Here is a 115,343-nt window from a genome sequence, read left to right as displayed (position 1 = left end):
GGCATAATCGAAGAGCCCGGTTGCAGATCCGGAATGGCGATCTCACCCAGGCCAGTGTTCGGGCCGGAGCCAAGCCAGCGCAGGTCGTTGTTGATCTTCATGAGCGAGTAGGCAATATTGCGCAGCTGACCGGAGGCCTCGATCAGGCCATCACGGTTCGCCTGAGCCTCGAAATGATCGCGGGCTTCGGTCAGCGGCAAACCGGTGTCCTGAGCCAGGAGCGCTATCACTCGCTGTGGGAAGCCGGCCGGAGTGTTGATCCCGGTGCCTACAGCGGTGCCACCCAAGGGGACTTCGGCGACGCGCGGCAGCGAGGATTCAACGCGTTCGACGCCGTAGCGCACCTGCGCGGCATAGCCGCCGAATTCCTGTCCCAGGGTTACCGGGGTGGCATCCATCAAGTGAGTCCGCCCGGATTTGACCACTTCCTTGAATTCTTCTGCCTTGCGTCCCAGCGAGGCCGCCAGGTAGTCCAAGGCGGGAATCAGGTCATTGACCAGCGCCGAGGTGGCGGCGACATGGACCGACGTCGGGAAGACGTCATTGGAGGATTGCGAGGCATTGACATGGTCGTTGGGGTGCACCGTGGTTTCGCTGCCCGCTGCCTGCAATGCGCGATTAGCCAGTGCGGCGAGCACCTCATTGGTGTTCATATTCGAGGAGGTCCCCGAACCGGTTTGGAAGACATCGATGGGGAAGTCGCCGTCGTACTTGCCGCTGATCACCTCATCAGCGGCGGCTGCAATGGCCCGCGCGCGCTCGTCGTCGAGCACACCCAATTCAGCATTCGCCAGTGCTGCCGCTTTCTTGATTCTGGCCAGAGCTTCGATATGGGCGCGTTCCAGGGTGTTTCCCGAGATCGGGAAGTTTTCCACGGCGCGTTGCGTCTGTGCGCCGTAAAGGGCGTTGACCGGAACCCGGACCTCACCCATCGTGTCGTGTTCGATCCGGAATTCTGGGTCAGTCTGCGTCATGCCTCTAGATTATCCGGGTGCTTAGCTGTGAACAATTTCTGGCCTGGACTCATCCTCGGGCCGGACTGCCCCTAAAGCGTCCCCAGGCTGTTCACGAGTTCCGCTCGGCCCTCTTCCAGCCGATAGGCGAGGCCGAGCACGGCAACCTCATGCCGGTCGATCGCCTCAGCGACGGTGCGCGAGGTCTCCACCAGCCGAGCAGTGGTCTGCTTGATGTGCTCCACCATGTAGTCATTGACGTCCTGACCGCCGTCCCGCTGAGAGGCCAGCACCGAGGGGGTGATCCGCTCCACCAGGTTGCGCAGATAGCCGTGAGGCATCTCACCGGAATCTACCGCTTCTTTGGTGGCGGCCACCGCGCCGCAGTTATCGTGCCCGAGCACCACGATGAGCGGAACCCCGAGCACTGAGATGGAGTACTCGATGGAGCCCAGCACGGCCAAATCGATGACCTGGCCCGCGGTGCGGACCACGAAGGCATCGCCGAGGCCGAGGTCGAAGATGATCTCGGCGGCGAGCCGGGAGTCAGAGCAACCGAAGATCACCGCAAAGGGGTTCTGCTGCTTCACCAGGGACTCACGATGTGCCGCGTCCTGGTTGGGGTGCTGCGAGTTCCCGTTGATGAACCGCTGATTCCCGTCCCGGAGTTTTGTCCAGGCGTCTTGCGGACTGAGCTTGCTCATCGCCCACCGGCCTCGGGAAGGGCTTTGACCACGGAGAGCGCGAGAGCGTCCAGATCGGTCAGTGGCACCGCGCCATTGCTGAACTCGCCACGCAGCACCACGGTGGTGGCCGCGGTGAGGATGAGTGAGGTGGAGGTTCCGGGCTTATCCCGCAGTTCCCAGTTGCTGCCGCTCTCGGTGCGCTCCCCGGTGACAGCGGCGTTATCGGTGCGGCCGGCCAGCCAGGTGGGATTGGGCTGGGCGGTCTGAGTCAACGCGATGAACTGCTGGGAAGGAGTGACATAGCCGATCTCCCAGAAGGCCACCCCATCGCTGCCAGCCTTGTTCCAGCGTGCGTAGTTGACGGACCAGCCGTCAGGGAGCTGGGGAGCCGCGGGGGTGAACCCGGCAACCCCTTTGGCATCGTTGGCCGCCGCGGTGACGTCCACATCGGGCCGGTAGCTCTGTCCATTGGGCTTGGCGGTGAAGAAAGCCAGCGGAAGGGCGAGCACCAGGCAGAGCAACACGGCGACGAGCATCCCGATCACTGTCGCATTGGCCCGCTTCGCGGCTGCCGGTTGCAGCAAAATAGGCGAGGCGCCGTCGTACGGACCGGGATCGGCCTGGCCGGATTCCACCGGCTCGGTGCGCTGCGATGCTTCGTTCATGGTTCTATGATCTCGCACTCTGCCCGTAGAACACCATTTGAGGCGTGCATCACAGTGGTTCTCTGGGCGATGCCGCCAAACTATGCTTGGAAATGACATGACCGCTCAATGATGAGGATCCATCGTGCCCGAGACTAAATTTTCCGCCCTCCCAGACGACGCCAAGTACTCGACGCTGTCCTCAGCGCTGGCCGTGGGCGACGACGAGCCGGACCGCAATCTTGCGCTCGAACTGGTGCGGGTGACCGAAGCCGCCGCGATCGCCGGAGGGCACTGGGTCGGTTTTGGCGATAAGAACAAAGCCGATGGCGCTGCGGTGGACGCGATGCGCTCCTTTCTGCACACCGTGCACTTCAACGGCGTTGTGGTGATCGGCGAAGGTGAAAAAGACGAAGCCCCGATGCTCTTCAACGGCGAACGAGTGGGGGATGGCACCGGTCCGGAGGTCGATGTGGCGGTCGATCCGATCGACGGCACCCGGCTGACCGCACTCGGTATCAACAATGCCTTGGCCGTGCTGGCGGTGGCGGAACGCGGCACCATGTTCGATCCCTCAGCGGTGTTCTACATGGAGAAACTGGTCACCGGCCCGGAAGCCGCGGATATGGTGGATTTGAGACTTCCGGTGAAGCAGAATCTGCACCTGATCGCCAAGGCCAAGGGCGTCAAGGTCAACCAGCTGAACGTCATGGTGCTGGATCGTGACAGGCACAAGCCGCTGGTCGAGGAGATCAGAGCAGCTGGTGCCCGGACCAGGTTCATTATGGACGGCGACGTCGCCGGTGCTATAGCCGCCGCTCGTTCGAACACCGGGGTCGACGCGCTGATGGGCATCGGCGGCACGCCCGAGGGGATTGTCGCAGCTTGCGCCATCAAAGCCCTGGGCGGCGTCATTCAGGGGCGGCTGTGGCCCACTTCGGACGAGGAGAAGCAGAAGGCGCTCGACGCCGGACACGATCTGGATCGAGTGCTCTCCACCAATGACCTGGTGACCAGCGATAACTGTTACTTTGCCGCCACCGGTATTACTGACGGAGATTTATTGCGCGGAGTTCGCTATACAAAAGACCGGGTTGTCACTCAGTCGATTGTGATGCGCTCTAAATCCGGGACCGTCCGGTTCGTGGACGCCGAGCATCACGCGAATAAATGGGAGTCCTACGCTCGGCGATAGGAATTGATTTTCCCGACGAGTGTCAGTTTCCAGTATATAAATTCATGAAATCATTTTAGAGTTTCAGAAATGTATAACTTTTGAAGATCCACCAGTTATCCGAGCATCTGCTGGATCTGGTATCCGTCAAAAGGCAATCGTCTTCGTATGTATTTCCCCAATTTATAGGTGATGGCAGGTGTGTTCTGCCTGTGGTAGCTTCTTGACTGGAAGTACCATCGGAAGTAACTGAAGATCTTTCAGGAAACCGTTTACACGGTGTGCTGGTCGAGAGACTGATGCGGTAGACAGATCAGCTAAGTGGTGGAAGGGGGATGCCTGGATGGAAGCTCTGCTGCTTGAGTCCTGCCTCGAGGAAATCTTCTGTCGGTTTGCGCCCAACCAGCGAGTACCCAGCTTGCGCGTTGAAACCTGCCCCGGCTTGACGAAGCTGGCTGGAGACCTCTTCGGTGTGCAAGGTGAGGCAACCGATCACGATATAAATAAATTAGTTTTTTGCTTCGTGAGATTTTATGAGATTTCGCTTGACGACCGTGAGGAAAAGGCTCGGGCTAGGGCTGCACTTGCTTTCATGTTTTGTCACTACACACCCAACGAGCGGGATTATTTTCTCATCAAGAGGGGCAATCCTCGCCTCAAGGGCACCAGCACGGATACCAAGCAAGTGCGAGACACCTGGGCCTTTATGACCTACAAGCGTACTTTGATGTTTGATGCTGAAGAGAGCTACACCGCGAAGCCTGGGCAGACCATGCGGACGTCGTTCAAAGAGGCATTACTGCGGGCCGTTCGACATTCTTTCGAGCAGAGCGAAGCTTTCCGCGAAGAGGCTTCAAAGATGCAACAAGAACTGAGTAGTGCCAGGTTGCTGATGGTGCCTAAGCCACTGGGCCCCTCTGAAAACACCGTGTTTGAAGATGGCAAAGTAGACGTATCCCAGTTTATTTCTGAGACGATCCCTGACGGCAGCATTTTTCCTTTCGGAGCAACTTTCATTAAGACCTGGACGATCAAGAACGCGGGGAATGTGCCTTGGATCAATCGTTCGGTCAAGCGAATGGTGCCGAATACGCCTACTATGCCCTACACGCAAGAACTGATCCCTGTTCCGACGACCTTTCCAGGTGAATTCGCGACGGTCAGCGTTGAAGTGACCACGAGTCGATATCCAAGTTTTGCTGAGATTCGATTCAAGATGGTGGACGAGCGAGGGGAGCTGTGTTTTCCGCATTATCATCCGTATGGCTTGGTACTGAGTATTGAAACCCAGCACCTGATGTGGGATGACCGCTAGGTACGGCAGAGCGGCTAGGGCGTCTGATGACCCTGTTGAGAACGCTAGGCTTAAGCCATGACATCAACCACTTTGCTTGAGGTTAAGCCTTGCCTGGATCGTAATGAATGGGATGCCGCGGTCAATGCACACGGCGGGCACCCTATGCAGCTCTGGGGCTGGGGAGAATCCAAAGCTCAGCACGGCTGGAGCGCAGAGCGGTTGCTTGTTCTTGACGGTGAAACGCTCATCGGCTCGGCCCAGGTGCTTTATCGAACCCTGCCTTTACCTTTTCGCGCGCTCGCCTATATTCCCAGAGGGCCGCAAGCTGCGGAAAATCGTCTGACTGAAGTGCTTCCGGAAGTTGCAGAGGCGGTTAAACGACGTAAAGCAGTGGTGCTGACGGCTGATCCAGACTGGGACTTCACTGATCCTCGCACCTCCATGCTGAGTGCTGCTGGGTGGCGAGAAGCTGCTACCGAGATCCTGATTCCACGCACCCTGATTCTTGATTTGACCCGTAGCGATGACGAATTGTTCGCTGCGATGACAAAGAAAACCCGGCAGTATATCCGCAAGTCGGGAAGGGAAGACATCGAATTCAAGCGGGTTGGCGAAGCCGAGTTACAGGGATGCTTGGAAGTATATCGGCAGACTGCTGAACGTGCGGGGTTCGGCATCCATCAAGACGATTATTATCGGGATATCTTCAAGAATCTCGGTGAGCAGTCGCCGGTTTTCGCTGCTCTTCACGGGCAAGAGGTACTCGCTTTCCTCTGGCTGGCATGCAGCGAGACCACGGCTTTCGAACTCTACGGTGGAATGACCGATAAAGGTTCGCAGTTGCGTGCCAATTACGCCCTGAAGTGGATGGCGATTCAGACCATGCGCGAGCGGGGCATTACCCGTTACGATTTCAATGGCTTGCTTAACGACGGGGTCTCGCAATTCAAATTTGGTTTCGCAAGCCATGAGAACCTGCTGGCAGGAAGCTGGGATAAGCCGCTTTCGCCGATCTATTCGCTCTATTCCAAGGCCTTGCCGCTTGGCCGGAAGATATTGAGACGGGTTCGGTCCCTGGTTAAACGCTGAACTTATGCCCCCAGATTGGTGGTGACGGCGAACGCCGTGCAGCCCGTGCTGGAATGCACCATCACGGGGGCCTCCACCGCCGGAATGAAGGCGCTCTCACCGCGAACCAGGCTGAGGTCTCCCTGCGGAGAATCGAGCACCGCGGTTCCCGCTGTCACCAGGATGAGCGCAGCACCGTTTTGGGCCAGCGCGGTGGGTTCCGCCGCTGCCTCAATCACTATGCGCTGAAGCTGGAACTCGGAGAAACCGGGGAGATAGAGTTCTTGCCCGAGTTCGGTCTCCGTGGCTGTTACGGTGGGTACTGGAAGCTCCCGGAAATCGATGGTCCGAAGCAGTTCTGGAACATCCACGAACTTCGGCGTCAATCCGCCGCGCAGCACATTATCTGAACTGGCCATCACCTCGATGCCCAGGCCGTGGAGATAGGCGTGCACATTTCCAGCTGGCATCGCCAGGCTCTCGCCGGGCTCCAGATGAACCCGGTTGAGCAGCAGGGAGATCAGCGCGCCAATGTCTCCGGGGAACTGCGAATTCAGCTCTACCACGGTCGCAAACGCTTGCTGGAAGGGCTCCGTCGAGGGCTCCGAGTCGAGTAGAGCGACTACCGAAAGCAGCGCGGACTTCGCCTGTTCGCCGCCGGTGATCAGCAATTCAAAGGCCCGCCGAAGGGCCGCTGAACTTTCACTGCTTTCGAGAGCTGCGCAAACCTCGCGGAGTAGCACGGGAAACTCGGTGTTAGCGGCTTGTGCTCGCTGTTCCAGCTGACGGAAGATCGCTAGTGATTCAGCGGCGGCTCGGAATCCGCAGAGTGCTTCGAACGGGGTGAGGGCGAAAATCATCTCGGGCTTGTGATTATCGTCTTTGTAATTACGATGGTCCGCTTCACGAGGCACCCCGGCGTCGTCCTCAGCCTTGAATCCTGCGGCGGCCTGCGCCAAGGTCGGATGGACCTGCAATGAGAGCGCTTTCTGGGCCGCTAGGACTTTCATCAGGAAGGGCAACCGGTCACCGAAGGCCTGGCGTGAGGCAGCGCCCAGCGCCTGCTCGGGCTGCTCGGAGATCAACTGGTCCAATGACTCCTCTCGGCCCGCGATCGAGACCCGCGAAGGTGCACCTGGGTGAGCGCCGATCCACAACTCTGCTTCGGGACCGCCCGAAGGTTCGCGGCCCAGTAGCTCGGCGATCGCCGTTGTGGAGCCCCAGGCATAGGGGCGAAGCACAGTATTGAGTTTGTACATAGGAACTCCTTAGCCAGGGGTGCAGTTACCGTTATTGGACAGCAAGCTGATCAACTCAGCCTCGTTTCCATTGACCGCAAGCTGTTGCAGATATTCTTTGGTCACCGGCGGAGTCTGAGAGCTCGGCGGCTGCGGCGGCTGATTCTGCTGGGTGGATTGTGCGGGAGGCTTATCCGCGGTCCCGGGTTGCGCGGGAGTTTGAGGGGTGCTCGGAGGCGCCGCCGTCTTACCCGAGATGAGATCCTTGACTCTCTGATGGATCACCTCGAAGTCAGGCCGGGTGGAGAAGTCGATGCCAAAATCCGGTGGACCCAGGGTCAGCCGGTCGAGCGGGTATCCCTTGGCTTTGATCGCCAGGTCGAGGAAGCTGCCCAATTGCTGTTGCGGGATATCGGATTCGACGAGCTTCGAACCGGCATTGGCGATGGCATCGAATTTGGTCAGTACGGTGGTCGGATCCATCTGCTTCAAGATGGCTTGCTGGATGCACTGCTGCCGCTGGCTGCGCGCATAGTCATTGACCCATTCACGGGAACGGGCGTACCACAGTGCCTGCTCGCCATTGAGGGTTTGCAGCCCCGGCGCGATCCAGCCCTCGGGTGGCAGATGACCGCCGTCGGCAGTTGCCGCGCCGCTGATCGGCACCCAGCCGCCAGCATTGATCTTCACTCCGCCGAGTGCGTCGATGAGCTGTGAGAAACCGCCCATATCAATCAGCAAGTAGCCCTGGATGGTCAGCCCGAGGGTGCCTCCTGCTGCCTCCATCATGGCCTGGGCGCCCGGATCCGCCACCCCCGGGTAGAGCTTGGAGTACTTCTCTGTCACCTCGGTGTAAAGGAAGTTGATGATGCAGTCGTCACCGCAGTCATAGCCATCAGGGTAGATCTGACGCATCGGGGACTTCGGACTGAACTGAGCATTCTGGAAGTTACGCGGAATCGAGATGGTGACAGCCTGGCCGGTCTTCGCGTCTACGCTGATCACGATAATGCTATCCGGGCGTCGCCCTACCCGGTCCGCACCGGCGTCGCCACCCATCACCAAGAAGTTGTAGCGGCCGTCTACCGGCTCCATGGCCGGCCCATTGGCGCTGAAGATATTGCCGATCGCGTTCCGGCCCGAATTGACCAGCCACGCCGCATAGCCCAGGCCTCCCGAGGTGATCACCATCAGGACGACGACGAGCGCGGGGACGACCGCTTTGAGACCCGGGGCGAGCATCACCGGACGAATGATCCTGAGGGTGTCGATGAAGATCCAAGCCCAGCCGATCGCCACCACGATCAACAGGCCGATCAACATCAGCGAGACGAAGGGGTTGGTCAGCAGATTGATCAGTTCCGCGCGATTGACCAGGAAGAATATCACCGTGAGGATCAACAAGGCCCAGATGATGAAGGTCACTCGCAGGGTGATTCTGCCGAGTTTCCGGTTCCCCGCCACTACCTGGGCGCTTCCCGGCACGAAAAGGCTCATCACCAGTAAGAGGAACGCACGTTTGGAGCGCATGGGTGCATTCGCCGACTGCGGGTAGCGTACCGGGTTGGTCAGTACCGCGGGTCGGTTCGAAGGCTTCGACGTATTCGGTGAAGAAAAACTCATAGGCCGCGCTCCGCCTGAAGGCTGAGCGCGGTCGGAAAGGCCTCGGTAGCCTTCCGCCGGAGAGTAGCCCCTTTATCGCTGGCCTGCTGATTGAGCGTGGTCGCGAAGCTGCTGAGTGCTTCCCTGAGCCGCTGTGCCAGCGGATCAGTGCCGCTCGCCAGGATCCTGACGGCCAGCAGCCCCGCGTTCTTCGCGCCACCGATGGAAACCGTGGCCACCGGAACACCAGCCGGCATCTGCACGATGGAGAGCAGTGAATCCAGGCCATCCAAGGTTTTCAGCGGTACCGGAACGCCGATCACCGGCAAGCTGGTGACTGAGGCGAGCATCCCGGGCAGGTGGGCGGCGCCGCCCGCACCCGCAATCAGCACACGCAGGCCTCGGTCAGCAGCGGTACGACCGTACTCGATCATTTCCAGCGGCATCCGGTGCGCTGACACGACGTCCGCCTCGAACGGAATGCCGAAGGAATCCAAAGCTTCGGCCGCGGCTTGCATCACTGGCCAATCAGAATCGGATCCCATCACCAAGCCCACTAGAGGCTGATTGGCTGAGCTTGTTTCCCGCTGACTCATCACTGGCCTTCCTGCTCTGCTTGCTGGCGTGTTTTCACTACGGCACCGCCATCTCGAAGGATCCCGGCGGCACGAGCCGCACGTTCCCGTTGCGCGTCCAGTGTTTCATTCTCGGCGGCAAGAGCGTTGATATGCCCGATCTTGCGACCCGGACGTACCGCTTTTCCGTATAAATGGACTTTGACGGCGGGTTCTGCGGAGAGCGCCGCGGAGAACTCCGCGGCCAAATCCTGATTCGAGCCGCCGAGGATATTTTTCATCACGGTGCGGCGCAGCAGCTCCGGATCGCCCAGCGGCAGGTCCGCTACCGCGCGCAAGTGCTGCTCGAATTGCCCGGTCAAGGCGCCGTCCATACTCCAATGGCCCGAGTTGTGCGGGCGCATCGCCAGCTCATTGATCAGGAAGCCAGGGCCGCGGCCCGGCGTTTCGAAGAGTTCCACCGCCATCACGCCGGTCACTCCGAGTTCTTGAGCGATTCGCAAAGCGGCTTCCTGGGCGGCGAGCGAAACCTCTGAGATGAGTTCTGGAGCAGGGGCAATTACCTCATCGCAGACGCCATCTGCCTGATTCGACTGCACCACGGCCCAGGCGCTGGTCTCCCCAGAGGGGCGCCGGGAGACCAGCGCCGAGAGCTCCCGGCTGAAATCCACTTTTTCTTCCACCAGCAAGGGACTCATGGCCCCGAACCAGTCACTGGCTGCGATGGCTTCTTCCGGATTGCGTAAAACTCTGACGCCCTTGCCGTCGTAGCCTCCGCGCGGTGTCTTGAGCACCACGGGCCAGCCGTGTTCTTCAGCGAACTGGATCAGCTGATCGGGAGAATGCACCGCGGCCCACTCCGGATTCGGTAAACCGAGCTGCTGGATGATGCCGCGCATAGCAAGCTTGTCCTGGGCGTATTGCAGGGCCTCCGGGGAGGGCTGCACATTCACGCCTTCTGAGATCAGCGTTCGCAGGTGCTCGGTCGGCACATGTTCATGGTCGAAAGTCAGCACATCCACGCCTTGGGCGAAGGAGCGCAGAGCGTCAAGATCCAGGTAATCGCCGATCGGTGCTGTTCGCACCGCGGCCACCGCGGAAACCTCGGGCCCTTCGGCGAGTACCCGAAGTTCAAGGCCGAGTTCGACGGCGGCTGGAACCATCATTCGGGCGAGCTGGCCGCCGCCCACAACACCGATCACTGGAAAAGTCACAAGGTCAAGAGTACCGATTGAGTATGGCAGAAGCCCTATTCTGCGGTGGCAAATGGCCAAGCTGTGTGGTTTTCACAGTGCACGAAGCGGTTCAACAGCATTCAACTTCCTGGGAGTCCCGGAAACTGATAGACATTCGGGGGCTGAATGGAAGGACTTGTCGATAATTTAATCTACAGAATTGAGTATTTGACGAATCTTGTCAGAGCCGTATGGTTTGGTTTCTCTGTTGCCTCAATCATGAGGTGAAGATCTGATGAAGGGGAACATATGAGCTTGAAACGAACTGCAACAACCGTACTGGCAGCAGCTGTGCTTGGATCGGGGCTGCTGGTGGGTACTGCACAGATGTCGGCAGCAGTGCCAGCTGCCGCCCAGAGATGTGGTTTTTACATGGACGGAATTATTGCCGTGTACAACCACTGTCAAAACAACACAGTCAAGATTCAGATCGATCACATCATTGGTAATGAGACCAAGTGCCTTGGTCCGGGAATCCACGATATTGGAACTAACGTGCCCGGCGCGGCACCTTGGGATTGGGTCACGAACGCCTTCGCCATTGGCTACTGCTGAGTCTCGCTTAGCGCTGACTGCGGGATCAATGACGTGTTGTAGCTGCCGGTCATGACTAAGTGCCCGGTCTGTGCATCTGATAATGCACCAGCTGCCTGAGATGCACGGGCTGGGCACGGCTCATGGGCGGGGGTAGTAAGATGGGCAGTTGGTCTATGGGCCACTGCTTATTTCTGACCTGGACACCAGATCGATGTGTTCATGCACTAAATACCCTGGAGGAATATCGTGAAGTCGATATTGCAGCGAGCCCGCGGCCTGGTTCAACTGCTTTGGCGCGAGGTTGCCAAATTTGGCATCGTTGGCGCGATTGGCTTCGTCATTGATAGCGCGATCTTTATCTGGCTTTTCAGCGGACCGATGCACGGTAGTGAGGTGTGGGCCAAAGCGATAGCAACCATCGTTGCGAGTATCTTCTCCTGGGTTGCAAATCGTTTTTGGACCTTCCGGCATCGCAAACAGGCGAATCCGGTGCGTGAGGCAATTATGTTCGCTGTGATGAACGTTGTTGGGCTGTTAATCGCATCGGGATGTGTTTGGTTCGCTAAATACGTTCTGGATCTAAACGACAAGACTTCGCTCTTCATCGCAGGAAGTGTTGTGGGGTTGATCCTTGGGACTTTATTCAGGTTTTTCGCCTACCGTTTCTGGGTATTCAACGCTGAGCTTGATGCGGAGCCCGAGTATCAGCATGATCATGAAATTATCGAAAACTCAAAGCAGGCACACTAGTTCTCGACTTGTTCGGTCGCTGAAGCTGACGTCAATCAGAGCTGAACCGCTCCCTCCATGGACAGCATCCTTTCGGTGATCAGTTCCGCCTGCTCTGCGAGTACCACCGAACCGCCGCTCTGCCAGCTAGCCAGTGCCTGACGCACTACTTTCGCTAGACCGTGCTCAGCGTTCAAGCAGATTCGCGCGGGCTCCGCAGTGATTTTTCCTAGCAACTCTTCGGTTAATTGCGGCAACCGTGCATACTGCTCGCTGTAATCAGCGAACTCGAGGGCCAATTGATGCTGGTCGGGGTCCGAGAACCTCTCAAAGGCATCGGCGAACATTCTCACTTCCGCCGCGTAGTCCTGGGCTTGCGCGGGTAGTTCGCCCTCCCATTGCAGGGCAAGGGCGCCAAGAGCGACAGCTATCGTCGGACCGGTGGCACTGCCGATCTGCTCCGGCTCCGAACTCGCCAGAAGGTCACCGGGCTGCTGATCGCTCACGGTTCCTCCGCAGCCCAGCGCGCCGAGCACGAGGCACAGCGATTTCCAATGCGCCGGCAGCGCAACCCGCAGCACCGAGTCCGGACCGAAATCGAACTCTTCCGTGAGGAAATTCGAGGTTTTGGCGACCCAGTTATCCAACACCTTTCCGGAGAGCTCGATGCGTGCACCATCGGTTCCGTACCAAGTGAGTCTCGGCGAACCAGGGGACTCAGTGCGAAAGCGGTTCAGCATGATATCGAGGGGGTTCATCTATCTCCAAGGTGACGGACGGTGGTTACCGTTGTGGCTGGATCTAGTGAGTTTAACCCGCGGAGTGCCCGCACTGGTTCGCGTAGCTCAGCGGAACCTGTAGCTAGGCCCTTTGAATGAGCGTTTCACCGGGGTGGAGCAGTTTGGCCCATCGAAACCCTGTTTTCAGTGGGGATAGGTGCTCGGCAACGGGTAACAGTCGCCTTAAAAGATTTCTCGAGCTGAAGGACTAACCAGATTTCCTCAACACGCCTGAACTGATCATAAAATCCCGGGCGTGGCGTATCTGAGAATTACCTCCGAAGCTGGCTAAAATTCCTGCCTTGCACTTGACGGGCATCGTATTACACCGTTGTAATTAGAAGACGAAAGCCGCAGCAAACCAACTTGCAACAGCGATTCAATCCAGCAAGACCAAAGCAATACGCTGCGGTACGACCAGGAGGACCAGCATGGGACACGCCGAGCGTAGTGCAAGCACTGCGGAAGGACGGGATCAGGCGTTCGACGACGAATCCGCGATTGCCGCCCAGGCAGCCTCGGTCTACCGGTCACGCGGTGTTCCCAGTGACTGGTACGTCGATCCGGCTGATCCGGAGGCCGCCGAGCGCTACCGGGCCGCCGAGCAAGACTCACTGGAAGACGCCGCGACGGCCTTCCTCGCCGAGCATGAAGCTCTCGCCGGAGGGGGCGCATCCGCCGAGGAGCTCTGGGAAGCGGAGTCCGGGCTGGACCTCAGCCGCCCCGCACCCGCCACCGAAAGCCAGGCCATCTGGATCGGCCTGCCGGGCATCTCGGTCGGCGACCCAGCCGACGAAGGGGAACTCGGTTGGCAGACCGATGCACTGTGCGCGCAGACTGATCCAGAAGCCTTCTTCCCCGAGAAGGGCGGCTCCACGCGGGACGCGAAAAAAGTTTGCGGTTCTTGCAATGTCCGGGCGCAGTGCCTGGAATACGCTTTGTCCAACGATGAAAGATTTGGCATCTGGGGCGGACTCTCGGAACGAGAGCGTCGTCGGTTACGGAAGCGAGCGGTCTAATTTCTGACTCGATCCGCGTCACAGCCGTTGTGGTCTCCCACAACGGCTCTGCGTATTTACCCCGGACGTTAGAAGCCCTGAAAGCTCAAAGCCGAGCCATCGACCGGGTCATCGCTATTGACGCCGGTTCCAGGGACGCCTCGGCTTCGCTGCTCAGGGATTCCCTGGGGGAGGGTCAGGTTCTGGTCCTCGGAAACCGGGAAGTCAGCGGTTTCGGCACAGCGGTCAATGCTGGATTAGAGAAACTGTCCCGCGCGAGTGATTCCCCGGAAACCGAATTCCTCTGGCTGCTGCATGATGATTCGGCTCCCGAACCTCAGGCTCTCGGGGAGCTGCTGAAGGCCGTCGAGCGAGCCCCTTCGGTGACCATTGCCGGTTGTAAACAACTGGACTGGGACGATCAACGAAGCTTGATCGACGTCGGTCTGAGCACCTCGCACTGGGGCGAGCGGCTCACCATGATCGAGCACGATGAGCAGGATCAAGGACAATACGATGGCCGCAGCGATATGTTCGCCGTCAACTCAGCGGGCATGCTGGTGCGGCGAGACGTCTGGATTGCGCTCGGTGGCTTCGATCCGGCTCTGCCGGGGGTGGGCGATGATATCGACCTGTGCTGGCGTAATCGCCTAGCTGGGCATCGCGTGGTGGTGGTTCCCAGTGCGCGGATGCTGCACGTCAGGAATCGTCCGGGCGATAACAACACTCTGCAGGCGGCGCGTAAATCGGAAATCCATCTCCGTCTCAAACACGCACGTTGGTGGCAGGTGCCTTTCCTCTGGCTCGGTGCCTTGCTCGGCGGACTTTACCGGCTATTCGCCGGGTTCCTCTTCAAGGACCCGGGTCACGGCTTCCGCCAGCTCAGCGCCACAGTGGCCGCGCTCTTCAGGCCTGGAGCGTTTTTTCGCGGGCGTGCCGTGGCGAATCGAACGCGCAGGGTATCGCGATCAGTCATCCACGGTCTGCAAATCAGCAGTTCAGATGTACGAAGCTATCGTCGGGCGCTGCTGGAATCGTTGACCGGGGCCGGCCAGGATGAAGACGATCCTCTGGAAACCAGCGAATACATTCCTTCCGGCGATGCCAACGACGACTTCGCCGCGCTGACCACTTCGAGAAGGCTCTGGGTAGGCGCAGGCGCGGTAGCCGCCGTCATTCTGCTGGCCGCAGTCGCTGCGGTCGCTCTCGTCAAGTTCATCGGAGCTGAGGCGCTCAGCGGCGGCGCGCTGCTGCCGCTTTCGAGCAGTTTGACTGAGATCTGGCACCATGCCACGAGTTGGTGGGTCAGCCTGGGCGCGGGCTGGCCGGGGCACGGCGAACCTTTTGACCTGGTGTTGTGGATCCTGGGGGTCCTCGGTTTCGGTAATGGTTCCGCGGCAGTGGTCTGGCTCATCCTGCTGGCTTTGCCGCTCGCCGGGCTGGGGGCGTGGCTGTGCGCCGGGGCGCTCTCCAAAAGCCGCTGGCCGCGTTTCCTGGCCGCACTGATCTGGGCCGGGGTTCCAGTTTTCCTGCTCTCACTCAACGAGGGCCGGCTGGGGGCGCTGATCGCGCATCTGCTGATCCCTTGGGTCTTCCTGGGTTTCATCAGGGCGATGGGCGCAGCGCGCGCCAGGTACACCTCTGAGTCAGCTGCCGATGTTGTTCTGCCGCTCACCAAAGCCGGGGTGCAGGCCCGGGTTTCCTGGACAGCTGCCGCGGCTGCGGGACTGGGGCTGGCGATCGTAACCGCGAGTGCACCGAGTTTACTGCCGCTCGCCGTCATACTGGTGATCCTGCTGATGGTCTTCGGCGGCAGACGGGCCCGCACCCTGTGGTGGACCCTGCTGCCCAGTGCTGTTCTCTTCCTGCCTTTTATTCTGTCTACCTTGGATCGTCCCCGCGCTATTCTGAGCGATCCGGGTGTGCCGCTGAGCTTCCGCAACGCACCGAGCTGGTTGCAGATATTGGGTCAGCCAGAGAACATCGAGCAGAATTCAGTGCTCGCCGGGGTGAATTGGCTCAGCCCTGGGTTCCCGTGGGCCTGGCTCTTCGCTCTGGTGGTCGGTGCTCCGTTGGTATTGCTCGCGGTAGCGGCACTGGTCTGGCCGAAGCATCGGCCGGTCACGGTTCGAGTGCTCTGGCTAGTGGCTCTGCTGGCGCTTGCCCTCGGCTACGCCAGTGGGATGATCGGCACCGCTCTGGGCTCGGGTGAGCTGGTCACCCCTTACAGTGGCCCCGCGGTGTCGGTGGCGATTTTTGCGCTTTTGGCAGCAGCGGTAGTTGGTCTGGATGGTGTGCAACGCTGGAGATCAGCGGACGGCGTGAAGGGCCGGGGGTTGCCCCGAGCGGTCGCCGGAGTACTCACTGTGCTCTTGCTGCTCTCTCCGCTGCTTTCGCTCGGTCTGTGGACCGTGCAGAATCTCAACGGTTCAACTTCGCTGCAAGCGGGTAGTGCGCATAGCCTGCCGGCGACCGCGACCGATCGAGGTCTTGGCCCTGATCAAAGCCGTTCGCTGGTGATCTCCGTCAGTGACGACGGCGGTTTTTCCGCGACCTTGATGCGCGGCGGTGGAACCACTCTGGACGCGCTCTCCACGATCGCTGAAGCCCAGGGGATCAGCGGCCTGCCGACCGCTGAGAGTATTGCCAAGGATGATCCAGTCAATGCTGCGGTACGAAGTGCGGTTGCGGCCATCGTCGCCGGGACGGGCGTCAATCCGGTACCCCAACTCAATAGCCTCGGCGTCGGGTATGTGGTGCTGCGCAATGGCGACACCTCCGCTGAACTGCTCGCGAGCCAGATCGATGCGGTTCCTGGATTGGCCGCGGTCGGCCCGACGGATCAGGGCTGGCTCTGGCGAGTGCCTCCCGTGGTGGTGAAAACAGATACCACGGGGAACTCCAGCACTACGCCGGATACCGTGGGCCGGGTGCGCATCGATGATGGAAAGGGCGGCACGCTGAGGTATCTGCCCTCGAATTTCGAGAAGGTGGATACCACGCTGGCTGAGGGAGCTGAAGGGCGCTTACTCGTCCTGGCCGAGCGTTCTGATCCCGGCTGGAGTGCTTCGCTGAATGGACAGAAACTCACTGCTGTTCCGGCGCCAGCCGGTTCGGAATGGGCCCAGGCCTTCCAATTACCCGCCACCGGCGGTCAACTGGAGGTTCACTATGAGCAGCCCTGGGCTCTCTGGTGGGCGGTGGCCCAGCTCGCGGTGCTCGCGGTAACCTTGCTGCTTGCCATCCCGATGCCCGCTGGTCGGGGGCGGGCGAGCCAGGCTCGTGCCCTGAGATTGGCGGCTTCCCGTCAGCGACCCGGCCGGGAAAATGCTGCCACGGAGGACGACGATGAATCGCTCTGAGACTAATGATCATTCCGAGGTGAAAGATCCCGAGACGAAAGCCACTGAAGCCAAGGCCACTGAGACCACAGGCAAGAGGCGACAAGCCAAGAAAGCTGGGGCAGTTGCCGCCTGGGGAGTCGTTAGCGGGGCTGGCATCACACTGGTCGCAGCAGTTTTGGTGGCGGCGGGCAGTGTGTTTCCCGGACCGGCCGCTGCTAAGCCCTTTGACGTGCAGTCCGCTCAGTTACCGGCCGGTCAGACCGTGACGAATTGCGTGGGCCCGGCCCAGTTATTGCAAAGTTCCGGCGCTGGCACGGATCCCCAGTTCTCTCCCGCTTCCTCTACCTCCAGTAATCAGATCTCCGCCTTGGTGCTCAGTGACGATCAATCGACACTCCCCACTAGCTCCCTGGTGAGCTTGAGCCCGGAGGCTTCCCCGCTCGCCAAAATCTCCAGCCAGCCCAATGCCACTCCCAGTCCGACCCCCGGTGCGGCTCCCTCGCTCGGAAAGGCCGCCGGGCTGCCGGCGAAGAATGTGGCTGTCCCCTCAGTGCTCAGGGCAGATCCGGTCAATGATCGGAGAACCCCGGCCGGTGCGGTACAGGTCTTCAGCGCGCAGGACGGCGATTTGCAAGGTCTGGCGGGCAGCAGCTGTCAGGCTCCCTCGAATGATCTGTGGTTGGTGGGCGCAAGCACCGAAGTCGGGCGCACCGCGATTCTGAATATTTCGAACTCCTCTGCCACTCCGGCAACCATCAATCTGGATCTTTACGGGGCTTCCGGCCAGGTTCAGAGCCCTGGGGCTCGAGGTCTCCTGGTGGCACCCGGAACCAATAGGGCGATCGTGCTGGCTGGGCTGGCGCCGGGGCAGAAAGAGCTCGCGGTGCATCTGCGTTCCACGGGCGGCCCGGTGGCTGCCGTGATCCAGCAGTCTGTGCTGCGCGGGCTCACCTCCGGTGGGGTGGAGAATCTGAGCCCGGCAGCGGCCCCGAACCAGCGGCAAGTGATCACCGGCATTCAGGCCTTGGACCCTGCACTGGCGAGTAAGATAGCGGGCCAATCGGGTTATCAAGATGCCCAGAGCACTCTTCAGGTGGCGGTACCGGGTGGTAGCGACACGGTCGTCCAGGTCAAGGTGTACGGGCAGGGCGGGCCGGTCGCGCTGCCTAATGGTGGTGTTTTCACGGCCAAAGCAGGATCTGTTACGGAGCTGCCTTTGAGCGGTTTACCGGCGGGCAATTACACAGTCGATCTGAACGCGGACGCCCAGATGACCGCATCGGTCCGCAGCGTCCGCGGCAGCAAGACCGGCGAGGCCATCGACCTGGCCAGTTCCGCTGCCGCAGCCAAGATCACCGACAGCCAAGTCATCGTGCTGCCCTCCGGGGCAGCTAGCAAGCTGAGCTTCAGCGCTCCCGGTGGAGCGGCCAAGCTGGCACTCACCCCGATCCTGCGCAATGGCGGAATACTGGCCGCGAAAAGCCTCGATGTGAAGGCCGGCACCACCGTCATGGTCGATCCGGCGCAGCTGGCCGGTCCAGGCGTCGCCGGGTTCTTGGTTTCGGCCAACGGTGATGCGGTGTACGGTGCGCAAGTGGTCACTCAGGCCGGAGGAAATGGACTGGCGATCATCGGCATCCCGCGCAGTGTGGTGAACCAGCCGAGTATGCAGATCGCCCTGGGATACTGATTCTTTCGGGCTAAGATCCGTCGCCGTTGCAGCACGGACATCGTTTAGAAGCGCCGCATCCTGCCATAACTGGGGTCAACGGCTTCCGGGCTGAGATTCAGGTAACCGGCCACCTGCTCGACGACGGCGTCGTGAACTACTTCTCTGAGTTCTTCCTCGGTTTCAGTGTTTTGCAGAATGGGCCTGCGATACACCGTGATGGTGGCCGGTTCCCGGTCCTGTGCCGGACGGAAAGCCGCCAAAGGAGGAGCCTCGCCGAGCAGCATCAGGGTCTCCAGATCACCGGGGATCTCTTCCACGGCGAACTGCAAACGGTCCATCGCGGCACCCCAGATGTCTTCCAGACGGTCCGCTGATTCACCGACCAGATCGTCGAATCGTTCAGATCTGCTGCGCGCTCCGGGCAACGGTGGCAAGAGCAACTGCCCTCTCAGCCCGCGACCGTGCCGATCACGATGCCGGGCCCGGAAAGCCCTGCGTCCGGCCGCCTTCGGAGCCTCGTCGAGAGGCGACGTTGAGAGCCGGATCTGCCATCCTTCAACTCGCGCGAACTGCATATTTAGATGCTAGTCCCAATCGTTCTTTTCGGTCGACTTTGAGTACGGCGCGTGCCGTTGAACTCAACGTGCCCGGACAACCGGCCATCAGGAGGGTAGGCTACATATTCGTGGGAAAGATGCGTCAGTGTTCACGTTCCGGTTGCCAGCGATCCGCGGTGGCCACGCTGACTTATGTCTACGCTGATTCCACCGTGGTGCTCGGCCCATTAGCCACCTACGCGGAACCGCATAGTTACGATTTGTGTGCTCTGCACGCTGAGCGACTCACCGCTCCACGTGGCTGGGAAGTGCTCCGCTTGGCGCTGCCGGATACCCCGCCTCCGCCGAACCCCGATGATCTTTTGGCCCTCGCTGACGCGGTTCGAGAGGCCGCTGCCGCGCCGGAAGATGAGGGACCGAGTGCGGGTATAGCGCAGCGTGGTATCCGGACGCCCCTGGAGTCACCCACCGAACGCGGTGGAGCCCCCAGCCACGCCAGCAGGCGCGGGCACCTGAGGATTCTTCGGGACTGAACGAAGGCAGTAGGCTAGAAAAATGTCCTATCTGCAAAGTAGTTTGCTGAGCATTCTCCGTTGCCCGGTGAGCGGTGGTCGCTTACACCAGGAAAACGACGAATTGGTGAGCGATACCCCCGATGCAGCCGGTCAACTGCTGAGGTATCCGATTCAAGAAGGCATCGCCAACTTGCTACCCGCAGAACACCGTTCAATCCCACACCGTGATGGCGAAAGCGCCTGAGGAGTTCTTGTGTCCTTTGATTACAAAATTGCCGATATTTCCTTAGCGGAAGCAGGTCGGCACCAAATTCGGCTCGCTGAGCACGAGATGCCTGGCCTGATGGCGCTTCGAGCGGAATTCGGCGAGATTAAGCCGCTCAAGGGCGCGCGAATCGCCGGTTCACTGCATATGACCGTGCAGACCGCCGTGCTGATCGAGACTCTGGTCGCGTTGGGCGCTGAGGTGCGCTGGGCCTCCTGCAATATTTTCTCAACCCAGGACGAGGCGGCTGCCGCCGTCGTCGTAGGTCAAGGCACCGTGGAGAACCCCGCCGGCGTGCCGGTCTTCGCTTGGAAGGGCGAGACCCTCGAAGAGTACTGGTGGACCGCTGACCAGATCCTGAGCTGGCCAGGAGCCGCTGAGAATCCTGAACTCGGCCCGAATATGATCCTCGACGATGGCGGGGACGCTACCATGCTGGTGCATAAGGGCGTGGAATTCGAGGCGGCCGGTTGGATTCCCTCCGATGCCGAGGACGACTCCGAAGAGTGGCTGATCTTCCTGCAGCGATTGCGCACAGCTCGTGCTGAGGACCCGCAGAAATGGACCAAGATCGCGGCGCAGATTCAGGGCGTCACGGAGGAGACCACCACCGGGGTGCACCGGCTGTACCAGCTGGCGGAGCAGGGCAAGCTGCTGTTCCCCGCGATCAACGTCAATGACTCGGTGACCAAGAGCAAGTTCGACAATAAGTACGGCATCCGGCACTCGCTTCCCGATGGCCTGAACCGGGCGACCGACGTGCTGATCGGCGGCAAGGTCGCCGTCGTCTGCGGTTATGGCGACGTCGGAAAGGGCGCCGCGGAAGCCCTCCGCGGCCAGGGTGCACGAGTGATCGTCACCGAGATCGACCCGATCTGCGCTTTGCAGGCAGCCATGGACGGCTACCAGGTGGCCAAGCTCGATTCGGTGATCGACCAGGGCGATATCTTCATCACCACCACGGGCAATAAGGATGTCATCATGGCTGATCAGATGCTCGCCATGAAGAACAAGGCCATTGTGGGCAATATCGGTCATTTCGACAATGAAATCGATATGGCTGGTCTGGGCCGGGTGACCGGGGTGCGCAAGACCGAGATCAAGCCGCAGGTGCACGAATGGGTTTTCGACGCCGGGCAGCCCGAGGAGCGTTCCATCATCGTGCTCTCCGAGGGGCGACTGCTCAATTTGGGCAATGCCACCGGACACCCCTCCTTTGTGATGAGCAATTCCTTCACCAACCAGACCATGGCGCAGATCGAGCTCTTCACCAAGCACGGTGAAGACGAGTATGAGAATCAGGTTTATGTGCTGCCCAAGATCCTGGACGAGAAGGTGGCCCGCCTGCACCTGGACGCACTCGGTGCCGAGCTCAGCGAACTGAGCAAGGAACAGGCCGAGTACCTCGATATCGACGTCGCGGGGCCCTATAAGCCCGAGCAGTACCGGTACTGATATTTCACAGGGTTTTGTTGCCCTACTGAGACACGTCGTGGCACCGGGCATCGCCGATCCTGAGCTAAAATAAGATATACATTTTTGCCGGATTTATTGGTGTGGGCTGTGGTGCGGGGAGTTGGGCATGACTGAAGTCGGACAGGTTAAGAAGAACCGCAAGGGCTGGAAGATCGGCGTGATCGCCGGTGTCTGCGTTCTTGCGGTGGCCGGCGGCGTCGGTGCGGCAACCGTGCCGACCTGGGCGAACAACACGATTGCCTCGGAGGCCCAGAAACCGGCCAATAACGAGCCTTCTCTGGTCGCCCCGGTGATCAAGCCCATGGTGCTCGGCGTGACTCCGGCCGATGGCGCCGCCGCGGTCAATCCGGCAACCCCTGCCGTGGTGAAGGCGACCAATGGCACGGTGAAGAACGTCAGTCTGGTGGATGACACCACCGGTGCCGCGGTGAAGGGCAGCGTCAGCGCCGACGGTTCAACCTGGACCGCTGGCGCGCCCTTGAAGTTCAACACCAGCTATACCTACAACTACACCGTGGTCGATCAGGCCAATCGGGAAACCACGAAGAGCCAGACCTTCAGCACTGTGCCGGAAGGCAATGAAGCCGATGCCTGGAGCTATGTTCCCGACGGTTCAGTGGTCGGTGTGGGCCAGCCGGTGGAATTGAACTTCAGCGAGCCGGTGCTCAATAAGGCAGCTGTGGAAAAAGCCATTAAGATCAGCTCCACCTCGGGCCAGGTCGGCGCTTTCCGCTGGTACGGCAATGAAAAATTGCGATACCGTCCGGAGACCTTCTGGAAGGCCGGCAGCACGGTCACCATCGATATGAAACTCTTCGGGGTGGATTTCGGCAATGGCCAGATCGGCAATTTCAATAAGACCATCACGATGAAGGTCGGCGATAAGCAGGTCCTCGAAGCTGACGCTGCGGCGCATGTGGCCAAGTACTACGTCAACGACAAGCTGGTTCGTACCATTCCGGTCACCATGGGCGATCTGAGGTTCCCTTCAGCATCCGGCTACCTGGTGGTACTGCGGGATAAGCAAGACCCAGCTGTCTTCAAGGCTTCCACGATCGGCCTGAAACCGGGAGATCCGGCCGACTACGGAACCATCACGGTTCGGCACGCCACCAGACTCAGCTTGAGCGGTGAGTTCATCCATCAGGCCACCGACAGTGCGCTTCCCTATATCGGCCAGACCAATCTCTCGCATGGCTGCATCGGCATGGACGCGGAGAACGCCAAGTTCATGTTCGATAACTTCCTCTTCGGTTCCGTGGTGCACGTCAGCAACAGCACCACGAAGGAGACCATCGCCAATGACGACGGCTTCGGAGACTGGAATATCCCGTTCAAGCAGTACGCCTCACGCTGATATCCCTCTCCACTCGACGGTGTTCCGCGAAGTACCCTTGGCCCGCTGGCGCTGAGCGATTCAGAAGCTATTTCATGATGTGGGATGGCCCGCTGCGGTGACAGTGCACTATCCCGAAATCATTCGGCTATCGCGTTCAGGGGCGGGCGTTTTTCCGACTACTCAAAGGGCAGCCGGCTGAGCCTGGATCCGAGCTGATCAGAGCGCTCTTTGGCGGCGGTCAGCCGGCGGAAATCTCGATCTCTGCGCTCTGCGGAGACCGCGATAAGGAATGCATCTGGCATGGTTCCGGCGGGCGGTGGCGGGGAGACCCAGGCGCTCACTTCATCGGCGAGAGACCTCGCGAGGTTATCGCGTGAGAGCGGCGTCATCTTTGCCGCTTGCTGTTGAAATTGCGAGATCCGTCTGGCCAAGCCATCCGGCAGCCTGCCGATATCGGCGAGTTGCGCCCAGGCCCGCAAATAGGGTGGGGTGTTCAGCACCATCAGCGGGGTGGGTGGCACTCGTTCTCGCATCGAGTAGGTGCCGGCAGCAATATCGCCTAGGCGCTTCGACCTCTGATTGAGGATCGAGACCAGGAAGGCGACGGTGCCGAAGGTCATATAGAACTCGAAGGATCCCAACAGGCCCCTGACCAAGGCCTGCCGAAAACGAATGGACCCACCGTCGTCACGCACGATGCGCAGGCCCATAGCGTATTTCCCGAGAGATTTTCCCCGAGTCAGCGTCTCCACGGTGATCGGCACGATCACGGTGAAGAACACCAGCATGCTGGTGACGATCGCGGTGCCGGCAGCCCTATCGATGTCGCGGACGAAGTTGAAGATGAACATCAGGCTGAGGTAGTAAGCCACCACGGTGGCGAGCAGATCGATCAAAGCGCCTAGGCCTCGGGCGGCGAATGAAGCCGGGCGCAGTTCAAGAACGACGGCTTCTCCCGTGACGATGCTGCTCATGCCGACTAGCCTATGCGAATTAGCTCGGCTAGCCGAGCCATCAAGTAGGGTGGTGTTGTGGATCTGGACGCCTTCACCATAGTGCACCGTGAGGAATGGGCACGGTTGAAGGAGCTCGCTGCTCGGCGCAGGCTCAGCGGCGTGGAAGCCGATGAGTTGCTCAAGTTGTATCAGAGCACCTCGACTCATCTTTCGATGATTCGCTCGGTCGCTCCGGAGAACGCACTTTCCGCCTCTCTTTCGACCTTACTGGCTCGTGCCCGGACCCGGTTCACCGGCGCCCGGTCCAACGCCCTCGAAGACTTTGCAGCTTTTTTCGTCGTGACACTGCCGGTAGCGTTCTATCGGCTTCGCTGGCTCACCGTGTCGATCGCTGTGGCTTTTCTGCTGGTCGCTCTGTTCTACGGCGTGTGGGTGGCAAATACCCCTGAGGTGCTCAAAGCGATGGGTAGCGACGCCGATTTCCGCCGTTACGTCGATCAGGAATTCGTCAATTACTACTCCGAGAACCCAGCCGCTTCCTTCGCCGGCCAGGTGTGGACCAATAATGCCTGGGTTGCCGCCCGGGAAGTGGCTTTCGGGATCACCGGACTCTTTGTACCGGCGGTGCTCTATGAAAATGCCTCGAGCCTGGGTACTTCGGCGGGGGTGATGTTCGCCTATGATCGTGGCGACGTCTTCTTCAGCTATATTCTGCCGCACGGGATGATGGAGATGACGGCGATTTTCATCGCCGGTGCCGCCGGGCTGAAAATCTTCTGGGCCTGGATCTCGCCCGGGCCCCGGCGTCGTTCCGAGGCGCTGGCGATCGAAGCTCGCTCGCTGATCACCGCGGCGATAGGCCTGGCGCTGGTGCTGCTGATCTCAGGCATGGTGGAGGGCTTCGTCACGCCGTCGTCCTTGCCGGTCTGGCTGAAGATCACCATCGGTGCTCTGGTCCTGGCTGCCTACTGGAGTTATGCGCTGATTCTGGGCGGACGTGCGGCTAAAGCAGGCTATAGTGCCGACCTGAAGGAAGAAGACAGCGGAGCCAGAGTTCCCACGGTGTGAGAGCTGAAGGGCATCCGTGGGCTGACCAGCCGCTGCCTGATTCCGGGGTACACGGGGTGGCAGCGTGTGCCTCCGCCCTTCGCCGGGTAGCCTCGAAGGGTGAGTGAAAAAGTGCAGCCTTCTCAAGACAAGCCGAATAGCAGCCAACCCGAGGGCCCGAAGTCAGAGCTTCAGCCACCGGTTTCTGCGAGAAGCCAGTCGAGCCAGGAACTGGCTGAGGAACTGGAGCAGCATCGGAACTCAGCGGATGATGAACCGGCTTTCTCCTGGATGGCTGCCGCTTCTCCCTCGGCTGCTCCCGCTGCTCGGCAACCGGAGCAGACACCTCACCCGGTGACGCCGCTCGCAGAATCTGCGAAGGCCAGTGAGCCGATTCAGAGCGGCGCTTCCACAGCCCAGGACTCAGTAAGGCCGATGCGCCCCGCGAAGACCTTGCCCGCTGCGCTCAAATCAGAACCACCGACCGAAACCACCATGCTCACGATGCGCCCGCCCGCGGAGGAGGTCGATCGCCGGGCTGCTGAACGGGAGCAGGCCGGGCAGTCCAAGCCTCTGATGCCCCGGATCTGGCAGGTACTGATTGCCGTCTTCTTCCCCGTCGTGCTGCTGAGCCTGGCGATCAGGGCCATTGCCTCGCCGGTCTTCCTCTGGGTGGAGTACAACCGTCCGGGCTTTCCAGCAGACGGTTTCGGGTTCTCCTCCGACGATCGCACGACTTTCGGTTCTTATGCGGTGGACTACCTGAACAACTTCACCGGTTCGCGTTTCCTGGGCGATCTGGTCGGCGGCAATGGCTCCAGGCTCTTTCAGGCCGGGGAAGTCAGTCATATGGCCGACGTCAAGGGCGTCTATCAGATTTCCATGTTGATCGGGTTGGTGCTGCTGATCCTGATGATCGTTGGAATGTTCTACCTTTCGCGGCGCAGCGTGGGCGGTATTCGACGCAGTCTGTTCGCCGGTTCGATCGCGACCCTGGCCATCATTATCGGGATCGGGGTTTTCGCCCTGCTCGGCTGGGAGCGCTTCTTCACCGATTTCCACCAGATCTTCTTTGCCAATGGCACCTGGACCTTCCAGCTCTCAGACACCTTGATTCGCTTGTTCCCGGAGCAGTTCTGGACAGATTCTGCGGCCACGATCGGCGTCATCGTCTTGCTGGTAGCGTCGCTGACGCTGGCTTTCAGCTGGCCCACCAAACGCCGGCGTCAGGCGAGTGCTGAAGCCCGGAAGCCCAGCCAGGGTCGGCGCGCGGCCGTCTAGTTCCGTGGTCAGCGGCGGAAGAGATCGTCGATCTGAGCCCGATAGTCGTTGAGCACCGCTGCTCGCTTGACCTTCAAAGAGGGGGTCAGGTGGCCTGATTCAACGGTGAAATCTTGCGCCAGAACAACGAATTTCCGCACTGATTCGGCTCGGGAGACCGAGGAATTGGCGGCGTCTATCGCTTTTTGGAGTTCCGCGCGCAGTTCTTCCGAGTCATTGGCCTGGGCGCTCTCCAGGGTCAGCCCGCGCTGCTTCTTCCAGCGCTCGAAGGCTTCGACGTCGAGGGTTAGCAGGGCAGCGATAAAAGGTTGTCCTTCACCCACCACCACGGCCTGGGAGATCAACGGCGCGTCGCGCAGGCTAGCTTCCAGCGGGCCGGGGCTGACATTCTTGCCACCCGCGGTGACGATGAGTTCTTTCTTCCGACCGGTGATGGTGAGAAAGCCGTCTTCATCGAGGTAACCCAGATCCCCGGTTCGGAAGAAGCCATCGACGAAGGCTTCCGCGGTGGCTGCTGCATTGGCGTGGTAGCCCTTGAACACACCGATGCCTTTGACCAGTACCTCGCCGTCGTCCGCGATCCGGATCGTGGTGCCGGGCAGCGGAATGCCGACGGTGCCGACTCTGGTGTGGCTCGGGGTATTCGCGGTGCAAGGTGCGGTGGATTCGGTCAGCCCATAGCCTTCCAGGATCATGATTCCCGCGCCACGGAAAAAATGTGCTTGCTTCAAGCCCAGGGCGCTGGCGCCGGAGACCGTATAGTGCACCTCTCCGCCAAAGGTCTCCCGCAATCTGGAATAGATCAACCGATCGAAGAGCAGGTGCCGCGCTCGTAGCAGCAAAGAAGGTCCTCTGGAGAGGCCGCGAGCGCGTGAATCGAGCTGCTGGGAGAACCTGATAGCGGTTTCCACTGCCAGGTCGAAGAGCTTGCCACGGCCGGATTCCTCGGCTTTGAGCTGGGCGCCTTCGAGGACTTTTTCGTAGATCCGAGGGACGCAGAGCAGGAAGCTGGGCTTGAATTTCCCCAGATCGCCTAACAGTTCACTGACTCCGCTGGTGTGCCCCAGAGTCGTTCCGGCACTCAGGCAGACTACCTGAACGGCCCTGGCCAGGACATGAGCCAGCGGCAGGAACATCAGAGTCCGGCTTGCCCCTGATTCGAGGACCTCCGGTAAGAAAGGGGGAGTGTTCTTCGCGATGAGAGCGAAGTTGCCATGAGTGATCTCACAGCCTTTGGGCCTTCCGGTGGTTCCGGAGGTGTACACCAGCGAGGCCACGGAATCGAGCCCGGCGACCTGGCGCTGAGCCTCCAGCTCCTCGTCGCTGATGCCGCGTCCGACGGCGACCAGGGCAGCCAGGTGCGGGGAGTCGCCGTCATCCTCGATGCACCACAGTGAAACCGGGCCTTGACCGAGCAACTCTGACTGGCTCAGCACCGTGCGCAATTGCTGTAACTTCTGAGCGTCTTCCACCACGGCCAAGGTGGCCCCGGAGTCGGCCAGGATCCATTCGATCTGGCTGAGCGAGGAGGTCTCGTAGATCGGCACGGTGACTCCGCCGGCGAGCCAGATGGCAAAGTCCAGGACGCTCCACTCATAGCGGGTACGGGACATCACTGCCACGGTGTCTCCCGCTGAAATTCCGGAGGCCACTAAGCCTTTCGCCACACCACGGGCCTGCTCCAGGAACTCCTCGGCGCTGACCGGCTGCCACTGATCAGCCACTTTGCGCTCGTACAGTGCAGCCCGTGGTGCTTTCACCACTCGCTCCAGGAGCACATCGGTGATGTTCGTCTCCTCGGGCAAATCGACGATCAACGCGGTGCTTGCTTCATGCATCGGACTGTCCTGTCATTGAATCTGTCATTAAATCCAGCTCGGCATCCACATATGGCTGCGCCAATAATCGTAGGTGATGGTTTCCGCCGTCCAGAGCGGGAAGAAGAAGGCACTCAGCAGCACCGCCAGTACGACCAGGAACCCCACGATGACCGCGCCGTGTTGCCGTCGCCAGGGAGGAGAGTGCTCGGGGCCGAGGATCAAGCCCAGGCAGAACACGATGGCCAGGATCATATAGGGTTCATAGGCGATCGCGTAGAAGAAGAAAATGGTGCGATTCGGGTACATCAGCCAGGGCAGATAGCCGACTGCCCAAGCGCACAGAATGCCGCCGGCCCGCCAATCCCGTCGGAGAATCCAGTAACCGATCAAGAAGACCACGGCTGCTGCACCGCCCCACCAGATCAGCGGGTTGCCCAGCGAAGTGACCACTTGCGCGCATTTATCGGAGCCACATTGATTGTCCGGGTACTCGGCGTAGAACGAGGTGGGTCGCCCCATCACGAACCAGGACCAGGCATTGGCTTTGTAAGGGTGGTCGGAACCCAAGCCGGTATGGAAGGTATAGGCTTCCAGATGATAATTCCAGAGTGCTCTTAGCGGGCCGGGAACCCAGCCCCAGCCAGCGGGTGCGGGATTGTTGTCCGCCCAGTTCCGGCCCCAGGCATCTGAGGAGAGGAACCATCCCGTCCAGCTCGCCAGATAGGTGGCCAGCGCCACGGGGACGATGGTCAGGAAAGCCGCCGGGGAATCCTTCAACAAGGCGCCGGTGAACCAGTACCGAACCCCCGCGATGCGGCGTGCATTGATATCCCAGAAAACCGTCAGCAAGCCGAAGCCCGCGATGAAGAACAGTCCTGACCATTTGGTTCCAGCGCACAGTCCTAAGCAGACCGCGGCGGCGATCCGCCAGGGGCGGATGCCCAGCCAGGGGCCGTAGAGCAGGATCTTGGCATCTGCGCGGTGCGGTTCAAAAGCCAGTTTGCGGGCCAGCCGGCGGGCCAAGCGCTTTCGGCCGTCGTCGCGATCCATCACCAGGGCGGCGAACGCGAGCAGGGCGAAGAACATCACGAAATTGTCCAGCAGAGCTGTTCTGGACTGCACGATGGCGTGACCGTCAATGGCCAGTAATAGCCCTGCAATGGCGCCTAGAATCGTTGAGCGGAACAGTTTCTGGGCGAGCAGCGCCACAATCAGAATGGCCAGCGTGCCGACCAGGGCCGAGCTGAACCGCCAGCCGAAGGTGTTAGAAGGCCCGAAAAGCCACATCCCGAAGGCGATCATCCACTTACCCACCGGCGGATGCACCACGTATTCGGGGGTATTGAGCAAGCCGGAGAAATCACCGGCGTTGAACTTGTCATTGGCGTTCTCCGGCCAGCTGCGTTCATAACCGCTGACCAGCATGGAGTACGCATCTTTAACGTAGTAGGTCTCATCGAAGACCAGGGATTTTGGATCGCCGAGTCTGACAAAACGCAGTACACCGCCGATCACAGCGGTCAGCAGGGGAGCTAGCCAGTACCAGAGCCGTAGCGACAGCGGGGTGTCGAGAAAGCGCCAGCCAGTGCCTTGTAACCTCAGCAGTATGCTGCGATAGCTGAAGGCGGCCCTGGAATCAGCCAGCCAGCTGCGCTCCGTGATCTTCACAGAGCCCGAGGGCGGCGGAGCGGGATCGCTGAGGTTCAGACTCACCCTGTTATGTTACCGGCAGCACGCTGCAAATCAGGGAGGAGGTCCAGCCTCGTGCAGATTCTCTGCCTGCGCTCCCGGTGGCTTCGAGAGATACGCTTGAGCCATGCAGTCTTCGCGGGAAGCCGATTCCACCGGTCAGATCATTCTTGGAGCGACCCCGATCGGGAACCCAGCTGACGCTTCCGCGCGGCTTATCGAGTGGCTTGAGACGGCGGACCTGGTAGCCGCGGAGGATACCCGCAGGCTTCATAAACTGACAGGATCACTCGGCATCAGGGTCAGTGGCCGGATTTTCAGCTATCACGAGCACAATGAGCTCAGCCGGACCGCCGAGCTGATCGAGCAAGTCCGCTCCGGTGCCACCCTGCTGATGGTCTCCGACGCCGGGATGCCCGCGGTCTCTGATCCTGGCTATCGCCTGGTGCAGGCGGCCATCGAGGCCCGGGTCAGGGTGACCGCGATTCCCGGGCCCTCAGCGGTGCTCACCGCCTTGGCGCTTTCAGGTCTGCCGACCGATCGTTTCAGCTTTGAAGGTTTTCTGCCTCGTAAAGCCGGGGAACGCAAGGGGAAGCTGCAGCAGATGGCGGGCGAGCAGCGGACCATGATCTTCTTTGAGGCTCCGCATCGGCTGGAAGCCATGCTGGCCGCGCTCGTCGAGAGTTTCGGACCGGAACGGAAAGCCGCGGTGGCTCGAGAACTGACGAAGACCTTCGAAGAGGTGCTGCGCGGCAGCTTGCAGGAGCTGCACGAGTGGGCAGCCAGCTCCGAAGTTCGTGGTGAGATCGCCGTTGTGGTGGGCGGCAGCCACGGCATCGTGCGCTCCGCTGAGGAGCAGGTGGCCGCTGTGCTGGAGCTCGCTGAGGGAGGTATGCGGCTCAAGGACGCGGTGGCGGTGGTTGCTGAATCCTCTCAGGCCAGCAAGCGGGAGCTCTACGAGGCGGTGCTCGCTGCGCGTGCCGGGAGTTGAGTAGACGGCGGTCACTATGCAAATGCACAAAGTATTGGCTTCCGCTAGGGCATCGGGCGCATAGACACTGTGCCTTGGCGGCAATAACGTGAGGGCAAAGACCTCTATTTCCCCCTACTTGAAGGACGATCGATGACTGTCTCCCCTGAGCGGATTCAAGAGCTTCTCGCTGCTGTACCCACCGAGTTATTGATCGGCGGTCACTGGCGGCCCGCCGCGAGTGGTAAGACGCTCGACGTCCTTAATCCGGCGACCGGTGAGGTTTTGCTGAGCATCTCCGATGCCGGGCCGCAGGACGCTGCGGCAGCGCTGGATGCCGCGGCAGCAGCTCAGGAAGCCTGGGCGAGTACCGCACCGCGGGAACGCGGGGAGATCCTGCGCCGCGCCTTCGAAGCGGTGACCGCGCGCGCTGAGGACTTCGCCCTGCTGATGACCCTGGAGATGGGCAAACCGCTCGCCGAGGCCCGCGGTGAGGTGACTTACGGAGCCGAATTCCTGCGCTGGTTCTCGGAGGAGGCGGTGCGATCTTTCGGGCGTTACTCGATCGCTCCGGACGGCAAATCCCGTCTTCTGGTGACAAAAAAAGCGGTCGGGCCTTGTCTGCTGATCACTCCATGGAATTTTCCGCTCGCGATGGCTACTCGCAAGATCGCACCCGCGGTGGCCGCTGGCTGCACCATGGTGCTCAAACCCGCGGCGCTGACCCCGCTGACCTCGCAGTTGTTCGCCGCCGTGTTGCTTGAGGCGGGCCTGCCCGCGGGGGTGCTCAACGTGATCACCACGAGCACCGCGGGCGAAACCACCGGGGATCTGATCAAGGATTCCCGGCTGCGCAAACTATCCTTCACCGGCTCCACTGGGGTCGGTCAGCGTCTGCTCGCCGACGCTTCGCACAATGTACTGCGCACCTCCATGGAATTGGGTGGTAATGCCCCGTTCCTGGTCTTTGAAGACGCCGATATCGATGCCGCAGTAGCCGGTGCGATGATCGCCAAGCTTCGGAACATGGGGGAGGCCTGCACGGCGGCGAACCGCTTTATCGTGCACGAGAGCGTGGCAGAAGAATTCAGCAGCAAGTTCGCTGCGCGGATCGCCGAGTTGACCACCGGCCCCGGCATCGAGGATTCCACCAATGTCGGCCCACTGATCGATGAGAAGAGCAGGCAGAAGGTGCACGAGCTGGTCAGCGAGGCAGTCTCCGATGGGGCTGTGGCGCTGACCGGTGGCGCTCCGGTGGCCGGTGAGGGCTATTTCTACCGCCCGACGGTGCTCACCGGAGTGCCCGAAGGAGCCCGCATCCTGGCGGAAGAGATTTTCGGTCCGGTGGCCCCAATCATCACTTTCAAGGATGAGGCTGAGGCCGTTCGGCTGGCGAACAACACCGAATACGGATTGGTGGCGTACGTCTTCACCCGGGACTTGAATCGCGGGTTCCGGATGGGAGAGAAGCTGGAAACCGGAATGCTCGGCCTGAACGCGGGTGTGGTCTCCAACGCCGCAGCTCCTTTCGGCGGGGTGAAGCAGTCCGGTCTAGGCCGGGAAGGTGGCCTGGAAGGCATTGAGGAATACCTCTACACCCAGTACATCGGAATAGCCGACCCTCAGGCCTGAGCTTTCGGCAGGACCCGGTGGCTCAGCGCTTCCGACGGAATACGCGACTGAATCCTGCTGCCCAGCGACGTAGTGTGGACGACGGAAACCAGATGGCACGCAGCCGGCGGCTGAGCGGAGCAAGCAGCCTGAGAGACTGCTTTGCTCTCAGAAAATCGTTGGCTGCTGCTGCGCTCGTCGCTGGAGCGCCGGGGGGCCCGTAACTACTGCGCTCCACTTCGCCGAGCAGCGAGTCGAGCGGAGGGCCTGGAGTGCCCGCTAAACCGGATTCCCGCAAGCGCTGCGCGAAGCGGCGCGGGGTGTCGCTGGGCTCGGCGGGCAGGCCGAAGTCAAGAGCGGTGTCCTGGAGCTCCGCCCAGGTTGCCCGCGGGGTCTCGGAGGCTAAGCGATTGCGGCGGAGCAACTCGCGACTCAGCGCTGGAGTCAGCAGCAGGAGCACTAGCAGACCGGGCACCACGAACCAGAGGAACTCCAGACCCGGGGCTTGCGATCCTTGGGCGGCTCCGGGTAAGGGCAGCGGCGCGGTTTGCGCTGGGCTGCGGCTCGGCACCGGCTTGGGCAGTTCCTCCGGGGTCTCTTCTCCGGGCTGCGGGCTGCTGGGCGGCAAGGCATAACCGGGAACCTGCCCGCGGGAGGGCGTCGGTTCAAAAGCTACCCAGCCCAGGCCTTCGAAATAGAGTTCAGGCCAGGCGTGAGCCAGCCGCCCGTCGACGGCATACTGGGAGAGCTTCTCACCCTTGACCTGGACGGTTTCCCCGGTGCCGACGCCCGGGGCGAAACCCACCGCTATCCGGCTGGGAATCCCGGCTTCCCGGGCCATGGTGGCCATAGCGGCCGAGAAGTGAACGCAATACCCGCTTTTCACCTGGAGGAATTTAGCCAGCGCATCCATGCTACTGCCGTCGTAACCGCCGGAGACCGGGGCCTGTAGAGAGTAGTTGAACTCTGGCCCTCGCAGGTATTGCTGGATCGCCATCGCTTTGTCGTAGGGAGTGGGTTGACGCCCGGTGAGTTGCAGGGCGGTTTCCTTGATGATCGACGGCGTATCCGGCGGCAGCGTCATGAAGATCGGGTCAAAACCGGCGTGTGGCCGAGAGACGGCCTGGCGCAAAATCGCCGGGGTGAGCACGGGCTGCAGGCTTTGCACCAGGTAGGACTGCCCCAGAGTGCCTTCATCGAGGGCTTTGACGGTCAAGGTTTTGGAGTCAACGCTCCAACGCCCGCTCAAGCCGCTGATCAGTGCCGGTGCATAGGGTGCCGGAAGCCATTCATTCGAGAAGTTAAAGGTGTTGATCTGAGTGGTCACCGATTGCAGCGGGATGCCCCCCGGAGCGAAGCCGTCCTCGATCTGTTCCAGACCCAGCTGAATGCCAGTGCCGCGATCTGTCGGCTCCCAGTTGTCGCCGTTGAAATCCTCGATCGTCACGGTACGCAGGTAGGGCGCGTTCTCTGCTGAGGTCGCATAGCTGATCTGCCCGGTGCCACTGGGATTGCGCAGGTCGCTGCCCAACGAAAGGAAGGGGCTCAAACCGGAGACCGGCCCAAAGGGGTTAAACCGGGAGCCCTGCGGAAAGGTGCCGGTGCTGAAACCTGGAAGCACCAGGGAGATCAGCAGTGCGATCACCACCGCGCTGGTGCCCACGCTGAGCACCCTCAGCCATTGAATGCTGGATCTTGCGCCCTGGAAATCCGGCTGAAATTGTCGGCTGATCGCCAAGATCAGCAGATACCCGACGGTACCGAGGACGAAACCGAGCACGCCGAGGCTATCCACCTTGATGATCCCCGGGATCAGTGCGATCACCAGCAGAGCCAGCCCACTGGTGGCGGGCATCAGCAAACCGACGGCGAGGACGTCGCTCAGGATCGCAGCTAATCCAACACCCAGGCACATCACGAACACCACGGCGGTGCTGGCTGGAATGGGTGCCACCCCGCGGATCACCTGGTCCGAGGTCTCTTGCAGCAAGGCCCCGGCCTCCGCCAGGCTGCCGGGGCTGGGAATCACTCCGAAGTAGGCGGTGGAACTGAAGAACACCAGGTTCAGCTCCAGGATGAGTGCTATTGCACCCCCTACCGGAGCCCATCCGGCGGGCAGTCGCAGAGTGCGGGAGAGTGCCATCGCGGCTAGGACGACGGCTACCGTGAGGGCAATCGAGAAGATCCATTCAGTGCCTCGAACCACTCCAGAGAGGCCTAAAGCGGTGCCGCATACCGCAAAAAATATCGCTCCCGCCATGGCCCAAGGAGCTGAACCGGCCTTGGGCCTGCTGCTCCGAGCGGAGCCGCCGCGCTGCGTATCGAGAGGTCCCGTTCCGGATGCCGGGCCGGAGCGTTCCAGGGTGCTCGTCATCCGCTTTTCCCCAGACCGGTGGGCTGTCGATCTTTCTGAGCGGCTGGATCAGCCGTTGAATCGAGTATCTCCCGCGAGTCGAAAGCGTTCCAGACGGCGGCAAGCGCGCTGTGCTCGTCAGCGAGTACCACTCGCCAGCCTCCCTCACGGAGCACCGTGGCCACGGCTTCGCTCCGTTCGGCGCGGTCGCTGCAAATGATCGCCCAGGCTGCGGTGGTTCCTTCGGCAGCAGGGGCCACCGCCAAAGCCTGATCGGTCGAAACATCGCCCAGCAGAGCTATCAGCGGACCGCGCTGCCGGTTCAGGGAGAGCCTGTCGAGCAGCCTTTCATTGAAGGCGGTCAGGCCTGGCTCTTCCTGCAACTCTATGGCGGCGAGCGATTCCGCGATGCTCGATAAGCCCGCTGAGCCAGCGTATTCCTCGACCAGGGGCTCGGGAGCTGATCGTGAACTCCCCAAGCCTGGACGCCCGAAGACATCCAGCACTCGCAGATCGTAGTTGCGCTCGATCAGGTGGGCGCTGATCGACATCGCTGCCACCACTGACCATTCGAAGCGGGCCGAGCTGCGCAGTTCGGGATGCTCGTCGTCCTTGCCGTGATGGTTCGCGGAGCTGTCGTGCTCGAAGGCCACCGCGCGCTGATCCAGCAATAGCACGGCCTCCGGCGTCGTCACCGACTCTTCCTGCCGCACCATGAGCTGGCCGTGCCGCGCCGTGGCCGGCCAATGCACCCGCCGCATTGGATCGCCGTGCCGGTATTCCCTGGTCATCACGTCGTCGTCACTCGGATTCGCCTGTTGCCTGGTGGCGGTGCTGCCATCACTGCCCCTCGCCCCGGAGAGCGTATTGCTCGGTAAGTCCAAGGCCCGGGGAGTGACGGTCAGAAGATCGGTTCCGGGTAAAGACTGAAGGTGCCGACTCATCCCGAAGACATCGCCCAGTTCGGCGCTCACCGGCCCGATGGAGAACTGCCCCCGGCTGGCGGGTCGAAGATGGTATTGATAGCGCGAGCCGTGCAGGCCGACGTCGAGCGTGGCCCGCACCCGGCCCGGGTAACTGAATTCCGGTGAACGGCCGAATCTGCCGGGCAGCTTTTCCTGCATTCTGACCTTGCCGCCAAACCTGGTCGGGCCAGCGACCGTCAATTCAACGGTACTCGTTGAGTCGGCTTCGACCACGACCGGGCTGAACTCTCGATGGACAGTGAATCTCGGGGCGATGATCCGGACCGTGATGGCCGCCAGCAGGGGTAATAGCAGCAAGAAAAGCCCCAGTGTCAAAAGGTCTTTGCGCCCCATGATCTGGGCCAGCAGGATGCAGAACAGGCCAGTGCCGATCAACCCCCAGCCTCGAGCTGTGAAAAATCTGGCTCTGCCGAGATCCATGCTCAGCTCCGGGCTGAACCGTGATGCGGGATGGGCAATCTGGCCAGAATGGCGGTGATCAGGCCGGACGGCGTCTCGCCCGCGCTGGTGGCCTTCCGATCGAGCAGAATACGGTGCGATAACACTGGAGCGGCAATGGCGGAAACATCGTCTGGCAGCACGAAGTCCCGGCTTTCCAGTGCCGCGGTGGCCTTTGCCGCCCTGAGCAGCTGGAGTAGCGCTCGCGGGCTGGCACCGAGTCGGATCTGAGCGTGCTCCCTGGTACTGGTGCCGAGTGCAACGATGTACTCCTTGACTGCGGGGGAGACGTACACGGCTTTCACGGCCTGGATCATCGCGGCGATCTCCGCGCTGCTGGCCACGGCTCGCACCCGGGTGAGCGGGGAGATCGATTGGTGGGATTCGAGCATCTCCAGTTCAGCCGCAGCATCCGGATATCCCATCGAAATCCGCGCCATAAAGCGATCCCGCTGGGCTTCGGGCAGCGGGTAGGTGCCTTCCATTTCGATCGGGTTCTGGGTGGCGATCACCATAAAGGGCTCGCTGAGCGCGTAGGACTTGCCATCCACCGTCACCTGATGTTCTTCCATACACTCCAGCAGAGCTGACTGGGTCTTCGCCGAAGCCCGGTTGATTTCGTCGCCGATCACGATATTGGCGAAAACAGCTCCCGGGCGGAATTCGAAATCGTGCGAAGCCTGGCTGAAGATCGACACCCCGGTAACGTCCGAGGGCAAGAGATCCGGCGTGAACTGGATTCGGCTCACCGAGCAGTCGATGGTTCTGGCCAGGGTCTTGGCCAGCATGGTCTTACCGACGCCGGGAACGTCCTCAAGCAGCAGATGGCCTTGGGCTAACAGCACGGTGAGTGCCAATTTCGAAGCATCGGCTTTGCCGTCCATCACGGTATTGATTTCCGTCAGAATACGGCTGCTGAGCTGCTGGAACTGTGCGGTGGAGAGCTGCCCCGGGGTGAGTTCCTCGGCGGAGCCTTGGCGGAGCGATTGCCCTTGCTCGCCCTGAAGTCGAGGTTCACTATGAAACTGCCCTTGGCTCACTGACTCTCCCCACCTAGACCCGTTCTGACGACCGGTGTGATCAAGATTACTATCTCAGCCCGAAGGCTGCGTAGTTAGAGTGGGCATATGAGTTCTGAAGTACCCACCGCCTACGCCGCCACCTCGCCCTTCGAAGCGGAGCAGGCCGCCGGCCCACGGCGCGCCGGGCACGACGACGGCGGACGACGTCGCAAGCTGGATTACCCGCCGGCTCCCGAGCCGCTGCCCGAGCCGGTGATCGACAACCACACGCACCTGGACTTCCGGGATGGGTTAGTCGAGGTATCGGTGACCGAAGCGCTCGACGCCGCGGCAGCTGTCGGGGTGCAGGGGGCGGTTCAGGTTGGCTGCGATCTCGAATCTTCTCGCTTCACGGTATCCGCCGTGGACGCCGACCCACGTTTGCTGGGGGCGGTGGCGATCCATCCCAACGACGCGCCGGAGCTGGCGAGCGAAGGCGCGCTCGAGGCCGCGCTCGATGAAATCGCGGCGCTCGCGGCGCATCCCCGGATCAGGGCCATCGGGGAGACCGGGCTGGACTACTTCCGTACCGGTCCAGAGGGCCGAGAGCAGCAGCACTATTCCTTCCGGCGGCACATAGATCTGGCCAAGCGGCTCAAGCTGGCACTGCAGATCCATGATCGGGATGCGCATCAAGACGTGGTGCGCCTGCTCGCCGAGGAAGGGGCGCCTGAGAATGTGGTGTTTCACTGCTTCTCGGGAGATGAAGAACTCGCCAGGATCTGCAACGAACAAGGCTGGTACATGTCTTTCGCCGGAACAGTGACCTTCAAGAACGCTGATCCCTTGAGGGCTGCACTATCAATCGCGGATCGATCCTTGCTGATGGTCGAGACGGATGCGCCTTTTCTGACACCGCACCCCTTTCGAGGCCAGCCCAATGCCAGCTATCTAGTGCCCTACACGGTGCGCTCGATGGCCGAGGTATTGTCGGTCGACCTGGCCGATTTCGGGGCCCAGCTGCGCCGAAATACCGAGGCTGTCTACGGTTCCTGGGGCTGATCTTTGGATCGCCAGCTGTGTCCTGGATCACATTGCTGAGGGCTTTCACTTGGCAGTTAGGTAACAGTTCGGTTACAGTGGTATTCAATAGCCGGGGTCGGGGAAGACCTGCGGACAACGTCGCGCCTGATACTTTTCAAGCTGCTGAGCTAGCTCTGTACCGCTTGAAAAGTTGTTTTCATTTTGAGGCCTTAGTGTTTTGCGGCCTTTTTCAGGTGCAGGCGGCGTGCTCTGAGGCAGTGGTTTCGGTCTTCACCGAACTCGCTGAGAACTCTGTGCGCTTGTCTCCGTGCCCGGACACTTGAGTAGTAAAGAGCAATAGTGACCAACATCTTCACCACCAACGGCAAGCTGAGCTGGATAAAAATCGGCGGCCAATCCCTCGTGCTGATCGCACTGGTTTTCGGACTCGTCGGATTCGTTACCGCTAATAAGACTGTCAGCTTGACGGTGGACGGGGCCCAGAGCTCGGTGCAGACCTTCGGCGGCTCTGTGAAAGAGGTTCTGTCGCGGGCCGATGTGAAGATCTCTCCCGAAGATCAGGTCACTCCTTCCCTGGAATCAGTGGTTGCTAATGGCACCGCCATTACGGTGAACACCTCCAAAGATGTGAAGGTCACCTTGGATGGCGCCCAGACCATGGTGCAGACCCACGCCGGTAAAGTAGCTGATCTGATCAGCCAGCTCGGCGTTGCTTCGAACGCCGTAGTCAATGCCGCTCAGGATGCACCATTGGTCGGTGACGGGACTCAGCTGAGCATCACCACCCCGAAGAAGATTCAAGTGGTCGCCGATGGTAAGCGGGTGGCTCAGACCACGACCGCCGCCACGGTGAGCGAGGTGCTGAAGTCCGTGCAGATCAGCGTCGGTGCCAAAGACCTCATCTCGGTGCCGGTAGCCGCTCCTGTGGTCGCCGATATGGTGATCAAGGTTTCCCGGCTCAAGTCCGACGGCACCGTGACCAGCAGCGAAGACGTTCCCTTCCAGACCGAAGAGACCGTTGACCCCAAAGCTTTCAAGGACGAGAAAAAAGTCACCCAGCAAGGCGTTGCCGGTAAAGTGACCAAGACTTACAAAATCACTACCATCGATGGGCACGAAGTCAGCCGGACGCTGAGCGGCCAGGTTGAGACGGTCAAGCCGATCGTTCAGAAGGTGACCGTCGGCGGCAAGGATCGCCCCAAAGCGCCGGAAGGCGGAAACACCGGGAAAGCCGCACCAGCCACCGCGAACGATGCCATGTGGGATCGCATTGCGCAGTGCGAGTCCGGCGGCAACTGGGCGATCAACACCGGTAACGGTTACTACGGCGGGCTGCAATTTGACGCCGGTTCCTGGCTCGCCAACGGCGGCGGGGCTTATGCGCCGCGTGCAGATCTGGCCACTCGTGCTCAGCAGATCGCAGTCGCCAATACCTACTACGCCAAGGCGGGCCTGGGCCCGTGGGGCTGCGCAGGAGCCGCCGGCTAGCCCACCTGGTGTCGGGCTGATAGCCAGCTCCCCAAACTCGCAATAACCCCTGTGAATCCAGCCGTCCCACTGAGTCTTGCAGAAGTTGCAGAAGTGCTATGAAAATCGCCACTTTGGAAACTTTGTTAACACTCAGTGGGACGGCTGGTCTGGTGAAAGGTTAGTTGTGAAGCGTTGCCCGGATAGACTGCTGAGGTGAATCTGCAGCCTGATCCCTCCTTACCCCTGTTGGGTGCCGCAGACGTGCGCCGGTTGGCTGCTGAACTGGATGTGCGGCCCACCAAAACGCTAGGGCAGAATTTCGTCATTGACGGCAACACCATTCGCCGCATCGTCGCGGCTGCCTCTCTGACCGAAGATGAAACAGTGCTCGAGGTCGGGCCGGGGCTGGGTTCTCTCACGCTCGGTCTGCTGGACGCCGCGCAAAGCGTGGTCGCCGTCGAAATCGACGCCAAGCTGGCGCAGAGGTTACCGCGTACCATCGCGGAACTACGCCCGGAGAAGGCCGCCTCGCTCCATGTGGTGACCGCCGATGCGCTCAAAGTTACCGAGCTGCCCATCCTGCCCACCGCCCTGGTCGCCAATCTTCCCTACAACGTGGCGGTGCCGGTGGTGCTGCACCTGCTGGAGAAGTTCCCGTCGCTGCGACACGGTCTGGTGATGGTGCAGGACGAAGTGGCGGACCGACTGGCGGCTCGTCCGGGAAATAAGATCTACGGGGTGCCCTCGGTCAAAGCGGCGTGGTACGCCGAGGTTCGCAAAGCCGGGGTGATTGGCATGAACGTCTTCTGGCCAGCACCGAAGATCTCATCGGGCCTGGTCGAGTTCGTCCGCCGCGAACCACCCGAGAGCAGGGCCAGCCGAGCCCAGGTCTTCGCGGTGATCGATGCCGCTTTTGCGCAACGGCGCAAGACCTTGCGAGCAGCGCTGGCCGATTGGGCGGGCAGTGGTGCCGAGGCAGAACGCCTGATCGTGGCGGCCGGGGTGGACCCCAGCGCCAGGGGCGAGGTGCTCGATGTGAAAGCTTTCGCGAGCATCGCGGATGCCCGGCTCAATTCGCTGGAGCCTTGATCCTGCAAAGCTGTATATTGCTTCGGTGGTCTCTGAAGTCACTGCTTTGCTCCGGCGTTGATAGGTTAGGGACATGACGCCATCACGCGCCACCTCTGAGGCTGGCTCAGTCCGCTCCCGGACTGTTCGGGTCAAGGCACCCGGGAAGATCAACGTTTCCTTTTCCGTTGGCCCGTTGCGTTCGGATGGCTACCACTCGGTGGCGAGCGTCTATCTTGCGGTCTCCCTGTACGAAGAGGTCTCCGCAAGGGCGACCCAGGGCAAGGACATCACGGTTTCACTGAAAGAGGGTTCGCTGGGGCGGGATCTCCCGCTCGATGAGAGCAATCTTGCGGTACGCGCTGCCCGGCTGATGGCTGAGGTGAGTGAACGGCCCAGCGGAGTGCACCTGGAAATCACCAAACGAGTCCCCATTGCCGGAGGCATGGGCGGCGGCTCGGCCGATGCCGCAGCGACCTTGCTGGCCTGTGACGCCCTCTGGGACGCCGGACTCTCCCGAGAGGAATTGACTCATCTGGCCGCCGAACTGGGCGCTGATGTGCCATTTTCCTTGTTGGGCGGGGCCGCCGTGGGGCTGGGAGTAGGGGATCAGCTCACCCCGGCGCTGGCACCGAACCCCTTGCACTGGGCTCTCGTGCTCGCTGATTTCGGACTATCCACCCCCACTGTCTTCGGCGCGCTCGATCGTTTGCGGATAGCGCGCGGCCAGGAACCGCAGGATCCTGAGCAGATCGACCCCGAAGTGCTGCGCGCCCTGCGCGCGGGGGACGCCGTGGCTCTGGCCGGGGTATTGCACAACGACCTGCAGCCCGCCGCCACCAAATTGGCCCCTCAGCTGCTCGACGTCCTTGATCAAGGGGTTGAATACGGCGCACTGGCCAGCATCGTCTCCGGCTCCGGACCCACTGTGGCGATGCTCGCGGAATCGGAGGGCCACGCCATTGAGCTGGCAGACCGGCTGATTGACGCCGGGCAGCATGCGCTCGCCGTGCATTCTCCGGTACACGGTGCGAAAATCATCTCTGACCTCACGCTGGCGTTCGATCGATAAGGAAGAATTGGCACATTTATTAGGCGGCGAGAGCCTGACCGTTCAGTTTTCCACCCGTACTGTGCTCGACGGCGTCACCCTGGGCTTGGAGGACAGCGATCGAATAGGCATCGTAGGCCGCAATGGTGACGGCAAATCAACCCTGATGCGGCTGCTGGCTGGCAGGCAGCAGCCGGATTCCGGGAGGGTCGCTGCCCGGCGCGGACTCGATATCGGCTACCTTGACCAATCGGACGTGCTCGACGGAGATTCCACCGTGGGCGCGGCCATCGTCGGTTCCCGGGCCCATGATGAACAAGCACAACACGAGTGGGCCGCCAATGCCAAGATTCGTCAGATCATGGGCGGCTTGGTCTCCGAAGTGGATTGGGAAGCTAGAGTTTCCTCGCTTTCCGGCGGCCAGAAACGAAGGGTTGCTCTCGCCCGGCTGCTGATCGGCGACCACGACGTGATCATGCTCGACGAGCCGACCAACCATCTCGACGTCGAAGGCGTGGCATGGCTGGCTGAGCACCTCAAGAATCGTTGGCGGGCCAATGAAGGCGCTTTTCTGGTGGTCACGCACGATCGCTGGTTCCTCGATGAGGTCTGCAATCGCACCTGGGAAGTACACGATGCCACCATCGACGCCTTTGACGGCGGATACGCCGCTTATGTGCTGGCTCGCGCCGAGCGGGATCGGATGGCCTCGGTGGTGGAGAACAAGCGAGTCCAGCTCGTCAAGAAAGAGCTCGCCTGGTTGCGGAGAGGGGCTCCCGCTCGGACCGCAAAGCCCAAATTCCGAATCGAAGCCGCCAATCAGCTGATCGCCGATGTGCCGGTGGCCCGGGACACAGTGGCGTTGAACAAACTGGCCACCGCCAGGCTCGGTAAGGATGTGCTCGATCTGGAGAACGTCAGTTTGACGCTCGGCGACCACGAATTGTTCAAGAACCTGACGCTCCGGCTGGCCCCCGGCGAGCGGTTGGGCATTGTCGGGGTGAACGGCGCCGGGAAGACGACACTGCTGAGGCTTCTGAACGGTCAGCTGGCACCGAGCGCCGGCCGGCTCAAACGAGGTAAGACCGTGCAGACCGCGGTACTGACCCAGGAGGTCACGGAGCTCGACGAAGTAGCTGAGCTGCGCGTCCTGGAGGTCATTGAGGCAGAAAAACGAGTGATCAGCGTTGGGGGCCGGGAACTGACCGCGGGGCAGCTCGTGGAGCAGCTGGGCTTCAGCAAGGACAAGCAGTGGACGCCGGTCCGGGAGCTCTCCGGTGGCGAACGCCGTCGATTGCAATTACTCAGGCTGCTGGTCGGGGAACCCAATGTGCTGATGCTCGATGAGCCGACCAATGATCTGGACACCGACACCCTTGCCGCCGTCGAGGACCTGCTGGACGGCTGGCCGGGCACCCTGGTGGTGGTATCCCACGACCGCTATCTTCTGGAACGGGTCACCGATCGTCAAATGGCGTTGCTGGGCGATGCCAAGCTGCGAGACCTTCCGGGTGGCGTGGAACAGTACTTGCAACTGCGTCAGCAGAACGCTGCCCAGCTGTCCTCGGCCTCGGGTGCCGTTGCCGCTTCGGCCACCGGGGGTGCTTCAGCGGGTGCCTCGGAGGCTGAATTACGCCAGGCGCGCAAGGACGTCAGCCGGATTGAACGGCAGCTTTCCAAGCTCGCCCAACAGGAGGAAAAAATCCATCAGCAGATGGAGGAAGCCTCGAGCAGCGGAGATTTCGGTGCCTTGAATGAGCTGAACGCCTCCTTACGGGCTCTCCAGGAATCCAAAGAAGAACTTGAGCTGGAATGGCTGGAAGCGGCAGATCTACTCGGCTGAGTGGCTTCGGGATGCCGCTTATCAGCCCGAAGTGAGGGTCGCGAGGCGCTTCCGCCGGGAAAAAGGCGCGGCTGCTGATCAGCGACGTCGCTGCCTCTCGTCTTTAAGCCGGATTCTGAGGTATCTTCACAACTGTTACTCACCGCACAACAATTTTGGATCCATGAGAGGTCATTGTGACGCGACCTGCACATCTGAAGCATGCAGAACGACTGACGCCGAATGATGTGCGGCCCTTAGTGGGGGCCGATGGCCCCGATCTCAGTTCTGCCCTGCAGGCCATCATCACGTGGGTGACCTCGACCGCTTTCAGGGAGCGCCTGATGCTTGAGAGCCGCTTCCCTTTAGAGAACGACTTGCCGGGATTCTTGCTGGTGAATCAGCTCATCTATCGTGGCGCGGCCCGACCGACTGATCTCGCTGATGCGATCGGCACCGGCCGGTCGAATGTCAGCAAGATCGTCAGGCGACTGGAGGAAGCTGATCTGGTGTTGCGAGGGCCCGATCCGCGCGATGATCGTGCGGTCGTGGTGGTGCTCACCGGGCAAGGCAAAAAGGTGGCGCAGCAGATTCTCGATGCTGCGGGAGGGGAGCCGTGGCTGGTTCATCCAGGGTGGACGAAAGAAGAAGCAAAGGAGTTGGAACGGCTCTTGATCAAGCTCGCCGTCAGCTTCGATGCGCTGCCGGATCACCCGCTGCGAAACATCGCGGGTGTCGCATTCCCTTAAAAGTATTGGCGTGAAGACAATAAATGACTTAGACTGAGGAGCGGCCGACAGCGGCCATCTCTTTGCCCAGTGCTGCTTCAAAGGAGAAGCCATGGTTGCTCATTCTCAGTCATCTCGTCCTTCCCCGTGGTGGGTCGCAGTGGTTTCCGGAATGGCCTCGTATATCGATGCCGCCGCTATCACCGGTTTCAGTGTGGGGCTCGTCGTTTTTCAGAAGACCCTCGGGCTCGACGATGCTCAGCTGGGGCTTTCAGCCGGAGCGCTCACCCTCGGAATCGGGCTCGGCTCAATGATCGGCGGGCGCCTGGGCGATCGCCTGGGACGTCGGCCGGTTTTCAGCGCCACGATGGTGCTGATCCTGATCGGGATCCTCGTTCTCTTCCTCGGTGGATCCTTCCCGATCGTCATGACCGGCGCCGCCTTGGTGGGCCTGGGAGTTGGCGCCGATCTGCCGGTGTCGCTTTCCACGATCTCCGAAGCCGCGACCGATGAAAATCGGGGAAGGCTGCTGGGTCTCTCGAATCTGCTCTGGGTTGCCGGTGCTGTGATCAACAGCGTCCTGGCCGCCGGAGTCAGCTCGCTGGGGGCGCTCGGTGCGCAGATCATCTTCGGTCATATCGGCGTCGTCACGCTGCTGGTGCTGCTTGGCAGGCTGACCATTCCGGAGTCCGAGAGCTGGCAAGCCGCCCATCAGGAGCGACTCGCCGGGGTCAGCACGATTCGTGCTGACCGGGCCAGGATCCGCGAGCTTTTCAAGAGCCCCTATGTGACCCCTTTCCTTGCCCTGATCGGCTTCTACACGCTGACCAATCTCGCGGCGAATACGGCAGGACAGTTCGGTTCCTTCGTGCTGGTCAATTATGGCGGGGTCGATCTCTCGGTCGCTGCTCTGGTCGGGTTGCCACTCATCCCGGTGAGTATCGTGGCTTACCTGTGGTTCATGAAGATCGCCGATAAACCGGTACGGTTCCGCTATTTCACGGTAGGAGCTGTGCTCATGGTGACCAGTCCGCTCTTCATCGCGATCTTCGGGGTAAGCATTGTCTCGGTCTTGATCAGCGGTCTTTTCGGGGGGCTGGGCGCGGCTTTCGCTTTCGAGGGGATCATGAAGATCTGGACTCAACAGTCATTCCCGACCCTGCTCCGCACCACCGCCCAGGGAGCCATCGTGGCCGTTGCCAGGCTGGCTGCCGCCGCTCTTGCCGCCGTCACCCCGGCCCTGCTGCACGTGCTTGGCCCGCAGGCGGTCTACGGGCTGCTCGCCGTCCTGGTGTTCGTCGGACTGGGCTGGGCGTGGCTCGTGTTCCGCACCCGCGACAGCCATAACGAATCCGATATCGAGGCGAGTCTGGACCCCGATGCAGCAGTCGGGCCCGTTACCGTGCCCGCGCAGTAAGCCACCGAAGAAACAAAGGAAACCATTGCTATGACGCTATTGACCAAGCAGACCGTCGATGATCGGGTGCAGCCGCTGGGCCTGGATAACTCGGAGCCGCTCTTCCGCTGGAGGGCGGCCGACGCAACCGACCATACTGGATACGAAATCGCGGTGAGCACTGCCCCGGATTTCGCGGATCAGAAGCTGGTCTGGCAAAGCAGCGCCATCGTGGATCACGAATTAGGTGTTCCCTACCAGGGGCAGGCGCTCCGTTCGGGCACCCGGTACTGGTGGCGGGTACGACCGCTGGGAGCCGATGGGCGGCCCGGGGAATGGAGCGAGGCCTCCTGGTTCGAAACCGGCCTGTTCAAGCCATCGGACTGGTCGGCATCCTGGGTGACCTCGCCCGAGCACGGAAAAAAAGATCGTCAAGCACTCTACTTCCGTACCTCGGTGGAGCTCTCAGCCCCTGTGCTGCGCGCCCGGGCTTATGCGAGCGCGCTCGGCTGGTACCGGCTCTTCGTCAATGACACGGACCTCACCGGTCTCTCGCTGGTACCGCGCTGGACGCCGTTCCAGGAGATGGTCGAGTACCAGGTCTACGATGCGACAGCCGCGTTCGTGCCGGGACGCAACGTGATCGGGCTGGTGGTCGCCGAAGGCCGTTATCGTGGACGACTGGGATTCCAGTCGCGAGCCGCTGTCTATGGTGATCAACTGGCGGCGCTCGCCCAAGTCGAACTGGAACTGGCCGACGGCAGCACCGTCACCGTGTCCACCGATGGAAGCTGGACGGTGGGCACAGGGCGGGTTCTGAGCTCGGATCCTAAGTTCGGCGAACGGGTCGATCTCCGGATCAGCGAGCATGACTGGTTACGCCCGGACGGCAGTCTGGCAGGCGAGCATCAGGCTGTCTTGCTGGCCAGCACTCCCGGTACCTTGATCGCCGAGGAGGTCGAGCGAGTCACCGAGGTCGGCCGGGTCCAAGGCACTATTGGCCGGACTCCCGGAGGTTCGCAACTCGTTGATTTCGGGCAGAACTTCGCTGGCGTGGCGCGGGTTAGACTCTCCGGGGCGGTGGGCAGCAAAGTGCTGCTGCGCTATGGAGAAATTCTGCGCCCGGACGGTGAACTCGATACTGAATACCTCGGCAAAGAGGTCACCAAAGATCCGGCAAAGTGGTTCCAGCGCGATGAGGTGATTCTGGCCGGGAAAACCTTCGACTACACCCCGTGGTTCACCATTCACGGCTTCCGTTACCTTTCGATCGAAGGCCTGGAACAGCCCTTGCAGCCAGGCGACGTCGAAGGGATCGTGCTCTCCACCGAACTCCGGCACATCAGCGAATTCCAGGCCTCTGACCCGAGGTTAGAACAGCTCTGGCGAAATGTGAACTGGTCGCTGACCTCGAACTTCACCGATACCGCGACCGACTGCCCGCAGCGTGAACGCAGCGGCTGGACGGGCGATATTCAGGTCTTCGGGCCAACGGCTGCCCAGATGGTGGACAGCAACGCCTTCCTGCGCCGTTACTTGCGGAACGTCTCGGTGGACCAGATGAAAGATGGCCGGGTGCCGCCCTTCATCCCCGCCGAATATTCGCCGGGGCGCGGGTTCAGCATGCTCAGATTCACCAGTAGCTCAGCGGGCTGGGGAGACGTCACGGTGATGCTGCCCTGGACGCTCTACAGCTACTTCGGGGACCAGGAAGTGCTCGAACGGCAGTATCCGAGCGCTCAGGCCTGGGTGGATCACTTGGCCGAACGTGCCCGCACCAAGCGTCGTATTTACCGACGGGTCGGCAAGAAGCTCGATAAAGCCGGTGAGAAATTCATCGTCGATACCGGATATCACTGGGGCGAATGGTTGCGTCCCGGGGAGCCGATCAAACAGGTCTTCCAGGACAACCTCTTGGGGCAGCCGGTGGTGGCCACCGCTTATCTGGCCAATTCCGCGCGATTGCTCTCCCGGATCGCCGAACTGCTGGGCAAGAGGGCTGATGCGGCTCGCTACCAGGCGCTCTCAGCAGAAACAGCTAAGGCTTGGCGCGCCGCTTTCGTTTCCGAGGGCGGCGCCCGGATCGGCGAGGACAAGCAGGACGAGTACGTTCGGGCGCTCGCTTTTGATTTGCTGTTGCCCGAGCAGCGCTCCGCTGCCGTGCAGCGGCTAGTGCAGCTCATCACTGAGGCAGATGATCATCTCGGCACCGGATTCCTCAGTACCCCGCTGCTGCTTTCCACCCTTGCCGATGAGGGGTATTCCGAGGTGGCTTACCGCATCCTGCTGCAGACCACTGTGCCGTCCTGGCTCGGCCAGATCGAACTCGGTGCCACCTCGATCTGGGAGAGCTGGGAGGGATACAACGCCAAGGGCAGGGCGACTATGTCGCATAACCACTACGCCTTCGGGGCGGTCGTCTCCTTCTTGCAGGAGTACATCGCTGGGCTCTCACCGGCTGAGCCGGGTTACCGACGGATCAAGATCGCTCCGGTGATCGGCGGCGGCCTCACCAGCGCGTCACTGAAGATCGAGACGCCGTTCGGCCTCGCCTCGAGCGCCTGGTCAGTGAGCGAAGGTGCCGTGCGGTTGAGGATCGACGTTCCGCAGGGCACTGAAGCAGATCTGGAATTGGGCAAGCTCAAAGAAACCGTCGGCCCCGGAAAACATGAGTTCAGCGTGCCGTTGGAGCAGATCGGCAGTGCTCAGTTCGCGACTCGTGGATAGCAGTGACTGGCTGGGCGAGCGGCGCAGTAGCTGAGCAGTAGGACGCACCTCGGGGCAGGGTTCCGCTGCCCCGAGGTCGGCTGAAGTTCGCCTTGGCGGGCCTTGCCCTGAGGAGGACGCCTCGCTTTGCCTGCGGCCGCTCAGCTCGTTGATCGAAGCGTCAGTTGCCGCTCTGCCGCGGAATGAGACGCTGCAACTGGGTGACGTGCCGAGGCTCTAGCTCTTCCAAACTCGCCACCTCAAGGAGTTTCATGGTGCGCACCACTTGATCGCTGAGGATCTGGATCGTCCGATCCACGCCGGCCCGGCCCCCGGCCATCAGCCCATAGAGATAGGCGCGGCCGATCAGGGTGAATTTCGCGCCAAGGGCAATTGAAGCGACGATATCGGCGCCGTTCATAATGCCGGTGTCGATCACGATCTCGGTGTCCTTGCCGACCTCGCGGACCACCTCCGGTAATAGATGGAAGGGGACCGGCGCCCGGTCGAGCTGCCGCCCGCCGTGGTTGGACAGGATGATGCCGTCGACGCCGAGATCGGTGAGGCGCTGAGAATCCTCCAGGTTCTGCACGCCCTTCACTACGAGCTTTCCCGGCCACATGTTACGGATCAGCTTGAGATCCTCGAAAGAGATGGTGGGGTCCATCGCCGAATCGATCAGCTCGCCGACGGTACCCCCGGTGGAAGAGAGCGACGCGAATTCGAGCTTCGGAGTGGTCAGGAAATCCCACCACCACCACGGGCGAGGCAGCGCATCGACGATGGTGCCGAGACTGAGCGCCGGCGGAATCGAGAAGCCGTTGCGCTGATCGCGCAGCCGGGCACCCGCCACCGGCGTGTCAACCGTGAACATCAGGGTGTCGAAGCCTGCTGCCGCAGCTCGTTCCACCAAGCCGTAGGAGATCTCTCGCTGACGCATCACATAGAGCTGGAACCAGTTACGTCCCTGCGGATTCGTTGCCTTCACATTCTCAATCGAGGTGGTGCCCAGCGTCGAGAGGGTGAAGGGAATACCCGCCGCAGCCGCGGCACCGGCACCGGCGACCTCGCCCTCGGTCTGCATCAGCCGGGTGAAACCGGTGGGAGCGATGCCGAAGGGCAGTGCGGAGGGGCCGCCGAAGATGGTCGTCGAGGTGTCAACCGTCGAAACATCCCGCAGGATCGAAGGATGGAACTCGATGTCCTCAAAGGCCTGACGGGCGCGGGCCAGGGATAGCTCGCCCTCCGCCGAGCCATCCGTGTAGTCGAAAGCCGCGGAGGGGGTGCGGCGTTTTGCGATGGCCCGCAGATCGTAGATGGTGAGGGCCTGGTCGAGCCGTCGCTTCTTAGCATTGAACTCGGGTTTCTTGAACTTCATCAACTCGAGGATTTCAGCCGGGTTGGGGAGCTGTCTCTTGACCATCTTCAGACCTCTCGTGGTTCGTAACGGATAACGGGGAACTCACTGGCTACCAGCGAGCGTAATTCGGCGAGGTCGCCGGATACGAGCCCAGTACTGCGGGCTTGGATCAGCACATTGCCGATCGCGGTTGCCTCAACCGGGCCGGCGAGCACCGGAAGACCCGAGTGATCAGCGGTTGCCTGACACAATAAGGCATTGTGCACCCCGCCGCCGACCAAATGAATGACGGACACCTCGTGATCGGCCAGCCGGGCGGCGTCGTGCACTGCTCTGGCGAAGGCCGCCCCCAGGCTCTGCACGATCGTGCGGACGAACTGAGCCGGATTCTGCGGCACCGGCTCACCGTGCGTCCGGCACCACTCGGCGATTCTGCTGGGGATATCTCCCGGTGGCAGGAAAACCGGATCGTTCACCTCGAAGAGAGCCACCGGCCCTTCGAGCTTTGCGGCTTGCTGCAGAAGTTCCTGCAGTAAACTGGAACGCTGCTCGGCCGTGGAGACAGGCGCCCAGCTGTGCAGTGACTCGCTGAGCAGCCAAAGGCCCATCACGTTGTGCAGGAAACGCACCCGGCCATCCACGCCGCCTTCATTCGTAAAATTAGCGGCCCGGGCCTGATCCGAGATCACCGGTGCATCCAACTCAAGGCCCACCAGTCCCCAGGTGCCACACGAGATATAGGCGAAATCGCGGCCCGGGTTTGGGATCGCCACCACAGCGCTGGCAGTGTCATGAGAACCGACCGTGACGACATCGAGAGCCCGCCCCACGGCGGCCGCGGCCTCCGGTTGTAAGACGCCCAGTGGACTGCCGGCATTCACCAGAGGTGGCAGGATGCTGCTCGGAATGCCGAGTCGTGTAGCTAGGCCGAGATCCCACTCTTGACTGCGCGGATCGTAGAGCCCGGTGGTCGAGGCATTGCTGCGTTCGGCCACCTCGGCCCCGGTGAGCCAGTGGTTCAGCAGATCCGGGATCAGCAATAGCCGGTCCGCGAAGCCCAGCAGTTCGCCCTCACTCGCCAACTGGAAGACGGTATTGAAATTGAGGTGCTGCACGCCGTTGCGGCGATACAGCTCCGCAGGGTGAATCTTGGCGTGCACGGCCGCGACGCCGGCCTCATTCCTGCTGTCCCGGTAGTGGTATGGCACACCGAGCAGCCGACCGCCTCGCAGCAGACCGTAGTCCACCGCCCAGGAGTCGATGCCGATGCTCCGGATCTCCCCGGAGGCTTCCCGCTCGGCCGCGGCGAGCCCCATCAGCAGTTGCCGGTAGAGCTCCAAGATGTTCCAGTGCAGTCCATCGCCGATCCGCACCGGCTCATTGGCGAACCGTGCCAGATGCCGCAAGCGGAGGTGTCCATCCGCGAACTGGCCGAGGATCACTCGTCCACTGGTGGCACCGAGATCAACGGCGGCGACGCTGCCGGCGCTGAGTGCCGGAGTCATCGGAGGAAAGCCGAGGCCACGCCGGAATCCACCGGAATGTGCAGGCCGGTGGTGCGGCTGAGTTCAGGACCGGTGAGCACGTACACCGCGTCAGCGACGTTTTCCGGCACTACTTCGCGTTTCAGGATCGTGCGATTCGCGTAGAACTGGCCGAGCTCTTCCTCTTTGACGCCGTAGGTCGCGGCCCGATTGGCACCCCAACCGGAGGCGAAGATGCCAGAACCCCGCACCACCCCATCGGGATTGATGCCATTGACCCTGACGCCGTACTCGCCCAGCTCGACCGCGAGCAGCCGAACCTGATGAGCCTGATCGGCCTTGGTTGCGGAGTACGCGATGTTATGGGGGCCGGCGAACACCGAATTCTTCGAGGAGATATAGACGATATCGCCGCCCAGGCCCTGTTCGATGAGCGCTCTGGCAGCGGCCTTGGAGACCAGGAACGAACCCTTCGCCATCACATCGTGCTGTAGATCCCAGTCCTGCTCGGTGGTCTCCAGCAATGGCTTGGACAGCGAAAGACCCGCGTTGTTGACTACCAGGTCGAGGCCTCCGAAGGCGAGCAGAGTGGCATCGATCGCCGCTTGCACGCCCTTGGCATCGGCTACATTGGCGGCCACCCCGATCGCGACGTCGGCGGAGCCGAGCTCTGCGGCAACCGCCTGAGCTTTCTCCAGGTCCAGGTCAGCGACCACCACGCAGGCACCTTCCTGAGCGAGCCGGGTGGCGATTGCCTTGCCGATGCCGCTCGCCGCGCCGGTGACGAAGGCCACTCGCCCCTGATGGCTCTTCGGCTTGGGCAACCGCTGCAATTTCGCTTCTTCGAGGGCCCAGTACTCGATGCGGAACTTCTCCGACTCCGGAATCGGCTGATACGCCGAGAGCGCTTTGGCGCCGCGCATCACATTGATCGCGTTGAGGTAGAACTCGCCCGCCACCCGTGCGGTCTGCTTGGTCGCGCCGTAGCTGAACATCCCTACACCCGGCACCAAGACGATGAGCGGATCGGCGCCGCGCATCGCGGGGCTATCGGCGCTCGCATGGCGCTCATAATAGGCGGTGTAGTCGGCACGGTACTGCTCGTGAAGCTCCTTCAACCGGGTGATTGATTCCTGTACGCTGCTGCTGGCTGGCAGGTCGAGGAGCAGCGGCTTGACCTTGGTACGCAGGAAGTGATCGGGACAGCTGGTGCCGAGCGCGGCGAGCGCTGGCGCCTTTTCGGAGCCGAGGAAGTCCAGGACGGCGTCGGAATCGGTGAAATGACCGACCATCGGCCGGTCATGGCTAGCCAACCCGCGGATGGTAGCGGCGAGTGCGGCGGCTTTGGCTCGGCGCGCTGTCTCGGGCAGTGCCTCGAAATCTGCCCGCGCACCGCCGAAGGGTTCAGTGCTGCCGTGCTCGGCGATATAGCTCTCCGCGGTTTTGATGATCCACCGTGAGTTCTCTTCGGACTCCTCGCTCGTCTCGCCCCAGGCCGTGATGCCGTGCCCGCCGAGGATGGTGCCGATCGCCTGCGGATTGGCTTTTTTGATCTCCGCGATATCGAGACCGAGCTGGAATCCCGGGCGACGCCAGGGGACCCAGAGCACCTTCTCGCCGAAGATCTTCTTGGTCAGTTCTTCACCGTCGGCAGCGGTTGCAATCGCGATTCCGGCGTCTGGATGCAGGTGGTCAACGTGCTTGGCATCCACCAGGCCGTGCATCGCGGTATCGATCGATGGGGCCGCGCCGCCTTTGCCGTGCAGGCAGTAGTCGAAGGCGGCGACCATCTCGTCTTCGCGGTCGACGCCGGGGTAGACCCCGGCCAGAGCGCGCATCCGATCGAGCCGAAGCACGGCGAGGCCGGATTCAGTGAGCGTGCCAAGGTCTCCGCCAGAGCCTTTGACCCAGAGCAGCTCGACGGCCTCCCCGGTGACTGGATCGGTTTCGGTGCCCTTGACCGAGGTATTGCCGCCGGCGTAGTTCGTGACCCTGGGGTCTGCGCCGAGTCGATGGCTGCGAGCGATGAGTGCTGCGGTGCTTGAAGTGGTCATCTGAGTTCCTTCGCATCTGAAAGTTAAGGGTGTTCGTCACGATTCGCTCGACAGCGAGAAACGTGCTGTGACGAGCTGGAGCTCAGGCGCCCCAGCCGGCCTGAGTGCCGCCAATGCGGCTTTCGACGATCGTCTCCGGGTAACCGGACGCGGCGTAGGCGCTCATCGGATCGGCGGGCAAGCCACGCGAAGAGCGCCACTGCGCAAGCTGCGGACGGACATCGGTGTAGAAGGCGTCCATCAGGATGGCATTGGCAGCGAGCACGTCACCAGCACGCTGTGCGGTGGAGAGCTCCTCGGTGTCGACGAGCAGGGCGCGCGCCGTCATTTCCTGAACATTGAGCACACTGCGGATCTGGCCGGGGATCTTGTCCTCGATGTTGTGGCACTGATCGAGCATGAAAGCCACTTCGCTGCCCACCCCGTAGCCGCCGCCCCTGATGACTTCGAAGAGGATGCGGAAGAGCTGGAAAGGGTCGGCTGAACCGACGATCAGGTCATCATCGGCGTAGAAGCGCGAGTTGAAATCAAAGGAGCCGAGTCTGCCGAGTCGCAGCAGCTGCATGACGATGAATTCGATGTTCGTTCCCGGGGCGTGGTGCCCGGTGTCCAGGCATACCATGGCCTTCTCGCCCAGAGCCGTCACTTGGCTGTAGGAGGTACCCCAGTCCGGCACGTCCATATGGTAGAAAGCGGGCTCGAAGAACTTGTACTCCAGCACTAAGCGCTGATGCTCGGAGAGCCGCTGATAGATCTGCGCGAGTGAATCGGCGAGCCGATCCTGACGACCGCGCAGATCGTCCTGCCCCGGGTAATTGGTGCCGTCTGCGAGCCAGATCTTCAGGTCACGAGATCCGGTCTGATTCATCACATCGAGGCATTCGAAGTGATGATCGATCGCTTGCTGGCGTACTTTGGAATCGGAATGACTGAGGCTGCCGAGCTTATAGGCGTCGTCCTGGAAAGTGTTGGAGTTCACCGTGCCCAGCGCTACACCGTGATCCTCTGCATAGCTTTTCAATTCGGCGAAGGAGTCCACCCGATCCCAGGGGATATGTAAGGCCACGCTCGGTGCCAGCCCCGTGAACTTGTGCACCTGGGCGGCGTCGGCGATTTTTTCGAACGGATCGCGGGGGACTCCCGGCTGACTGAACACTTTGAAACGGGTACCGGAATTTCCGAAGGCCCAGGAGGGTAATTCAATGGCTTGCTGCTCGAGCTCTGAACTGATCTGGCTAAATGACTTCATCGGCGTTTTTCCCTATCACGAAATGTGGCTGATCGTTGGCACACGTTCGATATGAAACGATTCATTAAATATAGAATGAATCGTTTCATACAATACCTTGAAAGTACAAGTCATACGCCGGAAAAAATATTATTTGGCCTACGGTGTCATAGACTTTGGTACACGATTGGAGGTCGTCGTGGTTCTCAGTGTCAAGGATGTCGCAGAACGCGCAGGAGTTTCGGTGGGCACCGTCTCCAATGTGCTCAATGGCAGGTCCACGGTTCGCCCGGAATTAGCAGAACGAGTGCTCGACGCGGTCAAGGATCTCGGGTACATCCGCAACGATGTGGCTCGCCAGCTGAGGGCGGGAGCCAGTCGTTGCATCGGAATGGTCGTGCTCGATGCGAGCAACCCGTTTTTCAGCGGTGTGGCACGAGGAGCAGAACAAAATGCGCTGCAGCACGAGCATGTGGTGCTCGTCGGGAACAGCGATGAGAAGGTCGAGCGCGAGCAAATGTACCTCGACCTCTTCGAGGAACAGCGAGTCGCCGGTGTGCTCGTCTCCCCAGTGAGTCGCTCGATCGAGAGAATTCGCCAGCTGAGCCAGCGGGGCACCCCGGCGATTCTTGTTGACCGGGTGAGCTCCGATGGCAGTTTCGCTTCGGTCTCAGTCGACAATGTGGCGGGTGGGCGAATGGCTGTGTCTCATCTGCTCGCCGAGGGTCGCCGGAACATCGTTTTCGTGAGTGGGCCTCTGGCACAGAGCCAAGTGGCCGATCGTTTGCGGGGAGCGCAAGCCGCGGTAGCGACTGTGCCGGGAGCTCGGCTGCTGGTCTTCGAGGCACAGGGGCTCACCGCCGATCACGTTCAGCAGACCGCCCAGCAATTTTCCTCAATGCTCTACGAAGAATTGCCGGATGCCATCTTCGCCGCGAACGATCTGCTGGCTCTGGCCATCCTTCAAATGGTGATCGCAGACGGCAAGCTTTCGGTTCCGCGTGATGTGGCGATCATGGGCTACGACGACATCCCCTATACCCGGGCGACGCCGATCCCGCTGACCTCTGTTCGGCAGCCCGCTGAGAAAATCGGTACGGTCGCAATCGAACTGCTGGAACACGAGATCGCTGCTTCGTCTGTTGCGGAACGCGAACAGGTGGTCTTCGAACCGGAACTGGTGGTTCGGGCCTCCACTGCTTCCTAGCCGGATCCGCCCGCCGTAGACGCACTCAACTCGCGCAGTTGCCGTCACTCATGGCAGACTAGATGTTCGTGCAAAAAATGCACAATCCGCTCTGGTGTAACGGCAGCACCCCAGCCTTTGGAGCTGTGGAGTATAGGTTCGAATCCTATGGGCGGAACCCGGTCCTCAGGCCGGGAGGAACGCCTGGGTGTGGACTGGGTAGGATAGTCAACAACCGGTGCTGGCCGTTTGAAGAACGGCTGGGACAAGTGCAAGCCAGCCAAGCGAATTACAGGAGCCAGGTTGAATTCCGTGCCGTCCGAAGCCGCTGAACTCTCGGTTATCGTTCTCGCCGCTGGTGCCGGCACCCGGATGAAATCCCGGAAACCTAAGATCCTCCATGAAATTGCGGGCCTGCCGATGATCGGCCACGCGCTCTCCGCCGTCCGTTCCCTGGAACCACAGCGCTTAGCCGCCGTGGTGCGCCATGAACGAGAGCTGGTGGCGGCAAAAATCAGCGAACTCGATCCCGCTGCCTTGATCGTCGACCAAGACGAGGTGCCCGGCACCGGCCGGGCGGTGCAAGTCGCTCTGCAAGCTTTCGACGTCGCGCAAGGAGAGCCGATCGATGGCACCGTGCTGGTCAGCTACGGGGACGTTCCCTTGCTCACCACCGACTTACTCCGTGAACTGATCGCCGTCCACCGTCAGGACAGCAACGCCGTCACCGTGCTGACCGCGGTATTGCAAGACGCCACCGGCTATGGCCGGATCCTGCGCTCCGCTGAAGGCACCGTATTGGGCATCCGTGAGCACAAGGACGCCTCGGACGCCGAGCGTGAAATCCGTGAGATCAACTCCGGAATCTATGTTTTCGATGCCGCTCTGCTGCGGGAGGGTCTACGGCAGGTGACCACCGATAACGCTCAGGGTGAGATGTACCTGACCGATGTGCTGGGCATTGCAGTGGCCGCCGGACGTCGGGTGGCGGCCGTGGTGACCGATGATCGCTGGCAGGTGGAAGGAGCGAACGATCGAGTGCAACTCGCCGCTCTGGGGGCCGAGCTGAACCGCCGGATTCTGGAGGCCTGGATGCGCGCCGGGGTGACGGTGGTCGATCCCGGCAGCACCTGGGTCGATGTGCAGGTCAAGCTCTCGGAGGATGTCACCCTGCTGCCCGGCAGTCAGCTGCACGGCAGCACCTTCGTTGAGCGGGACGCCGTCGTCGGCCCGGACTGCACCCTGACAGATGTGCAGATCGGCGAAGCTGCCACGGTGACCCGCACCCACGGATCAGGAGCGATTGTGCTCGCCGGTGCCACGGTGGGCCCCTTCAGTTATCTGCGCCCCGGGACGGTGCTCGGAGAAGCGGGCAAAATCGGTGCTTTCTACGAGACCAAGAACGTCAGGATCGGTGCGCGCTCCAAGCTTTCCCATCTGGGGTATGCGGGAGACGCCGAAATCGGCGAAGACACCAATATCGGCTGTGGGAACATCACCGCTAACTACGACGGCGAAAAGAAGCATCGCACGGTGATCGGCTCGGGAGTGCGCACCGGTTCCAACACTGTCTTCGTGGCCCCGGTCGAGGTGGGTGATGGAGCGTACAGCGGTGCCGGTGCTGTGCTCCGCAAATCGGTGCCGCCCGGAGCCCTCGCGCTGAGCATCGCGGCTCAGCGGAACCTGGAACAGTGGGTTATTGATCACCGGCCCGGTTCGCAATCCGCTGAGTTAGCGCAAGCTGCGCTGTCAGCCCTTGAGATTTCCACCCATCAGTCAATCGACCCCTCAGCAGAGGAAGGCAAGTAGCCATGAATGAGATTACCGCTCGCGGTGAAAAGAAGTTGCTACTGGCCTCCGGGCGAGCGCATCCCGAACTCGCTCAGCAGATCGCTGCCGAGCTGGAAACCGATTTACTGCCGATAGATGCCTACGATTTCGCCAACGGCGAGATCTACGTACGAGCCGCGCAGAGTGTTCGCGGGGCCGACGTCTTCGTGCTGCAAGCGCATCCCGCTCCGCTGAATAACTGGCTGATGGAACAGCTGATCCTGATCGACTCGCTCAAGCGGGCTTCGGCGAAACGGATCACCGTGGTCTCGCCGTTCTACCCCTATGCCCGGCAGGACAAGAAGGGCCGTGGCCGGGAGCCGATCTCCGCCCGACTGGTGGCGGATCTCTACAAGACCGCAGGCGCCGACCGCCTGATGAGCGTCGACCTGCACACCGCCCAGATCCAGGGCTTCTTCGACGGCCCGGTGGATCATCTGATGGCTACACCGCTGCTCGCCGATTATCTGCGAGGCAAGGTCAATGTCGAGGAGATCACGGTTGTCTCGCCCGATACCGGCCGAGTCCGGGTCGCTGAGCAATGGGCCGATCGGCTGGGTGGCGCTCCTCTGGCCTTCGTGCACAAGAGCCGCGATCTCAGAGTGCCGAACCATGCCGTTTCCAAACAGGTAGTGGGCCAGGTCGAGGGCCGCACCTGCGTGCTGATCGACGATATGATCGACACCGGCGGAACCATTGCCGGTGCGGTGCAGGTCCTCAAGGACGCCGGCGCTCGTGACGTGATCATCGCGGCAACCCACGCGGTCTTCTCCGATCCGGCCGCCCAGCGTCTCGCCGAGTGCGGCGCTAGGGAAGTGGTGGTGACCAATACGCTGCCGATCTCCGCGGAGAAGCGCTTTGACTCGCTCACCGTGCTCTCGATCGCTCCACTGATCGCCCGAGCGATCAAGGAAGTCTTCGAAGACGGCTCCGTTACCTCGCTCTTCGACGGCCAAGCCTAGCGCGTTCGCGAACTGCCCTTTCCCTCGCATGCTCGGGCAGGGCACCCTATTCGCTCTCTTAGGGCACTCCCCGAGAGCTATGCTCCCAAGCTTCGCCAGCTCAGTTCGGGGCCCTCGCATAGCTCTCTAGTGTCGACTTCGTCGCCACGTCGGGCCCCTCGTGCCCCACTCTATTCGCGAACTGCCCTTTCCCTCGCAGGCTCGGGCAGGGCACCCTATTCGCTCTCTTAGGGCACTCCCCGAGAGCTATGTTCCCAAGCTTCGCCAGCTCAGTTCGGGGCCCTCGCATAGCTCTCTCGTGTCGACTTCGTCGCCACCTTGCTAACCACCTGTCCCACCGAGTGTTACTGATGTTGCTGATGAGACTTATTCGGGGTCACAACTACCTCATCCGCAACATTTATGTGGGATAGCTGGATTGGGTGGAGGTGGGGACGGCGTTGGGGGGCTTTGGTTTAGCTGCTAAACTTGACCAGTACCTTGGCGAGGGAAGACTCTGAAGTGGGTTTTCCGTGATCGACATGGTTGAACTCCTGTCTCAGGGGTCGGCCCAGTCGTCCTTGCTTGACTAATCTAAGGAGTTCCAATGGCTGATAATAAGCTTGCCGCGCAGTTGCGCACCGAATTCGGCAAGGGCGCTGCACGTCGCGCTCGCCGTGCCCACCAGATCCCCGCCGTCATCTACGGCCACGGCGCTGAGCCGCTGCACATCGTCCTCCCCGAGCGCGAGACCACCCGGGCTGCCCGTCAGGCCAACGCTCTGCTCACCCTCGACATCGCCGGTGAAGAGCACCTGGCGCTGGTCAAGGACATTCAGCGCGATCCGGTACTGCAGATCATCGAGCACATCGACCTGCTGACCGTGCGTCGTGGCGAAAAGGTCACCGTGGACATTCCCGTGGTGCTGATCGGCGAAGTGGCTCCCGGCGCCGTCGCCAACCAGGAAGCCAATTCGGTGAGTGTGGAAGCTGAAGCGACCCACCTGCCCTCCAGCCTGGAGGTCAGCATCGAAGGCCGCGCTGCAGGCGAGCATCTGCACGCTTCGGACCTCGAACTGCCGAAGGGCGTTTCGCTGCTGACCGAGGCAGACACCCTGATCGTCAATGTCTCCGTTCCGGAGGAGCAGGATCTGGGCGAGGGCGCTGAAGGCGAAGCCGCTGAAACCGCCGCAGAAGCTCCGGCAGCTGAGTAACTTTTCGGTATGAGCAATACCTGGCTTGTAGTCGGGCTCGGAAACCCCGGGCCCGACTACAGTCGTACTCGGCACAATATCGGCTTCATGGTCGTCGAGGAACTCGCAGCCCGGATCTCTGCCAGCTTTCGCAGCAATAAATCCCGTGCCCTGGTGGCGGAGGGTCGGTTGGGAGCGGGCGGACCCAAGCTGGTGCTGGCAAAACCGCAGACCTTTATGAATCTCAGTGGCGGCCCGACCGCAGCGCTGACGAAATTCTTCGACCTCAGTGCTGAGAACGTCATCGTGGTACACGATGAAATAGACATCCCCTTTGATCAGATCAAGCTCAAAATCGGTGGCGGCGAAGGCGGGCACAACGGTTTACGCGATATTAGTCGGGCACTTGGCACCAAGGATTATTACCGGGTCCGAGTTGGCGTCGGGCGCCCCCCTGGAAGTCAGGGCAGCGCGGCAAACCATGTGCTCAAAGAATTTTCGACCGTTGAAAAGAAAGAATTGCCGCTGCTCATCCAGGATGCAGCGGACGCTGTGGAACTGCTGATCTCCTCGGACCTGCTGACCGCCCAGCAAAGATTTCACGCTCCGAAATAGCTGCTTACTGTTACGTCGCGCTTTCGAAAATGAATGTAGTTAATTTTAGTTTGTCCTGACCCTTCCCCTAGAATGAAGCCCGCAAGGCGGTGTTGGCTTGCCGGGAGTTGAAAACTAGGGCCGCAAGGGCTCTAGAGCGTGAGGGGACGCTTTAGATGACGACAGAGCTGGTTCCGGGGTTAAGGGGGAGATATCCCCGGGGGATCACTAGCTCCGGTTTTTCAAAATCGAATGAACCAAAGGGTCTTAAGGCCCAATCCGCGGGCCCGCTGGAATGGTTTGCGGCGAGCTGGCAAAGCGAGATCGAACGGGTGCTCCAGGCAGTCCTGAACCCAGATCACTACGGCGCAGTCATCGTCGGACCGCCGCGGATCGGTAAGTCGTCGCTCGCCAATATTGTGGCCGCGGAACTGGATTCCCGGCATCACCGGATTCAGTTGCGCTGTGCCGAGGACAGCCGGGACACCGCTTATAGCTGTTTCAAGCTCTTCCTCGCTCGATTGCCGGCGGAGCTCAGCAATTCGATCAGCATCATCCAGGGCATTCACGAATTGATCCGGCTTGATGCCGCTGGTCAGGAGATCGTCCTGGTGGTTGACAATGCGGAGCACCTCGATCAGCAGAGTGCGGCTGTGGTGGCCAATCTGCTGCTCTCCGGGATCAAGATCATCGCCACAGCGGGGAACTGGCGTGATCTCCCCGTGGGTTTCCAGCAGATGATCCGAAATCATAAGATCGTCGATCTCGAATTACGCGGTTTCTCAGTGGCGCAGAGCGAGAAGCTGCTGAGGGCTATGCTGGGCGGCCATATCTCGCCCACGACCCTGCATACTTTGCACTCCCTCGCCGATGGGAGTCCGCTGCTGCTGCAATCCTTGGCCGCTGAGCAGAAACGGCTCGGTAACCTCTGGCAATCCCCCCGATACGGCGTCTGGATTCTCCGTGGGCCGATCAGTTATGCGGGCAGTCAGTGGATAGAGGATTTTTTCCGCAGGCAATGGAAGCAGCAGACCCCGGCCTGCCGGGAGATCATCGAAGTGCTTGCACTGTTGCGTCGCTGCCCCTTGAGCCGGTTGGCCAAAAGGTTCTCGGCCACCGCGCTCGCCGGGATGCAGGAATCTGGCACCGTGATGATCGACGACTCAATCGACCGTTTGGTGTCATTGCGAGAGCCCTATTTCGGCGAGGTGGTGCGCAGCTGGCTGACTCTGCCCCGGCGTCAAGAACTTTACCGGGTGCATGGCCGGTACCTGATGCAAGAAGAGAACGGATGCAGCGGGCAGAACCTGCTGGACTTCGCGGCGGCCGTTCTGGACGCCGAGCAAAAACTTGCTGCCGAGCATGCGATTCCCGCTGCTCGGGTGGCGCTGGAGAGATTTGACCCGGAATTCGCGCTCTTAGCCCTGGCTGGAATCGAGCAGCGAGAGCACGGCTGGCTGGAGGCTCAGGAACTCTCGGCAATCGCCTGGATGCAACTCAAATTCCCCGACCGCGCAGCTAAAGTCTTCGAGGCGATTCCCGAGAAGGCCTGGCAGAGCCTGGACGAAGAAACTCAGGCCCGCTGCGTTCTGACCTGGGCTGAGGCGTTGAAGTGGCTGCCCGAGCACGATGAAGCACTCAAGGATTTACTGTCCAGGACGAAGAGCGCCCTGATCGCGCGTTCAGCGTCCGGGCACCTCAACCGTAGGACCACTGAATTATTGGAACTTGCCGAATTGCGCTATCTGCATTTTATCGGCCGCTTCCACGAAGCCTTACCGAGAGTGGAAGCCGGCGCGAGCGATGCAGCCGCCTCCGAGCATCATCGGCTGGCCTGCGAGATCTTGCGCGTCGAAGCCTATACAGCTATGGGGAGAGAACTGGAGAGCGCCGAACTGAGCAAGGGGCTCTTCGAAGAGGTGCACGCGAGTGGTGATCGGACCTTACTTATCTGGTGGTTCGATACTCACGTCATCTCGATGCTGCAATGGGGGGATTGGCAGCAGATCATCAAGATCCTGGAACCTGCCCTGACCAGAGGGCCCGCGCAGCTCAAAGTTTTCGGGCCCTCCATCGAAGCTATCCTGGGACTGGCGAATCTCTTTGGTGAGCAAGCCGAGAAAGCTATTGAACAGTTGCTTTCAGCCTGCGCTCAATTCGACCAGAAACCCACCTTCGGCTACACCTCGATGGCCGAAGCAGCACTCGCTCTGGTCTACGCCACTCAAGGGAAACGCCGTCAGGGCCGGGCACATCTGCAGCTCTCACAGCAGAGCAAACACGAACGCCGTCCCTGGTTCTATGAGTCCTTGACCAGGAATCTTGAACTGATCAGTGCGCGATGGCTGGGCCGTTCCGAGCACGAGGGCGATATTCTGCGCAAGGCTGAGGCAGACCTTGCGCAAGGCTGCACCGGGCTCGCTGCCGGAGTGCTTTTCGGAGCGTTATTGATCGGCGGGGCGACCCCGGAAGAATGCCGCTTGATGATCGCTGTGGCCACCCACCCGCAGTGGAGGTTCACCGAGCTCGCGAAAGCCATGGCCGAAGGCAATCTGAAGCGGAGCGCGGCGCAGATGCTCGACGCCGCCCGGCTGGCCGAAGGGCTTGGGCTGCACCTGGCGGTGGATCGTTGTGCACAGCAAGCCGAGACCTTCGCGCTTGCCGCTGGCGACCGATTCACGGCAGCTCAAGCCAGGCGAATGCTGGCGAAAACTGGGCGCCCGCTGAGTGCCCGGGCGCCGGTGACGGACAAGGAGCTGGACGTCGAGCTAGCCGGCAGAGTGGCTGCCCTGACCCGCCGGGAGCGCCAGATCGTCGATTTAGTGCGGCAGAAGCTGAGTAATAAGAGGATCGCCGCGCGGTTGGGGCTTTCCATTCGAACGGTGGAAGGCCATCTCTATCAGGTCTATGCGAAGCTGGGTGTCTCCTCGCGTCATGATTTAGCTGGAATCTAATACATGACCGAAATGATGACTGCTCAGAGAAAGCCGTTCAATCTGAACGGGCGGGAAGAGATTCTCGGCCGGGCTGCTGCTGCTCTGAGGTCCAGGTCCTGCCAGGCAGTGCTCCTCGTGGCCGAAGCCGGAATGGGCAAAAGCGCATTGATCGACGCGCTGCGAGCTGAGTTGGACACCGAGTTCCATATTGTCCGACTGCACGCCAGTTCGGCGCTTTCCAGCGTGCCGTACGGGATACTCGCTCCCTTGATGAGCGGAATGCAGGATTCCGCAGCTGAATCACCCGTTGAGATGTTACGCGCCTTCCTCTCCAATTTTGAAGGCGTCACCGGGCCGAAACTGATTATCGTGGACGACGCCGATGACCTCGACGAGGCCACCATGAGCATCTTGGTGGAACTGGTCAGCGCCCGCTGGGCAAAACTGGCCATCGCCTATCAGCCGCGCCCCGGGGTGGCTCATCAGATCACCGAGCTCTGGTATGAAGGCCTGGCCGAGAGATTCGATATCCCGCCGCTGAACTACCAGCAGGTCCGTCAGCTTGTGGAACAGCACCTCGGTGGGCCGATGGACGACGCCTCGGCACAACTGCTCTGGCGAGCCTCGGACGGCAACCCCTGGTACCTGCGCTGTTTCTTGGACGATTTGCTGGCGGGTGAAGGGCTGCTGCAACACAACGGGCTGTGGCTGCTGGCTCAGTCGGGCGTCATCCCGGGCTCTGGGATCGAAGTGGCGGTGGACTCGATTCTTTCCCGGCGAAGCCCGCAGGAGCGCGAAGCCCTCAACCTGGTGGCGCTCGCCGGGCCGGTGCTCCGGCAGATCGTCGAGGAGATGGTCGGTGCCGGGGTGGTTTCGGCCCTCGTCGAGCATCGGCTGCTCCGGGTCACCGGTGAAGCCGGTAAGAGCCTTATTCTGAGCCAATCATTCCTGGCCGTGGCGCTGCGGCGCATGGTGCCCGCAGCGAGAAGCCTGCAACTGCATCAGCAGTACATCTCGCTATTGGGAGAGCAGCCGAGTTCGAAGGAAAGCTGCTTGGCAATGGTGAAGTGGTCGCTCGATTGCGGCTTGCCGGTGAGTGATCAGGAATTGCTCAGGGCAGCTTTACTGGCCGGGAAATTTGGCCAGAACGACTACAGTCTGCGAGCGGCCACCGCCGTGCACGGCAAAGAACATCGCTTGCGGGCGCGTGCTCTGATAGCCCGGGCTCAATTGGACAGCGGTCAACTGAACCAGGCCGCACAGATCTTAGAGGAAGATTTCCTGAGCGGGGAAAATCTCTCCGACCTGCTGGTGAACACCTTGATGTGGGCAAGGCTGCGGCTCTCTCATGGAGGTGGCCCCGAGGAGCTGCGGCTGGGCGCCATCAAACTCCTCGCAGCCGGTCAGCAGCTCTCTCGAAGCAACCCCGATAGCGCGAAGCAGATCGAACAGGCCGTAGCCGAACGAGCCGCACTGTTCACCATGCTGGCGGATGCGCACTGCGGCGACTATGAAAAAGTCGAGGCGGGCCTGGAAGAACTCAAAGCGCGCTTCGGCAAGGCACGGAATCTGAGCCCGGTGACCCGGATCTTCCGCCTGGTGGTCCGTGCCGAGCATCTGCTGGCACTCGGTAAGTTCGTCTCTTGCCTGAAGCTGCTGAACAAAGCGATGGCCCTGGCGAATAGCGACACCGAAGAAGTCTTCGACCTGGTGGGCTACTGCCAATTGCTCTACTCACGAGCGGCGATCAATTCGGGTCGGTGGCAGGATGCCACGATCTCCATCGACGAGTACTCGGGCGGCAAACTGAGCCTGATCGCCTCTGAGCGGGGCCTCAACTCCGCTCGTGGCATGGTCTTGCTGCGGCAGGGCAGGGCTGCGGAGGCGAGTGCACTGCTACGCGGCACCTTGGAATTAGCGCGTCGAAAGGGCGGCTGGATGTTTCCGCGGGTTGCTGCCTCTGGCTTCTACGCTGCAACGCTCACCGGTAATACCGAGTTGGCTAAGGTGTTCTGGGCAGAGGCAGAAAAAGCCATTGGAGCTGGCTCGGAGATGACGCAGATCGTTGCAGGCTACTACCTGGCCCTGGGCAAGGAACTGGCTGAACGCAATGGGGAAGGGCTCAAGCAATTGCGCGCGCTGGGGGAGCGGGCACACAGCAAACGGCTCTATGGCTTAGAACTCTACGCTTGCCTGGGGTGCCTCGAACTGGGCTCCGATCAGCAGGCACCCCGAGTGGTCGAATTGGTGCGCGAGGTCGAAGGCGACTGGCTGATCGGCTGGGGAAAATACGCTGAAGCTATTGTCTCCGCGGATCCCAGGGCATTTCGCCAGGCCGGCGAGTTCCTCTTCGAGCGTCAGATCTTTCACCTCGCGGCGGTCAGCTTCTCCCGCTCCGCTGAGCTTTTCGGCGCTCAAGGGCATTCTTCAGAACGCCAGCATTCGCTGGAACTCCTCGCTGAGGCGATGCGACAGATCGGGCCTGCGGCAGCGGCTATCCTGAAGGTACTGGGCCGAGGCGAAACTCCCGTAGGGTATTCACCGGATGTGCTGACCAAACGGGAACGAACCATCGTGTCCCTGGTGGCTAAAGGCGCCACCAACCGGGAAATCGCTGAGTCTCTCACGCTTTCCGTGCGAACCGTGGAGGGTCACCTCTATCGGAGTTACGCCAAGCTGGGTGTCTCCGGACGCGAGGATCTGCTCAGCAATGCGGCGCGGCTTAACCCGGCTCATAAACTACTCGAGTAGCCCCCGACTTTCCGCTCCGCTTAAGTCGAGTAGCTGCTACTGAGGTGACTGTCAGAGGGCTCGGGCATACTTGGATTGACTCCACTTGGATGAGTGTCCAAAGTACTTCCTGAGCTTTTTGGGGGGCTCAGGAAACCTTCACCTCCTAGGGTGTCTGAATTGTTTTTGAGAGGTTTCTTGTGGGTAGAACATTGCGGTTCCGGCTCGAGTGGCAAGAGCCGCATCGGCGATCCGGCACTGGCAGATACCGTGCTCATTCCCCGAAGAAAAATCCTCCTCGAACGTGCCGCCACGGCCTGATTCAGCCGGTTAGCGAGTGCTCCCACTTTCACTCGAAGCACGGCACTGCCTCCAGGTTCAGCTCGCTTCCTCCGTCTCAGCTTCCCCACCCCAGATTTGCACAGCACGGCACACCGCCGAGGCACTGCGTCTTTTCACCCCGACCGACGACGAACCCAGAACGGCCCGTCTCCATGGCGAGCCGCTCTTGGATCCGATCAGCGGCTGCCTGGCTCGCGCTGGCAGGGTCCGTGCTGGTCCTGCTGCTCACGGCAATGAGCGCCGAGTTGATCTTCTGGAATGCCTTGCTGCCGCTCGCCGTCGTAGCGGTCCTCCTTCTCGGCTGGTTCGTTCGAACACGAGGGCGGCGGCTGCGCAGCCAGGCTCCCGCCAGCATTATCGTGCTGGGTGAACCCGCTGAAGTGAAACGGGTACTGCAACGCCTCGTTATCGAGCCGCTGGCCGAGCAGGCCCTGCTCGGTGCCGTTCTGCCGCCGAAGTACATCACCGACGGCCCTCAGCGTTTGGGCTGGGCACCCGTGCTGGGGAGCGCCGAGGAACTTACAGAAATCGTCAAGGTCACCGGAGCGAACACCCTGATCGTGGCGGGAAGCGCCGATCCGGTGACAGTCGGCACGCTGCGCCGCGAGCTAGCACGGTACCAAACGGCGCTTTTCGTGGTTGCCGAACTGGCTTCACTGGAGGCACTGCTGAGCAGCCGGTCAGCGAGACACTCCTGAGTGAACAGTGAACCTTCAACACAGTGCACCTTCAGCCCAGTGAACCCTCAGCACACTGCACTGACGCCCCGTGCTGAGGGTGCTTCAGACCGGGAGCCGCCCCCGCAGGGAGCAGAGAAAGCGCGGTTGAATAGCGAATGAAGCGTCGTTCCGCTCGCCCGGCTCCTCATCTGACCGCTCGCCCGGCCCGGCCGTGCTGTCGTCTTGCTCACTCCACGGCCTGAGGCGAGCCGAAGCGTGGGAGAATTGTCCGGTGACTGACTCACCCCTGACCGATATTGAAGTTCTGCGGATCCGCAATGATTTCCCGATTCTGCATCAAGAGATCAATGGCAAGCCCCTGGTCTATCTGGATTCAGGAGCCACTTCGCAGAACCCGCTGAGCGTGATGGAAGCCGAGCAGGAATTCTACGAGCAGCGCAATGCCGCGGTGCACCGTGGCGCTCATTGGCTCGCTGTCGAGGCAACCGAATCCTATGAGCTGGCGCGGGCCGGGCTGGCACGGTTCATCGGGGCTCAGGAGAATGAACTGGTCTGGACGTCCAACGCCACTGAAGCGATCAATTTACTGGCCTACTCTTTCTCCAACGCCAGTATTGGAACCGTCTCAGCGGAGGCCCGGCGCTTTGCGCTGAGTGAGGGCGACGAGATCCTGGTCACCGAGATGGAACACCATGCGAACCTGATTCCCTGGCAGGAACTGGCGCGCCGCACCGGCGCCCGGCTGAAATACGTGCCGATCACCGATCAGGGCGAACTCGATCTTGATCGAGTGGCCGATCTGCTCGGGCCGCGTACCAAGATCTTCGCCTTCAGCCATGCCTCCAATGTGCTCGGCACGATCAACCCTGTTCGGCTGCTCACCGAGCTGGCCCACCGGGCCGGCGCACTGGTGGTGATCGACGCCTGTCAGTCGGTGCCGCACTTGCCGGTCGACGTCGCCGAACTCGGGGTGGACTTCGCAGTGTTCTCCGGGCACAAGATGCTCGCCCCCACCGGAATCGGAGCCCTGTACGGCCGCGCGGAACTGTTGAACGCGATGCCCCCCTTCCTCACCGGCGGTTCCATGATCACCTCGGTCAGCATGGAGTCGGCGGGTTACCTCCCGGCGCCGCAGCGCTTCGAAGCCGGAACGCAAAGGATCTCCCAGGCCATTGCCTGGTCGGTCGCGGCCAACTATCTCAGCGAAACCGGGATGCCCCGAATCGCGGGTTGGGAAGCCGCACTGGGCGAACTACTGGTTTCCGGGCTCAGCGAGATCCCAGGCATCCGGGTACTGGGCCCGGGCAGCGGCACCGAACGGCTCGGCCTGGCGGCTTTCGACGTCGAAGGCGTGCACGCTCACGACGTCGGCCAGTTCCTGGACGATCGCGGCATTGCGGTGCGGGTGGGGCACCACTGCGCGCAGCCTCTGCACCGCAGACTCGGGCTCACCGCGAGCACCCGGGCGAGCAGCTATCTCTACACCACGGTCGCTGAGATTGAAACGCTTTTGCAAGCGGTCTCCGAGGTCCGCGGCTATTTCGGAGCGGGCCGATGAGCGGTTTGGACGCGCTGTATCAGAGCATCATCCTGGAGCATTCGAAAGCCCGGCACGGTTCCCCGATTGCCGACCATGCGGTGGCCGAGGGAACAGCCACGGCGTCCTCTCATCAACTCAATCCGGTGTGCGGGGACGAGATCACCGTCCGAGTGGGGGTAAAAGGGGACACCATTGAAAGCCTCCGCTGGGACGGTGCGGGATGTGCCATCTCGATGGCATCCGCTTCGGTATTGAGTGATCTATTCACCGGTATGGAGCGCGCTGAGGCCCGCGAGCTGATCGAGGAGTTTCGTGCGGTGATGCGATCACGTGGCCAGTTGGTTCCCGATGAAGAGGTACTGGGCGAAGCAGCAGCCTTCGGAGGGGTCTCCCGTTATGCGGCCCGGGTCAAATGCGCGATGCTCTCCTGGGTCGCCGCCGAGGACGCGCTCAACCAGCTCTCCTGAGCCTTCTTAGCGCTATGGCGCAAGCTTGGAACTCCGGTCACGGACACGTCTCATTCGGCTCTGGGTTTTCTCGGTAATCATTGAGAGGATCGCAGTATGAGCATTGAAGCGAATCCAGCCAATCCAGCACCGCCCGGCAGAACCGCCGAGAGCCAGGTGCGCTCTGACGATCGCAAGCACGTCTTCCACTCCTGGTCGGCTCAGGCCGCGATCGACCCGTTGCCGATCGCAGGCGGCTCGGGATCGACCTTCTGGGACTATTCCGGGAAGAAATATCTGGACTTCTCCTCGCAGTTGGTGAACCTGAATCTGGGCCACCAGCACCCGCGGCTCATTGAGGCGATTAAGCGGCAAGCAGAGGTACTGGCCACCATTCAGCCATCCTTCGCCAATGATGTGCGCGGGGAGCTGGCCAGACTGCTGGCGGAACGCGCCCCGGGCCAGCTGAATAAGGTCTTTTTCACCAACGGTGGGGCGGATGCCAATGAGCACGCGGTCAGAATGGCTCGGCAGCACACCGGACGGCGCAAGATCCTGGCTGCTTATCGCAGCTACCATGGCGGCACCACCACGGCGATGAGCCTGACCGGTGAACCGCGGCGCTGGGCCAATGATCCCGGTGATACCTCTGTGGTGCATTTCTTCGGCCCCTATCCTTACCGCTCGGCGTTCCACGCGCAATCCGCCGAAGCGGAAACCGAGCGTGCTTTGCAGCATCTGGAAGCCGTGATCCAGCTCGAAGGGCCGAGCACTGTGGCCGGCATCATCCTGGAAACCGTGGTCGGCACCAATGGGGTGCTGATCCCGCCGCCCGGTTACCTCAAAGGGGTCCGGGAAATCTGTGACCGCTACGGCCTGGTCTATATCGCCGACGAGGTGATGGTTGGCTTCGGCAGGATCGGCGAGTGGTTCGCCGTGGACGCCTTCGACGTCGTCCCCGATCTGCTGACCTTCGCGAAGGGAGTGAATTCAGGCTATGTGCCGCTCGGCGGAGTGCTGATCTCAGACGCCATCGCCGAGACCTTCGCGGACCGTGCCTACCCCGGCGGTCTCACCTATTCGGGGCACCCACTGGGCTGCGCGGTCGGCGTCGAAACCGTGCACGTCTTCGAGGAGGAAGGCATTCTGGAACGCGTCCGCGATCTGGGCGAGCGCGTGGTGCGGCCCGAAGTGGAGCGCTGGCTGGAAAGCCACCCGAGCGTGGGCGAGGTCCGGGGACGTGGCCTGTTCTGGGCCATTGAACTCGTCCGGGACAAGCAGAGCCGTGAGCCCCTGGTGCCCTTCAACGCCTCCGGCGCCGCCGCTGCCCCGATGAACGCGGTGGCGGCAGCCTGCAAAGCGGCGGGGCTATGGCCTTTCATCCACTTCAATCGGATTCAGCTGGCTCCGCCCTTGGTGATCTCTGAAGCGGAACTGCGTCAGGGCCTGGAGATCATCGACCACGCGCTGCTGGTCGCGGATGCCGCATTGGAAGAACGCTGATGAGCGTCCCCGAGACCTCTCCAGGATTGGACGAGATCTCCAAGCGCATTATCGAGGAATTGCAGCACGACGGCCGAAGGCCCTATGCCGCGATCGCCGAATCGGTCGGGCTCTCCGAAGCCGCGGTTCGGCAACGCGTCAAGCGGCTGATCGACTCGAAACTACTCCAGATCGTCGCTGTGACGGATCCGCTCAAAGTCGGGTTCAGCCGGCAAGCCATGGTCGGCGTCAAGGTCTCCGGTAGTGCCGAAACGGCCGCCGAGCATTTCGAGGCACTGAGCGAGATCGTCTATATTCTGCTCACCGCGGGGAGCTTCGATATTCTGCTCGAAGTGGTCTGCGAAGACGATGCGCACCTGCTTGAACTGCTGGGCCGGATCCGAAGCTTCCCCGCCGTCGAATCGACCGAGACCTTCATGTACCTGAAATTGCAGAAGGACCGTTACGACTGGGGCACCCGCTAGCGAGCCGGATTCGAGAAGACCGTACGATGCCAGGCCTTGACCGCCTGGCCTTCGCGCTCGATCATCACGTGCTTGAGATTCGTGTACTCCTCGAGGGAGAACACGCTCATATCCTTGCCGAAGCCGGAGGCCTTATACCCGCCGTGCGGCATTTCAGAAATAATCGGGATGTGGTCATTGACCCAGACGCAGCCCGCTTGAATCGCCGAGCTGGTGCGCATCGCCCGGGCCACGTCCTTGGTCCACACCGAGGCCGCCAGCCCGAAAGGCGTGTCATTGGCCAAGCGAATCGCCTGATCCTCGGACTCGAAGGGCAATACCACCAGCACGGGGCCGAAGATCTCCTGCTGCACCAACTCGGAATCCTGAGTCGCTCCGCTGAGCAGCGTGGGTGAGTAATAGGCGGCCGCGCTGGGCGTCCCTTCGGGAACCCGGCCACCGGTATGCAGCACCGCACCGGCGGCGACGGCTCGATCGACAAAACCGGCCACCCGGTCACGATGCCGCACCGAGATGAGCGAACCCAGATCAGTGTCAGGATTCAGCGGATCCCCGATCCGGAGCTTTGCCAGCAGCTCGCTCACCCGTTCGATGAAACGATCGATCAGTGAAACGTGCAGATAGGCTCTGGTGACCGCCGTGCAGTCCTGCCCGGCATTGATCATCGAACCGGCCACCGCGCCTTGAGCCGCGGCCTCCAGATCGGCGTCCTCGAAGACCAGCATGGGTGCTTTGCCGCCCAGCTCGAGGTGAACTCGCTTTCCACCGGCGCTGGCTAGCTCCATGATCTTCCGGCCCACCGCCGTCGAGCCGGTGAAGGATGTCATTGCGACGTCGGGATGACTCACCAGGGCTTCTCCGGTACCCAGGCCCCGCCCAGCCACAACATTGAAAACGCCATTCGGCAGCCCCGCGGCGGTCGCCGCTTCAGCGAAGGCCAGCGTGGTGCCAGGGGTCAGTTCAGAGGGCTTGAGCACAATGGTGTTCCCCGCGGCAATGGCGGGTAGCACCTTCCAGGCCGCCATTTGCAGGGGGTAGTTCCAGGGTGCGATCGACCCCACCACGCCGATCGCCTCCCGGCGCACCATGGAGGTGTGCTGTGCTGAGTACTCGCCCGCGGCGAGACCTCCGAGCTGCCGGGCCGCACCGGCGAAGAACTCGGTGTTGTCGATGGTGCCGGGAACATCGAATTCCCGGGCCAGCCGGATCGGCTTACCGGTCTGGGCTGACTCCAGCTGGGCGAGTTCCTCAGCTCTGCTGGAAAGCTCCTGAGCCCATCGCAGCAGTACCGCGGAGCGTTCCGCCGGTGTGCTCGCGGACCAGCCCGGCAGAGCCGCTTTCGCGGACTGCACGGCGGCATCGACGTCATTCGGGTCGGCCTCGGCGAAGCTGCCGAGCGAGCCACCGTCCGCGGGGTTCCTCAGCTCCAGCTGCTCTCCCGAAGCCAGCTGGTACTTTCCGTCGAAATAGAGCGACTCAAGCATCTTGCTCTGCGTCATGGCTTCTCCGATCCTCAGAATCTCGGTGCTCAGCCACCGGTCATGGTGGCCGCGATGTCCTTGCTCGATTCTCCACTGCGCCGCAGCACCAAAGCCACCACGGCGAGGGCGAGCAGAGTGAGCACGAACATCACCGCGGAAACCGCGGCGACCTCGGGTTTCAAGCCCACTTTGAGCGAGGAAAAGATGTAGACCGGCCAGGGAGTGCTGCCGGGGACCTGTACGAAACTGGAGACGATGGTGTTGTCCAGGCTGATCGTGAAGGACATCAGGGCTCCGGCGAGGATACCTGGGGCCGCGATCGGGAAAGTCACCTGCCAGAAGGCGTGCCATTTACTCGCATAGAGATCTTCCGCGGCCTCTTCCAGGGAGGCATCGATGCCCTTCATCCTGGCTCGCACGATGAAGGTCACCACGGCGATCGCCACCACGGTGTGCGCTATCACCAGGCGGACCAGGCCGTTATTGAGCGGGCTGATGCCCAGATCGGTGCCCAGGGTGACGAACCACGGCAGGATCGACACGGCGTCGACGATCTCCGGGGTCACCATGGTCAGACCCAGAATCGCGGTCAGCAGAATCACCCAGAGCTTTTGCGACTTCGCCCGAGCCAGTGCCAAGCCGCCCAGGGTGCCCAGCACGGTGGCCAGCAGCGCCGAGCCGGCGGCTGCCAGCAGCGATGTGATCACCGAACCGCGGATCACCGAGTTCTTAGCCGCCGCAGCATAGGCGTCGAAGCCGAACTCGTTCCAGGCTGCGAGCAGCGTTCCATTGTTGAAGGAGTAGATCAGGATGACCACGATGGGCAGGAACAAGAAGAGGAACACCAAGATGCTCAGCGCGGCCAGCAGAAGCTTGATCGGATCGGTGCGTTGTTTCATCGTTGTGCCCCCTTTGATGTGGTCGTGGGCTCCAAGCCGCTGAGATCGATTCGGCGACGCCTGCGGATCAACCAGCGGATGCTCAGGGTGAGGACGCCAGCGACGGCGACCGCAGCCGCGATGAACATCATCAGCACCACCGCCATCGCGGAGCCAAGCGCCCAGTTCTGCGCCACATTGAATTGATTGGCCACCAGCTGACCGACCATATTGCCCTGCGCTCCGCCGAGCACCGAAGCCGTCACATAGTCACCCATCAGCGGAATGAAGACCAACAGGGACCCCGAGGCGATGCCGGGAGCCGCCAATGGCAGGGTCACGGTGAACAAGGTACGGAATCTACTGGCTCCCAGATCGCGGCTCGCTTCCCGCAGCGCCGGTCCGGCCCGGTCGATGGCGACATAGAGCGGCAGGATCATCAAGGGCAGATAGTTGTAGACCACGCCCAGTTGCACGGCGCCACGGGTATAAAGCAGATCCAGCGGCGAGGAGGTCAGACCGAGCTGCTGCAACCAATTGGAGACCGGACCCTCGGGTGCCAGTAGGATCTGCCAGCCCAGGGTGCGCACCAGGAAGTTGGTCCAGAACGGCACCAGCACCAGGGCCAGGCCGAGCGGTCTGAACCAGCCGGGTGCCTTGATCGCGAGCCAGTAGGCGAACGGCACGGCGATCAGCAGGCAGAGCACCGTACCGGTGACGCCGATGCCCAGGGTGTTCCAGAAGGTCTGCAAGAAGGTCTCGTTGAAGGCCTCGGCGTAGCGGTTGAAGCTGAATACCGAATTGTCGTGCGCGGTGAACACATCAGGTTTCTGGCCAAAGCTGTACCAGAGCACCAAACCGATCGGCAGCAGGAAGAAGAAGAGCAGGAACGCCCAGGTCGGAAAAGCCAAATAGGCATCGCCGCGGCGCTTGAAGGCTTTTTGTGCCGAACCCGCCACTATGCTCCCGCCTTTGCTTGCATCTGACCCAGCATGTCGATCCAGGACTCGCTGGCTTCATTGGTGGTCAGCACGGTCATCCGCTTTACCACGTCCGCGGGCGGGTAGAGCAGTTCCACGAGGTCCAGCTCAGCCTGTTCGGCCAGTTGCTGCTGGCCGTTCAGCCCGGTGGAATAGCCGATGTAGTCGACCTCCTTGAGGGCCACTTCTGGATCGAGCATGAAGTCGATGAACGCATAGGCGGAGTCCGGGTGCTGAGCACCCACCGGAATGGCCCAGGTATCCATCCACCGGTTCGAGGTCGGAGTGGGGTAGACCCATTTCCAGCGATCCGGATCGTCGGAATCCAGCAGGCCTCGCCGGGCATCGCCGTTATAGGCCTGCAGCAGCGCCATCGAACCCTGCACGATCAGATCCGCGGGAGTGGAGTTGAAGACCCGGAGATGTTCCGCCAGACGGTTCACCATATAGTCGGTGCAGGCCTCGATGAGCTTCGGATCGATGGTCCGGATGTCGTGGCCATGAGCCGCCAGATAGACCGCGGCGATCTCTCCGGCGTCGTCCAGCATCGAGACATTCTTGCTGGCCTCCTGCTGCGCGGCGTCCAGGAAATCCGCCCAGCTGCGCAGCTCACGCTTGATCACCGTGGTGTCGTAGATGAATCCCGTGGTACCCCAGTTCTTGCAGACCGCGTAACTGCTCTGGGGGTCTGCGATGGTGTCCCGGAAATCGGCGGCCAGCTGCTTGATATTGGGAATCCGGTCCAGTTCGAGCTTCTGCAAGAGGCCATTGGCGGTCAGCAGCGGAAGATAGGTGCTGGTGGGGACCACGATGTCGTACCCGCTGGTGCCCCGGGCGGCACCCAGCTTCGCGATCAGTTCCTCATTCGAGGCGAAGCTGTCGGTTTGCACTTGGACGCCGCGCTCGCCGAACTTTTCGAGGTTCGCCGGATCGTCGTAATCGCCCCAGGAATAGATATTGAGAGTGCCTTCTAAAGCTCCGTCGGCTGGGGCTGAGGCGGCGAAGCCATTGGCGTGGCAGCCGGTGAGTGCCGCTGTTCCCACGATGCCGAAGCCGGCCAGCAGCGCTCGTCTGCTGAAAGCCGGAGAGCTCAGCCGGCGCTGAAGTTCTTCCGGCACCAGGGCCCTGAGCTGACCCGGTTGGTGCGTTTTTTGCGGCGCTTGAAAGCTCGCGGCTCGACGCTGCTTCATCGCACCGGTTCCTCATCGTTTGCGAAGAGCTGACCGTCCCGTGGTGCCCAGGAACACCAGACCCGCTGACCGGCGTGCAGCTCCTCGGTACGCGAGGGTGCCATTCGGGCAAGCACCTCCAGGCCGCCCGGCTGCCGCACCAGGTATTGCTTCACCTCACCGAGGTAAGCGATGTCCACCAAGGTGCCGGTCAGCCCGTTCAACCCAGCAGCCGGGGCCGTGGAGTGCACGGAGACATCCTCGGCGCGCACCGCGAGCAGGCACTTTTGCTGCGGGGTACCGACCACACTGTGCCCTGGCAGCAGCTTGTGCTCACCGGCGTTCAGCGCGCCGGAATCGAGTTCGACCGGAATGAAATTCCGTTTCCCGATGAACCTGGCGACGAAGAGGTTGGCGGGGGAGGAGTAGATCGTCTCCGCATCCGCGAGCTGCTGGATCTTGCCCTGGTCAATCACCGCGATCCGGTCGCTCATGGTGAGCGCTTCTTCTTGATCGTGGGTGACGAAAACGAAAGTGATGCCGAGTTCGGCTTGCAATACCGTCAATTCCAGCTGCATTTCTTCGCGCAGCTTGCGGTCCAGAGCGGACATCGGCTCGTCGAGCAGCAGCACCCTGGGCCGATTCACTAGCGCCCGGGCAAGAGCAACTCGTTGTTGCTGACCACCTGATAATTTGCTCGGCGAGCGGTCCGCGAATTTCTCCAGCCGGGACATCTTGAGCGCGGCGAGCACCCGCTCGGTGATCTCGGATTTAGGCACCCTGCGCTGTCGCAGACCGTAGCCGACGTTTTCCGCCACGTTCATATGCGGGAAGAGGGCATAGGACTGAAAGACCGTATTGACCGGCCGTTTGTTCGGTGGCTGACCGATCACGGAGCTACCGCCGATTCTGATATCTCCGGAATCCGGGTGCTCGAAGCCGCCGATCATCCGCAGCAGCGTGGTCTTACCGCAGCCTGAGGGGCCCAGCAGGGAGAGGAACTCCCCGGGCTGCACGCTGAGATTCAGTCCATCGATCGCGGTGGCCCCGCCGAAGGACTTGCTGACCTGATCCAGTTCCACCGAAGCAGCGTTAGCGGCCCGGTGGCCCGAGAGCTCAATATCTGATCGGACTGTCACTTCTCATCCCCTTCTGCTGGTGATTCATGAGTCAAAGCCGAGGCCGACGGCGTCGAGCGCCTTGAGCAGCAGATTTCTCCGCCCCTGCCGATGATCAGCCCGGTCGAGGGACCAACGAGTGGCTTGAATGCCGAGGTAGGCCGCTGGTTCCGGTGGGAATGGCAACGGCCTGCTGCGCACCATTTGCAAGTGAGTGCGCTCAGTTCTGAGACCTTCCAGTTGGTCCAGCATCACTTCCGCGGCGAAGTGCGTGGCGGCGACACCCAGACCGGTGAAGCCTGCCGCATAGGCGACGTTGCCGCCCCGGGCGGTGCCGAAGAAGGCGCAGAACCGGGTGCAAGTGTCGATCGCCCCGGACCACTGATGGCTGAAGCGCAGCCCTTCCAGTTGCGGAAAGGTGGTGAAGAAGTGGCTGGCCAGCTTGCGGAAGGTCTCCGGACGGTTCTCGTACTCAGGATTGACCCGGCGCCCGTAGTGGTAAATCGCATCGTAGCCGCCGAAGAGGATTCGTTGATCTGCGGAGAGCCGGTAGTAATGGAATTGATTCGCCAGATCTGACAGGCCCTGCCGGTTGTTCCAGCCAATGCTGGCCAGCTGTTCCCTGCTCAGCGGTTCGGTCATCAGAACGTAGTCGTAGACCGGCACGGTCATCAGCGCGTTGCGCTTCAAGAGCGAAGGGAAGACATTCGTGCCCAAGGCCACTTTTGTCGCGCGAACGCTCGCCGAGGACGTAGAGAGCGTGCTCTCGGAGGCATCGCTTCTCAGTCCTGAGACGCGTGAGTGCTCGAAGATCTCGACGCCGGCGGCGGTAGCCGCCCGGCCCAGTGCGCGAGCCAGCTTGGCGGGGTGAACCATGGCTGCCTCGCGTTTGCTCCACAGCCCCCCGAGATAGCTGGGTGAAGCGATCTCAGCCTGAATCGCGGCCTGGTCCAGGAAGACTTCTCCGGCACCGTGCGGGCCCTTCAGATAGTCGAGCTGATAGGTCTCGGTGGCGAGTGAGATTGTACCGGTGCGTTCGAAGTCGCAATCCAGTTTGAGCTTGTTCACTTGGGCTTCGATAGCATCGAGATTCTGATAGCCGAGTTCCCTGAGTCTGGCGTTTTCCCGGGGGAATCGGCTCTCCCCATTATCAGCACCGTGAGTCAGGCTGGCTTCACAAAAACCGCCATTCCGGCCGGAAGCAGCCCAGCCCACGGTGTTCGCTTCCAGTAGCACAACTCGCCACTCGGGGTGCCGTTGCTTGGCGAGCAACGCCGTCCAAAGCCCGGTGTATCCGCCACCGACCACCGCTAGATCCGCGCGGAGCTGACCGCTCAGCTGCGGATAGCTGTCCAGCTCGATATCACTGAGCCAGAAAGGCTCCCGGCTGGCGCCGGTGAGGGCATGATCGATCACCGATCCCAGAGGCTTGCGGCGCTCGAAAACTGTTTGCTGAGCCATCAGCGTGGCCTCTGAGAGCTAGCGAGAGTGTGGCGGATCATCTGTTCCGTCCCATCTTCATCGAATTCCTTGTCACCGATCATAGACACTGGTGCTGCGGCGTGATTGCTGTTTTTCAATATCGTGATCTCTGTGAAGCTGACCTTGAGCATCAAGCCTGCCTTGCAAGGGGAGGAATAACAATATATTCGCCGAAAAATATGGATTTTGGTTTGGATAGCGTTGGGTTAACCGGTTTTCCTCGTGTTTTTCGTTGTTCTACCCGCAGATTGCTTGCTTCTAATCTGTCCGGATCTGGCTCGGATAATCGCCCGGAACGCCGCAGAGAGCGCCTTTTTGCCGCAATTCGTAGCCCAATCGAAACCCTCGATCTGCAAGGGAACCATAGTTTTGTCGTAACGATAGCGGTATGTTCAAAGAGATGCTTCGGTGAGCAGAACACGATGAGGACAAGAAAATGAACAAAGTTGCAAAAGCCGGCGTCGCAGCCGGAATTGCCGGGCTCTTGTTGCTCGGCGGCGCCGGGACCTACGCGCTCTGGCAGGACAGCAAAACCGTCGACGCGGGCACCGTCCAGACCGGCCAGCTCAAGCTGACCCTGGGCGCTGCAGGCACCTGGAAGGACATCTCCTCCGATGTCACCGGTGCGCCCGCCATTGATCCAGCCGCCTTCAAATTAGTCCCCGGGGATACTATTCGGTTCTCGCAGGGCCTGACCATCCTGGCTGATGGAAAGAACCTCAAAGGGCAGTTGACCATTGACCAATCCAGTATTAACGCGGCAATTCCGGCTGCCTGGCAGCCTTATGTCACGGTTTCGGTGGCACCTGCTAACCTGCCAGCCGGGGTGACCAATACGGCAGGAGTGCTCTCCTTCACCGCCCCCGGCAGCTACACCTTCGACGTCGGGATCACCGTTGCCTTCGCCAAGGGCACGAACGCTTCAGGCACCGACGATGAAACCATTGAAAACCAGAGCGCCAATCTGAACGGGCTGGCGCTCAAGCTGGAGCAAGTCCGCCCGTAATCAGGGATAAAAACTATGCGCCGGAGGTTCATTTTCGCGTCCATCGCGGCTGTACTGGCCTTCATCCTTCTGGGTGGGGCCGGTACGGCCGCTTTGTGGCGATTTCAGACCTCCATCAATGCCGGTACGGTCAGCACCGGGAACCTGGTTCTGCTCAATGGAGACGCCGGAAGCCAGGTGAAGAACTCGCTGCTGACTTCTCTGACCGGAACCGCACTGGCTCCAGGGGACGCCGTCCAGGCGCCGCTGACCATCCGCAATGGCGGAACCACGAAATTCAGTTATGGCCTCACCGGCATCACCACGAACGCCGGAAACCCGGCATCCACAGCTTTTCAAGCGGCACTGCTGATCAGTATCGTCTCGATCAGCGCAGCGAGCCAATGCCCGGTCAATGGAGCAGCGGCCAGCGGAACGCAACTCTACAACGGTCCAGTGTCCGGCTCAGCCAGCCTGAGCACTGCACAGAACCTGAACCCCTCCAGCAACGCACTGCTCTGCTTGCGAGTGAGTTTTTCAGCGTCGGCCACCCAGGCCGCCGCAGCGGGGCAGCTAGCCCTGACCTTCAGTTGGCGGGCGGATCAACTGAGATGACCATAACCACTCAGCCACCCGTCGTCAGGCCTAGGCGACCACGCCTCAAAGGACCACTCTGGTGGTTCTGGCAGGTGCTTTCCTGGCTCGTGCTCCTGATCGCATTGGCCTGGCTGTTGGCCACCATCGTGGTACCCCGGCTGAGCGGTGCCCAGGCCTATACTGTGCTGACCGGATCCATGGAACCACGCTATCCGCCGGGAACCTTAGTGGTGGTGAAAACAGTGGATCCCGCCGATCTGGCGATCGGAGATGTGGTGACCTATCAGATCAAGTCCGGGGAGCCAGCTGTCGTGACGCACCGGATTGTCGCGGTGAGCGCCACCACCGGCGGTGAACTGCGCTTTGTCACCCAGGGTGATGCCAATAATGCTCCGGACAGCGAGAGCGTCAGGCCCGTGCAGATTCGCGGGGAACTCTGGTATTCGGTACCTTTTGCCGGCTATCTCAACAGCGCGATCAGCGGAGAGGCCCATATCTGGCTGCTCTGGATAGCGGTGGCACTGTTGCTAGGCTACGCGGCCTTTATGCTGGTCAGCGCTGCCCTCGACCGGAAGCGTCGGGTGAGTCCATGAGGCTTCTGCGAATCCTGCCGCTGATACTCATCTCGCTGTTCGCGCTGTCCATCACCGCAGCCGCCCCCGCTCAGGCCAGCGGTGAATTGGAACTGAGTGCGAATGGTGTCGCCTGGTCACAGGCGCTCCCAGGGCCGATCTTCAGTCCCACCGAGAAGTTGGTGCCGGGCGGTTCAGTCACCGCGAGCTTCTGGGTGAGGAATGCGGGCACCTCGGCGGCCAAGCTCTCGGTGGAGCTGACGCAGGGCTCCCTGGGGCAGCTCTTCCAACGAAATCTGGTGGAGCTGAGTTTGCGCTCGGACCAGGGAACCCAGTGGCAAGCAGTGCCGGGCAGCTCTGCACCGGGGGTTCTGCTGGCTCAAATCGCGGTGGGAAAGGCCGAAAAACTGACCCTGCGAATTAGCCTGCGAGCAGAAGCCGCTAATGATACCCAGCTACAGCAGATCCCGGTGGACGTGCGCCTCATCCTCGGCGGCTCGACCTCACCGGTGAAACCGCCAGGTCCGGTAGGGCCGAACCTGCCGAACACCGGATTTGTGCTCTTTCCGGCGGTCCTCGGTCTGGCCCTGCTAGGCGGCGGTGGGCTGGCCTGGGGCTTAGCCCGACGGCGTCCCCAAGCCAGTGCCCGAGGGGGTGAGAGCGAGTGAGCTCAGCGCTGAACAACGAGCCGATCGATCGGGTGAAACGCACCGCTAAACGCCTCGGCAAACGGTCCGCGTGGTTCTGGGCGCGCCTAGTGCTCTGCTGCGGTATGGTCTTCGGGCTGGGTGCGGTCGGCAGCCTGGCCGCCTGGCAGGATTCCTCGACCACGACCTCCGGTAACCTGAGCGCGGGGACCATCGATCTGACCCTCAGACAGGGGTCATCCGGCGCGGACGGCGCGGTGGGCATCGGTGTTAACTTCTCTTTCAGCGATCTGGCGGGTACTGGCTTGGTGCCGAATGGCACCGCGATCGCGAAGCAGCTGACGCCGAAGAACAGCGGGAGCATCAAATTCGGCTATCAGATCGCGGTGAGCGGAAGCGGAACCCTGGCGACCGATAGCACCGGGCTGAACATCAAGATTCTGCCGAGCGCCACTTGCACTCCTTCGATGGTGGGCAATACCGGGGCGCTCTACTCAGGCAAGATCGGCGGGGCGGCCACCGCGGCGCGAACGCTGACCGCGAATGCCACCGATCCACTCTGCGTGCTGGCCTGGCTGGATGCCGCTACAGCCAATTCGCTGCAAGGCCAGAGCGGCACCGTGCAACTGACCTTTACCGCGACGCAGGTGGCATGATGACGGCAACCATGAAGCGCAATTCAGGCCGGAACTGGCTCCGGGAAACCGCGTTGACCGTGGGAGCGATCCTCGGACTGATCTGCTTGCTGGCGATGATCGCGGCGGTTTTCTTCGGTATCACCCCCGTGGTCTTCCGCTCCGGGTCCATGGCCCCCGCGATCGATACCGGCTCTTTGGCGATCACCCAGAGTACCCCCGCAGCGCAGTTGCACACCGGCGATGTGGTGAGCGTGGACAATAGCGCCGGGGAACGGATCACCCACCGGATCGTCGCGATACAGCCGATGAACGACGGCGAAGTGCTGCTGAGCCTGAAGGGCGATGCCAATCTGCAAGCCGATCTGCAGACCTACCAGCTGAACAAGGCGGATAAGGTGCTCTTCGCAGTGCCAGGACTCGGCTATCTGGTGGCCTGGTTGCAGAGTCCCTGGGCCATTTTCCTCGGCGGCCTGATCGTTGGCGTGCTTCTCACGCTGGCCTTCCGGCCCGGGAAACGGGCCCGGAAAGACGCTTCCCCGAGCAATCATCCTGCGCAGCAGGGTTCCTCCGGGCCTCCCGGCGCAGCAGGGCCCGCTAATGAACCTGGCAGCGAACTCAGTACGCATTCTGCGGAACTCGATTCGACTCAGCCGGTCTCGCTGAAGCGCCGGGTGAAAGCCGGATATGGATATACCGCCTTGCTGATCGGAGTTCTACTGGCTTTCACCGCCGGTTCTGTGTTCGGCGGTGTTCAGCAGACGCTGGCTGCTTTCCAGGACACCTCGGTGGCCAGCTCCGGTTCTCTGCTCGCCGCGACTCTGCCGCAACCAGCTCCTAACCCACCGAACTGTGCGGCGAGCGGCATTGTTTCCTCCGCTACGGTCAGTTGGAATGCTGCCACCCTGCCGGCGGGCGCCCAATACCGGCTCAGATACAGTGGGCTGATCAGTGGGACCGTGATGCTCGGCAGCACGACCTCTTATACCTTCTCCGGATCCCTACTCGGCGGGCTGGGGCTCAGCAGCGGCCGATTGACCGTTCAGGTGGATACCGTCATCCCGGGAACCAACTGGGTCAGCACGGTCGCCACCAGAACCGTCGGCTACAGCATCACGATTATTATCGCGTCGTTCACTTGCTAGAGGCTTTGCATCGAGTGTGGTTCTGAAGCTGGACAGTCCACGAACGCTACAGCGAGGCGGCAAAATATTCAGGGCAGATTGCGCCCGTTGTGGCAGCCCTGAACGAGCTGGAGCAGACTAGTCTCCCTGTGTCCGAAAGCCGTGCAGACGCTTACTGTCCGCGCTGGAAGGCACCCGGTACGCCGTCGTTACCCGGATCACGCGACTCCAACTCGGAGAGCGCGCGATAATGGCGATTCCGGATCCGCAGCAGCACGGTAGCGAGCAGTGCGGCGAGCAGCGAACCACTCAGAATAGCGATCTTGGCGTGATCGTTATGCGCCGATTCGGCGCCGAAGGCCAGCTCGCTGATCAGCAGTGAAACGGTGAAGCCGATTCCGGCCAGAATCGCCAGGCCGACGACGTCGATCCAGGCGAGGCCGTCGTCCAGAGAGGCCCTGGTGGTTGCGGTGACCAAGAAGGTGGCTCCCAGAATGCCGAGCGTCTTACCGATCACCAGGGCGAGCACAATGCCAACCGCCACTGAGTCGCTCAATGCCGCGCTGAGCCCTGGCCAGCCGCCGACCGCTACCCCCGCCGAGAAGAAGGCGAACACCGGGACCGCAACCCCGGTGGAGAGCGGCCGGAAACGGTGTTCGAAATGCTCAGCCAAGCCCGGACCGTTCTCCGCATTCCGATCCCGGCGCAGCACCGGGACGGCAAAGGCCAGCAAAACTCCGGCCACCGTGGCGTGCACGCCCGAAGCGTGAATCAGCGCCCAGCTCAGCACGGCCAAGGGGAGCAATAAATACCAGCTGCGGACTCGCCGCTGAACGAGCCAGGTAAAGAGACCGAGAGGGATCAGCGCCAAGGCCAGGTACTGTGGCGCCAGGTCGTGTGGATAGAAGACAGCGATGATCGTGATCGCGATCAGGTCATCGACTACCGCGAGGGTGAGCAGGAAGGTCCGCAGCGCCGAGGGCAGATGCCTGCCGACCACCGCGAGCACAGCGAGCGCGAAAGCGATATCAGTCGCGGTGGGAATCGCCCAGCCGTGCAGAATCTCAGTGCCCGCACTCAGATTGACCAGAGCGTAAATAACCGCCGGAACCACGACGCCGCCCACTGCGGCGGCGATCGGCACGATGGCACGGTCAAAGCGGCGAAGATCGCCGGCGATGAATTCCCGCTTCAGTTCCAGGCCAGCGACAAAGAAGAAGATGGCGAGCAGGCCGTCAGAAGCCCAGGCGCCGACAGTGAGCTGGAGGCCTAGGAAATCGATGCCGAAAGTGCTTTCCCGTAGCGAGAAATAACTGGCAGCCGCTGGGGAGTTGGCCCAGCTCAGGGCGGCGACGGTGGCCAGTAGGAGCAGAGCCCCGCCGACGGTCTCCTTACGCAGAATCGTGGTGATTCGCAGATGCTCGGAGCGGCTGTTGCGGCGGAAAATTCTTAAGGCTGAACGGCTGGTGATCATGGAGATCCTCAAATGCAATAGGGGTCAGGTCAATTTGCCGACCAGACTTCCCGGCACACCTCTTCACGCTCTCCCTATATTCTAGCCGCAGATCGCGGAAGCGCTTAGCCGGCGATCAGGGCGCGTATGCCGATCACCCCGGTGGCGATGCCGAGCACCAGAGAAATACTGATCAGCATAAGATGCACGATCAGGAATCTGGTCATCCTTCCGGACTCGTTCCGGGAACGCGGGTCCTTGAGCACCCTTCGCAAGAAAGGCGGCCAGACGATGAGCGACCAGAGGCCGGCCAAGATCAGGATCAGACTGAGAATGAGCGGAAGCTTCATGCTGACTCAAGGACCTTGCGGGCCTCGCTGACCTGCAGGTTCAGCGCTTTGCCCAGGGCCGGCTCAGCGGCCTGCACGATCTTGGCTCCGAAGATCGGAATGCTCGAGGTGACCGAGCCCTCCAGATCGATTCGGGTGCTCTCTCCTTCGGCCACGATTCGCTGTACCGCCTTGGCCTCAACGGGTGCACCGGAGATCTTCGCGCTGATCTGCACCTCGCGGGAACCATCGGCCGCTGGAGCAGACCACTCTTCCTGCTGTTGCAGGTTGAGCTGCGCGCCGACGAACTTACGCGCCAGATCGGGCAGCCGATCGGTTGGCATGGTTCGTACCGCAACAGTGCTGAAGGCACCCGAGCGATCCCCTGTGACGGTATATGACTCCAAAGTCCCGCCGGCGGCCTCGCTGACCTGACGAACGAAGTCTTCGCTGCAGAACAGCTCAATAACGCGTTCGATGGTGGCGGGCAGGGACGCGGATGTGGACAAAGCCATGGTGCTCCTTCGCTGGGAATCGGTTCCGTACCATCTTACTTTCTTCCTCACTCCCTTCGTCCCCGCTTTCCAGCAGCCCACAGGGATTCCTCGAGGAGCTGAAGATCCAGCTGCGGATTTCGTTCTTTCCCGGCAGCGGGCGGAATAAGATAGAGGAATCACCCCGGAGTTCACAGGAATTTCGGGTTTTCGTGCTGTCGTCATCAGGCTTTTGCCGTCATCGAAGTTATATGGGGTGTTTTCGTGGGACTCAATGGATTGCGTGCGGCTCTGCGCCAGGAACCGAATATTGCCAGGGTCCGTCAGCAAGCCGCTCAAGCACACGCGGTGCGCAGCGAAGACCTGCAGATCGGTGCCCCCAACGGCCTGCGGGCCGCGCTCTTGGCGGAAATAGCCGAAGGCATGGCAGAGACCGCGCCGCCCACGGAACGTCCCGCCGTCGTACTCGCGATCACCGCGACCTCGCGGGAGAGCGAAGACCTCGTGGAGGCATTACGCGCCTATCTGCCGGAGAACTCGGTGATCGACTTCCCTAGTTGGGAGACCCTGCCCCATGAGCGGCTCTCACCACGTTCCGACACCGTGGGTCGCAGGCTCTCCGTGCTCCGCAGGCTCAAGCACGCCTCGGCTCAGCAGGCCCTGCGGGTGGTGGTCGCACCGATTCGCGCTGTGGTGCAACCCATTGTGGCCGGGCTGGGGGACCTGGAACCGGTGGAGCTGACGTTAGGTCAGCTAGTGGCTTTCGATGAGGTGGTGCGCAGCCTGGCCGATGCTGCTTATGCCCGGGTCGATATGGTGACGCACCGTGGGGAATTCGCGGTGCGCGGCGGCATTGTGGATGTCTTCCCGCCGACCGAGGACCACCCCATCCGGGTTGAGTTCTTCGGCGACGAGGTCGATTCGATGCGCTGGTTCGCGGTGGCTGATCAGCGCTCGCTGACCTCGGTGAGCGGCAGTATTACCCATCCTGAACGACTCTACGCTCCGCCCTGCCGGGAACTGCTGATCACTCCTGAGGTGCAGTCCAAGGCCGCGAAGCTGAAGGACCGGTTTCCAGCGGCCGCACCGATGCTGGAGAAGATCGCTGGCGGGCTTGCGGTTGAGGGAATGGAATCGCTCACCCCGATCCTGGTGGATGCCATGGTCCCGGTGGTTTCAGAGCTACCGCCCGGGTCCATTGCTGTGGTGCTCGAACCCGAGCGGGTGCGCGGCAGAGCGCACGATCTAGAAGCGACCAATGAGGAGTTCTTGGAGGCCGCCTGGTCTTCGGCTTCCGACGGCGGGGCGGCACCGCTCGATGTGAGCGCGCTCAACGAGCAGCTCTCCCACGCCAGCTTCGCGTCGCTGGCTGATACCCGGAGCGCCGCACTGCTTTCCGGGGTCAGTTGGTGGTCAGTCTCGGCCCTGGGCACCGATGCCGAGCTGAACCCCGAATTGGATGTGTTGAGCATTCCGGCCCGCGAACCGCGAGGCTATCAAGGCAACGTCGCCGAAGTGCTCGAGTTCATCGGCTCTAAAGTGCGGGACCAGTGGCGGGTGGTAGTGGCCACCGACGGTCCCGGGCCGGCTCAGCGGCTGGCTGAGCTGTTCCACGACGCGGATATCCCGGCGAGCCGAGTGGAATCCCTGGACGCACCGCCCGAGCCCGGAATCATCGAAGTGACCACGGCACAGGTCGGCAACGGCTTCGTACTCGATGAGCTGAAACTGGGTCTGCTCACCGAGGCGGATCTGCTGGGCCGCAGTTCACCGAGCTCTACCAAGGACATGCGCCGGATGCCCTCCAAGCGGCGCAATGCGGTGGACCCCCTGCAGCTGCGAGCGGGAGATTATGTGGTCCACGAACAGCACGGCATCGGCCGCTTCGTGGAGCTGATTCAGCGGCGGGTAGCTGGTACCGAGGGGAACCGTGAGTACCTGGTGCTGGAATACGCCCCCGCAAAGCGCGGAGCCCCGGGGGACAAACTCTTCGTGCCCACCGACCAGCTTGACCAGATTACCGCTTATGTCGGTGGGGATGCTCCGGCGCTCAGCAAGATGGGCGGTTCCGACTGGGCCTCCACCAAGAATAAGGCCCGTAAAGCGGTCAAGGAGATCGCGGGTGAGCTGATCAGGCTGTACTCGGCTCGGATGGCCTCCAAAGGCCATGCCTTCGGCCCTGACACCCCTTGGCAGCGCGAGCTAGAGGAAGCCTTTCCGTATATCGAAACTCCGGATCAGCTCACCACGATCAACGAGGTGAAGGCCGATATGGAACGCGAGATCCCGATGGACCGGCTGGTCTCCGGAGACGTCGGCTACGGCAAGACCGAGATCGCGGTGCGCGCGGCCTTCAAAGCGATCCAGGATGGCAAACAGGTCGCCGTGCTGGTGCCGACCACCCTGCTCGCGCAGCAGCACTATGAGACGTTCTCGGAGCGCTTCTCCGGCTTCCCGGTGCGGATCAAGCCGCTCTCCAGATTCCAGACCGCCAAGGAAGCCAAGGAGACCTCGGAAGGGGTGGCCAACGGATCGGTGGACCTGGTGATCGGTACCCATCGGCTGCTCTCCAAGGACTTCCGGTTCAAGGATCTGGGTTTGGTGATCGTCGACGAGGAACAGCGCTTCGGTGTGGAGCACAAAGAGCAGTTGAAGAAGATGCGGACCAATGTGGATGTGCTCGCGATGAGTGCGACGCCGATTCCGCGCACCCTGGAGATGTCGCTCACCGGGATCCGGGAGACCTCGACGCTCGCCACGCCGCCCGAAGAGCGGCATCCGGTGCTGACCTACGTCGGCCCCTACACCGATAAGCAGACAACCGCGGCGATCCGGCGCGAATTGATGCGCGAAGGGCAAGTGTTCTTCGTGCACAACCGGGTGTCCTCCATCGAACGGATCGCCGCTCACGTGCAGCAGCTGGTACCAGAGGCCAGAATCGCGGTGGCTCACGGCCAGATGAGTGAATCACGGCTGGAGCAGATCATCGTGGATTTCTGGGAGAAGCGGTTCGATGTGCTGGTCTGTACCACCATTATCGAAACCGGTCTGGATATCTCCAATGCGAATACCCTGATCGTGGACGGTGCCGATAAATACGGTCTCTCGCAATTGCATCAGCTACGCGGCAGGGTGGGCCGCGGTCGAGAGCGGGCTTATGCCTACTTCCTTTACCCAGCGGAGAAACCGCTCGGCGAGGTGGCGCTGGAACGGCTCAAAGCGGTGGCCGCGCATAATGAGTTGGGGGCTGGAATGCAGCTGGCCCTGAAAGATCTGGAGATCCGTGGTGCAGGCAATCTGCTCGGCGGCGAGCAATCCGGGCATATCGCTGGGGTCGGTTTCGACCTCTATATTCGGCTGGTCGGCGAAGCAGTGGCGAATTTCCGCGGTGACGCCGAGGACAAAGCCATTGAGATGAAGATCGAGCTTCCGGTCAACGCGCATCTGCCGCACGATTATGTGCCGGGGGAGCGGCTGCGCTTGGAGGCCTACCGAAAGCTCGCTTCCGCCCAGGATCTAGGGGGCATTGAAGAGGTGCTGGAAGAGCTGGTGGATCGCTACGGTGAGCCGCCGCTCGCGGTGAGCAATCTGATCGCGGTTGCCCGGTTCCGGGTGGCCGCGCGCGAAGCCGGGCTGAGCGACGTCGGAGTGCAAGGCAATTTCGTGAAGTTCGCGCCGGTGGACCTGCCGGAGTCCAAGGTGATGCGGCTCAAACGGCTTTACCCCGGTTCGCTCGTCAAACCCGCTCTTTCCCAGGTGCTCATTCCGAAGCCGAAGACCGCCAGAATCGGTGGTCGTGATCTGGTGGACGGCGAGATTCTGGACTGGGCTCAGCAGGTGCTCACCGCGATCTTCGTGGAGATGCCGAGCGCTTGATTCCGGCGGTGCATCACCGCCTTTCTCCTGTGCTTTTCTAAAAATACCGGAGCGCCCAAAAGCATCTCATTAATGCGCAATGACTAATGGCAATTACTTAATGGTAATTACCTAGTTTCGCTACGATCCCGATAAATAAATTATTTCCTCCGATTTTGGGCGCTTAAGCCGTGTAATCTGTTCTGAAACGGTCTGTGACCTATCTCACATACTGAAATCAGAGTGGATTTCATGGCGAAAGGAAATGGCGTGGTTTATTTGGCGCGGAGTACATGGGGTAAACGGACGGCTGCCATCATCGCGGCCCTATCCCTCGGAGTGGGTGGGGTGGTCGTCGCTTCTCAACCCGCGGTGGCGCTTTCAGCCGCTCCCGAGGCCGTCGTCTCTAACTGGACGGACAATTTTGACGGTGCAGCAGGATCAAGGCCGAATTCCCAATCCTGGAATTCGGAAATAGGCGGAACCGGCTGGGGAAATAACGAGCGACAGTACTACACTGACAGCGCCGCCAACTCCAGCCTCGACGGCAATGGAAATCTGGTGATCACCGCCCGGCGGGACAATACCAATGGCTTGAATTGTTTTTACGGTCCCTGCGAAGTCACCTCGGCTCGGCTGACCACCGCTGGGAAAATCACCGCCACCTACGGTCGGGTTGAAGCCCGGATCAAAGTACCGACCCAAAGCGGTACCTGGCCGGCTTTCTGGATGCTCGGCGACGATATCGGCTCGGTCGGCTGGCCGCAGTCCGGCGAGATCGACGTGATGGAGAACGTCGGTAACAGCCCCAACAAACTCCTCGGCACCCTGCACGGGCCCGGATACAGCGGTGGCGACGGCATTGGCGGAGAGATCAATACTGCCAGCCCGCTTGGCAACGACTTCCACACCTACCGTGTTGACTGGGGTCCGGACCGGGTTACCTGGTTCATCGACGGAACCCCTTATCTCAGCGTGGGCAAAGAGGACCTGGGCGGCAAGCAGTGGGTCTTCAACAAGCCGTTCTTCTTGATCTTGAATCTGGCCATCGGCGGCACCCTGGGCGGTGCGGTCGACTTGAATGCGATGCCGGCTCAGATGGTGGTCGACTACGTCAAAGTCACCGATCTCGGGGGTGCTAACCCGGTGAAGTCGAATCCGCCCAGCCACGGTGGTTCCGGCGGAGACCCCTGGGCGGCTCTGCACGTCGAGTCACCGGCCGTCTCGCTGCAGAGCGTCGCCGATGGACAGGCCGTGGAGATCGACGGAAACGCCGCGAACACTCAGGGTGCCCGCGCCAATGCCTGGGACTACAGCGCCGGCAACAATCAGCGGTGGCAGATGTACCGCAGAGGCACCGATAACGTCTTCGTCTTCCGCAGCATCGGTTCGACTTTGGTGCTCGACAAGAACATCTTAGGCAACGACGTTCAGCAGTACGGCTATGGCGGAAACACCAATCAGCAGTGGGTCTTCGCGGATGCTCCCGGCGGAAGTTCCGGGCAGATCCAGATCAAAAGCGGTCAGGACGGCTCCTGCCTGACCAATAAAGGGCATGGCCAGCAACTCCGCACCGAGTCTTGCCGCAATGGCGATAGCACTCAGGTGTGGACCATCAACGCCGCCTAGCAGTCACGCAGCAATACCCGGAAAAGCGATGCCCACCTTGGCGGGCATCGCTTTTCCGTGACGTGATTGGGAGCCGATTTAGAACTCTCCGGAGGGCTTCCGGGTCTTAGCTCGTACCATTGCTTTGCTGCCACTATCGGAGCGGCCCATGAAGGTCTGCGGAATCCAGAAGGACAGGAAGAACAAGCCGATGCCGATGGCAAAGGGCCAGACGTTGTTCAAGCTGCCCCAGGAGAAGGCGAAGATGCCGCCCAGGAAGAGCACGAAAAACACGATGAACAGGATGATCGAGCTGAGCAGACTGTTCTCGCGCTCTGGTTCGTTGACTGACAAGGCTTCCTCCTGGAGTTGAATTCAGAACAATTCTAATACGAGCTAGTGCCGGTGCCACCGGTCACAATGGCAATGCCAGAGCTGGCACCGATCCGGCTGGCTCCGGCGGCGATCATCGCCTCGGCGTCTTCCCTGCTGCGCACCCCACCGGAGGCTTTCACGCCGATGTCTGGGCCTACCACCGAACGCATCAGAGCCACATCCTGCGCGGTTGCTCCACCGCCGTTGAAGCCGGTGGAGGTCTTCACGAAGTCAGCACCGGCCTGGACAGCGGCTTCGCAGGCCAGGACTTTCTGTTCATCGTTCAGCAAGGAGGTCTCGATGATCACCTTCAGGATCGCGCTGCCGGCGTGCACGGCTTCCGCCACCGCGGCGATATCCTCGACCAGGGCGTCTTTGTCCCCGGCCCGGGCAGCCGCGATATTGATCACCATATCCACTTCATCAGCGCCGTCCAGGGTGGCGCCGCGCGCTTCGAAGACTTTGACGTCGGTCGGGGTGGCACCCAGTGGGAAACCCACCACCGAACAGCTCAGCACCGCTGAGTTCCGCAAGGCGGTATGTACGGTCTTGACCCATACCGGATTGACGCAGACGGACTTGAAGCCGTACTCAACGGCCTCAGTGCAGATCCGCAGCACATCCGCCTCCGAAGCCTCGGGCTTGAGCAGGGTGTGATCGATATAGCTGGCAAGGTTTTCAGTCATCGGTCTATTCTCTCAGGTTCGAGGTTCTGGCTAAAGGCCCAGCGCTTCGCGGACATCGTCCAGCACAGCATCGAGTGCCGCACGGGCGGCTTTACGGGCCTCCGGCAGATCCGCCGCGGAATTCACCGGAACGATCACTTCCAGATAGCATTTGAGCTTCGGTTCGGTGCCGCTCGGCCGAATGATCACCCGACTGGAATCACGGGTCAGGTAGAGCACCCCATCGGTGGGGGGAAGCGTTTCACTGCCCACCGCCAGATCGAGAGCGCTTTCGACGGCGGAGCCACCGAAGCTGACCGGAGAGTGCTCACGCAGCCGATTCATCATGGCGTCCAGCAAGCCCAGATCCGCCACCCGCACGCTCAGCTGATCAGAGGCGTGCAAGCCATGGCGCACCGCCAGGTCGTCCAGGGTATCGAAAATCGTGCGACCTTGAGCCTTGGCATCGGCGGCGAGCTCGGCGAGCAGCAGAGCCGCCGAGATGCCGTCCTTATCGCGCACCAATGAAGGTGCCACGCAATAACCCAAGGCCTCTTCGTAACCGTAGTTCAGCCCCGGCACCCGGGAGATCCATTTGAAGCCGGTGAGCGTCTGAACATGATCGAAGCCATTGGCTTCGGCTATTTTAGCGAGCAACCGGGAGGAGACGATCGAATTTGCGAAAACGCCTTGCCGGGACGGGGCTTCGACCTCTTGCAGCGGGTCGCTCGTCTTGGCCATTCGGGCCACGGTGTGCGCGCCCAGCAGCGAGCCGACTTCGTCTCCGCGTAGCATCCGCCAGTGCCCGGTGGAGGGGTCGATTGCGGCGAACGCGGCCCGATCAGCATCCGGATCGTTGGCCAGCACGATATCTGCGCCCAGCTCGGCAGCGGTTTGCAGAGCCAGATCCAGGGCGCCCGGCTCCTCCGGGTTGGGGAAGGCCACGGTGGGGAAATCCGGGTCAGGTGCCGCCTGAGCCGTTACCTGGGTGACATCGTTAAAGCCGCCGGCTCGAAGGATCTGTTCCGCTGTCTCGCCGCCCACGCCGTGCATTGGAGTCAAGACGATCTTCAGCTCCCTGGCAGGAAAGCGCTCGGGCTGGAGGAGTTCGATCAGGCCCTGCTGATAGGCCGCGATGATCTCCGGGGGCACCTGCTGCCAGCCCGATTCCGCCAGCGAGATGGAGTCCAGCGGTCCCACCGCGTCGATGTGCGCCGAAATCAGGGCGTCGAAAGGTGCCACGATCTGCGCGCCGCGACCGGCGTCGTCCACCGCGCGACCGCCCAGATAAACCTTGTAACCATTGTCCTGCGGAGGGTTATGGCTGGCGGTCACCATGACACCGCCTTCGCAGCCGAGCGCCCTGACCGCGAAGGCGAGCAGTGGAGTGGGCAGCGCCGAGGGCATCAGAAAAGTCTCAATTCCCGCAGCGCTGAAAATTGCCGCGGTTTCCCGCGCGAAGATATCCGAGTTGTGCCGGGCATCGAAACCGACCACGGCGCGGGGGCGGTAGGGCTCGGCGGACTCCGCGGACTGTTTGAGTAAGAAGGCTGCGAGCCCGGCTGCCGCTCGGCGCACTACGACACGGTTCATCCGATTCGGTCCTGCCCCCAGCGCGGCCCGTAAGCCAGCTGTGCCGAATTGCAGCGTACCGGAAAAGGCGTCTTGCAGTTCCTGGAGGGCTTGGGCGCTCAGATTGGCGTCGTCCTGCGATTCAGCGGCCTCGAGCAGGGCGCGCAGTTCCGCCGCTGTTGCTGGGTCTGGGTCGGTAGCCGCCCATTCTTGGGCGCGGATAAGGAGCTGGGCGTCAACGGGGCTCATGGTTCAAACCTATCGGAATTGGCGGCGAGATGATTCAGCGTCGACTCTGAACCGAATCAGAGCTTGCCGATGATCTGCGCCAACAGGGCTGAGATTCGAGGCCCGGCGGCCTGCCCGGCCTCAAGAACTTCTTGGTGGCTCAGCGCGGTTTCGGAGATGCCAGCGGCAAGATTGGTGACCAGGGAGATGCCGAACACCTCCATCCCGGCGTGCCGGGCCGCAATGGCCTCGAGCGCCGTCGACATGCCGACCAGATCGGCACCGATGCGCTTGGCGTACTGCACTTCGGCGGGTGTCTCGTAATGCGGTCCGGTGAACTGAGCGTAGACGCCCTCATCCAGTGAGGGATCGACCTCACGGGCCAGCTCGCGCAGCCGGGAGGAGTACAAATCGGTCAGATCGACGAAGGTGGCGCCTTCCAAGGGAGAGGTCGCTGTGAGGTTGATGTGGTCGCTGATCAACACCGGCGTCCCCGGCGTCCAGGCCGGATTCAGTCCGCCGCAGCCATTCGTGAGCACCACGGTCTTCGCGCCTGTTGCGGCGGCTGTGCGCACGCCGTGTACTACGGCCCGCACTCCCTTGCCCTCGTAGTAATGGGTTCGTGCCCCCAGGACCAGGGCCCGCTTACCTTCTTTGGTCAGCACCGATCGAATGGTTCCGACGTGGCCGGTCACCGCGGGAGCGGAGAAGCCGGGGACTTCGCTCGCCTTCAGCGTTGCCGTGGTCTCACCGATCAGATCTGCTGCCTCGCTCCACCCAGAGCCCAGCACCAGTGCGACGTCGTGGCTTGGCACGCCCGTGTGCTCGGCGATGTATTGAGCGGCTTCCGCCGCAGCGTCAAAAGCTTCCTGAAAATTACTCACCGTCATAACATACCGGCAGGATCAGGCTCTGGACACCCTGAGCTTGGAGCGGGCTGTGTAATGCGCGAGAATGGGGGATTGTGACCATTCAAAATGATTTGCAGATCCCCTCACTGGCCATTCTTGGCGGAGGTCCGGGTGGCTATGAAGCCGCGACTGTTGCTGCCTCGCTCGGGGCCAGGGTAACGATTATCGAGCGTGCGGGGCTCGGCGGCTCTGCGGTGCTCACCGACGTGGTGCCTTCCAAGACGCTGATCGCCACCGCGGATGTGATGAATCGCTTCGCCGGAGCCCGGGATCTTGGGGTTCGCTTCGACGTCGACGGCGGCGACTGCATGCCGCTGTTGCGCGCCGATATGAAGCAGGTCAATGACCGCTTGCTGGGCTTGGCCCGGGAGCAGTCCGAAGACATCAAAGCGGGCCTGGAGAAGCTGGGCGTCCGCATTCTAGCCGGTCAGGGCAAGCTGACCGACAGCCATACGATTGAAGTCACCAGCGACGCGGGGGTGGAAACGGTCACCGCTGATGCGATTCTGCTCGCCGTCGGTGCGCATCCCCGAGAGCTTCCCTCAGCTAAGCCGGATGGTGAGCGGATCTTGAACTGGGCGCAGATCTACTCGCTGACCGAACTGCCCCAGGAGCTCATCGTGGTGGGGTCCGGGGTGACCGGTGCGGAGTTCGCCTCGGCCTACAACGGACTGGGGTCCAAGGTCACTTTGATCTCCTCCCGCGACCAGGTGCTGCCGGGCGAGGATTCTGACGCCGCGCAGGTGCTGGAGGACGTCTTTGAGCGCCGCGGCATGACGGTGCTCTCCCGTTCCCGCGCCGAGTCGGTGGAGCGCACTGAGGACGGCGTGTTGGTCACTCTCTCCGACGGCCGCACCGTGACCGGCTCGCATTGCCTGGTCTGTGTTGGTTCGATCCCTAATACCGAGGGCATTGGCCTGGAGAACGCCGGGGTCGCGCTCACCGAGTCGGGGCATATCAAGGTCGACGGGGTCTCCCGGACCACCGCTTCCAACGTTTATGCCGCTGGTGACTGCACCGGGGTGCTGCCGCTCGCTTCGGTGGCGGCAATGCAGGGCCGGATCGCGATGGCGCACCTGCTCGGTGACGGCTTGCGTCCGATCAAGCTCTTGCAGGTGGCTTCCAATATCTTCACCTCGCCAGAGATCGCCTCGGTCGGTGTCTCGGAGGCGGACGTGATCGCGGATCGTTATCAGGGCGATGTGGTCAAGCTGCCGCTCAAGACCAATGCCCGGGCCAAAATGCGCGGCACTACCGACGGTTTTGTGAAGATCATCTCGCGCCGAGGTTCGGGAACCGTGATCGGCGGGGTCGTGGTGGGTGCCAATGCTTCCGAGCTGATCTTCCCGATCGCGCTCGCCGTATCGCAGAAGATGCACGTCGACGACGTCGCCTCCACCTTCACCGTCTACCCCTCGCTCTCGGGGTCGATCTCTGAAGCCGCCCGCAGGCTGCACGTCCACATGTAGATCGGGACGCTCCCATAGTGTCGCTGGCGCGCCACGATGGGGCCCTCGCGTCCCGCTCTATGCGGTGGTGTTCCTTCGCAGGCTCAGGGAGGGAACCCTGTCCGCTCTCTGGGGGCACAGTGTTTGTTGGTGCCGGGGTGCTGGGGGAGAGCGACTGGCGGACGCGGTTGCTTTCTGAACCTTTGCTGTGTCCATATTGTGGAAACGCCGTCCACGGAGTGGAAGATTGAGGGTTGCCCGGGTTTACCATGGCTAGATCAATGAGGATGCGGCAGAAACCCTAAGAGTCGTTGGGGCGCAGGTTAACTGCCATTAGTGGAAAGCTCGCACATGTCAGCGAACGATGTAGTGATACCCAAAGCCAATACTCGTGGACGAGTCATTGTCGCCAGCCTGGTCGGGACGTCGATCGAGTTCTACGATTTCTATGTCTATGCCACCGCAGCGGTTCTGGTCTTCCCCAAGCTCTTCTTCCCGAACGCCGATGGCGTCACCCAGCTGCTGAGTTCCTTCGCGGTCTTCGGTGTGGCTTTCGTGGCCCGGCCGATCGGGTCGGTGCTTTTCGGCCACTTCGGTGATCGCATCGGTCGTAAGGGCACGCTGATCGCCTCGCTGCTCACGATGGGCATCGCGACCTTCCTGATCGGCTGCCTGCCCACCGCCCAAGTGGCCGGCTGGACCTTCTGGGCCCCCGCATTGCTAGTGATCCTGCGCTTCGCCCAAGGCCTAGCCCTCGGCGGCGAATGGAGCGGCGCAGCCCTGCTGGCCACCGAGAACGCCCCGAAGAACAAACGCGCCATCTATGGCACCTTCCCGCAGCTCGGCGCCCCCATCGGCTTCATCTTGGCCAATCTGCTCTTCCTGGTATTGAACCTGACGCTTTCCGCCGAGGCCTTCTCTTCCTGGGGCTGGCGCATTCCCTTCCTGGCTAGCGCGGTGATGGTCATCGTTGGTCTCTATGTCCGGCTCAAGTTGGTGGAGACCCCGGCCTTCCAGAAGATCGTCGAACAGGGCGAGGTCTCCAAACTGCCGATCGGGCGGGTCTTCCGCAGCAGCTGGTGGCAGCTCATCCTGGGCACCTTCATCATGCTGGCCACCTATGTGCTGTTCTACCTGATGACCACTTTCACCTTGACCTTCGGCACCACGGCGGCGAGCCTCGATGACGCCAAGGCGGCAGCCGTGAAAGCGGGTAAGCCAATGACGCAGAGCGCGATTGACAGCTTTGTCCCGGGACTGGGGTACGGCCGCAATGATTTCCTGCTGATGCTGATCATCGGCGTCGTCTTCTTCGGCGTCTTCACCTTGGTGGCCGGGCCGCTCGCGGAGAAGTACGGACGCCGTCAGTCCCTCATCGTGATCACCGTGCTGATCTTCGTCTTCGGGCTGTGCTTCGTGCCGCTCGTGGCGGGCGGTTTCATCGGGACGATGGCCTGGCTGATCCTTGGCTTCATCCTGATGGGCCTCACCTTCGGCCCGATGGGAGCCTTCTTGCCGGAACTCTTTCCGACCAATGTGCGCTATACGGGTTCCGCGGTCAGCTACAACGTCGCCAGCATCCTTGGCGCGGCGGTGGCACCGTTCATCGCGGTGGCCCTCTGGCAGGCCGCGTCAGGCAGCACCTGGCTCGTCGGCGTTTACCTCAGCGCCATGGCGGTGCTGACCTTGATCGCACTCTTCCTCTCCAAGGAGACCAAGCACAACGACCTGGTCGAGCAGAGTTCTTAAACTCAAACGCCGAGTGTGCAGTTCTACACGTTAAGAACCTTTCAAAACGTGTAGAACTGCACACTCGGCGCGATTGAAGCCTAGTCCTCGATTGTGGCGATCACTGCGCCAGCGGAGACGGTGTCCCCGGCTTGCGCGCTCAAACCGCTGATCGTTCCGGCACGGTGCGCGGTCAGCGGCTGCTCCATCTTCATCGCCTCAAGTACCACGATGAGGTCGCCCTCGGCCACGGTGTCGCCGTCGTTCACCGCGACTTTGACGATGGTGCCCTGCATCGGTGAGGTCAACGCATCGCCGTCCGCGGCCGCCGTCGCACCCGCTCTGGCCCGGCCCGGCTTCTTGGCCTTGCCCTTCGCCGGGGCCGTGCGATTCCCGGCCACCGAAAGGGAAGCGGGCAGCACGACTTCGAGTCGCTTGCCGCCGACCTCGACGGTGAGCCGCTGCCGCTCGTCCTCCTCGGATTCGCCAGCCGCGGTGGGCACGAAAGCGGGCAGGTCGTTGACGAACTCCGTTTCGATCCACCGGGTGTGCACCCGGAACGGGCTGTCGGTGAATGCCGGGTCGCTCACCACGGCGCGGTGGAAGGGCAGTACTGTCGGCATCCCGACGACGTCGAACTCGGCTAGAGCGCGCCGCGAGCGCTCCAGCGCCTGCTGGCGGGTGGCGCCGGTGACGATCAGCTTAGCCAGCATGGAATCGAAGTTGCCGCCGATCACCTCGCCGGACTCAATACCGGAGTCGACTCGCACCCCGGGTCCAGTGGGCAGTTTGAGCGCCTCAACGGTGCCCGGAGCGGGCATGAAATTCCGGCCCGGGTCCTCGCCATTGATCCGAAATTCAAGGGAGTGGCCGCGGATTTCCGGATCGCCATAGCCCAGCTCCTCGCCGCGGGCCAGCCGGAACTGCTCACGCACCAGATCGATACCCGAGACCTCCTCGGAGACCGGGTGTTCCACCTGTAAACGGGTATTGACCTCAAGGAAGGAGATCACCCCGTCCTGGCCGACCAAGAATTCGCAGGTGCCGGCGCCCTGATAGCGAGCCTCTTGCAGAATGGCTTTGGAGGCCTCATAGAGCCTGCGGTTCTGCTCTTCACTCAGATACGGTGCGGGGGCCTCTTCGACGAGTTTCTGATTGCGGCGCTGCAATGAGCAATCCCGGGTGGAGACGACCACCACATTGCCGTGGGCATCCGCCAGGCACTGGGTCTCGACGTGGCGCGGAGAGTCCAGGAATCGCTCGACGAAACACTCGCCCCGCCCGAAGGCCGCGGTCGCCTCGCGGACCGCTGATTCGTAGGCCTCCGCGATTTCGGAACGTTCACGGACCACCTTGATGCCGCGCCCGCCGCCGCCGTAAGCAGCTTTGATGGCGAGGGGCAGGCCGTGCTGATCGGCGAAGTCGAGGACCTCCTGGGTGCTTTGCACGGGGTCCTTGGTACCCGGCACCAAGGGGGCGCCCACTTTTTCGGCGATGTGCCGGGCCTGGACCTTATCGCCCAGCTGGGAGATCGCTTCGGGGGAGGGGCCGATCCAGACCAGTCCGGCGTCTAAGACCTTCTGAGCGAATTCGGCATTTTCGGAGAGGAAGCCATAGCCGGGATGGACGGCGTCCGCGCCGGATTGGGCTGCCACCTCGAGCAGCTTGTCCATTTGCAGATAAGAATCGGCCGCGGTCTGGCCACCGAGCGCCCAGGCCTCGTCCGCGAGGCGCACGTGCAGGGCATCGCGATCCGGTTCGGCGTAGACGGCAACGGAGGCGATGCCTTCATCACGCGCTGCCCGGGCCACCCTGACGGCAATTTCACCTCGATTGGCAATAAGCACCTTGGTGATCGTGGGAACACTGAGATTCGACACTAAGACTCCTTCTACATCAATCCAATCTGGAGCCTAGCGCTTTTGTGAGGGTTTCGCTGAGTCCTCATGCCGATTCTGCGTGTATTGCGTCATTTTGTTGTAGAGATTCTACAAAGTGGCTCGTGAGCATCCAGAACCGGCGACGCAGTGGATCAGTATCCAGTGCACCGGCACCCAGCGGCCTAGCGGCTGGCGCAGTAGAGACTACGGTTCAGCGAATCGGGCTGCGGGGTGAACCCGGTCTGGTCTGAAGACCTTCCCTGCGGGGTTGATCGTGCTGCCAGTATGATCAGCGCTGCATGCGGCCGGGACGCCCCTCGTTTGAATTCTGGCAGCGAGGCTGGTTGACGGTACGGCTGACTGCCTGGCGATGCCGGTAGTGCAACAGCTGGTCACCGGCTGATTGCTGGAGAGTTGAACAGCCCGCGGGGCGGCCGTCCCTGCCGAGTGGGGTCTGGAAGACCTCGAACTCCTCTTCGATGCACTTCCGGTAGAAGTCCTGAGGCACCATCGGGGATTGCGTGCAATGGAAGAACATCTCAGACCCACCCCTCAGGGGAGAGCAATGAAGCTACCGAGCCGACTCGGGCCGCTAGAAGCTTCCCTTGCTCTTGCCGGGCTTGCTCGAAGGCAACCTCCGGGCTCTGGCCTGCACCCCCTGAACCGGCGCTCCCGAGATCGGAACCGCTGATGGAGGAAATAGCTGTTTGAGACGTCCTTGTCATGCACCCACCCTAAACCGGGATGCGTTGCATTGGGGTTGCATAGGCCATCCCTCAGACAAATCGATACTGAAGTGATATCTTCAGCAGCGATTTCAGGGTCTGAGTAGCTCTAAATGCGACACCACGGCCGCGCGTTTCGGGGATCGGGCTGGGAGCAGTTTGAGTGTGGTCTGCCAGGCTTCGGCGTCGTAACCGGCTTCGGGCAATTCCAGATAGCGCAGCAGCACCTCGGAGCTGGCGTCACTGAGCATCGCTTCTCGCAGCCTGTAACTCACTCGCTGGCGGAATTCGACGACTGCCGGAGCCACCGAGCGGGGGAGCAATTGTCCCGGATAAGCGGCCAGGGCCAGCCGATGCGCCCCGCGATCGAGGTGCTCGAGGACCCGCTGGGCGTCCAGCACCATGCCGTGCGCCAGCCGATAAGGCCGGGAAAGCAGAGACACCGGGTGCTCCGCTTCCTGCAAAAGCCTGCGCAGCCTGAGTAACTCGGCGCGGATCGTGCTCGCGGGCGTAGCCTCGGCATAGGCCAGCTGGCCCAGCTCTTCGGCGGACAACCCTTTGGGGTGCAGCGCCAGCACGCAGATCAGCTCGCTATGGCGTTCGCTGAGCAGCACCGAGCGGCTGCCGGACTGCACCAGGCCACGATCACGGCCCAGCACCGAGAGCAGATTCAGTTTCCCGGATTTGGCGAGCAACCCGGGAACCGGTGCTTTTCGCGGAGCCCGCCGGGATGTGCTGGAGAGCTGATGGCGCAAGCGTTGCAGGCTCAGCTCGGTGCTGGCTGCGGTGACCGCTGCCTGCACGAGCGCGAGGGAATGCGCGGCCACGGCGGAGGAACCACCTGAGATATCAATGACGCCGAGTAGCTCACCGCTCTGCGGGTCTTCGAGCGGCACCGCAGTGCAGTTCCAGGTGCAGACGATCTGATTGAAGTGCTCTGCCCCGGCGATCTGCACGCCTTGGCCGATGGCCAGCGCGGTGCCCGGGGCGCAGGTGCCCATCGCGGCTTCCGACCAGTCCGTGCCCGGGAGAAAACCGGCCTCCTCGGCAAGGCCTCGCAATCTCCGATCGCCGTCCACCCAGAGCAGCCTGCCTCGCTGATCGCCCACTGCGACCAACAATCCGCTGCTCGCTGCCGGGGCGATCAGCAACTGCTGGATGACCGGCATAATGGCCGCCAGCGGATGCCGCTCTCGATACTCCCTGAGCTGTTGTTCATCCCAGATCGTCGCGGGGCGGTGGGCGGGCCCTGGACCCAGGTGACGGAGCGATCGTTCCCAGGATGCCCGCACCAGAGGCCGTAGTGAGTTGTCTATTGTGCTGTGCTCAGCCAATCGCTGATGTGCGGAAAAGGCTTTTCGCTGAAACGCCTGATCGGTGAGAGCCGGGCGCTGGCGGACCGCGGTAGCGAGGCCATGGCCTGAGAATCCCGCGGCATTCACAATAGATCGTCCTCCTCGATCCGGGTCTCTCCTAGTCTATGGTTCTGCGGTGCTTCGCGAACCCCATAATTCAGTGATCCCCACCTGATACTTCGCTAGCAGTTCGCGCAGCGTGGAGACCGAGAGCCCGACGACGGTATGCGGATCCCCGGTGACGCTCGTAATGAAGGCGCCGCCTAAGCTGTCAATGGTGAAGGAACCTGCGACCTGCAACGGCTCGCCGGTGGCCACATAGGCCGTTATCTCGGCATCGCTGAGTTCAGCGAACTGCACCGTGGCGGAGGCCACCGTGCCGTGCCCCGCAGCAGCGGTTGAGCGATTGTCAACCAGCCAGTGCCCGGTGTGCAGCACGCCGCTCCGGCCACTCATTGCGGCGATCCGGCGCTTCGCGACTTCGGCTTCATAGGGCTTGCCGTAGGCGACGCCGTCGAGCTCGAAGACCGAGTCGCAACCCAGCACCAGGGCGCCCTGGCTCTCTGCCAGCGCGGCCACCGCTTCGGCTTTGGCCCGCGCTAAGAGTAACGCGGTGTCATGCGGATCCGTTACCCCCTGCTGGGCGGTCAGGGCTTCTTCGTCGACGTCGGAGACCAATACGCTATGCGTGATGCCTGCCTCGCTCAGCAGCTTGGTTCTGGCCGGGGAGGCCGAAGCCAGGATCAGTCGTGCAGTCACCAGGCCTGCTGAACGTTCGGCGGCATTTGCGGAGCCTGCGGCTGCACCGGCGTCTGAGGGTTCCGCGCGAGATACGCCGATTGCCCGGTGGCTCCCGGCTCCCCGGCCGCTAACGGGATCACAAAAGCGGCGGTGCCATAGGCGCAGACCTCGGTCCAGGTCTGTCCCATTTCCGAGGTATCGAAGCGCATCGCGATAATCGCGTTGGCACCCTTCTGCTGAGCTTCGTTGACCATCCGGTTCATCACTTCGTGGCGGCTTTCATAGAGCGCCTTGGTCATTTCCGGCAGCTCGCCACCACCCAGCGAACGGAATCCCGCGGTGATGTTCGCGCCGATGTTTCGAGCACGCACGGTCAGGCCCATCACCTCGCCGAAAATAGCGTCTATTTTGTAGCCTGGAACGTCATTGCTGGTAACGATGATCATGGTCTCCCCTTGGTCAAGAAAATACGACTGCGCTTAGATTATCCCGGCCGGGAAAGACTGCACCAGCAAGACGTGCCCCGGCTTGCTTTGAAGCACATTTGAATCGCTTTGCTGGTGCAGCCTCGGTCAGGGCTGTTCAGCCGAGTAAAGCCTTCTTCAGCACGTCGAGCGGCAGACCGCCCAGGTTCAGCGCTTCGGTGTGGAAGGCTTTGACGTCGAAGTTCTCGCCCTCGCGCTGCTCCCGTTCGCCGCGGATCTGCTCCCAGATGCGCTGGCCCACCTTGTACGACGGTGCCTGCCCCGGCCAGCCCAGGTACCTCAGGTACTCGAAGTTGAGTTGCCCTTCGCTGATATCCAGATTCTTGCGCAGGAAATCCAGGCCGGCTTCCGCCGTCCAGGTGCCGGAGCCCCAGCGCTCGGGGATCTCCAGTTCCAGGTGGACGCCGATATCGAAGACCACGCGCGCGGCGCGCATCCGCTGGCCGTCCAGCATGCCCATTTTGTCGCCGGGATCGCTCAGATAACCCAGCTGATCCATCAGCCGCTCGGCATAGAGCGCCCAGCCCTCGCCGTGGCCGGAAACCCAGCACAGGTTGCGCCGCCACATATTGAGCAAACCGCTCTGATACGCGGCTGTGGCGCATTGCAGATGATGGCCGGGAACTCCTTCGTGGTAGACCGTGGTGGTCTCGCTCCAGGTGGTGAAGCTGTCCTCGCCCTCGGGAACCGACCACCACATCCGGCCCGGCCTGGAGAAGTCATCGCTCGGCGGCGTGTAGTAGATGCCGCCGTCCTGGGTCGGGGCGATCATGCATTCCAGCTTCTTCATAATGTCCGGGATGTCGAAGTGCACGTCGGCAAGTTCCCTGACCGCGGTGTCAGAGAGCCCCTGCATCCACGAAGTGAGAGCCTCGGTGCCCTTGATCTGCCGGGCTGGATCCTGGTTGAGCAGTTCCTTGGCCTCCTCGATGCTCGCCCCGGCTTTGATCTGCTCGGCGACGGCTTGCTGTTCGGCGATGATCCGGTCGAGTTCCTCGACGCCCCAGTGATAGGTGTCCTCGAGATCCACGGTGGCTCCCAGGAAGGCCCGGGAGGCCAGGGCGTAGCGTTCACGACCTACCGCGTCCTTAGCCGGTGCTGCGGGGCGCAGCTCGTTCTGCAGGAAGGAGGCGAGGCCGCGATAGGCCTGTTTGGCCAGCTCCGCGCCTTCGGCGAGCGGTGCCTGGGGCGACTTCGGCGTTCCCTCTTCGGCGAGCTTGTCGAAGAACCCGCCATCAGCGCCGTATTTGCCGGTCTGCTCGATCACGATATCGACCTGGCGTGCCGCTGAGACCTTGCCTTGGTCCCGGGCGGTGCGCAAGGACTCGATATAGCCTTCGATGGCACCAGGGACGCTGTGCATCAGCCCGGCGATGTGCTCCCACTGCTCAGCGGTCTCGGTGGGCATCAAATCGAAAGCGGCCCGGATTCCCTGTGCGGGGGAGGCGATGTTGTTCAGCTCGGCCAGGTCCCAGCCGCTTTCGTGGAACTCGATGTCCAGCCAGAGCCGTTCACGCATTGCGTCCAGGGTCACCCGGTCAACTGCATCATCGGGGTCGAGGGCATCCAGCCGCGCCAGGGTGCGGCGATTCAGTTCGTCAACGGCGGCGAATCCAGCGGGGGAATGATCGTGATATTCAGTCTCATGGCCGGGGAAGCCGAGGCTGGTGGCGAGTTCCGGAGCGAGCACGAAGAGCTGTTGGGCATATTCCTCGGCAACGGCGTCGATGGCGGAAGGGGTTCTGCTTGGTTTGGTGTTTTCGGTCACACCGTGAGCCTAATCGGATGTTTTAACCAAGGCCACTTTCTCACTGTCCGGGTTCCGCTAGTCCCGGTGTCCTCCCGGCGCGCGGTCCGAAGGTCGAGCGAGTCAGCGCCAGCTGCTGCGCTTCCAAGCTCCTGGGCCAGGGGCGGGGGCCAGCCGAAGATTGCTGCGTCGGATCCAGCTACGGCGGTGCGAGCTGGGGACGTCGTCCTCGGCTTCCGTTGCGGCAGACAGTGCGAGCACGACGGCGGTCAGAGCGGCCAGTTCCTCTGCGCTGGGATTTCCCTTGGTCACCTGGAACAGCGGGCTCTCCGCCTCGACGCTGGCTTCAACGGCCTGAGCTTGCGAGTCTTGGGATGGGCCCACGCTGTCGAGGGCCCCGGCCTGAGTCTGCGAAGGTTGGGAGGCAGTGGGGAGGATCATAGGGTGGGGCCCCTGACCTGGAGCCGTAACGCCGAGAGGCTCACGTTGAGCTTGCGAAGCGGGAGAGGCGTTATGGAGGGCCCCGGCCTGAGCTTGCGAAGGTTGGGATGGGTCCACAGTGGCAGGGTTACCTGGCTGAGCCTGCGAAGCTAGGGGGTCGCTGGGGGTCATAGGGGAATGTTCCCGTGCTTCTTGGCGGGCAGCGCAGCACGCTTATCGCGCAGCGCTCGCAAGCCCTTGATTAACTGGACCCTGGTTTCTGAGGGAGCGATCACGGCGTCGATATAACCCAGCTGAGCCGCCTGATAGGGGTTGAGCAGCTCTTCCTCGTACTGCTGGATCAGTTCAGCGCGCCGGGCTTCCACATCAGCACCCTCTGCGGCAGCAGCAGCCAGTTCGCGGCGGTACAGGATATTGACCGCGCCCTGAGCACCCATCACGCCGATCTGCGCGGTGGGCCAAGCGAAGTTCAAGTCAGCACCGAGCTTCTTGGAGCCCATCACGATGTAGGCGCCGCCATAGGCCTTCCGGGTGATCACCGTCAGCTTGGGCACGGTAGCCTCGGCGTAGGCGTAGAGCAGCTTGGCGCCGCGTCGGATGATGCCCTGGAATTCCTGGTCCTTGCCCGGCAGGAACCCGGGCACATCCACCAGGGTCAGGATCGGGATATTGAAGGCGTCGCAGTGCCGGACGAAGCGAGCGGCCTTCTCTGAAGCGTTGATGTCCAGGGTGCCGGCGAACTGCATCGGCTGGTTGGCCACGATGCCCACCGTGTGCCCTTCGACCCGGCCGTAGCCGATGATCACATTAGGGGCGTAGAGCGACTGCATCTCCAGGAAGTGCCCGTCGTCGATGATCCCCTCGATCACGGTCCGCATATCGTAAGGCTGATTGGCAGAATCCGGGATCAGGGTGTCGAGAACCAGATCGGCGTCGTCGATCTCGGCCTCCTGGTCGTGCTCGGTGAGCGGAGATTCCGAGAGGTTGTTGGAGGGCAGGAAATCCAGCAGTTCGCGGACGAATTCAATGGCGTCTGTTTCGTCGGCGGCCAGATAGGTCGAGGTGCCGGTGGTGGCATTGTGCTGACGCGCGCCGCCGAGGGTCTCCATATCCACATCCTCGCCGGTGACGGTCTTGATCACATCGGGGCCGGTGATGAACATATGGCTGGTCTTATCCACCATCACGACGTAGTCGGTGAGCGCGGGGGAGTAGGCGGCGCCGCCGGCACAGGGTCCCATGATGAGCGAGATCTGCGGTACCACTCCTGAGGCATGGACGTTATTGCGGAAAATATCCGCGAACATCGCGAGCGAGGCCACGCCCTCCTGGATGCGCGCGCCGCCGCCGTCGTTGATGCCGACCACAGGGCAGCCGTTGCGCAGCGCAAACTCCTGGACCTTGACGATCTTCTCGCCGTTGACCTGGCTCAGTGAGCCGCCGTACACCGAGAAATCCTGGCTGTAGATCGCCACCAGGCGGCCATCGACGGTGCCGTAGCCCGAGACCACGCCGTCGCCCAGGAGCTTTTTCTTCTCCATCCCGAAGGCGGTGGAACGGTGCGTGGCCAGCGCGTCGAATTCGACGAAGGAGTCTTCGTCGAGCAGCAGATCAATACGTTCCCGGGCGGTGTTCTTACCCCGAGCGTGCTGTTTTTCGATGGCTTCAAGGCCGGAGGGCTGGGCCGCAGCCGCGATCCGGTCGCGGAAATCTGCGATCTTTCCCGCGGTCGTGGTCAGGTCGTGGCTCATGTTCGTACCGGCTCCTTTGGGCAATTCCTCTAAATCCTTCCCCAGCTTAGTCAGCTTAAGCCGGGGTACTGATGTATGAATCCTACAAAAAACCTCAGGTCGAAGTGGCAAGTTACTTGCGGGTAACATTTTTTGGGCTTCCGTTATAGTCTTGGTTCATGACTGAACAAAGCAGGGGATATCAGGCGGCACCGGGACGATCATTGGCTGGAAAAGTCATTCTGATGTCCGGCGGAAGCCGGGGGATTGGCTTAGCCATCGCATTGCGCGCCGCCCGCGACGGTGCGAAGATCGCGCTGCTGGCCAAAACAGATCAGCCGCATCCGGCTTTAGAAGGCACTGTGCACACCGCCGCTGAGCAGATCCGCCAGGCGGGCGGCGAAGCCTTGCCGATCATCGGGGATGTCCGGAACGACGACGACGTCGCCCGCGCCGTTGCCGCCACCCTGGAAGCCTTTGGCGGCATCGACATCGTGATCAACAACGCCTCCGCGATCGACCTGTCGAACACCGATAAGCTCTCCATGAAACGCTATGACCTGATGGCGGATATCAATGTCCGCGGTACCTTCCTGCTCTCCAAGCTGGCGCTTCCAGCGCTACGCGAGTCCGCCAACGGCCATATTCTGACCCTTTCACCGCCGTTGAATATGAACCCGAAGTGGTTCGGCGAGCACTTGGCGTACACGATGGCCAAATACGGTATGAGTATGACCACGATCGGCCTCACCGAAGAACTCAAGGGCGATGGCATCGCGGTCAACTCGCTCTGGCCTGTCACCACGATCGACACCGCGGCGATCCGCAATGTGCTCGGCGGAGAGTCCTCAGCAAGACTTTCGCGCAGCGCCGACATTATGGCCGATGCGGCACACGCGATTCTGAGCAGGCCCAGCACTCAGTCCACCGGGAACTTCTTCACCGACGAATCGGTGCTCACAGAAGAGGGCGTGAGCGACTTCACCGGCTACAGTCTGGGTGCGGCCGAGGACGAACTGCTCAAGGACCTCTTCCTCGACTGAGCGAAGTCGTTTTGCGCTCAAGACTCCGCTCAGTCCACGGCAGTCGGTTCTGGATGGGTAGGATCGGAGCATGAATCGTGCCGTCAAGCAGTCGCGTCAGCCGCTCGATGTTCCCGCCCTGCGCCGACGATTGCTCGCGCCAGAAGGCCCACTGAACCGCTTGGAATGGCTCGCGGTCACCGGTTCGACCAACACCGTGATGGCCGAGAACGCCAGCGGCTCTGCTGCTGCCTGGCCCGAACTCAGTTTGCTGCTCGCCGAGGAGCAGCGTCAGGGGCGCGGCCGGATGGATCGCTGCTGGCAGGTGCCCACCGGCGGCGCACTCACGCTGAGCCTTTTGCTGCGCCCGGCGGGGATTCCGGTGGAGTCCTTCGGCTGGCTGAGCATGATGAGCGCCGTTGCGATCTGCCAGACGTTGAACCACAGAGCCGGGCTGCAGGCACAACTCAAATGGCCCAATGATGTGGTGGTCACCGACGCGGAAGGCACCGTTAAGAAGATCAGCGGGGTACTCGCTCAGCTGGTGCTGGCGATCGGTGAAGCACCGGCCATCGTGGTGGGCAGCGGGGTCAATATTTCCCAGCTCGCCGATGAACTGCCCACCGCTACCGCCACCTCGGTGCTGGTAGCCGGCGGCACGACGCTCGATAGAAATATCCTGATCGAGGACTATGTGCATCGTTTCCATGCCCTTTACCGGCGATTCCTCGCGGTGGACGGGCAGGCTCAACGGCGTCCTTCCGAAGGCGAGCCCAGCGTACTGGAAGAGGTCAGCGAACTGCTGATCAGCCTCGGTCAGCACGTGCGTGCCGAACTGCCGGGTGGGAAGTTCCTCTACGGCACCGCTACCGGCCTGAATGCCAGCGGTGCGCTGCTGGTCACCGACGCTCAAGGCTCTACCACCGCTGTCTCAGCGGCCGACGTCGTCCATCTGCGTAAAGCAGAAGGAAGCTATGCGTAGCTGGCTGCTGCCTGGAGAGCAGATGATCGTCTCCAGCAGGCCGCACGCAAGGATGCTGTTCTGGCCGGCCATCATCGCGATCCTCTTGCCGACCGTGCTGGGGGTGCTGAGTGCCTGGCTCAGCCGAGCTTCCTGGACCGGGGTCGCTGCGGGCTGGCAGTTGCCTGCGACGATCGCCGTCTTCCTCCTCGCGGCAGGATTTTTCCTGTTCTTTTGCTTAGCAAAGTATCTGCGCTGGTTATCCACTCGACTCATCCTGACCAATCGTCGTATCGTCGTCAGGGAGGGGATGCTGGCCCGGAAGCACCGTGATGTGCCGCTCTATACCTTGCAGAGCCTGAGCGCTCATCAGGGAGTCTTCCAAAGGATGTCCCGTTCCGGGCAGATAACCTTGATCTCGGGTTTGGGGGAGACGATGATATTGCGAGAGGTGCCGGAGGTGACGGTGTTCAAGAACCTGGTTTTGGAAGCCATTGCCGAGTTGCCTCATTCCGCGATGCTGGCTCCGGAGCGCCCGGCGGGTGAACACTTCGCCCTCGGCGCTGAGAACGGCTACCCCGCACAGTTTTTAGGTTTCGACGGCGGCCGTTCCGATGGTCAGCTGCTCAAAGGTCAGCGGTTCGACGGCGGGCAGGAGGGGTATGCAGACCCCAGACGCTGAGCCCCTCTCAGACGCCACTGAAACCGCTGGCACCGAGCAAATTCCCACCGAGCAGATTCCCACCGAGCCGGTTTCCACCGAGCCCCCTGCGACCGCGCCGATCCCAGCCGCGCCGGTCGCTCCGGGTCTCGAAGAGCAAATTCCGGATGAAACCGCTGTGCCCACCGCGGTACGGCAGAACATTCGTGCCCTGGAGTCAACACTGCTCGGCGGTGAACGCAGCCTGCGCCGCAGGGAGGTGGCCGCAGAAGCCGGAGTCTCGCTGCTCTCCGCCCGGAAGATCTGGCGCGCCCTGGGGTTTCCCAATCTAGGCGATGACGACAAGGCCTTCACCCCGAGCGACGAGCGGGCCCTCTCGACGATTATCAACCTGGTCCGGGAGGACAAGCTCACCGAAGACGCCGCGATATCCCTGACCCGTGCGGTGGGGCAGATGACTGATCGCATCGTGGTCTGGCAGGTCGAGGCAATGGTGGAGGATCTGGTGGCGCAACGTGGGCTCAGCGATGCGGATGCCAGGCGCGAACTGGTCAGCGCCTTGCCGGAGCTGATCGAACCGCTGCAGGAGATCCTGGTTTATGCCTGGCGCAGGCAACTCGCCGCCGGTGTGCAGCGGATGGCGGTGCGCGCCCAGGCAGGTCTGGACGCCAGTGAAGAGGGTCGTGATGGCGATGAGGACGACGCGCCGCTGCCGCTGGCCAGGGCCGTGGGTTTCGCCGATCTGGTCAGTTACACCACGCTCTCTCGACGAATGAACGAGAAGACTCTGGCCCAGCTGGTGCAGAGGTTCGAGAACAAATGCGCCGAGATCATCTCCGTCGGTGGCGGCAGATTGATCAAGACGATCGGTGATGAAGTCCTCTACACCGCCGAAACCCCGATCGCCGGAGCGGAGATCTCGCTCGCGCTAGCCCAAGCCTTCACCGAGGATGAGATTCTGCCGCAGGCCAGGGTCTCCATGGTGTGGGGCCGAATTCTCTCCCGGCTCGGCGATATCTACGGTCCCACGGTGAATCTGGCGGCCAGGCTGACTGCGCTCGCCGAACCCGGGTCGGTGCTGGTCGACGATATGACCGCTGCTGCGTTGCAATCCGATGAGCGTTATGTGCTGACTCCGCAAGCCGTTGAGCATGTCCGGGGCTTCGGCGATGTGCATCCGATCCTGCTGAGCAGAGGCCTTGGCCGAGGGCTCGTACTCGACTGAGCTCCGCTGGTAGGACGCACCCTCAGCGGGGGCAATGGGGAGTCCTCCCCATTGCAATAATGCTAATTGGCGGGCAAACTGGTAGATGCTCAGGCACCGCCCGATCCCTGCGGAGTCCGGCGCTCGCTGTATCACTCGCGTCTAAAAACAGTTCGGAACCTTAACCTCATGGCCTTGACGAACATCACCCAGAGACTCAAGAACAAATCTCGCTTTATCGCCGCTGGCTCTCTCACCGTCGTCGGTGCGCTGGTGGTCGCAGGCGCGGTGATTTATCCGGGTTTCACCACGGCTGATGTGAACCTCAACGACGGCAGCGTCTGGGTGACGAATAAGGGCAAGAACCTGGTGGGGCATCTGAACTATCAGTCCCAGGTCTTGGACGGCGGATTCAACGCCACCACGAGCGGTTTCGATGTGCTACAGCAAGCCAGCAATGTCTTCATGGACAACGACTCAGGGTCGATCCTCTCCCCGGTGAGCGTTCCCGATATGGCGCTGCAACCCGAAACCAAGCTGGGCGGGAACAAGCAGACTTCGCTGGGCAGCTCGGTGCTGTCCCTGGTGGACCGCAGCAAGAAGAGCGTCTGGGCGGCTACCGCGAGCACCGCGGGTTCCTTTGACGACAAGTCCAGCAAGCCGATCCTGAGCGACGTGCAGAACCCCGCCGTCGTGGTCGGCCTCAACGACACGATCTACGCCGTGGACGGCAAGACCGGCACGCTGAGCAGCACCACCGTGGATGACAACGGCTCGATCAAAGAGCAGAAGACCAGCAAGATCGACGGACTGAGCACCGATTCCGAACTTCAGATCACCGTGGTCGGGGATCAGCCGGTGGTCTTCGACCCCGAGGCTTCGAAACTCTACCTGCCCGGCAATAAGACGGTCAGTGTCGATCACGCCAGCGGAGCCAAGCTACAACAACACGGCACCGAGGCCGGGTTCGTGGCGATCGGCACCTCCAATGGCTTGATCCAGCAGCCGCTGGACGGCTCCAGCCCGCAGATCTTTGATCTGAAATCGACCGGGAATCCGGCAGAGCCGATTCAGCAGGCCGGCTGCATCCACATGGCCTGGTCCGGCGTCAATAAGTACCTGCACTACTGCCAGGGCGGCGACAACACCCCGGTGAATGTGCCACAGGCCTCCGCCGCCTCACAATTGGTCTTCCGGCAGAATCGCGACGTCGTGGTGCTCAACGATGTCAACGGCGGCAAGGTCTGGCTGGTCAACGAGAATATGGTGCTGGTGGACAACTGGCAGGACCTGGAAACCCAGACCAAGAACAATGCCGATTCCAAGAAGGATTCAGCCGACCCGAACTTCGTCAATACCCTGCCGGACCGCACCAAGCCGAACCGTCCCCCGGAAGTGAAGCCCGATGAGTTCGGGGTGCGAGCTGGCCGGACCACCTTGCTACCCGTGCTCTACAACGACTCCGACCCGGACGGCGATGTGCTCACCGTGCAGCCGCCCTCCGGGCAGCCTAAGATCGGGCAGTTACAGACAGTCTACGGCGGCACCGGGCTTCAGATCACGGTTCCGGCGAACACCACGATCACCTCCGACCAGTTCAACTACACCGCCGACGACGGCCGCAGCGGCTCGGCCTCCACCTCGGTGGCGATCAGCGTGGTGCCGGATTCGGTGAACAATCCTCCGGTGCTGCGACGCAACACCACGATGCTCCTGGAACAGGGGCAATCGCTCACCCAGAACGTACTCTCCGACTGGGCTGACCCCGACGGCGACGACGTGTTCCTGGTGAGTGCTAAATCCGACGATAACTCCGCCACCGTGAAGACCACTCCCGACGGTGAGCTGACGTACGCGGATCTTGGACAGTCCGCGGGGTTGAAGACCATCACTCTCACGGTCTCCGATGGCCGCAGCCAGACCTCAACGCAACTCAAGGTCAATGTGAAACCCTCCGGCGGGGCACCGCCTGTGGCCAATGCTGACTTCTTCCGCACCGTCGTGGGGCAGCCGCTGACGGTTGCGCCACTGAAGAACGACGTCGATCCTTCGGGCACCGGTCTGCGGCTGGCGAGCGTCGAGCGGAATAACACGGTGAAGATTTCAGATACCGCAGATGACAACACCTTTACTTTCCAGAGCAGCACCTCGGGTTCTGTCTACCTCACCTACCAGGTGAGCAATGGCCCGCAGAGCGCCACCGGGCTGATCCGGATCGAGGTCGCGGCAAAGCAGCAGGACGCTCCGCCGATCGCGGTGAAGGATATGGCACTACTGCCCGCGGGTGGCTCAACCCTGGTGGATGTGCTGGGTAATGACACTGACCCTTCGGGCGGTGTGCTCGTGGTGAAATCGGTGCAGACCCCGGCTAATTCGCCGATCTCCGCGACCGTGCTGGACCATAATGTGCTCAAGGTGAGCGATTTGCGAGGGCTCAATGCACCGCTCGAGCTGAAATACGTGGTGGCCAACGCCGCCGGTTCCAGCACCGGAGTGGTGAGCGTGATCCCGATTCAGTCGCCCTCGAAGCAACTGCCGCCGCTGGCCAAGGACGATGAAGCCACCGTGCGGGCCAATGACGTGGTGAATATCAAGGTGCTCGCCAATGACAGCGATCCGAATGGCAAGCCGCTGAAATCCCCCAAACTGGTCCAGGCTCCTGAGGCTGCCAAGGGCAAGCTCTTCGTCGATCAGGATCAGCTACGTTTCCTGGCCGGACCGACCGCTGGCACCTATACCGGCATCTATGAAGTGACGAATGCCTCCGGACAGAAGGATTCCGCCCGGGTGACGCTCCACGTCTTGCCCGCCAATCCGGCGAGCAACGCCGCGCCGACGCCGAAGGCGTTGACCGGGCGAGTGATCGCCGGGACCAGCCAGCAGATCCAGGTGCCGCTCGACGGGATCGATCCCGACGGCGACTCCGTGGAATTAGTGGGCATCGATCAGCCTCCGAGCCTGGGTACCGCCACGGTGGGCAGTAATTACATCTCCTATATTGCGGCGACCTCCGCCGCGGGCACCGATACCTTCAGCTACCGGGTGCGGGATCGGCTCGGAGCCGAGTCAACCGGAACCGTACGGGTCGGCGTCGCACCCATCGAGGTGACCAATCACCCTCCGGTGGCCAATGATGACGAGATCTCCATGCGGCCCGGGCGCAATGTGGCGCTCGATGTGCTGCTGAACGACTCCGATCCGGACGGCGATCCGCTCAAGGTCGATAAGAACGCCTTCAACGGGCCCGAGTCATTGAAGCCCCGGGTGAGCGACCAGGGCAGGGTGATCCTGACCTCGCCGCCCAATGAGGGAACCTATACGATGAACTACACCGTCTCGGACGGCAAGTCCACGGCCCGGGCGAATATCAAGATGAAGGTCACCGCGGCGGCTCTCTTGCAGGCGCCGATCGCCCGGGATGACCACGTCACCGAGCAGGAGACACTGGGCAAGACCGCCGTCGATGTTCCGGTGCTGAAGAACGATGAAGACCCGGACGGCGTAGCCGATGAGCTCACTATCGAATCGGTTCATGATGGCGTGAGCGTCGGCACCGGCGGTAACATCAGGGTCACTCTGACCAAGGATCCGCAGCTCATCCCCTATACAGTGACCGACGTCGACGGCTTGAAGGCCACCGCGATCATCTGGGTTCCCGGCTTGGGCAAGCAATATCCGGTGCTCTCCAAGAACGATCACCTCCAAGTGACCGCGGGGAAGAGCGCGACACTCGACTTGAACGAGTGGGTTAAGGTGCGGGATGGCCGTTCGCCCAAGCTGACTCAGGCGGACAAGATTGCCTTGATCGGCTCAGATAAGGGCAGCGATCTGATCGGCGGCAACGGAACCTCGATCATCTACCACGCCAAGCCTGATTTCTACGGCCAGGGCTCGATTACTTTTGAAGTGATGGATGGTGCCAACCCGCAGGACGACGATGTGCTGAAATCCACGCTCACCGTGATGGTCGATGTGAAGCGGGATCCCTCGCAGAACCTACCTCCGCAGTTCACCAGCTCAAGCGTCGAGGTGGCGAAGGGGGAGGCCAAGGAAGTTGATCTGAGCACCCTGGCCAAGGACCCGGACCCGGATGACAATCCGAACCTCAAGTTCAGCCTGGATGGTGAGACCCCCTCGGACTTCGATGTCTCGCTGAACGATAAGACGCTGAAGATCCAGGTCAAGGGCGACGTCAAGGCCGGAGCGAACGGCATCATCCCGCTCCAAGTCACCGACGGCAAGAGCCCTGCAGTCAAGGCCCAGCTCAGTGTGGTGGCCACCTCGACCAATAAGCCCTTGGCGGTGGCGAACGACGACTTCGTCGATGACGCGCTGGCTGGCCGGAGCAATTCGGTTGCGGTGCTGAGCAACGATGTGAATCCTTTCCCGGAGACGCCGCTTTCGCTGAGTGATGTAGTGGTCGAGGTGGGCGGTACCGCGGTGAGCGCAGGGATCAAGGGCGATCATATTGACGTCTCCACCGATGAGAATTTCAAGGGCGCCGTCGTGGTGCGCTACACGGTGGAGGATGCCACCGGGGATTCCGCCCGGCGGGTCAACGGCCGGATTCACCTCAATGTGAAGGGCAAACCGGATGCGCCGAGTACTCCGCGCATTGTGGAGGCCAAGAGCAAATCGGTGATCCTGAACTGGTCGCCTTCGGCCGATAACGGTTCGCCGATCACCTCTTATATTGTGCGGATCTCGGGCGGCGGGCAGCAGGAATGCCCCAGCAACACCTGTGTGATCACCGGCTTGAAGAACGGTCAGAGCTATACCTTCAGCGTGATCGCCAAGAACCAGGTGGGAGATTCTCCTGCGTCAGGGGTTTCCGCCTCGGCGATCCCGGATACCGCCCCGGATGCTCCAGCGGCCCCTTCGACGAAATTCGGTGACAAACAGATCACCGTCAACTGGGTGACCCCGGTGGGTGAATTCACCCCGGTGAAGAAGTTCAATGTGCAGATCTCGCCAACTCCGGCTGGGCAGAACCCGCAGAAGACCGGGGTCACCGGGAACAGCCTGGTCTGGACCGGGTTGAGCAATGGTACTGCTTATACTTTCCGGGTCCAGGCGGTCAACAACGCCAAGGATCCGAGCGCCTGGAGCGCATATTCGGTCAAAGAGACCCCGGCTGGGCCGCCAGCGGCCCCTGCGGCCCCGACGTCGAAAGCCACCAGCCAGGTGGGGGACTCGAACCGGGCGCAAGTGGACTGGAATGCGCCGGACGGCAACGGCGATAACAATATGAGCTATACCCTGACCATCTATCGCGGCGATGCGGTCTTCCAGACCATGCCAGCGACGACGGCGACCACCGCCACTGTTAGCCTGCCCACCGCCCAGGAGGGGTACTTCTTCTCGGTGGTGGCGAAGAACAAGGCCGGGACCTCCCCGGCCAGCCCGCGCTCCGCCGAGCAGCGTTCG

Annotated in this window: 93 protein-coding genes and 1 tRNA gene (1 of these 94 running past the window's edge); 53 read left to right on the top strand and 41 right to left on the bottom strand. The window is 61.7% G+C overall.

Annotation, left to right across the window (positions count from 1 at the left end; translation table 11 throughout):
- From ABDK06_RS12550 to ABDK06_RS12540, 3 genes are all read right to left on the bottom strand, one after another.
- Positions 1-974, bottom strand: the 5' portion of a protein-coding gene (locus ABDK06_RS12550; RefSeq protein ID WP_394941518.1) for a class II fumarate hydratase. It extends 445 nt beyond the left edge of the window; 974 of the gene's 1,419 nt are visible here — the first part of the coding sequence; it begins with the start codon at positions 972-974; the stop codon falls past the left edge of the window.
- A 71-nt stretch (positions 975-1,045) separates the two neighbouring features.
- On the bottom strand, positions 1,046-1,657 hold the full coding sequence (locus tag ABDK06_RS12545; RefSeq protein WP_394941516.1) for a carbonic anhydrase: 612 nt from the start codon (positions 1,655-1,657) through the stop codon (positions 1,046-1,048).
- Positions 1,654-2,304, bottom strand: a complete 651-nt coding sequence (locus ABDK06_RS12540) for a DUF4245 domain-containing protein (protein WP_394941514.1) — start codon at positions 2,302-2,304, stop codon at positions 1,654-1,656. Before ABDK06_RS12540 ends, ABDK06_RS12545 begins: the two co-directional genes overlap by 4 nt.
- A gap of 124 nt (positions 2,305-2,428) precedes the next feature.
- Between ABDK06_RS12540 and glpX the strand changes: the two genes are divergently transcribed.
- From glpX to ABDK06_RS12525, 3 genes are all read left to right on the top strand, one after another.
- On the top strand, positions 2,429-3,478 hold the full coding sequence (gene glpX / locus ABDK06_RS12535; protein ID WP_394941512.1) for a class II fructose-bisphosphatase: 1,050 nt from the start codon (positions 2,429-2,431) through the stop codon (positions 3,476-3,478).
- A gap of 322 nt (positions 3,479-3,800) precedes the next feature.
- The gene (locus ABDK06_RS12530; RefSeq protein ID WP_394941510.1) at positions 3,801-4,772 is read left to right on the top strand and encodes an NBR1-Ig-like domain-containing protein; all 972 of its coding nucleotides are present in this window, start codon (positions 3,801-3,803) and stop codon (positions 4,770-4,772) included.
- 144 nt (positions 4,773-4,916) lie between these two features.
- A complete protein-coding gene (locus tag ABDK06_RS12525) occupies positions 4,917-5,843 on the top strand; it encodes a lipid II:glycine glycyltransferase FemX (protein WP_463401507.1) in 927 nt (308 codons plus the stop codon).
- A gap of 2 nt (positions 5,844-5,845) precedes the next feature.
- Here ABDK06_RS12525 and manA read toward each other — a convergent pair whose 3' ends face one another.
- From manA to ABDK06_RS12505, 4 genes are read right to left on the bottom strand one after another with little or no spacing between them, the layout of a single operon-like run.
- Positions 5,846-7,081, bottom strand: a complete 1,236-nt coding sequence (manA, locus tag ABDK06_RS12520; RefSeq protein WP_394941506.1) for a mannose-6-phosphate isomerase, class I — start codon at positions 7,079-7,081, stop codon at positions 5,846-5,848.
- Positions 7,082-7,090: 9 nt separating this feature from the next.
- Positions 7,091-8,683 (bottom strand): LCP family protein, encoded by a 1,593-nt coding sequence (locus ABDK06_RS12515; RefSeq protein WP_394941504.1) that lies wholly within the window; start codon positions 8,681-8,683, stop codon positions 7,091-7,093.
- Entirely contained in the window at positions 8,680-9,258 is a 579-nt protein-coding gene (purE, locus tag ABDK06_RS12510; protein ID WP_394941502.1) for a 5-(carboxyamino)imidazole ribonucleotide mutase, read from the bottom strand. Before purE ends, ABDK06_RS12515 begins: the two co-directional genes overlap by 4 nt.
- Entirely contained in the window at positions 9,258-10,451 is a 1,194-nt protein-coding gene (locus ABDK06_RS12505; RefSeq protein ID WP_394941500.1) for a 5-(carboxyamino)imidazole ribonucleotide synthase, read from the bottom strand. Before ABDK06_RS12505 ends, purE begins: the two co-directional genes overlap by 1 nt.
- Positions 10,452-10,721: 270 nt before the next feature.
- Here ABDK06_RS12505 and ABDK06_RS12500 point away from each other — a divergent pair, with 270 nt between their 5' ends.
- Entirely contained in the window at positions 10,722-11,027 is a 306-nt protein-coding gene (locus ABDK06_RS12500) for a DUF6355 family natural product biosynthesis protein (protein WP_394941498.1), read from the top strand.
- Between the two features lie 225 nt (positions 11,028-11,252).
- A complete protein-coding gene (locus ABDK06_RS12495) occupies positions 11,253-11,759 on the top strand; it encodes a GtrA family protein (protein ID WP_394941938.1) in 507 nt (168 codons plus the stop codon).
- Positions 11,760-11,794: 35 nt separating this feature from the next.
- On the opposite strand, the gene ABDK06_RS12490 is transcribed toward ABDK06_RS12495, so the two are convergent.
- Complete coding sequence (locus tag ABDK06_RS12490) at positions 11,795-12,496, bottom strand: TIGR03089 family protein (protein ID WP_394941496.1); 702 nt, start codon at positions 12,494-12,496, stop codon at positions 11,795-11,797.
- A gap of 452 nt (positions 12,497-12,948) precedes the next feature.
- Here ABDK06_RS12490 and ABDK06_RS12485 point away from each other — a divergent pair, with 452 nt between their 5' ends.
- Genes ABDK06_RS12485 through ABDK06_RS12475 form a run of 3 tightly spaced genes read left to right on the top strand, consistent with a single transcriptional unit; the run spans position 12,949 to position 18,549 of the window.
- Positions 12,949-13,536, top strand: a complete 588-nt coding sequence (locus ABDK06_RS12485) for a WhiB family transcriptional regulator (protein WP_394941494.1) — start codon at positions 12,949-12,951, stop codon at positions 13,534-13,536.
- Positions 13,537-13,565: 29 nt separating this feature from the next.
- Positions 13,566-16,877 (top strand): glycosyltransferase, encoded by a 3,312-nt coding sequence (locus ABDK06_RS12480; RefSeq protein ID WP_394941492.1) that lies wholly within the window; start codon positions 13,566-13,568, stop codon positions 16,875-16,877.
- A complete protein-coding gene (locus tag ABDK06_RS12475; RefSeq protein ID WP_394941490.1) occupies positions 16,864-18,549 on the top strand; it encodes a DUF5719 family protein in 1,686 nt (561 codons plus the stop codon). The genes ABDK06_RS12480 and ABDK06_RS12475 overlap by 14 nt, the downstream gene beginning before the upstream one ends.
- A 44-nt stretch (positions 18,550-18,593) precedes the next feature.
- Here ABDK06_RS12475 and ABDK06_RS12470 read toward each other — a convergent pair whose 3' ends face one another.
- A complete protein-coding gene (locus ABDK06_RS12470; RefSeq protein WP_394941488.1) occupies positions 18,594-19,106 on the bottom strand; it encodes a metallopeptidase family protein in 513 nt (170 codons plus the stop codon).
- Between the two features lie 110 nt (positions 19,107-19,216).
- Here ABDK06_RS12470 and ABDK06_RS12465 point away from each other — a divergent pair, with 110 nt between their 5' ends.
- The 4 genes from ABDK06_RS12465 to ABDK06_RS12450 all read left to right on the top strand — a co-directional run bounded on the left by ABDK06_RS12465 (position 19,217) and on the right by ABDK06_RS12450 (position 22,701).
- On the top strand, positions 19,217-19,621 hold the full coding sequence (locus tag ABDK06_RS12465) for a DUF3499 domain-containing protein (protein ID WP_394941486.1): 405 nt from the start codon (positions 19,217-19,219) through the stop codon (positions 19,619-19,621).
- Positions 19,622-19,643: 22 nt separating this feature from the next.
- On the top strand, positions 19,644-19,847 hold the full coding sequence (locus ABDK06_RS12460; protein WP_394941484.1) for a Trm112 family protein: 204 nt from the start codon (positions 19,644-19,646) through the stop codon (positions 19,845-19,847).
- A gap of 9 nt (positions 19,848-19,856) precedes the next feature.
- Positions 19,857-21,323, top strand: a complete 1,467-nt coding sequence (gene ahcY / locus ABDK06_RS12455) for an adenosylhomocysteinase (protein ID WP_394941482.1) — start codon at positions 19,857-19,859, stop codon at positions 21,321-21,323.
- A 127-nt stretch (positions 21,324-21,450) separates the two neighbouring features.
- A complete protein-coding gene (locus ABDK06_RS12450; protein WP_394941480.1) occupies positions 21,451-22,701 on the top strand; it encodes a L,D-transpeptidase in 1,251 nt (416 codons plus the stop codon).
- A 158-nt stretch (positions 22,702-22,859) separates the two neighbouring features.
- Here the strand turns inward: ABDK06_RS12450 and ABDK06_RS12445 are convergent, their stop codons facing one another.
- A complete protein-coding gene (locus ABDK06_RS12445; RefSeq protein WP_394941478.1) occupies positions 22,860-23,657 on the bottom strand; it encodes an RDD family protein in 798 nt (265 codons plus the stop codon).
- Between the two features lie 57 nt (positions 23,658-23,714).
- Between ABDK06_RS12445 and ABDK06_RS12440 the strand changes: the two genes are divergently transcribed.
- Complete coding sequence (locus ABDK06_RS12440; RefSeq protein ID WP_394941476.1) at positions 23,715-24,707, top strand: stage II sporulation protein M; 993 nt, start codon at positions 23,715-23,717, stop codon at positions 24,705-24,707.
- A gap of 99 nt (positions 24,708-24,806) precedes the next feature.
- Positions 24,807-25,967, top strand: a complete 1,161-nt coding sequence (locus ABDK06_RS12435; RefSeq protein ID WP_394941474.1) for a TIGR01906 family membrane protein — start codon at positions 24,807-24,809, stop codon at positions 25,965-25,967.
- Between the two features lie 8 nt (positions 25,968-25,975).
- Here ABDK06_RS12435 and ABDK06_RS12430 read toward each other — a convergent pair whose 3' ends face one another.
- Both ABDK06_RS12430 and ABDK06_RS12425 read right to left on the bottom strand, forming a co-directional pair.
- On the bottom strand, positions 25,976-27,805 hold the full coding sequence (locus tag ABDK06_RS12430) for an AMP-dependent synthetase/ligase (RefSeq protein WP_394941472.1): 1,830 nt from the start codon (positions 27,803-27,805) through the stop codon (positions 25,976-25,978).
- 27 nt (positions 27,806-27,832) lie between these two features.
- Positions 27,833-29,500, bottom strand: a complete 1,668-nt coding sequence (locus ABDK06_RS12425) for a dolichyl-phosphate-mannose--protein mannosyltransferase (RefSeq protein WP_394941470.1) — start codon at positions 29,498-29,500, stop codon at positions 27,833-27,835.
- A 103-nt stretch (positions 29,501-29,603) separates the two neighbouring features.
- On the opposite strand from ABDK06_RS12425, the gene rsmI reads away from it, so the two are divergent.
- Positions 29,604-30,467: a 16S rRNA (cytidine(1402)-2'-O)-methyltransferase gene (gene rsmI / locus ABDK06_RS12420; RefSeq protein WP_394941468.1), complete on the top strand. Its 864-nt coding sequence runs from the start codon at positions 29,604-29,606 to the stop codon at positions 30,465-30,467.
- A 132-nt stretch (positions 30,468-30,599) separates the two neighbouring features.
- Entirely contained in the window at positions 30,600-32,078 is a 1,479-nt protein-coding gene (locus ABDK06_RS12415) for an NAD-dependent succinate-semialdehyde dehydrogenase (RefSeq protein ID WP_394941466.1), read from the top strand.
- A gap of 22 nt (positions 32,079-32,100) precedes the next feature.
- On the opposite strand, the gene ABDK06_RS12410 is transcribed toward ABDK06_RS12415, so the two are convergent.
- The 3 genes from ABDK06_RS12410 to ABDK06_RS12400 are packed head-to-tail and all read right to left on the bottom strand — an operon-like array spanning position 32,101 to position 36,874.
- Complete coding sequence (locus ABDK06_RS12410; protein ID WP_394941464.1) at positions 32,101-34,431, bottom strand: transglutaminase TgpA family protein; 2,331 nt, start codon at positions 34,429-34,431, stop codon at positions 32,101-32,103.
- Positions 34,428-35,816 carry a DUF58 domain-containing protein gene (locus ABDK06_RS12405; RefSeq protein WP_394941462.1) on the bottom strand — a complete coding sequence of 463 codons (1,389 nt, stop codon included), beginning with the start codon at positions 35,814-35,816 and terminating at the stop codon, positions 34,428-34,430. The genes ABDK06_RS12410 and ABDK06_RS12405 overlap by 4 nt, the downstream gene beginning before the upstream one ends.
- A 2-nt stretch (positions 35,817-35,818) precedes the next feature.
- Positions 35,819-36,874: an AAA family ATPase gene (locus ABDK06_RS12400; protein WP_394941460.1), complete on the bottom strand. Its 1,056-nt coding sequence runs from the start codon at positions 36,872-36,874 to the stop codon at positions 35,819-35,821.
- An 87-nt stretch (positions 36,875-36,961) separates the two neighbouring features.
- Here ABDK06_RS12400 and ABDK06_RS12395 point away from each other — a divergent pair, with 87 nt between their 5' ends.
- The 8 genes from ABDK06_RS12395 to ABDK06_RS12360 all read left to right on the top strand — a co-directional run bounded on the left by ABDK06_RS12395 (position 36,962) and on the right by ABDK06_RS12360 (position 48,141).
- Positions 36,962-37,897: a TatD family hydrolase gene (locus tag ABDK06_RS12395; protein ID WP_394941458.1), complete on the top strand. Its 936-nt coding sequence runs from the start codon at positions 36,962-36,964 to the stop codon at positions 37,895-37,897.
- A gap of 321 nt (positions 37,898-38,218) precedes the next feature.
- Complete coding sequence (locus ABDK06_RS12390) at positions 38,219-39,367, top strand: transglycosylase family protein (protein WP_394941456.1); 1,149 nt, start codon at positions 38,219-38,221, stop codon at positions 39,365-39,367.
- A gap of 195 nt (positions 39,368-39,562) precedes the next feature.
- Positions 39,563-40,438, top strand: coding sequence for a 16S rRNA (adenine(1518)-N(6)/adenine(1519)-N(6))-dimethyltransferase RsmA (rsmA, locus tag ABDK06_RS12385; RefSeq protein ID WP_394941454.1), 876 nt, complete (start codon positions 39,563-39,565; stop codon positions 40,436-40,438).
- A gap of 73 nt (positions 40,439-40,511) precedes the next feature.
- Complete coding sequence (locus ABDK06_RS12380; RefSeq protein WP_394941452.1) at positions 40,512-41,489, top strand: 4-(cytidine 5'-diphospho)-2-C-methyl-D-erythritol kinase; 978 nt, start codon at positions 40,512-40,514, stop codon at positions 41,487-41,489.
- Between the two features lie 7 nt (positions 41,490-41,496).
- Entirely contained in the window at positions 41,497-43,311 is a 1,815-nt protein-coding gene (locus ABDK06_RS12375; protein WP_394941936.1) for an ABC-F family ATP-binding cassette domain-containing protein, read from the top strand.
- A 176-nt stretch (positions 43,312-43,487) separates the two neighbouring features.
- On the top strand, positions 43,488-44,039 hold the full coding sequence (locus tag ABDK06_RS12370) for a MarR family winged helix-turn-helix transcriptional regulator (protein ID WP_394941450.1): 552 nt from the start codon (positions 43,488-43,490) through the stop codon (positions 44,037-44,039).
- A gap of 91 nt (positions 44,040-44,130) precedes the next feature.
- Positions 44,131-45,435: an MFS transporter gene (locus tag ABDK06_RS12365; RefSeq protein WP_394941448.1), complete on the top strand. Its 1,305-nt coding sequence runs from the start codon at positions 44,131-44,133 to the stop codon at positions 45,433-45,435.
- A 30-nt stretch (positions 45,436-45,465) separates the two neighbouring features.
- Positions 45,466-48,141: a family 78 glycoside hydrolase catalytic domain gene (locus tag ABDK06_RS12360; RefSeq protein ID WP_394941446.1), complete on the top strand. Its 2,676-nt coding sequence runs from the start codon at positions 45,466-45,468 to the stop codon at positions 48,139-48,141.
- A gap of 160 nt (positions 48,142-48,301) precedes the next feature.
- On the opposite strand, the gene ABDK06_RS12355 is transcribed toward ABDK06_RS12360, so the two are convergent.
- The 4 genes from ABDK06_RS12355 to rhaI form a co-directional block, all read right to left on the bottom strand.
- Entirely contained in the window at positions 48,302-49,543 is a 1,242-nt protein-coding gene (locus ABDK06_RS12355; RefSeq protein ID WP_394941444.1) for an alpha-hydroxy acid oxidase, read from the bottom strand.
- Positions 49,544-49,545: 2 nt separating this feature from the next.
- Complete coding sequence (locus ABDK06_RS12350) at positions 49,546-50,985, bottom strand: rhamnulokinase (protein WP_394941442.1); 1,440 nt, start codon at positions 50,983-50,985, stop codon at positions 49,546-49,548.
- On the bottom strand, positions 50,982-53,018 hold the full coding sequence (locus ABDK06_RS12345) for a bifunctional aldolase/short-chain dehydrogenase (protein WP_394941440.1): 2,037 nt from the start codon (positions 53,016-53,018) through the stop codon (positions 50,982-50,984). Before ABDK06_RS12345 ends, ABDK06_RS12350 begins: the two co-directional genes overlap by 4 nt.
- An 82-nt stretch (positions 53,019-53,100) precedes the next feature.
- On the bottom strand, positions 53,101-54,267 hold the full coding sequence (gene rhaI / locus ABDK06_RS12340) for an L-rhamnose isomerase (protein ID WP_394941438.1): 1,167 nt from the start codon (positions 54,265-54,267) through the stop codon (positions 53,101-53,103).
- A 178-nt stretch (positions 54,268-54,445) separates the two neighbouring features.
- On the opposite strand from rhaI, the gene ABDK06_RS12335 reads away from it, so the two are divergent.
- The 13 genes from ABDK06_RS12335 (at position 54,446) to ABDK06_RS12275 (ending at position 70,630) form a co-directional block, all read left to right on the top strand.
- Positions 54,446-55,453, top strand: coding sequence for a LacI family DNA-binding transcriptional regulator (locus tag ABDK06_RS12335; RefSeq protein ID WP_394941436.1), 1,008 nt, complete (start codon positions 54,446-54,448; stop codon positions 55,451-55,453).
- Positions 55,454-55,538: 85 nt separating this feature from the next.
- Positions 55,539-55,610, top strand: a tRNA-Gln gene (locus ABDK06_RS12330).
- A gap of 134 nt (positions 55,611-55,744) precedes the next feature.
- On the top strand, positions 55,745-57,241 hold the full coding sequence (gene glmU / locus ABDK06_RS12325; protein ID WP_394941934.1) for a bifunctional UDP-N-acetylglucosamine diphosphorylase/glucosamine-1-phosphate N-acetyltransferase GlmU: 1,497 nt from the start codon (positions 55,745-55,747) through the stop codon (positions 57,239-57,241).
- Between the two features lie 2 nt (positions 57,242-57,243).
- Complete coding sequence (locus ABDK06_RS12320) at positions 57,244-58,224, top strand: ribose-phosphate diphosphokinase (RefSeq protein ID WP_394941434.1); 981 nt, start codon at positions 57,244-57,246, stop codon at positions 58,222-58,224.
- Between the two features lie 586 nt (positions 58,225-58,810).
- Positions 58,811-59,416 (top strand): 50S ribosomal protein L25/general stress protein Ctc, encoded by a 606-nt coding sequence (locus ABDK06_RS12315; RefSeq protein ID WP_394941432.1) that lies wholly within the window; start codon positions 58,811-58,813, stop codon positions 59,414-59,416.
- Between the two features lie 9 nt (positions 59,417-59,425).
- Complete coding sequence (pth, locus tag ABDK06_RS12310) at positions 59,426-60,010, top strand: aminoacyl-tRNA hydrolase (RefSeq protein WP_394941430.1); 585 nt, start codon at positions 59,426-59,428, stop codon at positions 60,008-60,010.
- A gap of 311 nt (positions 60,011-60,321) precedes the next feature.
- Positions 60,322-62,943, top strand: coding sequence for a LuxR C-terminal-related transcriptional regulator (locus tag ABDK06_RS12305; RefSeq protein WP_394941428.1), 2,622 nt, complete (start codon positions 60,322-60,324; stop codon positions 62,941-62,943).
- A gap of 12 nt (positions 62,944-62,955) precedes the next feature.
- On the top strand, positions 62,956-65,676 hold the full coding sequence (locus tag ABDK06_RS12300) for a LuxR C-terminal-related transcriptional regulator (protein WP_394941426.1): 2,721 nt from the start codon (positions 62,956-62,958) through the stop codon (positions 65,674-65,676).
- A 473-nt stretch (positions 65,677-66,149) separates the two neighbouring features.
- Complete coding sequence (locus ABDK06_RS12295; RefSeq protein ID WP_394941424.1) at positions 66,150-66,695, top strand: hypothetical protein; 546 nt, start codon at positions 66,150-66,152, stop codon at positions 66,693-66,695.
- A 253-nt stretch (positions 66,696-66,948) separates the two neighbouring features.
- Positions 66,949-68,235: an aminotransferase class V-fold PLP-dependent enzyme gene (locus ABDK06_RS12290; RefSeq protein WP_394941422.1), complete on the top strand. Its 1,287-nt coding sequence runs from the start codon at positions 66,949-66,951 to the stop codon at positions 68,233-68,235.
- Positions 68,232-68,684, top strand: a complete 453-nt coding sequence (sufU, locus tag ABDK06_RS12285; protein WP_394941420.1) for a Fe-S cluster assembly sulfur transfer protein SufU — start codon at positions 68,232-68,234, stop codon at positions 68,682-68,684. The genes ABDK06_RS12290 and sufU overlap by 4 nt, the downstream gene beginning before the upstream one ends.
- Before the next feature lie 96 nt (positions 68,685-68,780).
- Complete coding sequence (locus ABDK06_RS12280; protein WP_394941418.1) at positions 68,781-70,166, top strand: aspartate aminotransferase family protein; 1,386 nt, start codon at positions 68,781-68,783, stop codon at positions 70,164-70,166.
- On the top strand, positions 70,166-70,630 hold the full coding sequence (locus tag ABDK06_RS12275; protein WP_394941416.1) for an Lrp/AsnC family transcriptional regulator: 465 nt from the start codon (positions 70,166-70,168) through the stop codon (positions 70,628-70,630). Before ABDK06_RS12280 ends, ABDK06_RS12275 begins: the two co-directional genes overlap by 1 nt.
- Here the strand turns inward: ABDK06_RS12275 and ABDK06_RS12270 are convergent.
- From ABDK06_RS12270 to ABDK06_RS12245, 6 genes are read right to left on the bottom strand one after another with little or no spacing between them, the layout of a single operon-like run.
- A complete protein-coding gene (locus tag ABDK06_RS12270; RefSeq protein ID WP_394941414.1) occupies positions 70,627-72,129 on the bottom strand; it encodes a gamma-aminobutyraldehyde dehydrogenase in 1,503 nt (500 codons plus the stop codon). The genes ABDK06_RS12275 and ABDK06_RS12270 overlap by 4 nt on opposite strands.
- Before the next feature lie 29 nt (positions 72,130-72,158).
- Positions 72,159-73,010, bottom strand: a complete 852-nt coding sequence (locus ABDK06_RS12265; protein ID WP_394941412.1) for an ABC transporter permease — start codon at positions 73,008-73,010, stop codon at positions 72,159-72,161.
- Complete coding sequence (locus tag ABDK06_RS12260) at positions 73,007-73,948, bottom strand: ABC transporter permease (protein ID WP_394941410.1); 942 nt, start codon at positions 73,946-73,948, stop codon at positions 73,007-73,009. Before ABDK06_RS12260 ends, ABDK06_RS12265 begins: the two co-directional genes overlap by 4 nt.
- Positions 73,948-75,159, bottom strand: coding sequence for a polyamine ABC transporter substrate-binding protein (locus tag ABDK06_RS12255; protein WP_394941407.1), 1,212 nt, complete (start codon positions 75,157-75,159; stop codon positions 73,948-73,950). The genes ABDK06_RS12260 and ABDK06_RS12255 overlap by 1 nt, the downstream gene beginning before the upstream one ends.
- A complete protein-coding gene (locus ABDK06_RS12250) occupies positions 75,156-76,277 on the bottom strand; it encodes an ABC transporter ATP-binding protein (RefSeq protein ID WP_394941405.1) in 1,122 nt (373 codons plus the stop codon). Before ABDK06_RS12250 ends, ABDK06_RS12255 begins: the two co-directional genes overlap by 4 nt.
- A gap of 24 nt (positions 76,278-76,301) precedes the next feature.
- Complete coding sequence (locus tag ABDK06_RS12245) at positions 76,302-77,717, bottom strand: NAD(P)/FAD-dependent oxidoreductase (protein WP_394941403.1); 1,416 nt, start codon at positions 77,715-77,717, stop codon at positions 76,302-76,304.
- A gap of 29 nt (positions 77,718-77,746) precedes the next feature.
- Between ABDK06_RS12245 and ABDK06_RS12240 the strand changes: the two genes are divergently transcribed.
- From ABDK06_RS12240 to ABDK06_RS12210, 7 genes are read left to right on the top strand one after another with little or no spacing between them, the layout of a single operon-like run.
- The gene (locus tag ABDK06_RS12240; protein ID WP_394941401.1) at positions 77,747-78,178 is read left to right on the top strand and encodes a hypothetical protein; all 432 of its coding nucleotides are present in this window, start codon (positions 77,747-77,749) and stop codon (positions 78,176-78,178) included.
- Entirely contained in the window at positions 78,175-78,744 is a 570-nt protein-coding gene (locus ABDK06_RS12235) for an alternate-type signal peptide domain-containing protein (protein WP_394941399.1), read from the top strand. Before ABDK06_RS12240 ends, ABDK06_RS12235 begins: the two co-directional genes overlap by 4 nt.
- Before the next feature lie 15 nt (positions 78,745-78,759).
- Positions 78,760-79,338, top strand: coding sequence for a hypothetical protein (locus ABDK06_RS12230; RefSeq protein ID WP_394941397.1), 579 nt, complete (start codon positions 78,760-78,762; stop codon positions 79,336-79,338).
- Positions 79,335-79,913, top strand: coding sequence for a signal peptidase I (locus ABDK06_RS12225; protein ID WP_394941395.1), 579 nt, complete (start codon positions 79,335-79,337; stop codon positions 79,911-79,913). Before ABDK06_RS12230 ends, ABDK06_RS12225 begins: the two co-directional genes overlap by 4 nt.
- Complete coding sequence (locus ABDK06_RS12220) at positions 79,910-80,560, top strand: COG1361 family protein (RefSeq protein WP_394941393.1); 651 nt, start codon at positions 79,910-79,912, stop codon at positions 80,558-80,560. Before ABDK06_RS12225 ends, ABDK06_RS12220 begins: the two co-directional genes overlap by 4 nt.
- Positions 80,557-81,195, top strand: coding sequence for a SipW-dependent-type signal peptide-containing protein (locus ABDK06_RS12215; protein WP_394941391.1), 639 nt, complete (start codon positions 80,557-80,559; stop codon positions 81,193-81,195). Before ABDK06_RS12220 ends, ABDK06_RS12215 begins: the two co-directional genes overlap by 4 nt.
- An 11-nt stretch (positions 81,196-81,206) precedes the next feature.
- Complete coding sequence (locus ABDK06_RS12210; RefSeq protein WP_394941389.1) at positions 81,207-82,319, top strand: signal peptidase I; 1,113 nt, start codon at positions 81,207-81,209, stop codon at positions 82,317-82,319.
- Positions 82,320-82,470: 151 nt separating this feature from the next.
- Here ABDK06_RS12210 and nhaA read toward each other — a convergent pair whose 3' ends face one another.
- The 3 genes from nhaA to ABDK06_RS12195 form a co-directional block, all read right to left on the bottom strand.
- Entirely contained in the window at positions 82,471-83,772 is a 1,302-nt protein-coding gene (gene nhaA, locus ABDK06_RS12205; protein WP_394941387.1) for a Na+/H+ antiporter NhaA, read from the bottom strand.
- 104 nt (positions 83,773-83,876) lie between these two features.
- Positions 83,877-84,101 carry an SCO4848 family membrane protein gene (locus ABDK06_RS12200; protein WP_394941385.1) on the bottom strand — a complete coding sequence of 75 codons (225 nt, stop codon included), beginning with the start codon at positions 84,099-84,101 and terminating at the stop codon, positions 83,877-83,879.
- Complete coding sequence (locus tag ABDK06_RS12195) at positions 84,098-84,595, bottom strand: DUF2505 domain-containing protein (RefSeq protein WP_394941383.1); 498 nt, start codon at positions 84,593-84,595, stop codon at positions 84,098-84,100. Before ABDK06_RS12195 ends, ABDK06_RS12200 begins: the two co-directional genes overlap by 4 nt.
- Positions 84,596-84,838: 243 nt before the next feature.
- On the opposite strand from ABDK06_RS12195, the gene mfd reads away from it, so the two are divergent.
- Together mfd and ABDK06_RS12185 are read left to right on the top strand one after the other, a co-directional pair.
- Positions 84,839-88,450: a transcription-repair coupling factor gene (gene mfd / locus ABDK06_RS12190; protein ID WP_394941381.1), complete on the top strand. Its 3,612-nt coding sequence runs from the start codon at positions 84,839-84,841 to the stop codon at positions 88,448-88,450.
- Positions 88,451-88,681: 231 nt separating this feature from the next.
- Entirely contained in the window at positions 88,682-90,058 is a 1,377-nt protein-coding gene (locus ABDK06_RS12185) for a family 16 glycosylhydrolase (protein ID WP_394941379.1), read from the top strand.
- Positions 90,059-90,136: 78 nt separating this feature from the next.
- Here the strand turns inward: ABDK06_RS12185 and ABDK06_RS12180 are convergent, their stop codons facing one another.
- The 4 genes from ABDK06_RS12180 to ABDK06_RS12165 are packed head-to-tail and all read right to left on the bottom strand — an operon-like array spanning position 90,137 to position 93,761.
- On the bottom strand, positions 90,137-90,391 hold the full coding sequence (locus ABDK06_RS12180) for a hypothetical protein (protein WP_394941377.1): 255 nt from the start codon (positions 90,389-90,391) through the stop codon (positions 90,137-90,139).
- 32 nt (positions 90,392-90,423) lie between these two features.
- Positions 90,424-91,098 (bottom strand): deoxyribose-phosphate aldolase, encoded by a 675-nt coding sequence (deoC, locus tag ABDK06_RS12175; protein WP_394941375.1) that lies wholly within the window; start codon positions 91,096-91,098, stop codon positions 90,424-90,426.
- Between the two features lie 30 nt (positions 91,099-91,128).
- A complete protein-coding gene (locus ABDK06_RS12170; RefSeq protein ID WP_394941373.1) occupies positions 91,129-92,898 on the bottom strand; it encodes a phospho-sugar mutase in 1,770 nt (589 codons plus the stop codon).
- 56 nt (positions 92,899-92,954) lie between these two features.
- A complete protein-coding gene (locus ABDK06_RS12165) occupies positions 92,955-93,761 on the bottom strand; it encodes a purine-nucleoside phosphorylase (RefSeq protein WP_394941371.1) in 807 nt (268 codons plus the stop codon).
- 80 nt (positions 93,762-93,841) lie between these two features.
- Here ABDK06_RS12165 and ABDK06_RS12160 point away from each other — a divergent pair, with 80 nt between their 5' ends.
- Together ABDK06_RS12160 and ABDK06_RS12155 are read left to right on the top strand one after the other, a co-directional pair.
- A complete protein-coding gene (locus tag ABDK06_RS12160; RefSeq protein WP_394941369.1) occupies positions 93,842-95,257 on the top strand; it encodes an NAD(P)H-quinone dehydrogenase in 1,416 nt (471 codons plus the stop codon).
- Positions 95,258-95,587: 330 nt separating this feature from the next.
- Complete coding sequence (locus ABDK06_RS12155; RefSeq protein WP_394941367.1) at positions 95,588-96,985, top strand: MFS transporter; 1,398 nt, start codon at positions 95,588-95,590, stop codon at positions 96,983-96,985.
- A gap of 80 nt (positions 96,986-97,065) precedes the next feature.
- On the opposite strand, the gene ABDK06_RS12150 is transcribed toward ABDK06_RS12155, so the two are convergent.
- The 9 genes from ABDK06_RS12150 to ABDK06_RS12110 form a co-directional block, all read right to left on the bottom strand.
- Positions 97,066-98,844, bottom strand: coding sequence for an acetyl/propionyl/methylcrotonyl-CoA carboxylase subunit alpha (locus ABDK06_RS12150; RefSeq protein ID WP_394941365.1), 1,779 nt, complete (start codon positions 98,842-98,844; stop codon positions 97,066-97,068).
- Positions 98,845-99,133: 289 nt separating this feature from the next.
- A complete protein-coding gene (locus tag ABDK06_RS12145) occupies positions 99,134-99,355 on the bottom strand; it encodes a hypothetical protein (RefSeq protein WP_394941363.1) in 222 nt (73 codons plus the stop codon).
- A 28-nt stretch (positions 99,356-99,383) separates the two neighbouring features.
- The gene (locus tag ABDK06_RS12140; RefSeq protein WP_394941361.1) at positions 99,384-99,569 is read right to left on the bottom strand and encodes a hypothetical protein; all 186 of its coding nucleotides are present in this window, start codon (positions 99,567-99,569) and stop codon (positions 99,384-99,386) included.
- Between the two features lie 92 nt (positions 99,570-99,661).
- Positions 99,662-101,011 (bottom strand): GAF domain-containing protein, encoded by a 1,350-nt coding sequence (locus ABDK06_RS12135; protein ID WP_394941359.1) that lies wholly within the window; start codon positions 101,009-101,011, stop codon positions 99,662-99,664.
- Positions 101,012-101,047: 36 nt separating this feature from the next.
- On the bottom strand, positions 101,048-101,683 hold the full coding sequence (locus tag ABDK06_RS12130; protein WP_394941357.1) for a Maf family protein: 636 nt from the start codon (positions 101,681-101,683) through the stop codon (positions 101,048-101,050).
- The gene (locus tag ABDK06_RS12125) at positions 101,680-102,111 is read right to left on the bottom strand and encodes a YbjQ family protein (RefSeq protein WP_394941355.1); all 432 of its coding nucleotides are present in this window, start codon (positions 102,109-102,111) and stop codon (positions 101,680-101,682) included. The genes ABDK06_RS12130 and ABDK06_RS12125 overlap by 4 nt, the downstream gene beginning before the upstream one ends.
- A 136-nt stretch (positions 102,112-102,247) precedes the next feature.
- Entirely contained in the window at positions 102,248-103,918 is a 1,671-nt protein-coding gene (locus ABDK06_RS12120) for a DUF885 domain-containing protein (RefSeq protein WP_394941353.1), read from the bottom strand.
- 102 nt (positions 103,919-104,020) lie between these two features.
- On the bottom strand, positions 104,021-104,338 hold the full coding sequence (locus ABDK06_RS12115) for an acyl-CoA carboxylase subunit epsilon (RefSeq protein WP_394941351.1): 318 nt from the start codon (positions 104,336-104,338) through the stop codon (positions 104,021-104,023).
- A 167-nt stretch (positions 104,339-104,505) separates the two neighbouring features.
- Entirely contained in the window at positions 104,506-106,089 is a 1,584-nt protein-coding gene (locus ABDK06_RS12110) for an acyl-CoA carboxylase subunit beta (protein ID WP_394941349.1), read from the bottom strand.
- A gap of 158 nt (positions 106,090-106,247) precedes the next feature.
- On the opposite strand from ABDK06_RS12110, the gene ABDK06_RS12105 reads away from it, so the two are divergent.
- From ABDK06_RS12105 to ABDK06_RS12085, 5 genes are all read left to right on the top strand, one after another.
- On the top strand, positions 106,248-107,111 hold the full coding sequence (locus tag ABDK06_RS12105) for an SDR family oxidoreductase (RefSeq protein ID WP_394941347.1): 864 nt from the start codon (positions 106,248-106,250) through the stop codon (positions 107,109-107,111).
- Positions 107,112-107,181: 70 nt separating this feature from the next.
- Positions 107,182-108,072 (top strand): biotin--[acetyl-CoA-carboxylase] ligase, encoded by an 891-nt coding sequence (locus ABDK06_RS12100; RefSeq protein ID WP_394941345.1) that lies wholly within the window; start codon positions 107,182-107,184, stop codon positions 108,070-108,072.
- Positions 108,065-108,733, top strand: coding sequence for a PH domain-containing protein (locus ABDK06_RS12095; protein WP_394941343.1), 669 nt, complete (start codon positions 108,065-108,067; stop codon positions 108,731-108,733). The genes ABDK06_RS12100 and ABDK06_RS12095 overlap by 8 nt, the downstream gene beginning before the upstream one ends.
- Positions 108,714-109,937, top strand: coding sequence for an adenylate/guanylate cyclase domain-containing protein (locus ABDK06_RS12090; protein ID WP_394941341.1), 1,224 nt, complete (start codon positions 108,714-108,716; stop codon positions 109,935-109,937). Before ABDK06_RS12095 ends, ABDK06_RS12090 begins: the two co-directional genes overlap by 20 nt.
- 168 nt (positions 109,938-110,105) lie before the next feature.
- Positions 110,106-115,343 (top strand): Ig-like domain-containing protein (locus tag ABDK06_RS12085; protein ID WP_394941339.1); only part of this gene is annotated, 5,238 nt, incomplete at its 3' end.

The sequence above is a fragment of the Psychromicrobium ferritrahens genome, from assembly GCF_043789415.1.
GTDB lineage: Bacteria > Actinomycetota > Actinomycetes > Actinomycetales > Micrococcaceae > Renibacterium.
The sequence above is the reverse complement of the archived record's forward strand: the minus strand, read 5'-3'. Positions and strand labels throughout refer to the sequence as shown.

What these genes read in the sequence shown, in the direction of transcription:
- ABDK06_RS12515 (WP_394941504.1), bottom strand. Translation starts at nt 8,683, where the DNA reads ATGAGTTTTTCTTCACCGAATACGTCGAAGCCTTCGAACCGACCCGCG.
- ABDK06_RS12360 (WP_394941446.1), top strand. Translation starts at nt 45,466, where the DNA reads ATGACGCTATTGACCAAGCAGACCGTCGATGATCGGGTGCAGCCGCTG.
- ABDK06_RS12410 (WP_394941464.1), bottom strand. Translation starts at nt 34,431, where the DNA reads ATGACGAGCACCCTGGAACGCTCCGGCCCGGCATCCGGAACGGGACCT.
- ABDK06_RS12415 (WP_394941466.1), top strand. Translation starts at nt 30,600, where the DNA reads ATGACTGTCTCCCCTGAGCGGATTCAAGAGCTTCTCGCTGCTGTACCC.
- ABDK06_RS12210 (WP_394941389.1), top strand. Translation starts at nt 81,207, where the DNA reads ATGAAGCGCAATTCAGGCCGGAACTGGCTCCGGGAAACCGCGTTGACC.
- ABDK06_RS12090 (WP_394941341.1), top strand. Translation starts at nt 108,714, where the DNA reads ATGCAGACCCCAGACGCTGAGCCCCTCTCAGACGCCACTGAAACCGCT.
- ABDK06_RS12380 (WP_394941452.1), top strand. Translation starts at nt 40,512, where the DNA reads ATGACGCCATCACGCGCCACCTCTGAGGCTGGCTCAGTCCGCTCCCGG.
- ABDK06_RS12185 (WP_394941379.1), top strand. Translation starts at nt 88,682, where the DNA reads ATGGCGAAAGGAAATGGCGTGGTTTATTTGGCGCGGAGTACATGGGGT.
- ABDK06_RS12460 (WP_394941484.1), top strand. Translation starts at nt 19,644, where the DNA reads ATGTCCTATCTGCAAAGTAGTTTGCTGAGCATTCTCCGTTGCCCGGTG.
- ABDK06_RS12295 (WP_394941424.1), top strand. Translation starts at nt 66,150, where the DNA reads ATGGCGAGCCGCTCTTGGATCCGATCAGCGGCTGCCTGGCTCGCGCTG.
- ABDK06_RS12485 (WP_394941494.1), top strand. Translation starts at nt 12,949, where the DNA reads ATGGGACACGCCGAGCGTAGTGCAAGCACTGCGGAAGGACGGGATCAG.
- nhaA (WP_394941387.1), bottom strand. Translation starts at nt 83,772, where the DNA reads ATGATCACCAGCCGTTCAGCCTTAAGAATTTTCCGCCGCAACAGCCGC.
- ABDK06_RS12235 (WP_394941399.1), top strand. Translation starts at nt 78,175, where the DNA reads ATGAACAAAGTTGCAAAAGCCGGCGTCGCAGCCGGAATTGCCGGGCTC.
- ABDK06_RS12530 (WP_394941510.1), top strand. Translation starts at nt 3,801, where the DNA reads ATGGAAGCTCTGCTGCTTGAGTCCTGCCTCGAGGAAATCTTCTGTCGG.
- ABDK06_RS12365 (WP_394941448.1), top strand. Translation starts at nt 44,131, where the DNA reads ATGGTTGCTCATTCTCAGTCATCTCGTCCTTCCCCGTGGTGGGTCGCA.
- purE (WP_394941502.1), bottom strand. Translation starts at nt 9,258, where the DNA reads ATGAGTCAGCGGGAAACAAGCTCAGCCAATCAGCCTCTAGTGGGCTTG.
- ABDK06_RS12300 (WP_394941426.1), top strand. Translation starts at nt 62,956, where the DNA reads ATGATGACTGCTCAGAGAAAGCCGTTCAATCTGAACGGGCGGGAAGAG.
- ABDK06_RS12470 (WP_394941488.1), bottom strand. Translation starts at nt 19,106, where the DNA reads ATGCAGTTCGCGCGAGTTGAAGGATGGCAGATCCGGCTCTCAACGTCG.
- ABDK06_RS12430 (WP_394941472.1), bottom strand. Translation starts at nt 27,805, where the DNA reads ATGCATGAAGCAAGCACCGCGTTGATCGTCGATTTGCCCGAGGAGACG.
- deoC (WP_394941375.1), bottom strand. Translation starts at nt 91,098, where the DNA reads ATGACTGAAAACCTTGCCAGCTATATCGATCACACCCTGCTCAAGCCC.
- ABDK06_RS12345 (WP_394941440.1), bottom strand. Translation starts at nt 53,018, where the DNA reads ATGACCACTTCAAGCACCGCAGCACTCATCGCTCGCAGCCATCGACTC.
- ABDK06_RS12220 (WP_394941393.1), top strand. Translation starts at nt 79,910, where the DNA reads ATGAGGCTTCTGCGAATCCTGCCGCTGATACTCATCTCGCTGTTCGCG.
- ABDK06_RS12245 (WP_394941403.1), bottom strand. Translation starts at nt 77,717, where the DNA reads ATGGCTCAGCAAACAGTTTTCGAGCGCCGCAAGCCTCTGGGATCGGTG.
- ABDK06_RS12140 (WP_394941361.1), bottom strand. Translation starts at nt 99,569, where the DNA reads ATGACAAGGACGTCTCAAACAGCTATTTCCTCCATCAGCGGTTCCGAT.
- rhaI (WP_394941438.1), bottom strand. Translation starts at nt 54,267, where the DNA reads ATGAAGTCATTTAGCCAGATCAGTTCAGAGCTCGAGCAGCAAGCCATT.
- ABDK06_RS12445 (WP_394941478.1), bottom strand. Translation starts at nt 23,657, where the DNA reads ATGAGCAGCATCGTCACGGGAGAAGCCGTCGTTCTTGAACTGCGCCCG.
- ABDK06_RS12450 (WP_394941480.1), top strand. Translation starts at nt 21,451, where the DNA reads ATGACTGAAGTCGGACAGGTTAAGAAGAACCGCAAGGGCTGGAAGATC.
- ABDK06_RS12355 (WP_394941444.1), bottom strand. Translation starts at nt 49,543, where the DNA reads ATGGTCAAGAGACAGCTCCCCAACCCGGCTGAAATCCTCGAGTTGATG.
- ABDK06_RS12525 (WP_463401507.1), top strand. Translation starts at nt 4,917, where the DNA reads ATGCAGCTCTGGGGCTGGGGAGAATCCAAAGCTCAGCACGGCTGGAGC.
- ABDK06_RS12540 (WP_394941514.1), bottom strand. Translation starts at nt 2,304, where the DNA reads ATGAACGAAGCATCGCAGCGCACCGAGCCGGTGGAATCCGGCCAGGCC.
- ABDK06_RS12395 (WP_394941458.1), top strand. Translation starts at nt 36,962, where the DNA reads ATGAGTTCTGAAGTACCCACCGCCTACGCCGCCACCTCGCCCTTCGAA.
- ABDK06_RS12100 (WP_394941345.1), top strand. Translation starts at nt 107,182, where the DNA reads ATGAATCGTGCCGTCAAGCAGTCGCGTCAGCCGCTCGATGTTCCCGCC.
- ABDK06_RS12110 (WP_394941349.1), bottom strand. Translation starts at nt 106,089, where the DNA reads ATGAGCCACGACCTGACCACGACCGCGGGAAAGATCGCAGATTTCCGC.
- ABDK06_RS12500 (WP_394941498.1), top strand. Translation starts at nt 10,722, where the DNA reads ATGAGCTTGAAACGAACTGCAACAACCGTACTGGCAGCAGCTGTGCTT.
- ABDK06_RS12280 (WP_394941418.1), top strand. Translation starts at nt 68,781, where the DNA reads ATGAGCATTGAAGCGAATCCAGCCAATCCAGCACCGCCCGGCAGAACC.
- ABDK06_RS12265 (WP_394941412.1), bottom strand. Translation starts at nt 73,010, where the DNA reads ATGAAACAACGCACCGATCCGATCAAGCTTCTGCTGGCCGCGCTGAGC.
- ABDK06_RS12155 (WP_394941367.1), top strand. Translation starts at nt 95,588, where the DNA reads ATGTCAGCGAACGATGTAGTGATACCCAAAGCCAATACTCGTGGACGA.
- ABDK06_RS12095 (WP_394941343.1), top strand. Translation starts at nt 108,065, where the DNA reads ATGCGTAGCTGGCTGCTGCCTGGAGAGCAGATGATCGTCTCCAGCAGG.
- ABDK06_RS12195 (WP_394941383.1), bottom strand. Translation starts at nt 84,595, where the DNA reads ATGGCTTTGTCCACATCCGCGTCCCTGCCCGCCACCATCGAACGCGTT.
- rsmI (WP_394941468.1), top strand. Translation starts at nt 29,604, where the DNA reads ATGCAGTCTTCGCGGGAAGCCGATTCCACCGGTCAGATCATTCTTGGA.
- ABDK06_RS12115 (WP_394941351.1), bottom strand. Translation starts at nt 104,338, where the DNA reads ATGATCCTCCCCACTGCCTCCCAACCTTCGCAGACTCAGGCCGGGGCC.
- ABDK06_RS12270 (WP_394941414.1), bottom strand. Translation starts at nt 72,129, where the DNA reads ATGACGCAGAGCAAGATGCTTGAGTCGCTCTATTTCGACGGAAAGTAC.
- ABDK06_RS12405 (WP_394941462.1), bottom strand. Translation starts at nt 35,816, where the DNA reads ATGGATCTCGGCAGAGCCAGATTTTTCACAGCTCGAGGCTGGGGGTTG.
- ABDK06_RS12170 (WP_394941373.1), bottom strand. Translation starts at nt 92,898, where the DNA reads ATGAGCCCCGTTGACGCCCAGCTCCTTATCCGCGCCCAAGAATGGGCG.
- ABDK06_RS12255 (WP_394941407.1), bottom strand. Translation starts at nt 75,159, where the DNA reads ATGAAGCAGCGTCGAGCCGCGAGCTTTCAAGCGCCGCAAAAAACGCAC.
- ABDK06_RS12475 (WP_394941490.1), top strand. Translation starts at nt 16,864, where the DNA reads ATGAATCGCTCTGAGACTAATGATCATTCCGAGGTGAAAGATCCCGAG.
- ABDK06_RS12320 (WP_394941434.1), top strand. Translation starts at nt 57,244, where the DNA reads ATGAATGAGATTACCGCTCGCGGTGAAAAGAAGTTGCTACTGGCCTCC.
- ABDK06_RS12490 (WP_394941496.1), bottom strand. Translation starts at nt 12,496, where the DNA reads ATGAACCCCCTCGATATCATGCTGAACCGCTTTCGCACTGAGTCCCCT.
- ABDK06_RS12145 (WP_394941363.1), bottom strand. Translation starts at nt 99,355, where the DNA reads ATGGTGCCTCAGGACTTCTACCGGAAGTGCATCGAAGAGGAGTTCGAG.
- ABDK06_RS12350 (WP_394941442.1), bottom strand. Translation starts at nt 50,985, where the DNA reads ATGACTCCGGCACTCAGCGCCGGCAGCGTCGCCGCCGTTGATCTCGGT.
- ABDK06_RS12545 (WP_394941516.1), bottom strand. Translation starts at nt 1,657, where the DNA reads ATGAGCAAGCTCAGTCCGCAAGACGCCTGGACAAAACTCCGGGACGGG.
- ABDK06_RS12225 (WP_394941395.1), top strand. Translation starts at nt 79,335, where the DNA reads ATGACCATAACCACTCAGCCACCCGTCGTCAGGCCTAGGCGACCACGC.
- pth (WP_394941430.1), top strand. Translation starts at nt 59,426, where the DNA reads ATGAGCAATACCTGGCTTGTAGTCGGGCTCGGAAACCCCGGGCCCGAC.
- ABDK06_RS12105 (WP_394941347.1), top strand. Translation starts at nt 106,248, where the DNA reads ATGACTGAACAAAGCAGGGGATATCAGGCGGCACCGGGACGATCATTG.
- ABDK06_RS12200 (WP_394941385.1), bottom strand. Translation starts at nt 84,101, where the DNA reads ATGAAGCTTCCGCTCATTCTCAGTCTGATCCTGATCTTGGCCGGCCTC.
- ABDK06_RS12230 (WP_394941397.1), top strand. Translation starts at nt 78,760, where the DNA reads ATGCGCCGGAGGTTCATTTTCGCGTCCATCGCGGCTGTACTGGCCTTC.
- ABDK06_RS12275 (WP_394941416.1), top strand. Translation starts at nt 70,166, where the DNA reads ATGAGCGTCCCCGAGACCTCTCCAGGATTGGACGAGATCTCCAAGCGC.
- sufU (WP_394941420.1), top strand. Translation starts at nt 68,232, where the DNA reads ATGAGCGGTTTGGACGCGCTGTATCAGAGCATCATCCTGGAGCATTCG.
- ABDK06_RS12315 (WP_394941432.1), top strand. Translation starts at nt 58,811, where the DNA reads ATGGCTGATAATAAGCTTGCCGCGCAGTTGCGCACCGAATTCGGCAAG.
- manA (WP_394941506.1), bottom strand. Translation starts at nt 7,081, where the DNA reads ATGTACAAACTCAATACTGTGCTTCGCCCCTATGCCTGGGGCTCCACA.
- ABDK06_RS12125 (WP_394941355.1), bottom strand. Translation starts at nt 102,111, where the DNA reads ATGATCATCGTTACCAGCAATGACGTTCCAGGCTACAAAATAGACGCT.